Source organism: Enterococcus sp. DIV1368d (assembly GCF_050542975.1).
In the GTDB taxonomy this organism is placed as follows: domain Bacteria; phylum Bacillota; class Bacilli; order Lactobacillales; family Enterococcaceae; genus Enterococcus_D; species Enterococcus_D casseliflavus.
The window spans coordinates 1-115343 of the sequence record NZ_CP172939.1; the positions used below are offsets into that span (position 1 = coordinate 1).

Annotated in this window: 101 protein-coding genes and 1 other annotated feature (1 of these 102 running past the window's edge); of the genes, 76 read left to right on the forward strand and 25 right to left on the reverse strand. The window is 44.5% G+C overall.

All coding sequences use genetic code 11. The features are described from left to right. The 15 genes from dnaA (at window position 1) to IGJ44_RS00075 (ending at window position 18441) form a co-directional block, all read left to right on the forward strand. The gene (gene dnaA, locus IGJ44_RS00005; RefSeq protein WP_015508676.1) at window positions 1-1338 is read left to right on the forward strand and encodes a chromosomal replication initiator protein DnaA; all 1338 of its coding nucleotides are present in this window, start codon (window positions 1-3) and stop codon (window positions 1336-1338) included. Window positions 1339-1497: 159 nt separating this feature from the next. Further along, entirely contained in the window at window positions 1498-2628 is a 1131-nt protein-coding gene (gene dnaN / locus IGJ44_RS00010) for a DNA polymerase III subunit beta (protein ID WP_005226354.1), read from the forward strand. A 222-nt stretch (window positions 2629-2850) separates the two neighbouring features. After that, entirely contained in the window at window positions 2851-3090 is a 240-nt protein-coding gene (yaaA, locus tag IGJ44_RS00015; RefSeq protein ID WP_008376781.1) for a S4 domain-containing protein YaaA, read from the forward strand. Further along, on the forward strand, window positions 3077-4189 hold the full coding sequence (gene recF / locus IGJ44_RS00020) for a DNA replication/repair protein RecF (RefSeq protein WP_151196094.1): 1113 nt from the start codon (window positions 3077-3079) through the stop codon (window positions 4187-4189). The genes yaaA and recF overlap by 14 nt, the downstream gene beginning before the upstream one ends. 5 nt (window positions 4190-4194) lie before the next feature. Further along, a complete protein-coding gene (gene gyrB / locus IGJ44_RS00025) occupies window positions 4195-6144 on the forward strand; it encodes a DNA topoisomerase (ATP-hydrolyzing) subunit B (RefSeq protein WP_005226359.1) in 1950 nt (649 codons plus the stop codon). Window positions 6145-6167: 23 nt separating this feature from the next. Continuing rightward, on the forward strand, window positions 6168-8693 hold the full coding sequence (gene gyrA / locus IGJ44_RS00030; RefSeq protein WP_005232921.1) for a DNA gyrase subunit A: 2526 nt from the start codon (window positions 6168-6170) through the stop codon (window positions 8691-8693). A gap of 263 nt (window positions 8694-8956) precedes the next feature. Next, entirely contained in the window at window positions 8957-9256 is a 300-nt protein-coding gene (gene rpsF, locus IGJ44_RS00035; RefSeq protein WP_005226363.1) for a 30S ribosomal protein S6, read from the forward strand. A gap of 43 nt (window positions 9257-9299) precedes the next feature. After that, window positions 9300-9824 (forward strand): single-stranded DNA-binding protein, encoded by a 525-nt coding sequence (gene ssb / locus IGJ44_RS00040; protein WP_005226365.1) that lies wholly within the window; start codon window positions 9300-9302, stop codon window positions 9822-9824. 23 nt (window positions 9825-9847) lie between these two features. After that, window positions 9848-10084, forward strand: a complete 237-nt coding sequence (gene rpsR, locus IGJ44_RS00045) for a 30S ribosomal protein S18 (protein ID WP_005226367.1) — start codon at window positions 9848-9850, stop codon at window positions 10082-10084. A 599-nt stretch (window positions 10085-10683) separates the two neighbouring features. Beyond that, window positions 10684-12180, forward strand: coding sequence for an RNA-binding domain-containing protein (locus tag IGJ44_RS00050; RefSeq protein WP_167826582.1), 1497 nt, complete (start codon window positions 10684-10686; stop codon window positions 12178-12180). A gap of 309 nt (window positions 12181-12489) precedes the next feature. Beyond that, window positions 12490-13938, forward strand: a complete 1449-nt coding sequence (locus tag IGJ44_RS00055; RefSeq protein WP_015508681.1) for a DHH family phosphoesterase — start codon at window positions 12490-12492, stop codon at window positions 13936-13938. Between the two features lie 15 nt (window positions 13939-13953). After that, on the forward strand, window positions 13954-14406 hold the full coding sequence (rplI, locus tag IGJ44_RS00060; RefSeq protein ID WP_005226371.1) for a 50S ribosomal protein L9: 453 nt from the start codon (window positions 13954-13956) through the stop codon (window positions 14404-14406). 108 nt (window positions 14407-14514) lie between these two features. Next, window positions 14515-15885 carry a replicative DNA helicase gene (gene dnaB / locus IGJ44_RS00065; RefSeq protein WP_005226374.1) on the forward strand — a complete coding sequence of 457 codons (1371 nt, stop codon included), beginning with the start codon at window positions 14515-14517 and terminating at the stop codon, window positions 15883-15885. Between the two features lie 247 nt (window positions 15886-16132). After that, a complete protein-coding gene (locus IGJ44_RS00070) occupies window positions 16133-17425 on the forward strand; it encodes an adenylosuccinate synthase (RefSeq protein WP_005232916.1) in 1293 nt (430 codons plus the stop codon). A gap of 140 nt (window positions 17426-17565) precedes the next feature. Further along, window positions 17566-18441: a DegV family protein gene (locus IGJ44_RS00075; protein ID WP_005226378.1), complete on the forward strand. Its 876-nt coding sequence runs from the start codon at window positions 17566-17568 to the stop codon at window positions 18439-18441. Window positions 18442-18541: 100 nt separating this feature from the next. Here the strand turns inward: IGJ44_RS00075 and IGJ44_RS00080 are convergent, their stop codons facing one another. After that, window positions 18542-20164 carry an ABC-F family ATP-binding cassette domain-containing protein gene (locus IGJ44_RS00080; RefSeq protein ID WP_005226380.1) on the reverse strand — a complete coding sequence of 541 codons (1623 nt, stop codon included), beginning with the start codon at window positions 20162-20164 and terminating at the stop codon, window positions 18542-18544. A gap of 208 nt (window positions 20165-20372) precedes the next feature. Here IGJ44_RS00080 and IGJ44_RS00085 point away from each other — a divergent pair, with 208 nt between their 5' ends. Then, the gene (locus IGJ44_RS00085) at window positions 20373-21191 is read left to right on the forward strand and encodes a ZIP family metal transporter (RefSeq protein WP_005232914.1); all 819 of its coding nucleotides are present in this window, start codon (window positions 20373-20375) and stop codon (window positions 21189-21191) included. Window positions 21192-21246: 55 nt separating this feature from the next. Here the strand turns inward: IGJ44_RS00085 and IGJ44_RS00090 are convergent, their stop codons facing one another. Beyond that, entirely contained in the window at window positions 21247-21450 is a 204-nt protein-coding gene (locus IGJ44_RS00090; RefSeq protein WP_010748476.1) for a hypothetical protein, read from the reverse strand. Window positions 21451-21600: 150 nt separating this feature from the next. Here IGJ44_RS00090 and IGJ44_RS00095 point away from each other — a divergent pair, with 150 nt between their 5' ends. Then, on the forward strand, window positions 21601-22002 hold the full coding sequence (locus IGJ44_RS00095; protein WP_167826583.1) for a DUF4809 family protein: 402 nt from the start codon (window positions 21601-21603) through the stop codon (window positions 22000-22002). A 103-nt stretch (window positions 22003-22105) separates the two neighbouring features. Here the strand turns inward: IGJ44_RS00095 and IGJ44_RS00100 are convergent, their stop codons facing one another. Together IGJ44_RS00100 and proB are read right to left on the reverse strand one after the other, a co-directional pair. Next, on the reverse strand, window positions 22106-23350 hold the full coding sequence (locus IGJ44_RS00100) for a glutamate-5-semialdehyde dehydrogenase (RefSeq protein WP_167826584.1): 1245 nt from the start codon (window positions 23348-23350) through the stop codon (window positions 22106-22108). After that, the gene (gene proB / locus IGJ44_RS00105; protein WP_008376761.1) at window positions 23347-24162 is read right to left on the reverse strand and encodes a glutamate 5-kinase; all 816 of its coding nucleotides are present in this window, start codon (window positions 24160-24162) and stop codon (window positions 23347-23349) included. The genes IGJ44_RS00100 and proB overlap by 4 nt, the downstream gene beginning before the upstream one ends. A 189-nt stretch (window positions 24163-24351) precedes the next feature. Between proB and IGJ44_RS00110 the strand changes: the two genes are divergently transcribed. The 13 genes from IGJ44_RS00110 (at window position 24352) to IGJ44_RS00170 (ending at window position 34657) form a co-directional block, all read left to right on the forward strand. Then, the gene (locus tag IGJ44_RS00110; protein WP_010748479.1) at window positions 24352-24861 is read left to right on the forward strand and encodes a hypothetical protein; all 510 of its coding nucleotides are present in this window, start codon (window positions 24352-24354) and stop codon (window positions 24859-24861) included. A gap of 43 nt (window positions 24862-24904) precedes the next feature. Continuing rightward, window positions 24905-26275 (forward strand): DNA repair protein RadA, encoded by a 1371-nt coding sequence (gene radA, locus IGJ44_RS00115; RefSeq protein WP_005226394.1) that lies wholly within the window; start codon window positions 24905-24907, stop codon window positions 26273-26275. Window position 26276: 1 nt separating this feature from the next. Continuing rightward, window positions 26277-26408, forward strand: a complete 132-nt coding sequence (locus IGJ44_RS00120; RefSeq protein WP_254907872.1) for a hypothetical protein — start codon at window positions 26277-26279, stop codon at window positions 26406-26408. A 35-nt stretch (window positions 26409-26443) separates the two neighbouring features. After that, window positions 26444-27583: a PIN/TRAM domain-containing protein gene (locus tag IGJ44_RS00125; RefSeq protein WP_005226396.1), complete on the forward strand. Its 1140-nt coding sequence runs from the start codon at window positions 26444-26446 to the stop codon at window positions 27581-27583. Between the two features lie 169 nt (window positions 27584-27752). Beyond that, a complete protein-coding gene (gene gltX / locus IGJ44_RS00130; RefSeq protein WP_016608945.1) occupies window positions 27753-29210 on the forward strand; it encodes a glutamate--tRNA ligase in 1458 nt (485 codons plus the stop codon). Next, window positions 29207-29405: a binding site (T-box leader), on the forward strand. It overlaps the preceding gene by 4 nt. Window positions 29406-29470: 65 nt before the next feature. Further along, complete coding sequence (epsC, locus tag IGJ44_RS00135; RefSeq protein WP_034695645.1) at window positions 29471-30007, forward strand: serine O-acetyltransferase EpsC; 537 nt, start codon at window positions 29471-29473, stop codon at window positions 30005-30007. After that, entirely contained in the window at window positions 30000-31412 is a 1413-nt protein-coding gene (cysS, locus tag IGJ44_RS00140) for a cysteine--tRNA ligase (RefSeq protein WP_167826585.1), read from the forward strand. The genes epsC and cysS overlap by 8 nt, the downstream gene beginning before the upstream one ends. Next, entirely contained in the window at window positions 31409-31831 is a 423-nt protein-coding gene (locus IGJ44_RS00145; protein WP_005226405.1) for a Mini-ribonuclease 3, read from the forward strand. Before cysS ends, IGJ44_RS00145 begins: the two co-directional genes overlap by 4 nt. Then, a complete protein-coding gene (gene rlmB / locus IGJ44_RS00150; protein ID WP_081116706.1) occupies window positions 31797-32636 on the forward strand; it encodes a 23S rRNA (guanosine(2251)-2'-O)-methyltransferase RlmB in 840 nt (279 codons plus the stop codon). The genes IGJ44_RS00145 and rlmB overlap by 35 nt, the downstream gene beginning before the upstream one ends. Continuing rightward, the gene (locus IGJ44_RS00155; protein ID WP_010748486.1) at window positions 32633-33151 is read left to right on the forward strand and encodes an NYN domain-containing protein; all 519 of its coding nucleotides are present in this window, start codon (window positions 32633-32635) and stop codon (window positions 33149-33151) included. Before rlmB ends, IGJ44_RS00155 begins: the two co-directional genes overlap by 4 nt. Window positions 33152-33246: 95 nt before the next feature. Further along, a complete protein-coding gene (locus tag IGJ44_RS00160) occupies window positions 33247-33810 on the forward strand; it encodes a sigma-70 family RNA polymerase sigma factor (protein WP_167826586.1) in 564 nt (187 codons plus the stop codon). 87 nt (window positions 33811-33897) lie between these two features. Further along, the gene (locus IGJ44_RS00165) at window positions 33898-34143 is read left to right on the forward strand and encodes a Veg family protein (protein WP_005226417.1); all 246 of its coding nucleotides are present in this window, start codon (window positions 33898-33900) and stop codon (window positions 34141-34143) included. Window positions 34144-34204: 61 nt separating this feature from the next. Further along, window positions 34205-34657, forward strand: a complete 453-nt coding sequence (locus IGJ44_RS00170) for a GNAT family N-acetyltransferase (protein WP_010748489.1) — start codon at window positions 34205-34207, stop codon at window positions 34655-34657. A 95-nt stretch (window positions 34658-34752) separates the two neighbouring features. On the opposite strand, the gene mscL is transcribed toward IGJ44_RS00170, so the two are convergent. After that, a complete protein-coding gene (gene mscL, locus IGJ44_RS00175) occupies window positions 34753-35199 on the reverse strand; it encodes a large conductance mechanosensitive channel protein MscL (protein WP_005226421.1) in 447 nt (148 codons plus the stop codon). A gap of 161 nt (window positions 35200-35360) precedes the next feature. Here mscL and yfmF point away from each other — a divergent pair, with 161 nt between their 5' ends. The 7 genes from yfmF (at window position 35361) to rny (ending at window position 44331) form a co-directional block, all read left to right on the forward strand. Beyond that, window positions 35361-36629: an EF-P 5-aminopentanol modification-associated protein YfmF gene (gene yfmF / locus IGJ44_RS00180; RefSeq protein ID WP_430606004.1), complete on the forward strand. Its 1269-nt coding sequence runs from the start codon at window positions 35361-35363 to the stop codon at window positions 36627-36629. Further along, complete coding sequence (yfmH, locus tag IGJ44_RS00185; RefSeq protein WP_430606005.1) at window positions 36622-37920, forward strand: EF-P 5-aminopentanol modification-associated protein YfmH; 1299 nt, start codon at window positions 36622-36624, stop codon at window positions 37918-37920. Before yfmF ends, yfmH begins: the two co-directional genes overlap by 8 nt. A 464-nt stretch (window positions 37921-38384) precedes the next feature. Further along, window positions 38385-39287: a helix-turn-helix domain-containing protein gene (locus IGJ44_RS00190; RefSeq protein WP_167822569.1), complete on the forward strand. Its 903-nt coding sequence runs from the start codon at window positions 38385-38387 to the stop codon at window positions 39285-39287. A gap of 132 nt (window positions 39288-39419) precedes the next feature. Continuing rightward, complete coding sequence (gene pgsA, locus IGJ44_RS00195; RefSeq protein WP_005226440.1) at window positions 39420-40001, forward strand: CDP-diacylglycerol--glycerol-3-phosphate 3-phosphatidyltransferase; 582 nt, start codon at window positions 39420-39422, stop codon at window positions 39999-40001. 127 nt (window positions 40002-40128) lie between these two features. Further along, entirely contained in the window at window positions 40129-41367 is a 1239-nt protein-coding gene (locus IGJ44_RS00200; RefSeq protein WP_167822570.1) for a competence/damage-inducible protein A, read from the forward strand. A 102-nt stretch (window positions 41368-41469) separates the two neighbouring features. After that, window positions 41470-42513 (forward strand): recombinase RecA, encoded by a 1044-nt coding sequence (recA, locus tag IGJ44_RS00205; protein WP_005226448.1) that lies wholly within the window; start codon window positions 41470-41472, stop codon window positions 42511-42513. A gap of 243 nt (window positions 42514-42756) precedes the next feature. After that, entirely contained in the window at window positions 42757-44331 is a 1575-nt protein-coding gene (gene rny / locus IGJ44_RS00210) for a ribonuclease Y (protein ID WP_005232891.1), read from the forward strand. A 299-nt stretch (window positions 44332-44630) separates the two neighbouring features. Here rny and treR read toward each other — a convergent pair whose 3' ends face one another. The 3 genes from treR to IGJ44_RS00225 are packed head-to-tail and all read right to left on the reverse strand — an operon-like array spanning window position 44631 to window position 48694. Continuing rightward, a complete protein-coding gene (gene treR, locus IGJ44_RS00215; protein ID WP_005226457.1) occupies window positions 44631-45347 on the reverse strand; it encodes a trehalose operon repressor in 717 nt (238 codons plus the stop codon). A 54-nt stretch (window positions 45348-45401) separates the two neighbouring features. Continuing rightward, window positions 45402-46052, reverse strand: coding sequence for a beta-phosphoglucomutase (gene pgmB / locus IGJ44_RS00220; RefSeq protein WP_005232889.1), 651 nt, complete (start codon window positions 46050-46052; stop codon window positions 45402-45404). A gap of 14 nt (window positions 46053-46066) precedes the next feature. Then, on the reverse strand, window positions 46067-48694 hold the full coding sequence (locus IGJ44_RS00225; protein ID WP_074535564.1) for a glycoside hydrolase family 65 protein: 2628 nt from the start codon (window positions 48692-48694) through the stop codon (window positions 46067-46069). A 336-nt stretch (window positions 48695-49030) separates the two neighbouring features. Between IGJ44_RS00225 and treP the strand changes: the two genes are divergently transcribed. After that, the gene (gene treP, locus IGJ44_RS00230) at window positions 49031-51010 is read left to right on the forward strand and encodes a PTS system trehalose-specific EIIBC component (protein WP_074535565.1); all 1980 of its coding nucleotides are present in this window, start codon (window positions 49031-49033) and stop codon (window positions 51008-51010) included. A 120-nt stretch (window positions 51011-51130) separates the two neighbouring features. On the opposite strand, the gene IGJ44_RS00235 is transcribed toward treP, so the two are convergent. After that, window positions 51131-52504, reverse strand: coding sequence for an MFS transporter (locus IGJ44_RS00235; protein ID WP_074535566.1), 1374 nt, complete (start codon window positions 52502-52504; stop codon window positions 51131-51133). A gap of 258 nt (window positions 52505-52762) precedes the next feature. Here IGJ44_RS00235 and IGJ44_RS00240 point away from each other — a divergent pair, with 258 nt between their 5' ends. Beyond that, window positions 52763-53248: a hypothetical protein gene (locus IGJ44_RS00240; protein WP_005226468.1), complete on the forward strand. Its 486-nt coding sequence runs from the start codon at window positions 52763-52765 to the stop codon at window positions 53246-53248. A 292-nt stretch (window positions 53249-53540) separates the two neighbouring features. Here IGJ44_RS00240 and IGJ44_RS00245 read toward each other — a convergent pair whose 3' ends face one another. The 3 genes from IGJ44_RS00245 to IGJ44_RS00255 are packed head-to-tail and all read right to left on the reverse strand — an operon-like array spanning window position 53541 to window position 54605. Beyond that, window positions 53541-53705: a hypothetical protein gene (locus tag IGJ44_RS00245; protein ID WP_005226470.1), complete on the reverse strand. Its 165-nt coding sequence runs from the start codon at window positions 53703-53705 to the stop codon at window positions 53541-53543. Next, the gene (locus IGJ44_RS00250; protein WP_074535567.1) at window positions 53702-54292 is read right to left on the reverse strand and encodes a DUF1700 domain-containing protein; all 591 of its coding nucleotides are present in this window, start codon (window positions 54290-54292) and stop codon (window positions 53702-53704) included. Before IGJ44_RS00250 ends, IGJ44_RS00245 begins: the two co-directional genes overlap by 4 nt. After that, a complete protein-coding gene (locus IGJ44_RS00255; protein ID WP_005226473.1) occupies window positions 54279-54605 on the reverse strand; it encodes a PadR family transcriptional regulator in 327 nt (108 codons plus the stop codon). Before IGJ44_RS00255 ends, IGJ44_RS00250 begins: the two co-directional genes overlap by 14 nt. 312 nt (window positions 54606-54917) lie before the next feature. Here IGJ44_RS00255 and IGJ44_RS00260 point away from each other — a divergent pair, with 312 nt between their 5' ends. Beyond that, window positions 54918-55532, forward strand: coding sequence for a TetR/AcrR family transcriptional regulator (locus tag IGJ44_RS00260; RefSeq protein WP_430606009.1), 615 nt, complete (start codon window positions 54918-54920; stop codon window positions 55530-55532). Window positions 55533-55595: 63 nt separating this feature from the next. Here IGJ44_RS00260 and IGJ44_RS00265 read toward each other — a convergent pair whose 3' ends face one another. Next, complete coding sequence (locus IGJ44_RS00265; RefSeq protein ID WP_015508701.1) at window positions 55596-57311, reverse strand: sensor histidine kinase; 1716 nt, start codon at window positions 57309-57311, stop codon at window positions 55596-55598. Continuing rightward, on the reverse strand, window positions 57305-58810 hold the full coding sequence (locus tag IGJ44_RS00270) for a response regulator transcription factor (RefSeq protein ID WP_074535569.1): 1506 nt from the start codon (window positions 58808-58810) through the stop codon (window positions 57305-57307). The genes IGJ44_RS00265 and IGJ44_RS00270 overlap by 7 nt, the downstream gene beginning before the upstream one ends. A 204-nt stretch (window positions 58811-59014) precedes the next feature. Between IGJ44_RS00270 and IGJ44_RS00275 the strand changes: the two genes are divergently transcribed. From IGJ44_RS00275 to IGJ44_RS00350, 16 genes are all read left to right on the forward strand, one after another. Continuing rightward, window positions 59015-60685, forward strand: a complete 1671-nt coding sequence (locus tag IGJ44_RS00275; protein WP_074535571.1) for an extracellular solute-binding protein — start codon at window positions 59015-59017, stop codon at window positions 60683-60685. Window positions 60686-60833: 148 nt separating this feature from the next. Next, a complete protein-coding gene (locus tag IGJ44_RS00280; protein ID WP_005232878.1) occupies window positions 60834-61766 on the forward strand; it encodes an ABC transporter permease in 933 nt (310 codons plus the stop codon). Window positions 61767-61782: 16 nt separating this feature from the next. Then, a complete protein-coding gene (locus IGJ44_RS00285) occupies window positions 61783-62670 on the forward strand; it encodes a carbohydrate ABC transporter permease (protein WP_015508704.1) in 888 nt (295 codons plus the stop codon). A gap of 6 nt (window positions 62671-62676) precedes the next feature. Further along, complete coding sequence (locus IGJ44_RS00290) at window positions 62677-63315, forward strand: DUF624 domain-containing protein (RefSeq protein WP_074535573.1); 639 nt, start codon at window positions 62677-62679, stop codon at window positions 63313-63315. 40 nt (window positions 63316-63355) lie between these two features. Further along, a complete protein-coding gene (gene pulA / locus IGJ44_RS00295; protein ID WP_074535574.1) occupies window positions 63356-65377 on the forward strand; it encodes a type I pullulanase in 2022 nt (673 codons plus the stop codon). 117 nt (window positions 65378-65494) lie between these two features. Beyond that, a complete protein-coding gene (locus tag IGJ44_RS00300) occupies window positions 65495-66502 on the forward strand; it encodes a LacI family DNA-binding transcriptional regulator (RefSeq protein ID WP_074535575.1) in 1008 nt (335 codons plus the stop codon). Window positions 66503-66660: 158 nt separating this feature from the next. Then, a complete protein-coding gene (locus IGJ44_RS00305; protein ID WP_005226498.1) occupies window positions 66661-66948 on the forward strand; it encodes a hypothetical protein in 288 nt (95 codons plus the stop codon). Window positions 66949-66979: 31 nt separating this feature from the next. Then, window positions 66980-68398 (forward strand): L-fucose/L-arabinose isomerase family protein, encoded by a 1419-nt coding sequence (locus IGJ44_RS00310; protein WP_074535577.1) that lies wholly within the window; start codon window positions 66980-66982, stop codon window positions 68396-68398. Then, a complete protein-coding gene (locus tag IGJ44_RS00315) occupies window positions 68389-69225 on the forward strand; it encodes a transketolase (RefSeq protein WP_005231740.1) in 837 nt (278 codons plus the stop codon). Before IGJ44_RS00310 ends, IGJ44_RS00315 begins: the two co-directional genes overlap by 10 nt. Next, window positions 69212-70153, forward strand: coding sequence for a transketolase family protein (locus IGJ44_RS00320; RefSeq protein WP_074535578.1), 942 nt, complete (start codon window positions 69212-69214; stop codon window positions 70151-70153). Before IGJ44_RS00315 ends, IGJ44_RS00320 begins: the two co-directional genes overlap by 14 nt. Before the next feature lies 1 nt (window position 70154). Then, entirely contained in the window at window positions 70155-71603 is a 1449-nt protein-coding gene (locus IGJ44_RS00325) for an FGGY-family carbohydrate kinase (protein ID WP_074535579.1), read from the forward strand. A 12-nt stretch (window positions 71604-71615) separates the two neighbouring features. Next, entirely contained in the window at window positions 71616-72473 is an 858-nt protein-coding gene (locus IGJ44_RS00330) for an alpha/beta hydrolase (protein ID WP_005226509.1), read from the forward strand. A 46-nt stretch (window positions 72474-72519) separates the two neighbouring features. After that, the gene (locus IGJ44_RS00335; protein WP_074535580.1) at window positions 72520-73800 is read left to right on the forward strand and encodes a DUF4038 domain-containing protein; all 1281 of its coding nucleotides are present in this window, start codon (window positions 72520-72522) and stop codon (window positions 73798-73800) included. Window positions 73801-73807: 7 nt separating this feature from the next. Continuing rightward, complete coding sequence (locus IGJ44_RS00340; protein ID WP_430606013.1) at window positions 73808-75121, forward strand: PTS sugar transporter subunit IIC; 1314 nt, start codon at window positions 73808-73810, stop codon at window positions 75119-75121. A gap of 326 nt (window positions 75122-75447) precedes the next feature. After that, entirely contained in the window at window positions 75448-76755 is a 1308-nt protein-coding gene (locus IGJ44_RS00345; protein ID WP_074535582.1) for a PTS sugar transporter subunit IIC, read from the forward strand. Window positions 76756-77136: 381 nt separating this feature from the next. After that, window positions 77137-78579, forward strand: coding sequence for a glycoside hydrolase family 1 protein (locus IGJ44_RS00350; RefSeq protein WP_005226517.1), 1443 nt, complete (start codon window positions 77137-77139; stop codon window positions 78577-78579). Window positions 78580-78685: 106 nt separating this feature from the next. Here the strand turns inward: IGJ44_RS00350 and IGJ44_RS00355 are convergent, their stop codons facing one another. From IGJ44_RS00355 to IGJ44_RS00365, 3 genes are read right to left on the reverse strand one after another with little or no spacing between them, the layout of a single operon-like run. Further along, the gene (locus IGJ44_RS00355) at window positions 78686-79042 is read right to left on the reverse strand and encodes an MmcQ/YjbR family DNA-binding protein (protein ID WP_074535583.1); all 357 of its coding nucleotides are present in this window, start codon (window positions 79040-79042) and stop codon (window positions 78686-78688) included. Window positions 79043-79102: 60 nt separating this feature from the next. Continuing rightward, window positions 79103-79855, reverse strand: a complete 753-nt coding sequence (locus IGJ44_RS00360; protein ID WP_008376673.1) for an ABC transporter permease — start codon at window positions 79853-79855, stop codon at window positions 79103-79105. Next, the gene (locus tag IGJ44_RS00365) at window positions 79852-80793 is read right to left on the reverse strand and encodes an ABC transporter ATP-binding protein (RefSeq protein ID WP_081117629.1); all 942 of its coding nucleotides are present in this window, start codon (window positions 80791-80793) and stop codon (window positions 79852-79854) included. Before IGJ44_RS00365 ends, IGJ44_RS00360 begins: the two co-directional genes overlap by 4 nt. Before the next feature lie 95 nt (window positions 80794-80888). Here IGJ44_RS00365 and IGJ44_RS00370 point away from each other — a divergent pair, with 95 nt between their 5' ends. The 5 genes from IGJ44_RS00370 (at window position 80889) to cydC (ending at window position 87953) form a co-directional block, all read left to right on the forward strand. After that, window positions 80889-81848 (forward strand): helix-turn-helix domain-containing protein, encoded by a 960-nt coding sequence (locus tag IGJ44_RS00370; RefSeq protein WP_167822588.1) that lies wholly within the window; start codon window positions 80889-80891, stop codon window positions 81846-81848. 187 nt (window positions 81849-82035) lie between these two features. Further along, a complete protein-coding gene (locus IGJ44_RS00375; RefSeq protein WP_015508715.1) occupies window positions 82036-83466 on the forward strand; it encodes a cytochrome ubiquinol oxidase subunit I in 1431 nt (476 codons plus the stop codon). Continuing rightward, on the forward strand, window positions 83463-84482 hold the full coding sequence (cydB, locus tag IGJ44_RS00380; protein WP_167822589.1) for a cytochrome d ubiquinol oxidase subunit II: 1020 nt from the start codon (window positions 83463-83465) through the stop codon (window positions 84480-84482). The genes IGJ44_RS00375 and cydB overlap by 4 nt, the downstream gene beginning before the upstream one ends. Beyond that, complete coding sequence (cydD, locus tag IGJ44_RS00385; protein ID WP_005226535.1) at window positions 84479-86200, forward strand: thiol reductant ABC exporter subunit CydD; 1722 nt, start codon at window positions 84479-84481, stop codon at window positions 86198-86200. The genes cydB and cydD overlap by 4 nt, the downstream gene beginning before the upstream one ends. After that, window positions 86193-87953, forward strand: coding sequence for a thiol reductant ABC exporter subunit CydC (gene cydC / locus IGJ44_RS00390; protein ID WP_167822590.1), 1761 nt, complete (start codon window positions 86193-86195; stop codon window positions 87951-87953). The genes cydD and cydC overlap by 8 nt, the downstream gene beginning before the upstream one ends. A gap of 55 nt (window positions 87954-88008) precedes the next feature. Here the strand turns inward: cydC and IGJ44_RS00395 are convergent, their stop codons facing one another. Next, window positions 88009-88989, reverse strand: coding sequence for a polyprenyl synthetase family protein (locus IGJ44_RS00395; RefSeq protein ID WP_005226544.1), 981 nt, complete (start codon window positions 88987-88989; stop codon window positions 88009-88011). A 93-nt stretch (window positions 88990-89082) separates the two neighbouring features. Between IGJ44_RS00395 and IGJ44_RS00400 the strand changes: the two genes are divergently transcribed. From IGJ44_RS00400 to IGJ44_RS00410, 3 genes are all read left to right on the forward strand, one after another. Continuing rightward, complete coding sequence (locus tag IGJ44_RS00400; RefSeq protein ID WP_074535586.1) at window positions 89083-89985, forward strand: prenyltransferase; 903 nt, start codon at window positions 89083-89085, stop codon at window positions 89983-89985. Window positions 89986-90016: 31 nt separating this feature from the next. Next, window positions 90017-91225: an NAD(P)/FAD-dependent oxidoreductase gene (locus tag IGJ44_RS00405; RefSeq protein WP_015508719.1), complete on the forward strand. Its 1209-nt coding sequence runs from the start codon at window positions 90017-90019 to the stop codon at window positions 91223-91225. 136 nt (window positions 91226-91361) lie between these two features. Then, window positions 91362-92303 (forward strand): FAD:protein FMN transferase, encoded by a 942-nt coding sequence (locus IGJ44_RS00410; RefSeq protein WP_074535587.1) that lies wholly within the window; start codon window positions 91362-91364, stop codon window positions 92301-92303. 62 nt (window positions 92304-92365) lie between these two features. Here the strand turns inward: IGJ44_RS00410 and IGJ44_RS00415 are convergent, their stop codons facing one another. Beyond that, the gene (locus IGJ44_RS00415; protein ID WP_010748521.1) at window positions 92366-93280 is read right to left on the reverse strand and encodes a LysR family transcriptional regulator; all 915 of its coding nucleotides are present in this window, start codon (window positions 93278-93280) and stop codon (window positions 92366-92368) included. Between the two features lie 263 nt (window positions 93281-93543). On the opposite strand from IGJ44_RS00415, the gene IGJ44_RS00420 reads away from it, so the two are divergent. The 7 genes from IGJ44_RS00420 to IGJ44_RS00450 all read left to right on the forward strand — a co-directional run bounded on the left by IGJ44_RS00420 (window position 93544) and on the right by IGJ44_RS00450 (window position 102473). After that, window positions 93544-94149: an NADPH-dependent FMN reductase gene (locus IGJ44_RS00420; protein WP_008376652.1), complete on the forward strand. Its 606-nt coding sequence runs from the start codon at window positions 93544-93546 to the stop codon at window positions 94147-94149. A gap of 18 nt (window positions 94150-94167) precedes the next feature. Beyond that, window positions 94168-96594: a flavocytochrome c gene (locus tag IGJ44_RS00425; protein WP_074535589.1), complete on the forward strand. Its 2427-nt coding sequence runs from the start codon at window positions 94168-94170 to the stop codon at window positions 96592-96594. A 90-nt stretch (window positions 96595-96684) separates the two neighbouring features. Beyond that, entirely contained in the window at window positions 96685-97914 is a 1230-nt protein-coding gene (locus IGJ44_RS00430) for an L-lactate MFS transporter (protein ID WP_061053544.1), read from the forward strand. A gap of 221 nt (window positions 97915-98135) precedes the next feature. Continuing rightward, window positions 98136-100238 (forward strand): SH3 domain-containing protein, encoded by a 2103-nt coding sequence (locus IGJ44_RS00435; protein ID WP_430606019.1) that lies wholly within the window; start codon window positions 98136-98138, stop codon window positions 100236-100238. A gap of 241 nt (window positions 100239-100479) precedes the next feature. After that, window positions 100480-100983 (forward strand): general stress protein, encoded by a 504-nt coding sequence (locus IGJ44_RS00440; RefSeq protein ID WP_008376644.1) that lies wholly within the window; start codon window positions 100480-100482, stop codon window positions 100981-100983. A gap of 219 nt (window positions 100984-101202) precedes the next feature. After that, window positions 101203-101769, forward strand: a complete 567-nt coding sequence (locus tag IGJ44_RS00445) for a hypothetical protein (RefSeq protein ID WP_074535591.1) — start codon at window positions 101203-101205, stop codon at window positions 101767-101769. 290 nt (window positions 101770-102059) lie between these two features. Next, window positions 102060-102473, forward strand: a complete 414-nt coding sequence (locus IGJ44_RS00450) for a phosphate-starvation-inducible PsiE family protein (protein WP_010748527.1) — start codon at window positions 102060-102062, stop codon at window positions 102471-102473. 33 nt (window positions 102474-102506) lie between these two features. Here IGJ44_RS00450 and IGJ44_RS00455 read toward each other — a convergent pair whose 3' ends face one another. Genes IGJ44_RS00455 through IGJ44_RS00465 form a run of 3 tightly spaced genes read right to left on the reverse strand, consistent with a single transcriptional unit; the run spans window position 102507 to window position 105834 of the window. Further along, window positions 102507-104378 carry a fructose-1,6-bisphosphatase gene (locus tag IGJ44_RS00455; protein ID WP_074535592.1) on the reverse strand — a complete coding sequence of 624 codons (1872 nt, stop codon included), beginning with the start codon at window positions 104376-104378 and terminating at the stop codon, window positions 102507-102509. Continuing rightward, entirely contained in the window at window positions 104368-105186 is an 819-nt protein-coding gene (locus IGJ44_RS00460) for a pyruvate, water dikinase regulatory protein (protein ID WP_005226564.1), read from the reverse strand. The genes IGJ44_RS00455 and IGJ44_RS00460 overlap by 11 nt, the downstream gene beginning before the upstream one ends. A 12-nt stretch (window positions 105187-105198) precedes the next feature. Beyond that, window positions 105199-105834 (reverse strand): helix-turn-helix transcriptional regulator, encoded by a 636-nt coding sequence (locus tag IGJ44_RS00465; protein WP_074535593.1) that lies wholly within the window; start codon window positions 105832-105834, stop codon window positions 105199-105201. Window positions 105835-106024: 190 nt separating this feature from the next. Here IGJ44_RS00465 and ppdK point away from each other — a divergent pair, with 190 nt between their 5' ends. Then, complete coding sequence (ppdK, locus tag IGJ44_RS00470; RefSeq protein WP_074535594.1) at window positions 106025-108658, forward strand: pyruvate, phosphate dikinase; 2634 nt, start codon at window positions 106025-106027, stop codon at window positions 108656-108658. A 90-nt stretch (window positions 108659-108748) separates the two neighbouring features. On the opposite strand, the gene IGJ44_RS00475 is transcribed toward ppdK, so the two are convergent. Beyond that, window positions 108749-109132: a YbaN family protein gene (locus IGJ44_RS00475; RefSeq protein WP_074535595.1), complete on the reverse strand. Its 384-nt coding sequence runs from the start codon at window positions 109130-109132 to the stop codon at window positions 108749-108751. 172 nt (window positions 109133-109304) lie between these two features. Here IGJ44_RS00475 and IGJ44_RS00480 point away from each other — a divergent pair, with 172 nt between their 5' ends. Together IGJ44_RS00480 and IGJ44_RS00485 are read left to right on the forward strand one after the other, a co-directional pair. Further along, entirely contained in the window at window positions 109305-110114 is an 810-nt protein-coding gene (locus IGJ44_RS00480; RefSeq protein WP_005226570.1) for an aldo/keto reductase family protein, read from the forward strand. Between the two features lie 285 nt (window positions 110115-110399). Then, on the forward strand, window positions 110400-112445 hold the full coding sequence (locus tag IGJ44_RS00485; protein WP_074535596.1) for a methyl-accepting chemotaxis protein: 2046 nt from the start codon (window positions 110400-110402) through the stop codon (window positions 112443-112445). Between the two features lie 146 nt (window positions 112446-112591). Here the strand turns inward: IGJ44_RS00485 and IGJ44_RS00490 are convergent, their stop codons facing one another. Beyond that, entirely contained in the window at window positions 112592-113356 is a 765-nt protein-coding gene (locus IGJ44_RS00490; protein ID WP_074535597.1) for an OmpA/MotB family protein, read from the reverse strand. A 13-nt stretch (window positions 113357-113369) separates the two neighbouring features. Continuing rightward, entirely contained in the window at window positions 113370-114134 is a 765-nt protein-coding gene (gene motA / locus IGJ44_RS00495; protein ID WP_005232810.1) for a flagellar motor stator protein MotA, read from the reverse strand. 620 nt (window positions 114135-114754) lie between these two features. Between motA and flgB the strand changes: the two genes are divergently transcribed. Both flgB and flgC read left to right on the forward strand, forming a co-directional pair. Then, window positions 114755-115114: a flagellar basal body rod protein FlgB gene (flgB, locus tag IGJ44_RS00500; RefSeq protein WP_074535599.1), complete on the forward strand. Its 360-nt coding sequence runs from the start codon at window positions 114755-114757 to the stop codon at window positions 115112-115114. A 21-nt stretch (window positions 115115-115135) separates the two neighbouring features. Then, a protein-coding gene (gene flgC, locus IGJ44_RS00505; protein WP_003129038.1) for a flagellar basal body rod protein FlgC crosses the window boundary here: on the forward strand, window positions 115136-115343 show its 5' end (the start). Its footprint extends 209 nt past the window's final position; only the first 208 of its 417 coding nucleotides appear in the window; its start codon is at window positions 115136-115138; its stop codon lies beyond the right edge, outside the window.

Consider the following 115343-nt stretch of genomic DNA (forward strand, 5'->3'; position numbering starts at 1 on the left):
ATGCCATCTGCTGATTCTATTTGGCAAGATCTTCAACGTTCCTTTAAAGAAGAGCTGAATCCGGCCAGTTATAGTGCTTGGATCGAGACTGCCAATGTCTTGTCGTTTGAAAAAAATCAGCTGCTGATCGAAGTACCCAGCGATCTTCATAAATCTTATTGGGAAAAAAATCTAGCTGCCAAAATTGTTGAAATGGGATTTATGAAAACTGGTGAAGAATTGATTCCTAGTTTTGTGACTGTCGAAGAAGCAGAAGCTTTAAAAACAGCCCCTTCTACTATTCAAACAGCTGCAGAAGAAAACGAGCGGCCGCCGAAATCGATCTTAAATGAAAAATACACATTTGATACCTTTGTCATCGGGAAAGGCAATCAGATGGCCCACGCTGCTGCTTTAGTTGTTGCAGAAGATCCTGGGTCTATTTATAATCCGCTGTTCTTCTATGGTGGCGTTGGTTTAGGGAAAACTCACTTGATGCACGCGATCGGTCATCAAATGTTGCTGAAACGTCCCAATGCCAAAATCAAGTACGTTAGTAGTGAAAATTTCACCAATGATTTCATTACTTCTATTCAAAAGAACAAAATGGAAGATTTTCGAAACGAATACCGCAATGTTGATCTTTTGCTGGTGGATGATATTCAATTCTTAGTCAATAAAGAAGGAACCCAAGAAGAATTCTTTAATACCTTCGAAGAACTGTATCGCAATAATAAACAGATCGTCCTGACAAGTGATCGTTTGCCAAATGAGATCCCGACTTTGCCGGAACGTTTGGTTTCCCGTTTTGCTTGGGGCTTATCCGTTGATATCACCCCGCCGGATCTAGAGACGCGGACTGCGATTTTGCGGAAAAAAGCCGAAGCCGAACGCTTGGAGATCCCCGACGATACGTTAAGTTATATCGCTGGGCAGATCGATTCGAATATCCGAGAACTTGAAGGAGCACTCGTGCGGGTGCAAGCTTTTGCTACGATGCAAAACTCAGACATTACAACGAGCTTGGCAGCTGAAGCCATCAAAGCCTTGAAATCAAGCCATGGCTCGACCCAAGTTTCGATTTTGCAGATCCAAGAAGAAGTCGCAAAATACTATCACATTCATGTCAATGATCTAAAAGGGAAAAAACGGGTCAAAGGCATCGTTGTCCCACGACAGATCGCGATGTATCTCTCTCGAGAATTGACCGATAGTTCTTTACCAAAAATCGGCGGCGAATTTGGTGGCAAAGACCATACAACGGTCATTCATGCCCATGAAAAAATTCAGCATTTAGTCGAAACAGATCCCACGATCAAAAATGAGATCGCTGAAATCAAACAAATCCTCTTCAGCTGATCTGTGGATAAGAAAAGAAGAACCAAAAAAGTTGTCCACAAGTTATTCACAGGCATTTTCGTTAGTCTAATCACTCTTTTCTCGAGTTATCCACATTACTAACAAGCCTATTACTACTATTACTTTTATTTAATAACTATAAATTAAAGGAGTATCGCTATGAAGCTAACTTTAAACCGAACAGAGTTCATGCAAGAATTACAAACTGTCCAACGGGCGATTTCAACCAAAACCACCATCCCGATCTTAACTGGAGTAAAATTATCCCTTTCAGAAAAAGGATTGACCATGACTGGGAGCAACGCCGATATTTCCATTGAAACTTTTTTAAGTGTGGAAAACGAAAAAGCGCAAATGCAAATCGAAAAAACAGGAGCGATCGTTTTACAAGCACGTTTCTTCAGCGAAATTGTTCGTCGTTTGCCTGAAAGTACCTTAACGTTAGAAGTTTTAGACAATAATCAAGTAGCGATCACTTCTGGAAAAGCCAACTTTACCGTCAACGGCTTGGATGCCGATAGTTATCCACATTTACCAGTTGTCGAAAGTCAAGATTCGATCGAGATTCCAGCCCACGTATTGAATAAGGTCGTTAGTGAAACAGTCTTTGCGGTTTCGCAACACGAAAGCCGTCCGATCTTGACTGGGGTCCACTTTGTCTTAGAAAATCAAAAATTATTAGCTGTTGCGACGGACTCACACCGTTTGAGCCAACGGGTGATTCCATTGGAAAGCGGAGAAACAGCCTTCAACATCGTGATTCCTGGCAAAAGCTTAACGGAACTTTCTCGTTCCTTAACAGATGAAGAAGAAGCGATCCAAATCAGCATTATGGATAACCAAGTGTTGTTCCAAACGAAAACCATGAAATTCTATTCTCGTTTATTGGAAGGAACTTACCCAGATACCAACCGTCTGATTCCTTCAAGCTTCAATACTGAGATTGAATTTTCTGTGCCAGAATTGTTACAAGCCATCGAACGGGCGTCATTGCTTTCTCATGAAGGCCGTAACAACATCGTTCGTTTGGCGATCTCCGAAGAAGCCGTTGTCTTATATGGAAACTCACCAGAAATCGGGAAAGTCGAAGAAGATCTTTCTTTTGAAAAAGTGACCGGCGACCCATTAGAGATCTCTTTCAACCCTGACTATATGAAAGCAGCACTACGAGCATTTGGTGACACCAGCATCGTGATCCGCTTTATCTCAGCGATCCGTCCATTTACGTTGGAGCCGACAGAGAGCAAAGGCAGCTTTATCCAGCTGATCACACCGGTGCGAACCAACTAATTTTTCATGTCTTTTGAAAAAAGTTGAAACAATCATCTGAAAATGAATAAATGAGTTAAAAGGGCTTAAAATCGTTTTTAAGCCCTTTTTTCTATTTTGGCTTCTTTTTTGTCTAAAAGCAGTAAGTCTTCTGAGAATGAAAAATATGCCGATGAATTTGTTTTCTTGGCAAAAAAAGAGTATAATAGAGCTAAACGCTCTTTGATAGAATTGAGGGGAATTATGAAAATGCAAATACCGTTAGAAACGGAATATATGACACTTGGACAAATGCTCAAAGAAGTCAGTGTGATCAGCAGCGGCGGCCAAGCGAAATGGTACCTTGCAGAGCACACCGTTTTTGTCGACGGCGAGCCGGAAAATCGACGAGGGCGCAAATTGTATGCGGGAATGCGTGTTGAGCTACCTGATGAAGGTACTTTTTTTATGGTGAAGAAGGAAGACGCTGATGCGGCTGAATGAGTTGCATTTAAGCAATTATCGGAACTATGATTCGCTGACACTGACTTTTGAGAAAGGTCTGGTCATTTTTTTAGGCGAAAACGCGCAAGGAAAAACCAATATTTTAGAAAGCATCTATGTATTGGCGATGACCAAAAGCCACCGCACCTCCAGTGAGCAAGAGCTTATCCGCTGGGACACAGAAGGTGCGCGGATCTCTGGCAGTGTCAGTCGGGGAAGCTCAACTATCCCGTTAGAACTGTTTTTGTCAAAAAAAGGACGAAAAACGAAAGTAAACCACATTGAGCAAAAAAAGCTCAGTAGTTACATAGGGCAGTTGAATGTCATTTTATTTGCTCCAGAAGACCTCTCCCTTGTAAAAGGAAGTCCCCAAGTCCGCCGCAAATTTCTCGATATGGAAATTGGGCAGATCGATCCAATCTATCTCTATGATCTCGTTCAATACCAATCCGTTTTGAAACAGCGCAATCAATACTTAAAACAGCTGAATGAAAAAAAACAGACCGATGAGATCTATTTAGATGTTTTGACGGAACAGCTGGTGGCTTTCGGCAGTAAAATCATTTTAGCCAGACAACGGTTTGTTCAGCGCTTGGCGTATTGGGCAAATCAGCTGCACCAAAAGATCAGCCAAGGAAAAGAAACCTTGCAGATCGACTACTTATCAAATGTGCCCGGTGAGGCGACCTCGCTGGAGGAGATCCAACAGCAATTTGTCAAAGCCTTGGCACAAGTCAAAGACCGTGAACGATTTCGGCAGGTCACGTTGGCAGGTCCCCATCGAGACGATCTGGATTTTTTGATCAATGAGAAAAATGTTCAGACCTTTGGTTCGCAAGGACAGCAGCGAACGACCGCCTTAAGTGTTAAATTGGCAGAAATCGATTTGATGAAAGAAGAAACGGGGGAATATCCCGTCCTTTTATTAGATGACGTCATGAGTGAGCTGGATGATTCCCGACAACTGCATTTATTGGAGACCATTGAAGGAAAAGTTCAGACCTTTCTGACAACGACGACATTAGAACATGTGAAAGACAAAATGTCTGTGGAAGCAGAGATTTTTTATGTAGAGCAAGGACATATTAAAGGAGAATAGACTGAATGACAGAAGAAGAAAAAAGCTTAGTTGAACGTGCGAAAGCCTATGATGCCAGTCAGATCCAAGTGCTGGAAGGACTAGAAGCCGTCCGCAAACGACCTGGGATGTACATTGGTTCTACCAGTTCAGAAGGTTTGCACCACTTAGTATGGGAAATCGTCGATAACTCGATCGATGAAGCACTAGCAGGCTTTGCCTCAAGTATTCAAGTGATCATTGAACCAGATAATAGCATTACGGTCGTCGATGACGGTCGGGGGATCCCCGTTGATATCCAAGCCAAGACAGGCCGTCCAGCGGTAGAAACCGTCTTTACGATCCTGCATGCCGGCGGGAAATTCGGCGGTGGCGGCTACAAAGTATCTGGTGGACTGCACGGGGTAGGTTCCTCCGTCGTTAATGCGCTATCCACGACTTTAGACGTAAAAGTCTATAAAGAAGGCAAAGTGTATTATCAAGAATACCATCGTGGGGCAGTCGTTGATGACTTGAAAGTGATCGATGAAACCGATCGCCACGGAACGACCGTCCACTTTGTTCCAGATCCAGAGATCTTTACGGAAACAACCGTATTCAATTTTGATAAATTAGCGACGCGGGTTCGGGAATTAGCCTTCTTGAACCGTGGCTTAAAAATCTCGATCGAAGACAAACGGGAAGAAAAACCCGTCTTGAAAGAATATCATTACGACGGCGGGATCAAGAGCTATGTGGAGCATTTGAATGCGAGTAAAACAGTGATTTTCCCAGATCCGATCTACTTAGAAGGAGAACAACAAGGAATCACGGTTGAAGTCTCCATGCAATATACCGATAGCTACCACAGCAACCTGTTGAGTTTTGCCAACAACATCCATACCTATGAAGGCGGAACCCATGAATTCGGGTTTAAGACTGCCTTGACACGGGTGATCAACGATTACGCCCGCAAGTCAAAATTGATGAAAGAAAACGACGAAAACCTGACCGGAGAAGATGTTCGGGAAGGATTGACGGCAGTTATCTCTATCAAGCATCCAGATCCTCAGTTTGAGGGACAAACGAAAACCAAATTAGGAAATTCGGAAGTGCGGACAGTCACTGATCGTCTCTTTTCCGAACATTTCACGAAATTCTTGATGGAAAACCCGAATGTGGGTCGTCAAGTCGTGGAAAAAGGACTTTTGGCATCAAAAGCCCGTCAAGCAGCCAAACGTGCCCGAGAAATGACTCGCCGAAAAGGTGCGTTAGAAATCAGTAACTTACCTGGGAAATTAGCCGACTGTTCCAGTAATGATCCAGAAAAATGCGAATTGTTTATCGTCGAAGGAGATTCTGCCGGCGGTTCAGCAAAACAAGGCCGCAGTCGCGAATTCCAAGCGATCTTACCGATCCGTGGGAAGATTTTAAATGTCGAAAAAGCCAGCATGGACAAAATCTTAGCAAACGAAGAGATCCGTTCATTGTTTACGGCAATGGGAACTGGGTTTGGTGCTGATTTTGATGTAGCAAAAGCCCGTTACCACAAGCTAGTCATCATGACCGATGCCGATGTCGATGGTGCCCATATCCGGACCCTGCTTTTGACGCTGTTCTATCGTTATATGCGTCCAATCGTTGAAGCTGGTTATGTCTATATCGCACAACCGCCATTGTACGGTGTCAAACAAGGGAAAAATATCCACTATATCCAACCCGGCAAGAATGCCGAACAAGATTTGAAAAATACGATTGAATCACTGCCTGCGACACCAAAACCAACGGTTCAACGCTACAAAGGTCTAGGGGAAATGGATGACCACCAGTTATGGGAAACCACGATGGACCCTGAAAACCGGATGATGCTGCGGGTCAGCGTAGATGATGCCATAGAAGCCGATCAAATTTTTGAAATGCTGATGGGGGATCGCGTCGAACCAAGACGGGCCTTTATCGAAGAAAACGCGCACTACGTGAAAAATCTTGACATCTAGCCAATCGTAGAGGAGGAAACAGCTTGAGTGAAGAAGCAAAACAAAATATTCATGACGTCAATCTGACCAGTGAAATGCGCGAGTCCTTTATCGATTATGCAATGAGTGTAATTGTTGCTAGGGCTTTACCAGATGTGCGGGATGGCTTAAAGCCGGTTCACCGCCGAATTTTATATGGAATGAATGAATTAGGGGTCACACCAGACAAGCCCCATAAAAAATCAGCCCGGATCGTCGGCGATGTCATGGGGAAATACCATCCCCATGGTGACAGTGCGATCTATGAATCAATGGTGCGGATGGCACAGCCCTTCAGCTATCGCTACATGTTAGTCGATGGCCACGGAAACTTTGGCTCAGTCGATGGTGACGGTGCCGCTGCGATGCGGTATACCGAAGCCCGCATGAGCAAACTGGCGATGGAGATGCTGCGGGACATCAACAAAGATACTGTTGATTTCCAAAGCAATTATGATGATACAGAACGAGAACCAGCGGTATTACCAGCACGCTTCCCGAACCTTTTGGTCAACGGGACGACGGGGATCGCTGTTGGGATGGCGACCAATATCCCACCTCATAACTTGAATGAAGTTATTGCAGCCATCGATCTATTGATGGAAAATCCAGAAGTCACGACAAGTGAATTGATGGAAGTCCTGCCGGGACCAGATTTCCCAACCGGCGGGATCGTCATGGGAAAATCCGGTATTCGCCGTGCCTATGAAACAGGGAAAGGGTCGATCACTGTTCGCGGAAAAGTCGAAGTGACTGAAATGCCCAACGGTAAAGAACGGATCTTAGTGACTGAATTGCCGTATATGGTCAATAAAGCGAAGTTGATCGAGCGGATCTCTGAGCTGCACCGTGACAAACGGATCGAAGGAATCACCGATCTGCGGGATGAATCGTCTCGTGAAGGCATGCGGATCGTGATCGACGTTCGTCGCGACGTCAGTGCGTCGGTGATCTTAAACAATCTCTACAAAATGACTGCACTGCAATCTTCTTTTGGCTTTAATATGTTAGCCATTGAAAAAGGCGTGCCGAAGATTTTGAGTTTGAAACGAATTTTAGAAAATTACATCGAGCATCAACAAGAAGTGGTAACTCGTCGGACACAGTTTGATAAAAACAAAGCAGAAGCCCGTGCCCACATCTTAGAAGGGTTACGGATCGCATTGGATCATATCGATGAGATCATTGCTTTGATCCGGGCATCAAATTCTGATGATGAAGCAAAAAATAGCATGATGGAGCGCTTCAAATTGTCCGATCGCCAAGCGCAAGCAATTTTAGATATGCGTTTGCGTCGCTTGACTGGTTTGGAACGCGACAAGATCGAAAACGAGTACCAAGGTTTGTTAGAATTTATCGCTGATTTGACAGACATTTTAGCAAATCCACAACGAGTCCTAGAGATCATCCAAACGGAGTTGCAAGAATTAGGCCAACGCTTTGGCGATGATCGCCGGACTGAATTATTGGTTGGGGAAGTCTTAAGTCTTGAAGATGAAGACTTGATCGAAGAAGAAGAAATCGTCATTACTTTGACGAACAATGGATACATCAAACGAGTAGCTAAGTCTGAATTCCGTGCACAACGTCGCGGCGGACGTGGCGTTCAAGGAATGGGGATCCACGATGAAGACTTCGTGAAGACGTTGATTTCTTGTTCGACTCACGACACATTACTGTTCTTCACCAATAAAGGGAAAGTTTACAAAGCCAAAGGCTATGAAATTCCTGAGTATGGTCGGGCAGCCAAAGGTATCCCTGTGATCAATCTCCTAGGGATCGATTCTAGCGAACGGATCGAAGCGATCATTTCGGCTTCAGGTGGGCCTCAAGAAGGACGCTACTTGTTCTTCACGACGCGTCTAGGTGTGGTCAAACGGACCTCAGTGACGGCCTTTTCAAATATCCGTGCCAATGGTCTGATTGCGATCGGTCTTCGGGAAAATGATGAGTTGGTTAACGTGATCGAAACCCATGGCGAAGATGTCGTGATCATCGGCACCCACGATGGCTACTCTGTGACTTTCAAAGAAGCCCTTGTTCGGGATATGGGCCGAACAGCTGCTGGTGTGCGAGGCATTCGTCTAAGAGATGGAGACTACGTCGTAGGTGCCGCTGTGATCACAGAAGACAGTGAAGTCTTGGTCATCACTGAGAACGGCTATGGCAAACGCACCAAAGGCTCTGAATACCCAATCAAAGGTCGTGGCGGAAAAGGGATCAAAACAGCCAACATTACGGCGAAAAACGGTCCATTAGCCGGCTTGACGACGGTCAGCGGTGAGGAAGACATCATGGTGATCACCAATAAAGGCGTCTTGATTCGTTTCAATGTAGCGACTGTTTCCCAAACTGGTCGGGCAACCTTAGGGGTTCGTTTGATGAAGATGGAAAACAATGCCAAAGTAGTGACGATGGCAACGGTTGAACCGGAAGTCGAAGAAGAACTAACGACTGCCGAAGAAACAGCGGTACAAGACGTGCCAGTTGTGGAAGAAACAACGGAAGACACCACGGATACACAAGAATAAGCAATACATTTTCTAGGAAGACAGCAACCTGCGAACCTGCAGCTTGCTGTCTTTTTACTCTTTTTCAAAAAATCGGCAGCAGCTGACGTATTTATCAGTGTAAGCGATTGTTTGCAGTGATGGGTAGATGCAGGGACGCAAAAAAATAGCTTGCAGTAGGGACGAAAAAAGTGTATAATAATTATTTGTGAGTAGTCTAATTAGACCACTCTCTCTGCTCCTAGAAAACTAGGGGCCAAAGTCCACAGGGAGGTGAAAAATCAATGGAAAACACGAAATATGAGATCTTATATATCATTCGTCCAAACATTGATGAAGAAGCAAAAGCCGCATTGATCGCTCGTTTTGACTCAATCTTAACTGATAACGGCGCTGAAGTTATCGAATCAAAAGATTGGCAAAAACGCCGTCTAGCGTATGAAATGGATGGATTCCGTGAGGGTATCTATCACATCGTTAAAGTTTCTTCTTCAACAACTGCAAGTGCAATCAACGAGTTTGACCGTCTTGCGAAAATCAATGATGACATTATCCGTCACATGATTGTCAAAGAAGAAGCATAATATTGTTTCACATGAAACAAAAGCGATGAGGAGATGATGAACTTTGATTAATAATGTTGTACTAGTAGGAAGACTAACCAAAGATCCTGATTTACGTTACACTTCTAATGGCACTGGTGTCGCAACCTTTACCTTGGCGGTAAACCGCAATTTTACCAACCAAAGTGGAGAGCGCGAAGCTGATTTCATCAACTGTGTTATTTGGAGAAAACCAGCGGAAACATTAGCAAACTATGCACGCAAAGGAACTTTATTAGGGGTTACTGGACGTATTCAAACCCGTTCATACGACAACCAACAAGGCCAACGTGTTTATGTAACAGAAGTCGTTGCTGACAACTTCCAATTATTAGAGTCGCGGAATGCTTCCGAGCAAAGACGCACAACTGATAGCGGATCTGGCAGTAACAATACGTATAACTCAAACAGTTCTTCTGGATTTGGTAACAATAACTCAAATCAAACTCAATCCTCTCAACCATCAGGAATGCCTAATTTTGATCGAGACAACTCCGATCCATTCGGAAACTCATCAATCGACATTTCAGACGATGATTTACCATTCTAAGAAATTGATAGGAGGGAAATAGGATGGCACAACAAAGAAGAGGCGGACGCAAACGTCGTAAAGTAGACTACATTGCTGCAAACCATATTGAACATATCGATTATAAAGATATTGAATTACTAAAACGTTTCATTTCAGAACGCGGTAAAATCTTACCACGTCGTGTAACTGGTACTGGTGCGAAAAACCAACGCAAACTTACCATTGCAATCAAACGTGCGCGTATCATGGGATTACTTCCATTCGTAGGCGAAGAATAAATCGAATGATTTTCATTGACAAGTTTCTTTTGAAGCTTGTCAATTTTTTTACATTAAAATCGGAACGTAGCGAAGGCAAGATTGTTTGAGGAATCATCTGTATAAGGTGTTCTTTTGTTTCATTTTTACTGCGCCTCTATCGAATTTTCTGCAATCTTAATACATTCTCATAAAGCTACTTGCTATAATCTTTATAGACAGTTCTTCTTTGCGTGCAATACACAACAATAGCAGCGGTACCTATTGCAATCAAGCAATTGGTTATAGATCCTAGAATGGATGAAAGATAAAGAGTAGCTAACAGCTTTTGTATGATCCATGATACTCTTATCATTGAAAATACCCCCATTGATTAATTATCAGTTTTAATGTACATTCTTTATGAAGATAATAACTGAATTTCATGAAATAGAAAATAATCGGCAGAAAAAACAGCTAATTTGCAGAGAATAAAGGATAATTAAAATAAATTTTCTAAAAAAACACAATATATGGTATGTTATCATGGTTTATCGTAGGATATATAGTAGTTGATAATCTGCAGAAAATAGTGGTTAATCTGCAGATAATCTGCAGATTAACAGAAAAGGAATGAAGGTATGGTGCAATTTACTTTAAAACCTGAAGGCGCTCAAATCGAGTATAAAAAATCAATGAAACAATTACCTAAAGATTTTTGGGAAACGTATTCGGCTTTCGCAAACACAGAAGGTGGTATGGTTGTTTTAGGGATTTCAGAAACAGAACCGGGTGTATTTTCTATAACGGGTGTTCAAAATGTAGAAAAAGTGAAAAAAGAACTATTTAATTCTCTACAAGATGATAGGAAAGTAAGCTATAACCTAATTTCTGAGAGACAAGTTAATGTAAGGTATTTTGATGAGAAAGCTGTCATTGAAATACTTGTTCCAGCAGCGCCTGCTTCGAAAAAACCAATCCATATCAATAGGGATCTAAGACAAACTTACAAAAGAAAAAATGACGGTGACTACAAAGCTACACCTGAAGAATTAAAGTATATGCTCAGAAATTCAGAAAGAGATCTAGATTCTGATACCCTACCGAGGTATGATATAAATGATTTAAATAAAGCCTCTATAGAAAATTATCGAAGATTATTGATTGGTAACAATGAGGATTCCCAATACATTGATATGGGGATACAAGAGCTCTTAATCGATATAGGTGCGATGAAAAGAAATAGAGAGAATCTAGAAAAGATTGACTATCAACTGACTGTCGGTGGGCTCTTATTCTTTGGAAAATATAGTTCTATTGTAGACTATATACCGCATTTTCACTTAGATTACTTTAATCGAACTGGATCGAGTGATCGGTGGAGCGACAGAGTAGCAACTGGTGATCCAAATTATCCGGATCTGAATGTATTTTCTTTTTTTCAAATCGTTTTAGAAAAATTACGAATGACCATTCAAGACAAGTTTGATTTAACGAACGATTATACTCGAAATTCCTCAACTAATGACATAGGTATCGCATTGAGGGAAGCTTTGGCAAATGCACTTATACATGCAGATTACTTTTGTAAGAAATCAATTCGAATAGAGGCATATAGAGGCTTTTATATTTTTGAAAATCCTGGTGAAATGAAAATTTCGATAGAAGAATTTATTCGAGGTGGAGATTCTCAGCCTCGGAATAATACGATCACAACTTTGTTTAGAAGAGTTGGCCTATGTGAACGTGCGGGCACGGGAGGTCCTAAAATTGTCCAATCCGCGGCTAAAAACAAATTAAAGATGCCAGATATCCTATCCGAAAACGAAAAAACATGTTTAAAAATATGGAAAATAGACCTTGCTGAAGCTCATCCAGAATTAACTGTAGAGGAAAAAAGTGTATATAAGTGTATAATGCAAGCTGGGTATAGTATTTCTAGTATGGAAATACAAAAAAAGACAGGTTTAAGTAGATATTATGTAACCGAGGGAATTAAAGTATTGATTGAGAAAAATTTGATTTCGCAAGAAGGAAAAGGAAGATCAACAAAATATGCACTTGTAGAAGGAACATCTGAGAAATTAGCTCAGCTTCAACACATTATGAAAAGTTTAGAAAATTATTACATTAACTAAATGAAAGTAATTGAAGCGATTTGTTTGTGAGTATAGTAAATATGAAATTAGGTTTTGCGAGACGAATAAATCAAATGATTTTCATTGACAAGTTTCTTTTGAAGCTTGTCAATTTTTTTATCCATCGAAGATAAACTTGTTATTTTATATATAGATAGAATAACGAATGATAGAAATTTTTTCCTAGTTGGTTCACCAAAAAAGTTTCACGTGGAACTTTTTTGCATCAATCGCCTATTTGATTGTTTTGTGGTAAAATAAGGAACAAAGCTTCAAAAAAATGGGATGATACATTGAGGGGTAAAAAAGATGGCAGCAATTGGGTTGATTTCAATTGATAATTACGATGATTTGATTGAGAAAAAAGACGACAAACAAGTTTCTTATTTGAACTCGCTGATCACGACATTGATTTCTGATTGGGCAAGTGAGAATCATGTTTTTTACAAACGAATCAATTCCGAGCGGTTTCTTTTCGTCGCGAAGTATTCAGATATTGAGCGGATGAAGGAAGAAAAATTCCAATTTTTGACTAGAGTACGGCAAGTTGCGGAAAAAAATGATCTGCCATTAACGATCAGTATGGGGATCTCCTATGGGGAAGAGTCTTTTGAAGAGATCGGGGAAGTGGCACAAAACAATCTCGACATTGCGTTAGTTCGCGGCGGTGATCAAGTCGTTTTAAAAGAAGCCAAAGAAGAAGCAAAACCGCAATTCTTTGGTGGCAATACAGACGGCACACCCAAGAGAACGCGTGTTCGTTCTCGTGCCATGAGTACGGCGTTGAGAAAGATTTTTGCTGAAAACCAGCGGATCTTTATCATGGGTCATCGTTACCCAGACATGGATGCCTTAGGTTCGGCTTTTGGGGTGGCTTACATGGCGATGATGAGCGATAAAGAATGCTACATCATTTTAAATCCAAAAGAGATCACCGCAGACATTCAACGGGCATTGGAAGAATTGAAAAAATACCCCGAGCTGGAACGATTTGTGATCACTGGGGAAGAAGCAGTTAATTTATCAAATGAAGAAAGTGTGCTAGTGATGGTAGATTACCATAAGCCGTCGATGTCGATCTCGCAAGCGGTCTATGATGAATTTGACAAAATCGCAGTGATCGATCACCATCGTCGCGGGGATGAGTTTCCCGATAAGCCACTATTGACGTATATTGAATCTTCCGCGTCTTCGGCATCGGAACTGGTAGCAGAATTAATCCAGTATCGTGCTTCTCGCAGATCGCAAGTCCCGAAATTTATTACGACTTCTTTATTAGCGGGCATCTACGTGGATACGAAGAACTTCACGGTGCGAACCACTGGTCGGACCTTTGATATTGCTGGTTATTTGAAAAACCAAGGCGCAGATACGTCATTGGTTCAATACATGTTGAGTACGGATCTCGATTCCTATTTGATGATCAGTGAACTGGTTTCTCGCAGCCAGCATTTCCGAGAAGATATCGTGATTGCTGCAGCGGATGAAGATCGGGTGTACGATAGTGTCACCGTTGCGAAAGCGGCCGATACTCTGCTATCGATCAACGGGATCCATGCCGCATTTGTCATTACGAAACAACCAGGAGATTTGATCGGTATCAGTGCTAGAAGCACTGGTAAAGTCAATGTACAAACCTTGATGGAGGCATTAGGCGGCGGCGGACATTTTACCAACGCAGCCACGCAAATAAAGAACAGCAGCATTGGTGATGTAGAAAACCAGCTGCGAGCGGAATTAACGAAAAATGAACAATAACAAGGAGTGACCAAGATGAAAGTTATTTTCTTACAAGATGTCAAAGGCAAAGGCAAAAAAGGCGATATCAAGGAAGTCCCTAATGGCTACGCACAAAACTTTCTGATCAAAAACAACTTAGCCAAACCTGCCAACAATGAAAGCATGGCAGAATTAAAAGGCAAACAAAAAGCCAAAGAAAAACAAGACGCAGAAGTCTTAGCAGAAGCGAAAGAGTTAAAAGCACTTCTTGAAAAGGAAGAAACCGTTGTGAAGATCAATGCCAAAGCAGGGGAAGATGGCCGCTTGTTCGGTTCGATCCCATCAAAACAAATTGCCGATGCCTTGAACAAGCAATACAAAATCAAGATCGACAAACGCAAAATCGAATTGGATCAGCCGATCCGTGCATTAGGCTTTACGCAAGTACCTGTAAAATTGCACCCACAAGTAACAGCAACGATCAATGTTCATACCATCCAAGAATAAGCATTACTCCCAACAGTCACATGTTGGGGTTTTTTTCGGCAAACGTCCAAGCAATCTTGTACTTTGGATGGGAATCTTGTAGAATGAATGGACGAAGGAGCGAATGGCATGAATGAAGTTTGGCAAAATCAAGTTCCCCCACAAGATATTGAAGCGGAACAAGCGGTCCTAGGGGCAGTCTTTTTAGATGCCGATGCGATCATCGATGCAATGGAAGTAATCGCCCCAGAAGATTTTTATCGCCGCAGCCATCAAATAATTTTTCAAGCAATGATCCAGTTGAACGACCGTAGTGAATCGATCGACTTGATTACGTTGAAAGCAGAAATTGAAAAAAGCAACAGTCTTGAAGATGTTGGCGGCCTGACGTATCTGACTGAATTGAGTCAAGCTTCACCATCAGCAGCAAGTATTGCTTATTATGCGAAGATCGTTGACGACAAAGCCACGTTACGCAATCTGATCCAAACAGCGAGCCGCATCGTAACCAAAGGCTTTGAACAAGATGAAGATGTGCAGTCGATCATTGATCAAGCAGAAAAAAGTATTTTAGAAGTATCCGAAAAGCGCAATAGCAATGGCTTCCAATCGATAGCGGAAGTCTTGAATCGGACGATCGAAACGATCGATCAGTTGGCGCAAAACAATGAAGAAATCACCGGATTACCTACGGGTTATGCGGCTTTAGACAAAATGACGGCGGGGCTGCAAAAAGAAGAGCTGATTATTCTCGCTGCCCGCCCCGCGGTAGGGAAAACCGCGTTTGCCTTGAATATCGCGCAAAATGTCGGAACGAAAACCGATCGTTCCGTAGCGATCTTTAGTCTGGAAATGGGGGCTGAATCATTGGTCAATCGGATGCTGTGTGCGGAAGGCTCGATTGAGGCCAGTCACTTGCGGACGGGGCAGCTCTCAGAAGAAGAGTGGCGGAATTTGATCGTTGCCATGGGCAGTCTTTCTAACGCCAATATCTATATCGATGATACCCCTGGGATCAAGATCTCTGAGATTCGGGCACGTTGTCGGAAACTGGCGCAAGAAAAAGGTAATCTCGGCTTGATTTTGATCGACTACTTGCAGCTGATTGAAGGAACGGGTCGCGAAAACCGCCAACAAGAAGTCTCTGAGATCTCTCGCCAATTAAAGAAACTGGCGAAGGAATTAAAAGTGCCAGTGATCGCACTGTCTCAGCTTTCTCGGGGTGTGGAACAACGACAAGACAAGCGTCCTGTTTTAAGTGATATTCGGGAATCAGGATCGATTGAGCAGGATGCCGATATCGTTGCTTTCTTGTACCGAGATGACTACTACCGCAGCGAAGGCGACGATGACGATGAACCAGAAGAACAACAAAACAACAATGTGATCGAAGTCATTATCGAGAAAAACCGGAGTGGTGCCCGGGGGACCGTCGAACTTCTATTTATCAAAGAATACAATAAGTTCTCCTCGGTCTCGCCGCGAGAAGAGTTCGGGTAAGACACCAACGATGTGAGAAACCAAGGCTCCTGCTGCCGTCTGCATTGCGCTGATGGCAGCAGGGCTTTTTTTATGTGCTGACTTTATTCGTTTTTACGTGTATAAATAATTATTGAGAAGAAAATAGTTCGTTTTTTACCCCTGAAAAATGAGAATTTAAAACGATTATTCGATTTTAGATTGAAAGAGCTTGCGAATCTTGTTACAATACTTAAGGAATGCACTAATTAAAGAAAGAGGTCATTATATGTCATCTGTAGTAGTAGTAGGTACACAATGGGGCGATGAAGGTAAAGGAAAGATTACGGACTTTTTGAGTGAAAACGCGGAAGTCATTGCACGTTATCAAGGTGGAGACAATGCCGGCCATACGATTAAATTTGACGGTGTGACCTATAAACTGCATTTGATTCCTTCTGGGATCTTTTATGCAGATAAAATCAGTGTCATTGGAAACGGGGTCGTTGTGAACCCGAAATCATTAGTTAAAGAATTAGCATACTTGAAAGAAAACAATATAATAACAGAAAACTTAAAGATCTCTGATCGTGCTCATGTTATTTTACCTTACCATATCCATTTGGATCAGCTGCAAGAAGATGCCAAAGGTGACAACAAGATCGGTACCACGATCAAAGGGATTGGACCAGCCTATATGGATAAAGCTGCCAGAGTCGGCATTCGGATCGCTGATCTTTTAGACAAAGAAATTTTTGAAGAACGTCTGCGTATCAACTTAGAAGAAAAAAATCGTCAATTCGTGAAAATGTTTGACGCAGAGCCAATCGCTTTTGAAGACATTTTTGAAGAGTATTACGAATATGGCCAACAAATCAAAAAATATGTGACGGATACTTCGGTGATCCTTAACGATGCCTTAGATGAAGGCAAACGGGTTTTATTTGAAGGGGCACAAGGCGTGATGCTGGATATCGACCAAGGAACCTATCCTTTCGTGACATCATCCAACCCCGTTGCTGGGGGAGTCACTATTGGTAGTGGTGTGGGTCCTTCAAAAATCAACAAAGTCGTTGGTGTCTGCAAAGCTTACACCTCTCGGGTAGGAGATGGTCCTTTCCCAACGGAACTGTTTGATGAAACAGGTGAACAAATTCGTAAGATCGGTCGTGAATACGGAACAACGACAGGACGTCCTCGCCGTGTGGGCTGGTTTGATACCGTCGTGATGCGCCATTCAAAACGTGTTTCAGGGATCACGAACCTATCCCTTAACTCGATCGATGTCTTGAGCGGCTTAGAAACCGTGAAGATCTGTACGGCTTATGAACTAGACGGCGAATTGATCTATCATTACCCAGCAAGCTTGAAAGAGTTGAACCGCTGCAAACCAGTCTACGAAGAACTTCCTGGCTGGTCTGAAGACATTACTGGCTGCAAAACATTAGCAGATCTGCCAGAAAATGCACGCAATTACGTTCACCGCATCTCTGAATTAGTCGGTGTCCGCATTTCGACCTTCTCGGTAGGACCAGACCGCAGCCAAACCAACATTTTAGAAAGTGTTTGGGCGCAAATCTAATCTGACGCAAAAGCTTCAGAACAAGACGAAGAACTCCTGTGTCAAAAGCAGTCAACGATAAGTTTGGCTGCTTTTGATGAGAATTTCTTCTGTCTTGTTCTTTTTTTGCTATAATAGGGGGTAACGAGAGGGGTGAAACCATGTTTCAAATCATGACAGATTCCTGCTGTGATTTACCAGCAGCAAGATTAGCGGAGCTAGATGTTGCGTATATTCCGATGCTGATCGAATTAGACGGCAAAGAATATATCGATGATATGGGCAAAGAATTTGATACGGAATGGTTTTTAGGAAAACTAAAAGAACATGCGCAGCCGACAACTTCTCAAATCAATGTCGGACGTTATATGGAGTATTTTCGGCCGTATGTCGAAGCGGGCACACCGGTCCTTTATTTAGGTTTTTCTTCAGGAATGAGCGGCTCATTCCAAAGTGCCGTCCAAGCCGTAGCCTTACTAAAAGAAGAATACAAAGAAGTTGCGATCACCTTGATCGATACGCGCTCTGCGAGTTTAGGCGAAGGCTTCTTAGTGGCTGAAGCAGCCCAACAAAAAGCCCAAGGACGTTCGTTGCTAGAAGTCAGCCAATGGGTAGAAGAAAACAAACTGCGTTTAGATTCATGGGTCACCGTCGACGATTTAAAACAATTGGAACGCGGCGGCAGAATCTCTAAAACGGCGGCAGCGATCGGCGGATTGCTAAACGTGAAACCAATTATTACCGTCGATACTGCGGGAAAATTACGCAGCGTTGATCGAGTGCGGGGACGCAACAAAGCGATCCAAAAAATCGTAGATCAAACCATCGCCAATCTTCACGAATCAAAAACCAATACGGTTTATTTTGCCAATGCTGGCGATGCCGAAGCGGCGGAGAAAGTCATCAAACGTTTGACCGAAAAAATTCCTGACATTATTATTCATCATTATCCATTAGGTCCAACGATCTCCAGTCATACCGGCTACGGCTGCTTGGCGCTGTTTTCATTCGGCAAAGCCCGTTTAGAACAAGCGTAACCTGCCAAAAATACCCGAAGCACCTAGGAAAAATAAAAGAAACGCTCCAGTTGCAGCCTTGGTGGCGGGCAACTGGAGCGTTCTTTTTTTCAAAAGCAGCTTATTGATTCATTTCTGCTACGCGTTTTTGGACATCTTTGTTTTCTAAGAATTCATCGTAGGTCGTTTCGGCACGATCCACCACGCCTTTGCTAGAGACCGCAATGATACGGTTCGCAAGGGTTTGAATAAATTGGTGGTCATGAGAAGCAAACAACAATGAGCCGGTGAAGGCCATCAAGCCATCGTTTAATGCGGTGATCGATTCTAAGTCCAAGTGATTGGTTGGATCATCCAATACCAGTACGTTGGCTTTTGAAAGCATCATTTTCGACAACATGCAGCGAACTTTTTCGCCCCCGGAAAGAACATTGACGGGTTTTAATACTTCATCCCCAGAGAACAACATGCGACCTAGGAAGCTGCGCAAGAAGGTATTGTCGTCTTCTTCTTTGCTTGCGTATTGACGCAACCAATCAACGATCGGGGTATCCGTATCAAATTCGCTGGTCGTATCTTTTGGCAAGTAGGCATGCTGCGTGGTCACGCCCCAACGAACACTACCTGTATCAGGAGTGATTTCCCCCATGATGACTTTGAATAGCGTTGTGGTGGTGATATCGCTATTGGCAACAAAAGCGACTTTGTCGTCTTTGTTCAAGGTGAAAGAGATATTGTCTAAAATCTTTTTGCCGTCGATCGTCACACTGACATTGTCGACTTGCAGCAAGTCATTCCCGATTTCACGTTCTGGTTTAAAACCGACAAACGGGTAGCGGCGAGACGAAGGTTGAATATCATCAAGAGTGATTTTATCCAACATTTTTTTCCGAGATGTTGCTTGTTTGGATTTTGATGCATTGGCACTAAAGCGTGCGATAAAGTCTTGCAGTTCTTTGATCTGCTCTTCTTTTTTGGCATTTGATTGGGATTGTAATTTCGCAGCTAATTGGCTTGATTCCAACCAGAAATCATAGTTGCCGACAAACAATTTGATTTTGCCGAAGTCTAGATCGGCCATATGGGTACAAACTTTATTTAAGAAGTGGCGGTCATGGGAAACAACAATGACGGTGTTGTCAAAGTTGATCAGAAACTCTTCTAACCAGTTGATAGATTGGATATCCAATCCGTTGGTAGGCTCATCTAGGAGCAAGACGTCTGGCTTACCGAAAAGGGCTTGTGCGAGTAAGACTTTCACCCGTTGACCAGCAGTTAGATCTTTCATCAAGACATGATGCAATTCATCGGGAATGTTCAAGCCTTGCAAAAGAACAGCTGCTTCGGGCTCTGCTTCCCAGCCATCAAGTTCCGCAAATTCGCCTTCTAGTTCGGCGGCACGAATCCCATCTTCATCAGAAAAGTCTTCCTTCATGTAGATCGCGTCTTTTTCTTTCATCACTTCGTAGAGACGTTTATGGCCCATGATGACCGTTTCGATCACTGGAAACTCTTCGTAATCATAGTGGTTCTGCTTCAAGACAGCCATCCGTTCATCAGGACCTAAAGACACATTCCCGGTTGAAGGTTGGATCTCACCAGATAAAATTTTTAAAAAAGTTGATTTACCAGCACCATTTGCACCAATCAAACCATAACAATTACCAGGCGTAAACTTAATATTAACATCATCAAACAGTTTGCGGTCTGAAAAATGCAAACTTACATCACTTACTGTAATCAATTCTTTTCCTCACTTTATATAAATTGACATGGAGTCTCCTAGCATTATAGCGATGAATGTTGAAACTTTCAAGTAAAGCCGAGGATTTCATCAGGAAAGGCTTAGGGCTGGTGAAAGAAAAATTTTGGCTGCTGCTGCCTTCCTAGTAGAACCTGACGGCTTCCTATGCTAGAGTATTGGTAGAATAGTTAGACAAAGGAGCAGACGAATGGTGGATTGGTTGGTTGGATTGTCGCCATGGCAGCAAGCGTTGGCGGGGACAATCTTTACGTATGGTATGACGGCGCTTGGAGCAGCGCTAGTCTTTTTCTTCAAAGAAATCAATAAAAATGTCCTGAATACGATGCTGGGGTTTGCCTCTGGCGTGATGATCGCTGCTAGTTTCTGGTCGTTATTAGATCCTGCGATCGCACGAGCCGAAGAAAATGGCGACATTCCGTGGCTTGTGGTCAGCATCGGGTTTGGTTTGGGTGGTTTGTTTCTATATGCAGCAGATAAGACGCTCCCGCATATGCATTTTGGTCCGAATCATGAAACAGAAGGTTTGCCCAGTCATTTGAAGCGAACGATCTTGCTGGTCTTTTCGATCACGCTGCATAATATCCCAGAAGGCTTGGCGGTAGGGGTAGCGTTTGGGGCGGCGGCTAGTGCCGATGATCCGCGAGCAGCGATCTTAGCGGCGCTTTCGGTAGCGATCGGGATCGGGATCCAGAATTTTCCAGAAGGCGCAGCCGTTTCGATCCCCTTGCGCCAAGAAGGGTTAAGCCGAACCAAAGCCTTTATGTACGGGCAAGCGTCAGGGATCGTAGAACCGATCGCCGGTGTGATCGGAGCTTTGCTGGTAACGAGTATGTCCGCTGTCTTGCCGTATGCGTTGGCTTTTGCAGCGGGTGCTATGATCTATGTAGTGGTGGAAGAATTGATTCCAGAAGCGCAGCAAACCTTGACGAGTCGCCGCCATTTTGCGGTCTTTGGCGTCATGCTAGGCTTTATCTTAATGATGGTTTTAGATGTAGCATTAGGCTGATCGATAAAAAAACACCTGACTTTCCAAACGTCAGGTGTTTTTGATTTACTTGTAATTAACGATAATATTTTCTTGGCTTTTGGCGAATCGATGTTAACCAGCGAACGATCAAAACGGCCAGCAGCAAAGGAATCCCGAAACGGAAGACCAATCCGATCAACCCACCAATAATGCCTAATACAACGGATAAAACAAGGGATGCTGCGATTAAAACTGCCACGACAGTAACGATTCTTCCTAATAAACTTTCTGTATTCATTGTGACTCCTCCTAGACTTTTTTTCTTATCCCTAGCATAACAAGAAAGAAAAAGAAACACATCCAACTTAAGACGGAATAATTGCTCCGCCGTGGGCCATAGGTTTGTGATAAACTAAACATGAATGAATCATGAAAGGAGTCAAAAAGAATGAACGCAGAAATTCTCACGAGCCAAGTCATCACAGAAGGAGGGTGCAATGCCTGTTTGCCTTATGAACTCAATACCTTCACGCTGCAGCTATCGGATGGTCGTAGTTTTTCGTTAGAAAACTTGGATGTTGCTGCATTGGTGATGCCAATTGCCCAGATCAATCAGTGGCAGACTCGTTTATTATTAGAAGAAGACGAAGGACTGATCTATCAAAAAGGAACGCAAGAAGTAATTTTCGTAGAGGGCAGCCGTCAGGATACGTTTTCCAGCAAAGGACAGACGATTGCTTGTCCGAAAAAGAGTTGTGAAGCTGACGTCTTTGCCACAACCAATCGAGTGCTGACAGAATTGTTTGGCATCGAACCGCTTTCCTTCGTTCTGCGGGCTGCACAAGCATAAGAGGACGAAAAAAAGCCGCTTGCGCATGTACCGACCTTTTAAAGTTAGCTTTTAGTCTAACTATTGGGAGTCATGACAGCAAGTGGTTGTTTTTTTCGTATCGTTACTTACGGATCTGGCCTTCGCCATAAATAATGTATTTGGTAGAAGTCAGTGCTTCTAACCCCATTGGCCCACGGGCATGGAGTTTTTGCGTCGAGATGCCGATCTCGGCACCAAAGCCAAACATAAAGCCATCGGTGAAACGGGTCGAGGCATTGACGTAAACCGCCGCCGCATCAACTTCTTTCAAGAAGCGTTGGGAAGCGAAATAATCATCGGTGATGATCGCTTCGGAGTGCTTCGTATTGTAGCGATTGATGTGAGCAATGGCTTCTTCTAGCGAAGCCACCACTTTGATCGCTAAGATATAGTCTAAAAACTCGGTTGCCCAGTCGTCTTCAGTGGCAAGCTGTGCATTGTTTAAAAACGCCAACGCTTTTTGATCTCCTCGCAATTCGACTTGATCGGCAAATTGCTGTTCTACCATTGGCAAAAAGTCCGCTGCCACTGCTTCATGGACGAGGATCGTTTCGATGGCATTGCAGACAGAAGGGCGTTGCGTTTTTGCATTCGTGACGATCGCCAGTGCCATCGGCAGCTGGGCTGCTTGATCGATGTAGATATGATTGTTGCCGGTGCCGGTTTCGATCACTGGTACTGTGGCGGTCTCTTTGACACGACGAATCAAGCCGACGCCCCCCCGAGGGATCAAAACATCCAAGTAATCTGTCAGCCGCATCAGCTCAGCCGCTGTTTCGTGGCTCGTGTCTTCGATAAACTGGATCGCATGGCGGGAGTGTCCGTTGGCAGCTAATGCCTCTTGTAAAATAGTCACGAGGACTTGATTGGAGTGGAAGGCTTCTTTTCCACCACGCAAAATCACGGCATTTCCTGATTTGAAACACAGACTAGCCGCGTCAGTGGTGACATTAGGGCGGGCTTCGTAGATGATGCCAATGACCCCTAAAGGCACTCGCTGTTGACCAATCAAAAGATCGTCAGCATTGCGCCACATTTTATCCACGGCACCGATTGGATCGGGCAATTGGGCGACTTCTCGGATGCCGTTAGCCATCTCGGTGATCCGTTGTTCTGTCAGCAACAGACGATCCAGCATCGTCTGGCTGGTTCCTTTGGCTTTTGCGGCGGCTAGGTCTTTTTGATTAGCAGCTAAAATCGTCTCAGTAGCTTTTTCTAAAGCATCGGCCATCGCTGCCAGTAGGTGGTTTTTTTCACTGGCACTCAGTAAGCTTAATGCCTGGGCGCTTGCTTGTGCTTGTTGACCGATCGTTTGTAAATTGCTCATTGCTCATCCTCCGTTCGTTGATAAAAGTGGGTGCCGACAGGTTCCCCTGCGAGCAAGTCAAAAATAATTTTCGGCTGCTTGCCGTTAGCCAGCAGCATGTGACTGTTCAAGTCTAAGATACGTTGGGCGGCTTTTAGTTTACTGGTCATACCGCCGGTTCCATAAGGACTGCCTTTTCCCGTAGCTTGTTCTAAAAGTTCTGGGGTGATTTCATTGATCTCGGAATACAAAACGGCATCAGGATCATTCAGCGGATTGGCGGAATAAAAGCCGTCGATATCAGAAAGCATGATCAAAAGCTCGGCTTTCGTCAACTGAGCGACGATCGCTGACAGCTGGTCATTGTCGCCAAATTTGGTGAGATGGTCCAATTCATCCACTGCCACCGTGTCGTTTTCATTAATGATCGGGATGATCCCCATCGTAAGTAATTGCTCTAAGGTGTTGCTAACGTTTTGACGACTTTGGGGAAATTCGATGATGTCTCTGGTCAGCAGGATCTGTGCAGTCTGCTGGCTATAGCTTTGAAAACGCTGGTTGTAGATCGTCATCAGTTCCGATTGGCCAACGGCGGCCACGGCTTGCTGCTGCGGGATCTCCACGGGTCGTTCTTTCAAATTCAACTTGTTCATGCCAACACCGATCGCACCAGAAGAAACTAAGATGATTTCTTTGCCTTGGTTTTGCAAAGCTGCTAAGACAAAGGCTAATTCATCAATGCCAGCTAGATTGATGGCACCATTGGGATAAATCAACGAGCTGGTGCCGATTTTTACAACGATTCGGTTTTTGTTTGAAAGATCTGCGCGCATATGCCACCGCCTATTTTTTGATATTTTTTCTATTGTACTCGCAAACGGGCGTTTCGTCATGTCCTTTTTTCTTTTTGGTCTATTTTTAAACGAAGAAATTGTAAAGACTTTTCGATAATTGTGTTTTCCATGAAGAAAATAGTTCTTCCTATGCTAAAATAGCTATATGTTTTATTATTGGAGGAACCCATGAAATTACGAGGATTTGAAATTATTACAGCATATAAAGAAAAAAGCATCACCTTGCCTCAACGTGCCACCCATCATGCGGCTGGTTACGACTTTGAAGCAGCGGAAGAAATCGTGGTGCCAAGCATTTGGAAAGCGGGCGTGATCGACGGGGTCAAAGCGCTTTTTGCGAAAGAGACCGCAAAACAGTTGAAGCCAACCTTGATTCCCACGGGGATCAAAGCCTATATGGGGGAAGACGAGTATTTGCAGCTGACAAATCGTTCCAGCAATCCTTTGAAACGTTTCTTAGTCTTGACGAATGGTGTCGGCGTCATCGACAGCGATTACTATGACAATCCAGATAATGAAGGGCATATCATGTTTCAGTTTACCAATTTCGGCCCCACAGATGTCGTCATTAAAAAAGGCGAACGGATCGGCCAAGGAATTTTCTTGCCGTTCTTAAAAGCTGATCAAGATACAACCACTGCCAGCCGAACCGGCGGCTTTGGCTCCTCGAATCAGTAAATCCTGCCTGGGGTCTGTTTGATAGAAGTAGTGGAGGAGATCAATGGCAAAAAAAGCAAAAAGTCAATTTGTCTGTCAAAATTGCGGGTATAGTTCCCCTAAATATTTAGGGAAATGCCCCAATTGCGGCAGCTGGAATTCAATGGTGGAAGAAGTGATCCAAGAAACCGCCGATCGTCGAGTACGTACGACATTGACGGGGCAAAAGATGCAGCCGACGAAAATCGCCGATGTCGTACCGAAAAAAGAACCGCGGGTCCAAACGAAACTCGCTGAGTTGAATCGCGTCTTAGGCGGCGGCGTGGTCCCAGGCTCCTTGATTTTGATCGGTGGGGATCCAGGGATCGGAAAATCGACGCTGCTCTTGCAAGTTTCCCAGCAATTAGCAGCGATCGGCGGGACGGTCTTGTATGTGTCAGGAGAAGAAAGTGCCGAACAAATCAAAATGCGGGCGCAGCGCTTAGGCGCCATCGACACAGAATTTTATCTCTATGGGGAAACGGACATGTCAGAGATCAGTAAAGCGATCGAAAACATCCGCCCAGATTATGTGATCATCGATTCGATCCAAACCATGACCCAACCGGATATCACTAGCGTGGCAGGCAGTGTCAGCCAAGTGCGAGAAACGACCGCAGAATTGCTGAAAATCGCCAAAACCAATGGCATCGCCATCTTTATCGTTGGCCACGTGACGAAGGAAGGCTCGATCGCAGGACCGCGGATGCTGGAGCATATGGTGGATACCGTCTTGTATTTCGAAGGCGAAAAACACCATAGTTTTCGAATTTTGCGGGCCGTCAAAAACCGCTTTGGGTCCACCAATGAGATCGGGATTTTTGAAATGGAAGAAGGCGGGTTGAAAGAAGTCGCCAATCCGTCACAAGTCTTTTTGGAAGAACGCTTAGAAGGCGCAACTGGATCGGCGATCGTAGTAGCAATGGAAGGCAGTCGGCCAATCTTGGTGGAGATCCAAGCACTGGTCACGCCAACGATGTTCGGCAATGCCAAACGCACGACGACGGGGCTAGACTTCAACCGCGTCTCGCTGATCATGGCGGTTTTAGAAAAACGGGCAGGCTTGCTGCTGCAAAATCAAGATGCCTACTTAAAAGCAGCCGGCGGGGTCAAATTAAATGAACCTGCGATCGATCTAGCGATCGCTGTTAGTATCGCGTCTAGCTACAAAGAAAAAGGCACCAGCCCGACGGAGTGTTTTATCGGTGAAATTGGCTTGACGGGTGAGATTCGCCGAGTCAACGCGATCGAGCAACGGGTCAAAGAGGTGCAAAAACTAGGTTTTACGAAAGTTTATTTGCCTAAAAATAATCTGACTGGCTGGCAGCCGCCCAAAGGCATCGAAGTCGAAGGCGTGTCTACCTTAGCCGAAACCTTGCGGAAAGTCTTCCGTTAAAGTGGAGTCAATGCAAGAGCAAGGGGCAATCGCCTCTCCTCTTGCCCTGACGCTGCTGATTCATTCGTTTGAACCAACCGACCGACAGCCGCTGACTGGCGGAAGGAGCCTGTCTGGCAGCACGGATTTTTGAACAAAAGAAACCTACTGGAGTATGGAGGAACATGTATGCAGAAACGAGTCATTACCGCACTAATGGTACTTGCCGGAGCAAGTTTGGGGATCTCACTGATGCCTATCGCATGGCAAGCCATTGGGCAAACCCAAAATGAATGGCTGAATAATAACATCACTAATAGTTTGCTTGGAGCCCTTATTTTCTTTTTATTATCTTTACTATTAGCGAAATATATTGCAGCCGGTATTCGCAAAATTGAAGAAAAACTAAGTGAATTGAGCTTAACGTATCTCTTGTTTGGCGCAATTGGTTCGATCATCGGTCTGATGATCGGTGTGATCGTGTCGATTCCTTTTTACAATTGGGATATTCCTTTTATCAACGGGATCGCCCCAATCTTAGTGATGGTCCTGTTAGGGTATCTCGGTTTTCAGATCGGGACGACACGGATCGATGAATGGAAAAAAGTCTTTGCCCCGAAAAACAAAAAGGCAGAGCCCCAAGAGCAAGATGAACAGCAGATGCTGGAAAGAAAGATCGCGGACCATTTCCACAAATACAAAATTTTGGATACCAGCGTGATCATTGATGGTCGGATCTATGACATTGCTAAAACGGGCTTTTTAGAAGGCGTCTTGCTGATCCCGAATTTTGTCTTGTACGAATTGCAATACATCGCAGATTCTGGCGATAGTTTGAAACGGGTTCGGGGCCGCCGCGGCTTGGATATTTTGAATGCTTTGCAAAAAGAAGAAGGCATCGCAGTTGAGATGTATGAAGGCGATTTTGAAGACATTTCCGAAGTCGATAGCAAGCTGATCAAGTTAGCGAAGATGCTGGATGGTGTCGTCGTGACCAATGATTACAATCTAAACAAAGTTTCTGAATTTCAAAATGTGCCTGTCTTGAATATCAATGCGTTAGCCAATGCGGTCAAACCAGTGGTGATTCCAGGAGAAAGCATGCACGTCTTAGTGGTGAAAGCTGGCACGGAGCGCCAGCAAGGGGTCGCTTATCTAGATGACGGGACGATGGTCGTGGTGGAAGATGGCCAGCATTACATGAATGAACACATCGAAGTGATCGTCACCAGCGCCTTGCAAACGGCAGCTGGGCGGATGATTTTTGCCAAACCAGCCCATTCTGGTCGCGGCATCGACAACAAAGAAGGATCGAAATCAGAGAAATAATCCTAGGCAGCTGGCGTAAAATATGCCAGCTGCCTTTACTAATTGGGTTATTGATTGTACAATTCAACTTGAGGGTTCTGTTTTTTACGCGGGTCTTTCCCACTAAACTGAACAATAAGCCCCAAGCAGCTTGGCTGGCTTGGAAATCAGATGAAGGAAGAGGAAAACAATGACAAAAGTACGTGTACGTTACGCGCCAAGTCCAACAGGACATTTACACATCGGGAATGCTCGGACGGCTTTATTCAATTATTTGTTTGCTCGTCATAATGACGGTGAATTTATTATCCGAATCGAAGACACCGATCAAAAAAGAAACATTGAAGATGGTGAAAAAAGCCAGCTTGAAAACTTGCAATGGTTAGGAATGGATTGGGACGAATCACCTGAAAATCCAGGAGAATACGGTCCGTATCGTCAATCAGAACGCGGCGATATCTACCAACCACTGATCGATCAATTGCTTGCAAGCAATCGTGCGTATAAGTGTTATTGTACGGAAGAAGAACTGGAAGCCGAACGTGAAGGCCAAAGAGCTCGTGGCGAAATGCCCCATTATGCAGGGAAATGTGCCAACTTAACACCAGAAGAGCAAGCCGAAAAAGAAGCACAAGGCTTGAAACCAGTGATTCGTTTCCGTGTCTCTCGCAATACTGAATACAAATTCCACGACATGGTCAAAGGCGAGATCGTTTTTGAATCAGATAATGTCGGTGGCGATTTTGTCATCCAAAAACGTGACGGTATGCCGACTTACAACTTTGCAGTAGCAGTCGATGACCATCATATGAAAATCACCCATGTGCTGCGTGGAGATGACCACATCGCCAACACACCAAAACAGTTGATGATCTATGAAGCATTTGGCTGGCAAGCACCAGAATTCGGGCATATGACGTTGATCATCAATAGCGAAACCGGGAAAAAATTAAGCAAACGGGACGAATCGATTCTCCAATTCATCGAGCAATACCGTGAGTTGGGTTATCTGCCAGATGCTATGTTCAACTTCATTGCACTTTTAGGCTGGTCACCAGTAGGGGAAGAAGAAATCTTCTCTCAAGAAGAATTGATCAAAATCTTTGATCCTGAACGGTTGAGCAAATCACCAGCTGCCTTCGATGCCAAGAAGTTGGAATGGGTCAATAACCAATACATGAAACAAATGGATCTGGATGAATTGACGGCAATGTGCGTCCCTTACTTGGTAAAAGCCGGTCGCATCGAAGAAACATTGACCGAAGAAAAAGCTGCCTGGTTGAAAAAAATCGTTTCCTTGTATCAACCGCAAATGAGTTTTGCGGCACAAATCGTCGACCTTTCGGAATTGTTCTTCGAAGAACACCCTGAATTAGATGATGCAGCCAAAGAAGTCTTAGCAGGAGAAACTGTACCGACGGTTTTGACAGCCTTTAAAGAAAAATTACAGGCGATGCCAGTCGTTGAGGCTGCGGCAGTCAAAGCAGCCATCAAAGAGATCCAAAAAGAAACAGGCATCAAAGGCAAGAATTTATTCATGCCGATCCGCGTGGCGGTCTCAGGCCAAACCCACGGACCAGAACTACCAGATACCGTTGAATTATTAGGGAAAGAAAAAGCCCTTGATCATTTGAATAACGTGTTATAAACACAGCGAATAGACGAAGTACTAGCCGATTTTTTTCAGAGAGACCACGGAAGGTGAGAGTGGTCAAAAAAGGCTAGGAAATGCACCTAGGAGTGGCTTTGGCGCAAGTCAAAGACGAAGCAGCGGACGTTACCCGCTTGAAGGCAGTGCCGAACTGCGAACAAAAGTGGGACCACGCAAAAAAGCGTCTTTTGAATAAGGAAACTTATTTGAAAGACGCTTTTTTCGTATCAAGAAGTTTGGATAAAGTAGGTGAGAAGATGACTTGGTTCAAAAAAGCAATTGCGGCAACAAAAAAACATGATCCATCGGTACGATCAACGTTGGAGATCATCATCACATACCCAGGATTTCATGCCTTGTTTTGGCATCGTTGGTCGCATTTTTTGTTTCAGCATCGCTGGTATTTTTTGGCAAAACTGACGGCCCAGTTTTGGCGTTTCTTGACTGGGATCGAGATTCATCCTGGTGCGCAGATCGGCCAAGGGGTCTTTATCGATCATGGGATGGGCGTCGTGATCGGGGAAACGGCGATCATTGAAGATGATGTCGTCTTGTTTCACGGGGTCACCTTAGGGGGAACCGGTAAAGAGCGGGGCAAGCGTCATCCCACGGTTAAAACCGGTGCGTTTCTCTCAGCCCATGCGCAGATCTTAGGCCCTGTCACGATCGGTGAGCGTGCTAAGATCGGCGCCAATGCAGTGGTTTTGAAGGATATCCCCGCAGAAGCAACTGCTGTCGGAATCCCAGCAAAGATCGTTCGAATCAAAGGAAAGAAGGTTATCCACGATGATTAAAATCTATAATACGCTGACACGGGAAAAAGAAGTGTTTCAGCCATTAGAAGAAAAGAAAGTAAAAATGTATGTTTGCGGACCCACCGTCTATAACTACATCCATATCGGGAATGGCCGCAGTACTGTGTCGTTTGATACCGTGCGCCGTTATTTTGAATACCGCGGCTATACAGTGGACTATTTGATGAATTTTACCGATGTCGATGATAAAATCATTCGTGCAGCAAAAGAATTAGGCACGACGGCCCCAGAAGTGGCAGAGCGTTTTATCAACGCCTTCAATGAAGATACCGCAGCGCTGAACGTCAAACCTGCTACGATGAACCCTCGTGTGATGGATCATATCGAAGACATCATTGCCTTTATTGCTGCTCTTGTAGAAAAAGGCTATGCCTATCCAGTCAATGGCGATGTTTATTACCGTACCCGTAAATTTGCTCACTATGGGCAATTAAGCGACCAATCCATCGATGAGCTGGAAGTCGGCGCAAGCCAGCGGACCGGTGAAGAACAAAAAATCAAGGAAGATCCGTTGGATTTTGCTTTGTGGAAAGCGGCAAAAGGCGATGAGATCGCTTGGGAATCTCCTTGGGGAGCCGGTCGTCCTGGCTGGCATATCGAATGCTCGGTGATGGCGACCAAACACCTAGGCGAGACCATCGATATTCATGGAGGCGGACAAGACTTGACCTTCCCGCATCATGAAAATGAGATCGCCCAAAGCGAGGCGAAAACTGGCAAGACCTTTGCCAACTATTGGATGCATAACGGCTATGTGACGATCGGTGAAGACGAAGAAAAAATGAGTAAGTCACTGGGCAACTTCGTCACGGTGCATGAGATGGTCAAAAAAGTTGATCCGCAGGTGCTGCGTTTCTTTTTGGCAACGACCCAGTACCGCCGACCAATCAAATACAGTGAGACTACCTTGCATGAAGCACAAACCAACCTGCAAAAATTGCGGACGACCTATGAAAATGCCAAATTCCGCTTGAATAGCAGTCATTATCAAGCCAGCGATGAGGACGTCAATGCAGCGGTTCTGGAAGAATTTGAAGAACGTTTCGTCAAAGAAATGGACGACGATTTCAATGCGGCTAACGGGATCACTGTGGTCTATGAATTGGCGAAGTGGCTGAACTTAGCTAGCGAAGACCCAGAAACAGATTTGGCTTTATTAGCGGCTGGATTAGCCAAATTCAGCGAATGGCTGACGATTTTCGGGATTTATTTTGTATCCGAAGAATTGCTGGATGAAGAAATCGAACAGCTGATCAATGAACGGATCGCCGCCCGCAAAGCCAAAGATTTTGCCCGCAGCGACCAAATCCGTGATGAGTTGAAAGATCAAGGGATCATCTTAGAAGATACCCCGCAAGGAACCCGATGGAGACGAGAAGCATGAGAGATTATAAACAATTGAATGGTTTGGCATTGGCCTATGTGGGGGATGCGGTCTATGAAGTCTATATTCGCGATTATTTAGTCGCCCAAGGCCAAACCCGCCCGAACCAACTGCACCATATGGCGACCCACTATGTGTCGGCCAAAGCCCAAGCGGCATTGATCCAAAAGATGTTGGATGAAGAGATCCTGACCGAAGAAGAACATGATTTTTACCGCCGCGGCCGTAATAGTAAAAGCCATACGGGTGCCAAAAATGCCGATGTCACGACGTATCGTATCGCTACTGGCTTTGAATCGCTGATCGGGTATTTGCACCTCACGCAGCAACAAGAACGCTTAGACGAGCTAATAGACTGGTGTATAAAGAAAGTAGGAGAAGAAGATGCGAGAAAAACCGCAAAGAAAGCGTCCAAATAAAAAAACAGCTGGCCGATCAGAAGCCAGACAAGAAAATAGACCGGATCGCCGCAAAGAAGCCGCTGGAGAAGCCATCGAAGATAATTTTGTCTTCGGCTATCATGCGGTTGCTGAAGCCTTGAAAGAAGGGCGAGGCAACAAGCTGTTTCTTTCCGAAGAAGCACGGGGAGAAAAAATCGATCGTTTGAAAGAAATGGCGCGGGAACAGGCAGTTCCGGTCAAATGGGTGCCAAAACAAAAGCTGGATACGATGAGTGACCAAGGGGTCCATCAAGGCATGATCTTGGCGATCACCCCTTATCAGTATTTGACCTTGGATGAATTGTTGGCCCAAACGAAAGAACAGCCGCTGTATCTGATTTTAGATAATCTAGAAGATCCCCATAATTTCGGCTCCATCATGCGAACCGCTGATGCCAGCGGCGTAGACGGGATCATCATTCCAAAACACCGTGCGGTGGGGATCACGCCGATCGTGGTGAAAACGTCGACCGGCGCAGTGGAACATATCCCTGTGGCCCGCGTGACCAACTTGACCCAAGCAGTCCAGCAGCTGAAAAAAGCTGGTTTTTGGATCTTCGGTACGGATATGAGTGGCAGTGATTACCGCACATGGAATGCCAAAGGGGCGGTCGGTTTGATCATCGGCAACGAAGGTCGCGGCATGGGGGAAGGTTTGAAAAAAGAAGTGGATCAAATGCTGACGATCCCAATGACTGGGCACGTGCAGAGCTTAAATGCCAGTGTGGCGGCAGGTTTGTTGATGTATCAGGCCTTTACTAGCCGAAATGGGGCGTCCCAATGAAAACCCCTTTGCTGATCGTGGATGGCTACAATATGATTGGCGCTTGGCCGGAGCTGGTTCTTTTGAAAAATCAGGACCGTTTAGAAGATGCCCGAGAAGCCTTACTGAATCGGCTGTCGAATTATGCAAAATATGAAGGGTTGAAAATCATCGTTGTTTTTGATGCTCAACTGGTGCCTGGTGTGACCCAAAGTTACACCAAATATCAGCTGGAAGTTATTTTTACCGAAGAAGGAGAGACCGCCGACAGCTACATCGAACGAATCGCTGGTGAATTAAACAATCGATTGACCCAAGTCACCGTCGCTACCAGCGATTTAGCCGAACAGTGGGTGATCTTCTCTCAAGGTGCTTTGCGAACTTCGGCACGGGAATTGTACAAAAGCGTGGAAAAAACGGAAAAAGACATCCACGAGCATCAAACCGACTTGCGGTTTGAAAATTTCCGACGCAATTCCCCTTGGTCACCTGAACAATTAGCCGAACTTGAAAAGAAATTGCAAGACCTTAGTTAGGGACAAAGTTGGTCTGGTAAATTAGAAGATGTCCCAGCCATTTATGATACGCTCCTTTTGTAGCAAATGAAGCAAAAACAAAAGGAGTGATCTCGATGCGCACAAAGGAAAGACAAGTATCGCACCGTTCAGATAGATTTGAAGAGTTGTTCAGAAAATATCGACCGATCGTTGAGATTTTGCATAAAAAATATTATCTGCGGGATTATGACTTAGATGATTGGCTGCAAGAAGGCAGGATCGTTTTTAATAAGTGTCTAAAGACTTACGATAAGGACAAAGGAACGACGATCGGTATCTTGTTTAAGCGTTCCTTTGAGAACCGTATCTGCAGCCTGTTGCGGGCGCAGCATGCCCAAAAACGCAAAGCTCAAGTCGATGCCTGCTCGCTGGAAGAAAAGCTTTTACAAGAAGGCAATCGGTTTTTGACCGATCATAATCGCTGTGCGGAAACTGCAGAGACCTACTTGTTCGTTAATGAATCGTTGGCAGAGTATCCGAAAAGTTTATCGTCTTTAGAACGAATGGTTATAATGAATTATTTAAAAGGATTAGAACTTGATCAGATTGCCGTTCAAGAAAAGCTGCCTTATGAAAAAATAAAAAGCGCTTTCAATCGCGGTCGGACAAAGTTGATAGCGCTTATCAAGGGTGTTTAACAAAAATCTTATTGAAAGTAGAATTATTTTATGGTAAACTTGAAATTTTCTGCTTTTCGTGGTATGATGATGCTCGAGGTGAATGCGATGCCAACAACTTTAGCTACGATCAAGAAAGATTTAGAAGGCCGTATCGGTAGTGAGATTATGCTAGTTGCTCAGACTGGACGTAAGCGTCAAACTGAACGTCGCGGCGTTTTGACAGAAACTTATCCTTCAGTTTTTGTTGTAGATTTGGATCCAAATGAGAATTCATTCGAGCGGGTTTCTTATAGTTATTCAGATATTTTAACTAGAACTGTTGAGATTGAATTTTTATCAGAAGCTGTTTGAAACAAGAAGAGTTGACACTTTGTTGACTCTTTTTTGGTTCAATAAGATAAGGAGTGATGGGATGGCGTTTTTTCTAAAAGAGTTAGGGGAAATGACTGGGGTGGAGTTTTATCAGCTTGCCCGTTTGCGTACAGCGGTTTTTGTGGTGGAACAAGCGTGTGCGTATCAAGAGATCGATGCGATCGATGCACAAGCCAAACATTTATGGGCCCTTGATGAGGAAGGGCAGATCGTTTCGTACGCCCGTATTTTCCAGCAGGAACAAACGGTGCATTTTGGTCGGGTCATTGTGGCACCAGCATACCGGGGGCAAAAAGAAGGCCATCGTCTGATCAAAGAAGTTTTGCATCGCATTGAGCAGTGTTATCCAGCTTTGCCTATTGAGATCGAAGCACAAGCCCACTTAGAAAAATTCTACGGCCAATATGGCTTTAAAACCATTACACCGCCTTTTTATGAAGACGGGATCCTGCATGTCGGGATGAAAAAAGAAGCAAGCACAGCGACTCTCTAGCGAGGTTCGCGTGCTTGCTTCTTTTAGCGCTATGATTGATGGATCGGATGAATCCGAATCGCTTCTTTCGACCTTATTGACTAAGAGCCGTTTTTTTATCGGATCGTATCATCCAATGATGTTGGACGTGGATCCACAGTGTTGGCAGGAGGCGTTTGCGCTTTTAGAAGGTCACGAATCTCTTCTAAATAATCCTCTGCAGTGACTTCTGGTACTTCTTCTTCCTCAGGTTGTTGTTTCAGATTGCGTAGTTTGTTGACTGCTTTGACAATCAAGAACAAGACAAATGCGGTAATCAAGAACGTAATAATGGCAGTAATTACGCGGCCGAAATCAAAGACCACATTTTTGGCTGGTTCAAAGACCAAGCCAGAAAAGGCATCTGCGTTACCAAAGAGTGATAAGATCCATGAAACCAATGGTGTCAGCAATCCTTCAACTAAACTAGTGACGATTGCGGTGAAGGCACTCCCGATCACGACCCCGATCGCCAAGTCAATGACGTTTCCTCGTAAAATAAATTCTTTAAATTCTTTAATCATCCTGTATCCTCCCTTCTAAATCTTACTGACAGTATAGCGAAAAACGCGGGATTTATAAAAAAAAACGCTCGCTGCAACAGGTTTGATCAGTGAGCCGAGGAGAAAGTTTGTCAGCTATGCTATAATTGAAGAGATAATTTTGCTTCTAGAAGGGGTGTCACATGTCTATTGAATTAAAAAAAGGTGTTCGGTTAACGGTGCTACCGACCAAAAAGTATAAAACGATCCGTTTTTTCGTTCGGTTTACTGCACCATTGCAGGCTGAAATGACCGCCAAACGGACCTTATTGACCAGTTTATTAGAAACGACTAGTTTGGCTTATCCGACACAGACCGCATTTAGCAGTCAGCTGGCAGAGCTTTACGGTGCCAGCTTTGGTATGAATGTTAACAAACGGGGCAATCTGCATCAAATCAATGCAGCGATGTCCTTTGTCAACGGGAAGTACGTGTCAGATGAAGCAGTATTGCCGCAAGCAGCCGCTTTTTTAGCAGAAGTTTTGTTCCATCCGAATGCCCACGAGGAACAGTTTGAAGAAAAGAACTTCACCATCGAAAAGCACAACTTGATCGCCTATATGAACAGCGTGGCAGAAGATAAGCAAGCATTGGCTTCTTTAGGGCTGCAAGAGTTGTATTTCGAAAACGATCAGAATCAGAAGTATCCGAGCTTTGGCCGTCCCCAAGACTTAGAAGCTGTGACCGCAAAAGAGCTTTACCAAACCTATCGCTCAATGATGGACAATGACCAAATCGATATTTTCGTGATCGGCGATGTGGTTGAAGCAGAAGTTGCGGCGCTCTTCCAAAACATGGCCTTTACCGATCGGCCAGACCAAGCAATGCCGGTCTTTTATCAGCAAGCGGCGGAAAACATCATTCGCGAGAAAATCTTGCAAGAACCAATCATCCAAGCCAAATTGAACTTAGGCTATCATACTGGCGTGTATTATGACCAAGCCGAGCGGATCGCCTTTATGGTCTTCAACGGGTTGTTTGGCGGATTCCCTCATTCAAAACTGTTTATGAATGTCCGAGAGAAAGAAAGTTTGGCGTATTATGCTTCCAGCAGTATCGATACGTTTCGTGGGTATTTGTCGGTCCAAACAGGGATCGATGGCAAAAATCGCGACAAGGTCTTCAAATTGATCGAACAGCAGCTGCAAAGCTTGCAGCGTGGCGAAGTCACCGCGGAAGAACTGGCACAAACAAAAGCGATGTTGAAAAACCAGTACTTGCTTTCATTGGATAGCCCACAAGCACTGATCGAAACAGCCTATCTGAATCAGTGGGTACCGAATACGAAAATGACGGAAGATGAATTTATGCAGAAATTGGCACAAGTGACCGTGGCAGATGTCCAAGCATTGGCCAAAAACGTGTCCTTGCAAGCTGTATTCTTCCTGGATAAGGAGACGACCCATGAATAAAAAAGTCTATCAGCAAATCAATGAGACCCTTTATGAAGAAGTATTGCCAAACGGCTTGAAAGTTTATCTGCTGCCAAAAGCCGATTTCCATAAAACTTACGGACTTTTCAGTACGAACTATGGCTCTGTCGACAATCATTTCGGGTTTTCACCCGAAGCATTGCATCAAGTCCCTGATGGCATTGCCCATTTTCTAGAGCACAAACTGTTTGAAAAAGAAGACGGCGATGTCTTTCAAACCTTTGGTCAGCAGGGGGCTTCTGCCAATGCCTTTACCAGTTTCACGAAAACCAGCTACCTTTTTTCGGCAACCGATCAAATCAGGCTGAACCTTGAAACGTTGATCGATTTCGTTCAAGCCCCGTATTTCACAGAAGAAACCGTCGAAAAAGAAAAAGGGATCATTGGTCAAGAAATCCAAATGTATGATGACGATCCGAACTGGCAGCAGTTTTTCGGCATCATCAAAAATCTCTATCCGAAGCACCCCTTGCATATCGATATCGCTGGTACGGTGGAAAGCATTGCGCAGATCACCGCAGAAGACTTGTATCTTTGCTACAATACCTTCTATCACCCAAGCAACATGACGCTTTTTGTGGTAGGCAATATCGATCCTGAAGAAACGATGGCGTGGATTCGGACCAATCAAGCGGCCAAGACCTTTCCAGAAACGCAGGCGATCATTCGCCAGTTTCCTGAAGAAACCTTTGCCGATATTCAAGCAGAATCAAGTCTTACCATGCCAGTAACACGTGCCAAAGGCGTATTAGGGATCAAAGGGGACTTGAACAAACTGCCGAAATCAGGAAGAGAGCTCTTGCGCTTCAAAAATGCGTTGAATCTTTTCTGCCAATTGGTGTTAGGCAATACTTCCGCCAATTATTTGCGTTTGTATGATCAAGGCATTATCGACGACACATTTGGGTTTGAAGTGAACTTGGATCGCGGCTTTTACTTTGCCGACTTCTCGGGGGATTCTGAAGAGCCAGAAAAAATGTTGGCAGAGATCGAAGCGATCGTAATGAATTTCCCGCAAGATCCAGAGATCAATGAAGAAAACTTGACGTTATTGAAGAAGAAAATGCTAGGGAAATATTTCCAATCACTGAACTCACTGGAGTTTATCGCAAACCAGTTTACCCAAAGTTTATTCGGTGAAACGACGCTCTTTGATCTGCCAGAAGTGATCCAATCGATCACTTTGGAAGATGTCCAGCAAGCGGCTCGTTCCTTTATCGATCCCAAAGCGTTTAGTCGTTTTTACATGTATCCAACGGAAAAAGCCTAAGCGAAGGCTGGTTTTGTCAAACAGCTGTCATCTAAGCGACACTGACTGATTCAAGGAGGAACGCCCAACAGAACAAGGGCTGGCCAACTCCTGAGTCATTCAGTGTTTTCTTTTTGCGTCAAAGGGTGGTTTTTTCTTGCAATTTGATGCCAATTTGGCGAAAAGTATTAAAATTTGTTTGCGAGTTGTGGTTAGGCTATCCTCAGACTTTTTCTTTTATGGTATTCTTTAATTATTGAAGCAAAATCTTTTTTTGTTTTTTTACAAAAAATCACGGAAAAAATGTTATATTTAGTAGACGGCGCGACCAGATGGCAATCGGCGTGACGGAGTTTTTTTTATTGACGTATACAGGGAACCCCTGTTTTAAAATGATAGAGCAGCTTTGCTGACCTTACGACAAGTAGCGAAGCGATTTTAGGGCTTTTTTTAAAGATGAATAAAAGACTGGAGTAGATGATCGAGTGGCCAACGAAACAACGATTGGAGCAAAATTACGGCAAGCCCGTTTAGATAAAAACATTTCATTGATTGAATTACAACAAATGACAAAGATCCAAAAACGCTATTTAGAAGCAATTGAAGCAGAGCGTTTTGATCAATTGCCAGGCACTTTTTATGTCCGTGCGTTTATTCGCCAATATGCAGCAGCGGTTGGAGAAGACGGCGACAAATTGGTAGCCGTTTTTGATGGCAAAGATACGTTAGACGCCCCCTTACCAAAAAGACCGCAGCCTGAAACCGTCAGCGGCTCACGAAAAGCACAGCACGTAGAAGAAAAAAGCGGCTCATTTGTCGTCCGCTATTTGCCGATGATTCTATTAGGTCTGGTGGCCATTACGATCGTGAGTATCGTGGGCTACATGGCTTGGCAAGACCGGAATACAACGCCGATGATCCAAGGAAGCTCTTCTCTTGTGGTAGAAAATTCAGCGTCTACCGCTTCCACCACGTCAAGTACGGAAGAAACCAGTACTTCGAGTGAAGCGACTGAGTCTTCAAGTACGACGGAATCCAGCGAAGCGAAAATGACGATGACTGTCAGTGATTCGACGCAATCGGCGATCACGATCACGATGAAAGATGCGGAAAATCCTATTGAATTAGCATTTACTGGGCTAGATGCTTCTTGTTGGGTCGGTGTACAAGTCGACAACGCTTATGTGTACCAATACACTGTTCAAGCGGGAGAAACGCAATCGATGACGCTGCCAGAAGGCGCCACGAATGCGACCTTGACCCTGGGCGCAAGCCAAAATATCTCCATCACTGCCAATGGTCAGGACGTGGACTTTTCTGACCCGCAATTTGAATTGTTACAAAAGACAGTCCGCCTCGTGATTGAATACCAAGACGATGCGGCATAAATCTGACAAATGCGCCTTATTGAGGTATCATTAGCTAAAAAGTTATCTGTTGCATCCGACCATTGAAAAGCAGAAGTAGTGGCATAATTTGCCGTTATTTCGTACAATAGTCGGCAGAGAGGAGTCTATTTCGTGAATTTACCCAATCAATTAACTGTATTACGGATCATTATGATCCCCATCTTTATTTTGGTCTTGGTTTTGCCAATCGATCTTGGCACGCTGACCGTTGGTACGACACAATTAGAAAACACGCACCTTATTGCAGCGATCCTTTTTGCGGCAGCCAGCATTACAGACTGGCTAGATGGCAAGATCGCTCGTTCCAGAGGCCTTGTTACCAACTTCGGGAAGTTTGCTGACCCGTTAGCAGATAAAATGCTCGTCATGACGGCTTTTATCATGCTGGTTGAATTAGACAAAGCCCCAGGCTGGGTAGTTTCGATCATCGTTTGCCGCGAGTTGGCAGTGACAGGTTTACGCTTGTTGTTAGTGGAACAAAGCGGGGAAGTCATGGCTGCTGCGTGGCCAGGGAAAATCAAAACCGCGACACAAATGGTTGCGATCATTTTCTTGTTCTTGAACAACATTCCCTTTTCAATGATCGGTTTGCCTATCGATCAAATCATGTTGTATCTATGTTTGATCTTCACGATCTATTCCGGGGTCGATTATTTCATAAAAAATACGAATGTTTTTAAAGATTCTATGTAAAATTTCTAGATCTAGATAAAGAAGCGATAAAAACAAGGATACAAGTCACGAAAGTTCAGAAGTTTTCTGGACTTTTTTTGTCAATATGAAAGACTTTTACGTATCTGATAAATGAAGGAGTAAACGAATGAAAGCAGAAATTATTGCAGTCGGGACCGAATTACTTTTAGGACAGGTGGTGAATACAAACGCGACCTTCTTGTCAGAAGAACTGGCAAGTCTTGGGATCGATGTTTTTTATCATAGTGTTGTCGGGGACAACCCCAATCGCTTAGAAGAATTACTGACGATCGCCGACAAACGCAGCGACTTGATCGTATTGTGCGGCGGCCTAGGGCCCACCGACGATGACTTGACGAAACAAGTCACTGCCCGTCATGTGGGACAAGAGTTAGTCAGAGATGAACCAGGGTATCACCAATTGAAAGCCTTCTTTGAAAACAGTCAACGGAGGATGACGGAAAACAATTTGCGGCAGACCCTCGTTTTTAAAGACGGTGTGTCTTTGCCAAATCCCAATGGACTAGCGATCGGGATCTTTTATCAGACAGCCGCTACCAGTTATTTGCTGCTGCCAGGACCACCAAGTGAACTACAGGCGATGTTTCTTACCCACGCAAAACCACTTCTGTTAGAGCAGTTTCCCCAAGAAGAGGTCTTGCTATCTCGCGTTTTGCGCTATTACGGGATCGGGGAATCGGCATTGGTCACAGAATTGGCCGATTTGATCGAGAATCAAGTCAATCCCACCATCGCTCCTTATGCCAAACCCAATGAGGTCACGCTGCGTCTGACGGTCAAAACTGCAGACGAGGCGCAAGGGATCAAACAATTGGATGCGTTAGAAAAAACCGTCCAAGCACGGGTCGGTGCGTATTTCTATGGGTATGGGGAACAAAATTCGCTGGCAGAAACAGTCGTCGAGCGACTGATCGAGAAAAAGAAAACCGTCACCGCAGCGGAAAGTTTGACCGCTGGTTTGTTCCAAGCGACCCTAGGAGGGATTCCTGGCGTCTCTGAGGTGTTTCCCGGTGGGTTCGTGACATATTCTGCTGCAACAAAAAGCAAGCTCTTAGGCATCGATCCAGAGCTTTTGGAAAGCTATGGGACTGTTAGTCAGGAATGTGCGGAAGCAATGGCCGTCTATGCCCGCAAACAAGCCGAGACTGATTATGCGTTGGCGTTTACTGGTGTTGCTGGTCCAGACGAGTTAGAAGGTCAGCCTAAAGGCACCGTTTGGATCGCCTTAGCTTCTGACAAAGGCGTCTCGAGCCAGCTGTATCACTTCAACCGCGACCGCGCCTATATTCGGCATAGTGCCGTCATGGCGGGCTTAAATCAAATACGTAAGGAATTATTAAATTAATGCGAATGTTTGTTCGTTTTTTCTTGCAATTTCCCGTCAGAAGGACTATTATTATCTTATGAACGACACACGAAAGTGATGAATATAAGGAGGATTATCCGTTTGGCAGATGATCGTAAAGCAGCCTTAGATGCTGCACTAAAGAAGATTGAAAAGAACTATGGTAAAGGTGCCATCATGAAGCTTGGCGAAAAAGTTGATCAACAAATTTCAACGATCCCAAGTGGTTCATTGGCCTTGGATGTTGCATTAGGTGTAGGTGGTTACCCACGAGGACGGATCGTAGAAGTTTACGGCCCAGAGAGTTCTGGTAAAACGACAGTTGCTTTACATGCCATTGCGGAAGTCCAAAAAAATGGCGGAACAGCAGCATTTATCGATGCCGAACATGCGTTAGATCCGCAGTATGCGCAAAAATTAGGTGTAAATATCGATGATCTTTTGTTATCACAACCAGATACAGGGGAACAAGGATTAGAGATCGCTGACGCCTTAGTTTCAAGTGGTGCGGTTGATATCGTAGTTATTGACTCGGTAGCAGCTTTAGTCCCACGAGCGGAGATCGATGGTGAAATGGGTGATACCCACGTTGGTTTGCAAGCTCGTTTGATGTCACAAGCATTACGGAAACTTTCTGGTTCCATCAACAAAACGAAAACGATCGCGATCTTTATCAACCAAATTCGGGAAAAAGTTGGGATCATGTTCGGGAATCCAGAAACGACGCCTGGTGGCCGTGCGTTGAAATTCTATTCAACCATCCGTTTGGAAGTACGTCGTGCTGAGCAATTGAAATCCGGTACAGATATCATCGGGAACCGCACGAAGATCAAAGTAGTCAAAAACAAAGTAGCGCCACCATTTAAAGTAGCAGAAGTCGACATGATGTATGGTCAAGGGATTTCCCAAGAAGGCGAATTGCTGGATATGGCCGTGGAACAAGACATCGTCGATAAAAGCGGTGCGTGGTATGCCTATAAAGGGGATCGTATCGGTCAAGGTCGTGAAAACGCCAAAAACTACATGCGTGAACACCAAGAAATGATGTTAGAAGTTTCTGCTCGCGTCCGCGATGCTTACGGGATTGGAACAGGAGAGACCGTAACCCTTGAGGAAGCGCAAGAAGAATTACCATTAGACGACTAAGTCTTGAAAAAGCCAAACAACCTCGTTGTTTGGCTTTTTTGTGGCTTTTTGCTAGATTCGTCCATTGTTGAAAAAACATCCGTAAAAAGGAAGGGTTGCGAAAGTTTACTTTATTATTTAAAGTTGACACTCTTGTGTTCAAACATTAGAATAAACGTATGTGGATTTCCACATAAGAAGTAGCGAATTGATAATTTTGTTATCCTTTGTTAATCAAAATTACAAAATATTTAAAAAGATAGTATGGAGGTGGATTCATTGGAACTACTTTACATTCTCCTCGCTATCATCGGTTTAATTGTCGGTCTTGGATTAGGAGTTTATGTGACGAAATCTCGTCATGAGAAAGAAATCAACGGCGCCCAAAATTCTGCAGCTGGAATTATCGAAAGCGCTAAGAAAGAAGCAGAAACTCTTAAAAAAGAAGCATTGTTAGAAGCTAAGGAAGAAAATCAGAAGTATCGGTCAGAGATTGAAAGTGAGTTGAAAGAAAGCAAACTTGATTTAAAATCACAAGAAAATCGTTTACTCCAAAGAGAACAAGTTCTTGATCGTAAGGACGATTCTTTGGAAAAACGAGAACGCTCACTTGAAGATAAAGAAGGCAGACTTAGTGAGAAACAACAATTAATTGACGAGCGAGAAAAAGAAGTAGAAAACTTAATCGATGGACAACAGAAAGAATTAGAGCGCATCGCTGCGCTGTCTAGAGATGAAGCAAAAGAGTTGATCATGAAATCAACGGAAGAGGAATTGAACCATGAATTAACGATCATGGTCAAAGAATCTGAACAGCGTGCGAAGGAAGAAGCAGATCGAAAAGCAAAAAATCTCTTGTCCTTAGCAATCCAACGTTGTGCCGCAGACCAAGTGTCTGAAACCACGGTATCGGTCGTATCATTACCAAATGATGAGATGAAAGGTCGAATCATCGGAAGAGAAGGTCGGAACATTCGGACCCTTGAAACATTGACAGGGATCGATTTGATCATCGATGACACGCCAGAAGCAGTCGTCTTATCAGGATTTGATCCGATTCGCCGTGAAATTGCTCGTATGACCCTTGAAAAACTGATTCAAGACGGCCGGATCCATCCAGCTCGAATTGAAGAAATGGTCGAAAAATCTCGGAAAGAAATGGATGAGCATATTCGTGAATATGGGGAACAAGCAGCCTTTGAAGTCGGCGCCCACACCCTTCATCCAGACTTGATCAAGATTTTAGGTCGTTTGCGTTTCCGTACCAGCTACGGACAAAACGTCTTGAACCACTCGATCGAAGTTGCAAAACTAACCGGTGTTCTTGCCGCAGAATTAGGCGAAGATATCCAGTTAGCCAAACGTGCCGGACTCTTGCATGATATCGGGAAAGCCCTTGACCATGAAATCGAAGGCTCTCACGTTGAGATCGGGGCTGAGTTAGCTGCCAAATACAAAGAAAATGGTGTGGTGATCAATGCGATCGCTTCTCACCATGGAGATGTTGAAGCAACATCGGTTATCTCTGTTTTAGTTGCAGCCGCAGATGCCTTGTCAGCAGCCCGTCCAGGTGCCCGCAGCGAATCATTGGAAAATTATATTCGCCGCTTGCAAAACCTAGAAAATATCGCCAACGGCTTCAAAGGGGTCGATTCCAGTTTTGCAGTCCAAGCCGGACGTGAAGTCCGTGTAATGGTCAAACCAGAAGAGATTTCTGATTTGGATGCTGTACGATTGGTTCGCGACATCCGCAAGAAGATCGAAGACGATTTGGATTACCCAGGTCATATCAAGGTAACCGTTATTCGCGAGACCCGCGCAACGGATTACGCCAAATAGCAAGCAAAAGCAGTATCCTCTCAGAGGATACTGCTTTTTTTGTGTGGCTGATTGTCAATAAGGACGGCTGAGTTGTGCAAATTCAACACTATTTCATCAGTCCCATAAATGATCGTGCCTTTTTTATTCGTCGGCAATAGAAAAACGAGCAAGCAAAAGGATGAATCGTTAGCGACAGAGGCGAAAAGAGGAAGGATCGATCCAGCATCATCTCGAGAGGGGGGATTGAAAGATAAAACAGACCCAGACTTCTCGGTGAAGTCTGGGTCTGTTTTATGTTTTTCACGTCTATACGTCCTTCAAATCTTGCGCCGACGGGCGAAGTCCACAAAGCGGAATTTATCCAGTCGGTGGATCGATTCGGTGTATTCAAAACAGCGGGTGTCTTCTAGATACACGAGGCTGCGAACCGTAACGACATGCTGATCTTCAGGACGCAGATCCATTAGATCCCGCAATTCTTTGTTGACGGGGTCAACAGTGATTTCTTTTTGTGCATAAGCGATCTCAAGGCCAAGGTCATTTTCAAAGTAATCAAAAATCGATACTTTCGCTCGGTTTTCTGGCAACTCTTCGATGATAGAAGCATCAAGGTAATCTTTATCCAAAATCACCACTTCTCCATCGATTCTCCGCTGACGGATCAGTTTCCATGCCTCAGAGGCGACAGGCCAACCAGTAGTCTCGTGCAGCTTTGGCGAGACGGCGATCTTACGGATCTCGACAACCTTTGTTTCACTAGGAATGCGTTGGGTATCTTGCAGCTCTCGAAAACTCGTCAAGCCAGAAATCGGGAAATCAAAGCGATTCAAGTCTAAAACGATTGAACCTTTCCCTTGTTTCTTTTGGATATAACCAGCATCCCGCAATAAATTCAATGCCTTACGGACAGTCTCGCGGGAGACACCATAAGTTTTGATCAATTGGTTTTCGCTAGGCAGCAAAGAATGCGGAGGGTATTCGTTTGCTAGAATTTTTTGTTCTAAATCTAAAAATATTTCTTTGAACTTGTTCATCGGATTGCCCCCTCTTTGGCTATTATAGCGAGGCCAATTTGGAAATGCAATCGACTATTTCGCCAAAAGTTCGTCAATGTTTAGGTCCGTTAATTTTTCAACGATCACATCTGCACCGTGTAATTCTTCTCCTGAATAAACGCCTACCGCATACATACCAGCAGCTTTGATGCCGTCGATCCCTGCTTGAGCATCTTCAAAGCCAACTGCTTCTGCCGGTTCAATGCCTAGTGCCAGCGCTGCTTGGATAAAGATTTCTGGATCTGGTTTGCCTTTTTTCAAGGTTGCTGGGTCAACGATCGTATCAAAGTCTTGCATGACCCCAAGTTTGTCCAAAATAAACGGCGCATTTTTGGATGCTGAAGCGATCGCACAAGGAATGTTTTTTGCTTTGGCTTCATCAAGGAATGTCTTTACCCCTGGCAATAGATCATCAGGAGTCAAGCTTTGTAATAATTGTACATAGTGGGTATTTTTCTTCGTCGCTAACGCTTCTTTTTCGACTTCTGTGTAGGCATCATTTTTGTTGCCTAGGGTTAAGATTCGCTCTAAAGAATCCATGCGGCTGATGCCTTTTAACTGCTCGTTGAACTTCAAATCGATCTCGATCCCGATCTCCGCAGCTAATTCTTTCCATGCAATGTAGTGGTATTTGGCCGTATCCGTGATAACGCCGTCTAAATCAAAAACAAATCCTTTTTTCATGTGTAACACTCCTTTTAGTAAGTAATCGTTGCTTCTTTGTTTGCTTCTAGAGAAACTTGTTGCCCATTCACTAAGATTGTGACTGGCTGATCAGCGGTGATCGTCAATGTTTCATGTGTAACATTCATTACAAAGCGGGTGCCGCGAACTTCTAGCTGAAAGGCTAAGCTGTCCCAAGCTTTCGGCAAGTTTGGTGTGATCTGCAGCTGCTCTTCTCGAATATCGATCCCAGCAAAAGTGGTTAATGGAATAAACAACGTAGCAGCCATGACACCGGCGTGAATGCCTTCTGCTGTAGTCCCGCCTTGGATATCACGGTAATCAGAAGAGAGGGCTTCTTGGTATAATGACCAAGCCAACTCCTGATCATCTACCATTGCCGCCAACTGGGCATGAACGATGCGTGACAAAGTCGAGCCGTGGGAGGTACGAGCCAAGTAATAATGGAGATTTTTTTCAATATAGTCTGTTGGCAGTTGGTAAGAAAGATCCGCCAAAATCTGATTGACTTGCTCTTTTGAGAAATTGTAGAAAATCATCAAACTATCCGCTTGTTTCGCGACTTTGTAGCTGTCAGCACTCTTGCCTTCAGCGTTCAAGATGCGGTCCATCCGATAGATGTTGCCATATTTCTCTTTGTAGTGAGCCCAATCCAGATCTTCCAGCTGGAAGTACCCTTCAAATTGTGCAATGATGCCTTCTGGATCGATCTCTAAGCCCAGCTTGGTACGAATATCTGCCATAGCAGCAATATCTGCAGGGGTTAAAGCCGTTTTCTCTAATACCGCTTGGAAGCTCTCTGCGGAAAGTTGTTGTTGAAGGTTCTCGATCTCTTCAAACAACCATACTACCATCATATTGGTATAGGCGTTGTTTTTCAAGCCGCCTTGTTCACTATTTGGGTAGCTTTCATGAAATTCATCTGGTCCCATGACTTTATCGATAAAGTAACGTTGAGCAGCATCATCCCAGGTGGCAGCACTTTGCCAGAAATGAGCGACTTCTAACATCAATTCTAACCCATATTGTTCCATGAAGACTCGATCTTGCGTGTTGTGCCAGTATTGCCAAATGTTATAAGCGATCGCTAAGGAGACATGGCGTTGCAAGCGACTGTGATCTTCTTTCCATTCGCCGCTGATAGGGTTCAAATGCAGTTCTTGGGATTGCTCACTGCCATCCAATCCTGATTGCCATGGGAACATGGCGCCTTGGTAGCCAGCTTTTTGGGCATCTTTTTTGGCAGCAGCTAAGCGGCGGTAGCGATACAGCAAAATTTCTTTGGCGGTGTCAGGAAAATGTAGAATGTAAAACGGTAAGATAAACAGTTCATCCCAGAAAATATGACCGCGATAGGCTTCACCATGTAGGCCACGGGCAGTGATACTGGCATCTAAGGACTCCTGATAAGCATTCGGTGCGGCGGAGACCAGCAGATGATACGTATGCAGATTCAGCATTTTTTGCGACATCAAGTCACCAGTGACTTCGATGGCCGCTTTTGCCCATAATTCAGCCCAGGCTTGTTTTGAGGCGGTATACATCGTCGCAAAATCAGGTAATGCTAAGGAAGAAAACGTAAATGCCGGTTGCGGCTCTTCTTGGCGATAAGCGGCAACAGTGACTGATTTTTCGACCCGATAAGTTTGTCCTTCCGTCACCTCAAGGGTTACTTGCTGACGGACGAGCTGGTCGTTTGTTTCAGCTTGCAGCTCAGCCAATGGCAGGTCCTGTGAAAACAGTTCAGAGGATTGGACAACGGTAATCTGTGATTGGTTAGTGGTGACCACTAAATGCGCTTTGTTTTGTTCAGCTGCTGCCTCTTTCACGGTCAAATGCTGGTTGGTTAAACTACGGTAACGAGCGACGTTATAGTTATAGACCGATCCGTCGGCTTCACTGACGAAGGTAACGGTGCCAGAAAAGTTCAGCGGGGTAAACTGATAGACCAAGCTGTATTGGTGAACGTCTTGCATATTGGCGATTTTCTTCGTTTCGATTCGCAGACGCTTTTGTTTTTTTGTTTCAATTTCTGCCACTGATTGGAACAAGCCGGTCTTCAAATCCAATGTCCGTTTAAAGGAAAGGAGCTGATTGTTGGCGATATCGATCACTTCATCATCGATCTTTACGTACATTTTTTGCAGATTCGGTGCATTGACGAAGTCTTCATTGCTGATGGAATGACCAGAAACATCCGATTCCACCGTATTGTAAAGACTTGCTAAATACAGCCCTGGATAGTTCGCTTCACAAATGGTCATCTCAGGCGTTGTGCCTCGCAGCCCTAAATAGCCGTTACCGACGGTTAAAAGTGACTCCACCGAGTATTCATCTTTACCAGGGGTGTAGCCATAGTATTCGAGGCGCCAAGGAATTTCAGCACTTTTTTCTTCATACTGTTCTTTCGTAGTGCAAACAAAGGGACGATTCAATTTTTCTGTCAACCATTGGTCCAGTGAAAAAGTCCCTTCTTCATTCGTAAACACCAGCGAGTCAGAGACGATCCCGCCACCTTCCATTTGCTGAAGCTGCGCGGTCAGTGCGGCAACGCGTTCACTGTCAGTCCCAGAAAACGGATAGGTCGTACCAGTTTGATCCGTTAACAGCCATTGTTCCTTAGACAATATAATCGTATTCACAGTAGTTGTCCTCCTTTAAACTTGTCTATACATGCAAAATGATTATAACGTAAATTGTAAGCTATTTCAATTTATCTAGCCTGTTTTTTTATTCTTTTTTGTCAAATAAACAGTAAATAAAGTTATTGGCAATATTATTTTATATTAATGAAACATTTTAAAAAACCTTTATTTATCAAGGTTTTTATATGGTGCCTTTGCTATTTGCTTGTATTGTTTATAGAAAAAGTGAAAAAAATTGGTTTGAAACGCTTGCAATATCAAAACTATCAAGTTATGATTAGTGCGTAATCAAAACATATATATACAAGTGGATATGAAAGGGGTTTATTAATTATGGGAAAGTATCGTGATGATGCTGAGAAGCTGCTGGAATATGTTGGCGGTAAAGAAAATATCGCCGCAGTAACACATTGCGCGACACGGATGCGTTTTGTTTTGAACGATCAGTCAAAAGCAAACGAAAAGGCAATTGAAGAAATTCCAAGTGTCAAAGGAATGTTTACCAATGCGGGACAATTCCAAGTCATTATCGGCAATGATGTCTCAACGTTTTACAATGATTTTACCGATGTATCAGGAATAGAAGGTGTTTCTAAAGAACAAAGTAAAGCGATTGCAAAAAACAATCAAAATATCGTGCAACGAGCGATCGCTACGTTAGCTGAGATCTTTACCCCGTTATTACCAGCGATTATTGTCGGTGGTTTGATGCTAGGGCTGAGAAATTTCTTAGAAGGTGTACCGCTAGAAGCCCTAGGTGGACAAACCATTACACAAGCTTCTACTTTTTGGAACGGTGTCAACGGCTTTTTATGGCTGCCCTGTGAAGCGATCTTTCACTTTCTACCAGTAGGGATTACTTGGAGTATTACACGTAAGATGGGAACCACGCAAATATTAGGGATTGTTTTAGGAATTACATTGGTTTCACCGCAATTATTAAATGCTTATTCAGTAAGTTCAACTTCTGCTGCAGAAATTGCTCAAAATTATACGTGGGACTTCGGGTTCTTCACTATTGATAAAATTGGGTATCAAGCACAAGTGATCCCAGCAATGCTGGCAGGTTTCTTATTGGTTTATCTTGAAAGATTCTTCCGGAAATGGATTCCAGAAGCGGTTTCAATGATCTTCGTTCCATTGTTCTCATTGCTGCCAACTATTTTAGCAGCCCACATGGTGTTAGGTCCAATCGGTTGGCAAATCGGATCAGGCATTTCTTGGGTCGTAAATGCTGGCTTGACCTCACCATTAAACTGGTTATTTGGTTTCATTTTCGGTGGCTTGTATGCGCCTTTGGTTATTACCGGATTGCATCATACAACGCTAGCGATCGACTCTCAATTAGTAGCGGATTTTGGGACAACCAACCTTTGGCCAATGATCATGCTGTCAAATATTGCGCAAGGTACGGCAGTATTGGCGATTTGGTTCCTTCACCGTGGCAATAAAAAAGAAGAACAAGTCTCTGTTCCAGCAACGATTTCTGCTTACATGGGGGTTACTGAACCAGCGATGTTCGGGATCAATTTGAAATATGTTTACCCATTTGTCGCAGCAATGGTAGGTTCTGCCTTTGGTGGTATGCTGATCACTGCAACGAATACCCGTGCATTAGGTATTGGTGTAGGGGGACTACCTGGCTTCTTATCATTTAAAATTGAAAACTATCCAATGGTCTTCATCTCGATGGCGGTGACGATTGCGATCACGTTTGTTTGCACCATCATCTTTAGAAAAGTTACCTTCTTAAATAAATTAGAACCGCAATTGGCTGCTGATACAGCTGCAGCAGCGGCTGTTGCACCAACGACGGCTGCACCGACAACTGCAGCCCCAGAAGCAGCACAAGTTTCAGAAGAAACCCTTTATGCTCCAGCTGATGGGAAAGTAGTTGCCATCACTGAAGTTTCTGATCCTGTCTTTTCTCAAAAAATGATGGGTGACGGCTTTGCTGTTCAGCCAACGAATGGAACGATTTATGCTCCTGTTGCAGGTACGATCTCTAGCATTTTTGAAACGAAGCATGCAATTGGGATTTTAACGCCTGGTGGCGCGGAAGTTCTTGTTCATATGGGATTAGATACTGTGGAATTAAAAGGTGCGCCATTTGAGGTCCTTGTTGCTGAAGGTGACACGGTCACACCAGAAACGAAGATTGCAGTGATGGATCTAGATGCAGTGACCGCAGCTGGCAAACAGACAGATGTTTTGACGGTCATCACGAATGCCGAAAAAGTGCGTCAGCTTTCATTGACGACTACAGGCACAGTGACAGCCAAAACAGCGGTTGGTTCAGCTGAATTAAACTAAAAAAATAATCCGTTTCCGAGAGCGCCCTTTGACTAAGAAGGGGGATCGGAAGCGGATTTTTTTATGGCCGCCCTCAAGGGAGAGCGGCTTTTTCTTGGTTTTCAATGGGTAAAGCCGCAGTTAGCTGACGGCTTTTTTGTCGGTGCTTTTGCGGAAGTAGTTGATCGTTAATAGGAAAGTCAGTAAGACTAAGGCCCACAAAAAGAATAAGGCGATTTGAGAGCCGATGACCGTCCCTTGGGTGTAATCGGTCGCCGCATTTTGTGCCAAATTGATAATGGTCGCCACCACAGCCGTCGCCACTGCACCAGAAAATTGCTGCAGCGTATTAAAGATCGCATTACCGTCCGCGTACAACGCAGGAGTCAGCTTGTTTAAGCCGGTGGTCATCATATTGCTGTAGGCTAAGCCGATCCCGATCATGTAAAAGACATGTCCAGCAACTAGGCTCCAAATGAAAGGCGAACGCAAAACGAGGGCTAAGGCAAGCCAACCGATGGCAATCAACGTCAAACCAGACAGGATCGGTTTTTTCGGTCCAACTTTATCCAGCAACCGACCAGAGATCGGCGCAAGGATCGCCCCGATCGCCGCCCCAGGAAGCATAACTAATCCTGCAGTAAAGGCATCTTTTCCCAAGGCGAGTTGGACAAAGTTCGGCAAGACAAAGGAAATGCCCAGTAAAAGGAACTGACAAACAAGAAAGCCAAACAGAAACAAACTGAAGCTGCGGTTTTTCAAAACAGCCAAACGAATCAAAGGGTTCGGGCCTTTTGAGCGTTGATAAAACAAGCCAGCACCAATGAAACCGAAAAGCAGCGGCAGTAGACTTGCTAAGGTGCCTACTTGATTCAAGAACAATAAGAAGCCGCTGAACATCAAGACGATTCCTAATACACTCAGTAAATCCAGGGAAGTGTCTTTTGCCCCAGCCGTTTTAGGGATCGAGTAAAGGCCGAGTACTAGGGAGATCAGCAAGACTGGGATCAAGAAAAGAAAGATCGCATTCCAAGACCAATGGGCGGTCAATAAGCCCCCATATGTCGGTCCGATCGCTGGAGCGATAGAAGTGGTCAAATTCCCTAAGCCGATTGCCGCTCCCCGTTTTTCAAAGGGGGAGTAAGTCAAAATGATGTGGAACATCAAAGGCAGTGCGATCCCTGTGCTGGCACCTTGGAAAAAGCGGCCAATCAGCAAAATGGCAAACGTCGGCGATAAAAAGTCGATCACCAAGCCAACAAGGAAAAAGGCGTTGGCAGCTAGAAACAAGGTTCTCAATGAGAAGCGTTTCAAAAGGTAGGTCGATATTGGGACAATGATGGAGATGACCAGTAAGTAGATGGTCGTCACCCATTGAACATCGGATGTTGAAAGCGTAAATTGATCGATCAATGTCGGAAACGTTACATTCATGGCTGTTTCAATCAGCACGCCTGCAAATGACATCAATCCGATTGCGAGGATCGCCCCCACGAGTTTTTTGTTGTTTTCCATATTCTCACCTCTAAAAATTCGCAAAAAAAGAGACCGTTTCTATTCTCATAGAAACCGCCTCTCTCTCGACAAGCGAACCCGCTTGTTATCTGTACGATTTAATCTATCGCTATTCTACTGACTTCATAAGAAAGTGTCAAGAGAAGTGGATAAAAAAATAGCAAAAAACTTTTTTGAAAGTTTTCAATCTTTTGCTTACACGAAAAATTTTCTTCTGCTAGAATAGTCGAGTACGAAAAAGAGAAAGGAAGTTGTTACATGCCCATCAACAAAAAAGAAAGTTTGATCTATACGACACTTATGTGTATTTTCATGGTGTATTTTATGAGTGTTTATAACCTCATGTTTCAAGTCGGTGTTTCGGCATTGGCATTCCAATTGGCGTGGAATGAATTACCATTAGCCCTTTGTGTCGCCTTTATTTTGGATTGGTTCATTGTTTCTGGCCCAGCAAAAGGTTTGGCGTTTCGATTTTTGGACCATCAATCAGCTACTTGGAAAAAAATCGGTTTGATTTCTTCATTGATGATCGCCGGCATGGTGATCTGTATGTCACTCTTTGGTGCGTTGATGCACCCAAACCCTGATCACTCGGTGTTCGTCAATTGGCTAAGCAACATTGGGAAAAATGTGATCGTCGCATTGCCGTTGCAATTGTTCATTGCAGGTCCAATCGTTCGCCGGGTGTTTCGCGCCTTGTTTCCTATTGGCACTGTGCAAGAACAGCCAGTACTAGGGGAATAATCGATCATTAGAAAAAACGTACTGCAGACAGGTTCTGCCAAGGTTAGCTAAAACAGCTGGCTTGGCGATACCTGGACTTGCGGCACGTTTTTTTGCTTTTATAGACAGCAAAAAAACCCATAGGATGGTATGGGTTTTTCTGGTTACCCTATGAAATAGGATACAGGATGTACCTATATAGTAATATGGTTCCGTCAAAAAGAGAAGTTCAATTTTTTCACCGATACATGAAATTAATGCAAATCGATTGTTTTTCTGACCAAAAAATCAACTTATAATTATTTTCCGTCTGTTATTCCGTATAGAAACCAACGAGTTGATACCAGCGACGATGCTCAATATGGTAGGCATCAGGTGAGTAGCCTGACATTGAAAAACCGATAAAGGTGATGACCAGTCCGAGAATAATAAACAACAGACTGAGAAAAACGAAAAAGCGCTTATTGATTTTGATCATAGGACTGCCTTCTTTCGATAGTTTTGAACAAATGATTTCGGCCAAATGACAAGGGAGTGGGTAAGACGTGAAAAAGGTCGGCTCATACTATAAGTGGCGATCAGGCAAAGCAGCCCTAAACCAAATAAGAAAATCCCCACGCCTAACTGACTTAAAAAGAGATAGAAACCATCCGCCATCAGCATGGGACTTAAGACAACGCTGGCGATCCCACCGATAAACGTAGTGACACCAATCATGCCAGTGGTGAAAGGCACACACCAGATGATTATTAAAAAGCTTAGGATCAGCAAAGCGGCACTTAACAAGAGGCTGCCCCACAATGGGAAGCCCAGTACTAAAATCAAGAGCAAGAAGGGATGAAAGCGGCGAGGAATCTCTACTACGACCTCTTCCGTTTCGGTGACTGCTTGGATCAGTTCTTTTGGGGAGCCAAGGCGTGCCACGGCTTCTTCTTCGGTGTATCCTTCTTCCATCAAATCTTCGATCATCTCGTCATAATAGTTGATCAGCTGATGAATCTCGCTAGGTCTGACTTTTTCAGATAATTCCGCAGCCAATGCCTTGATAAAATCAACTCTGTTCATCTAATGTTCCTCCTTTAATAAATCGCTGGATCAATGTCAATTGGGGCCAGTCGTTGGTTAAAAAATCGTCGATCCGCTGTTTTCCGATTTTGGTCAAGCGGTAATATTTTCGGGTCCGTCCTTGATGGCTTTTATTATAAGTCTCAACCGCTCGGCTGGCTTCTAAGCGCTTCAAGATAGGATAGAGCGTTGATTCTGAGATTGGCAGTAAAGGAGATATGTTTTTGACTAATTCATAGCCATAAGAGTCACCATGCTGCAAATAAGCCAAAACACAAATTTCCAATAATCCTTTTTTTAATTGGGCATCCAAAGGCTCTCCTCCTGTTCATACTCATACTATACATTACATAGTATCATTCCACAAGTAGTATCAAAAAAATCAGTCTTAAGACTTAGCCGAGGAAAACAGGAAGGTTTTTCGTGAAAATGGTCAAAAATAAAAAATAAAATTAAGAAAATCGGCGGAAAGTATAGGTTAACGTTCTCTTTTTTGTTAAAGTAGAAGTATAAAGATTACTTTCAGTAAGAAAATTGGATGTTGGTGGTGTTTCACTGGAAGAAATCAAGTGAGAGTAGAGGTGCGTTAGCGAGAGCTGATTGCCTCAAGAAAGGAAGGGGTATTATGAGAAAAGCAACGATTACGAAAAAATATTTGATCAATTGCTTAAAAAAATATCTGGTGGAATATCTTTATCGACCAATCACTGTCCGCGACATTGCTAAATATGCACGAACATCGACCCAACCGATCTATTTAAATTTTTCAAACATGCAAAATTATAAACAGGCGATGGTTGATGATGTGTTTCGCGACATTCACGAAACAAAAAAAGAGTCAGAAGAGACACTCGATTCCTTATACAGCTTTTGGCAGGACTATTACGTATTTTCCAGCCGCAATCGCAACCTCTTTTTCGCACTTTTTTTAAATGATATTGGCTGTGGTCCTTACATAAAAGAGCGTTCTTTTGCTTATTTTCAAGAAGCAATCGCTGAATCAGCTGTTTTTCAATGTGCGCATAAAAGCGATCTGAGAAAATATCATGAAGAAGCCTTGATCTTTTTTAGTGGGTTGGTATTGCTGTTTATTCGTGAAGGGTGTAGTGACAGCAAGAATGATTTTATGAAAGATACCATTGAGTATTGGGAACGAATGCTAAAGGAACCAGAAAGCGCGCCACGTGATCGGGGACCGCAAGCATTGTTAGAGGCTGGTGCGTTTGCTGTAGAAGAATAGGTACTTGAAATCAAGCATTAAAATAAATATCTGAATATTTCGACACAAAAAAACCGTTAGTGATCAAACATTCTTCACTAACGGTTTTTTTTGAGGAGGTAAGTCTTGCGGTATGAGTAGAACAATTGTGGTTTTTTCACCTTTTACTGATTGAATTGCTAAGGAAGCTTGCGTGCCATAGTACAGTGCTAGCCGCTGGCGTACATTGTTGATACCATAATGTTGATCAGAAGGTTGCTCCAGTTGTTTTAGCTGTTCAGGATCAATCCCGGGACCATTGTCTTGAATCTCAAACCGCAGCCATTGGCCTTCTTTGAGGCAGCGGATCGTCAATACACCTCTGCGGTCATCTTCAATATGATCCAGCCCATGAAAGACGGCATTTTCGACAAACGGCTGCAAGAGTAGATTGATCATCGGATATTCATCGATATTTGAGTCGATTTCGAGGACTAAGTCAAAGGAATGGTGATGCATTTTTTGCTGAATTTTAGCATAAGTGATCGTCAAATCGAGTTCTTTGCTGACGGATAACCGATTGGATCCTTGGTTTAGGCTGAGACGGTAGAATCGAGACAGCAGCTGAGCCATCTCACGGATTTCGTGGTTGCCGTTTAGTGTGGCAGTATTGCTGATCAATGCTAAGGAATTATAAAAGAAATGCGGATTGATCTGGGCTTGCAGAGCCCGCAATTCGTATTCTTTTTGTTTCAGTTCGGCTTCATATACTTCATTGATCAGCTCAGCGATTTTATCTAGCATTTTTTGAAAATTGGTGTATAACTGTCCAACTTCATCTTCTGAAGAATAACTATGCTCGATTTTGAATTGATCCATTGATAAAGAAGCCATTTGCTGGGCCAAAGAATTGATCGGCTGTACCACTGTTTTTGCTAGCCACCAGCTGGATAAAACCAATATCACTAATACAAAACCAAAGATAATGAGTGCCGCACCAACTAGATACAGTAGACTGCTGAAAAATGACTGTGCGGTTTTAACAAAAACGATTTGCCAATGATTATCCAGCAATACAGGGGCTTCTTCAATAACTGCGCTTCCAACCAACCACTGTTTTTGAGTACGCTGCTGCTTCGTCAAATAATCAATGCGGTAAAGCGTCTGCCCGGTCTCTGACTGGATCGTCAAATCGTATGGTTCCTCAGTGACTGCATCAAGATTCGTGAACAATGCTGCTCGATCGATGGTCAAAACGATGTAGTTTAGGGAATCTGCGGTATGGCCTTTTAAAAAAAGGTTGGTATAAAAAGAAAGTTCCTCCCGTTCTTTGTCAAAATACGTGCGAATTTCAGTCGAGGGTTTTTCTTTTAGAAAAGGCAGTGCTGTATCAGCCGTGATTTTTTTGACGTATTGCCCATGATCATAAAGATCGATCGTGGTGTATAGCGTGATGCCTTTAATATCTGCTTGCGGAAAACGAACACTGTGAAACAAAGGCACGATCGTATTTTGAAAGAGATTGTATTGATCAAAGTTTGAGAAGCGTTGACTAGAAAGTTCTTGCGTCAAGGCGGTATTGTTGGCTAAGAAAAGCAGGCTGTCCCGATAGGTATGGATCTTGCTTTCTAACTGATAGCTGATACTTTTGAGATTATCGGAGTAAGCACTTTTTTCCTGCTGTTGGATAAAGGCTCGGATGATAGATACCCCGACAAAGGTCAAAACGATCAGAGGAACAATGCTTGAAAGAATCGAAATAAGGGCGATCTTTTTTTGAAAACGAAAATTTTTAAAACAATCGTGGACTTTTCTTAACAAGAGGGACCTCTCTTTCTATAGGCATCCGGCGTCATTCCGACAATTTCTCGGAACGTTTTGCAAAAATAGGAATAATGATTAAAGCCAACTTGTTTGGAGATAGTTCGAATGCTGCAGTTCGAGTTCTTTAAACGCTTCTGAGCCTGTTTGATACGGTAAGACTTGATGTATTTGGTGATACCCATGCCTTCAGAAGTACTGAATAATTCGCTTAGGTAGTTAGGATTGATATTGACTTCCTTTGCTAAGCGCTCCAAGCTCAACTCTTGGTGAAAATGAGCGAATATATAGGATTTTACTTGGCGCACATAGTCATTTGACTGACTCCCGTTGATTTGAAGCAGTGCATCATGGATATAACGGAAGAGGGCATCAAAAATATCCGCAATTAATTGTAGACTTGACGCTTCCAGTATTTTTCCGATCTGATTAGCGCCATGCTCCGCTTCAAAGGCGATCGTGCACTGATCGATGATGGTTTGATAAAAGGTCGCAAAATAAAATTTGGTATTGGTTGGTTCCTCACGTCCATTTGTTTCAAAGCAGTCGAAAACTGTTTTCACAAGCGCGTGTGCTTTTTTACTTTCATATTGATTCACATACGAAACGGTTTTTTCAAAAAGAGCTTTCTTGACGATGTAGTGATCTCCCGGAAGCAGCTGGCAGATTTTCCCTTTGTTTTGCTGATAAAAAGACCGCTGACTGGTCTTCAGTAAGTCATGATAGGTGCCGTACACCCCGGAATGATGGGGAACTGGTCCGCTGTCAAAAAGTGTTATTTTTTGCTGAAACTGCTCGGAAAAATAGGTAGTCAAGTTGTTTTTTCGCTCCTCGATTTCCCTTTTTGGCAAAGGTTCGTTAAAAAAGAGCAGTTGTGCTGGAGCTAAAAACAAACTGAACATTTCAGGAAATGCAGCAGACAGTGAAGGGACGAAATCCGGCGCATTCCAAGAATCCAGCGGCCAAGTAACGAGAAAAAAAGAGGGATGAGTCTTAAAAAAATCTTGTGCAACCGATTGCTCTTCCTTCGGCAGTGAATGCCAAGGATAGCCATAAAAAAGTTTACTCAAAATCTCTTTCAAATAATGGGTTTGTGCGATTGTTTTTGTGTAAGAGCGCTGCTTTTGTTGATCAATAAAAAGAATGATTTTATTTATTTGTTCATAAAAATCATCAGGGTCGATTGGTTTTAAGAGGTAGTCAACCGCTTGTAACTGTATGGCTTTTTTTACATAATGAAAATCTTCAAAGCCGCTGATAAACATCACAGGAATTTCAGGAGCTGCTTCTTTGATTCTCGCTACGAGGGCATGTCCATCCATAAAGGGCATCTTTACGTCGGTAATTATCAAGTCAAAGGGCTGTTTCTGAAAAAGTTGCCAGGCTTCGCGGCCATTTTTGGCTTCTTCGATCAGCCATTCTTTTTCATGCTGACTCAAGAAGTATTTGATCACTTCTCTTTGATCGTAGCTGTCATCAGCAATCAGCAGTCGGTACATGGTTTTCGCCGTCCTTTCGTATAGAGAAAATTACACAGTCGCTTCTTCTTTCTATAGTAAGCGATAAACAAAAAAAGCAACAGAACAAATTTGTAAACGTTTTATTTTCTGGAAATCGTGCTATAAATCTGAAAAAAGTGCTATATTTTCTATGGAAGCGATTGCGTATAATAAGGATATCAAAAAAGTTTGAGGAGGAAAACAATGAAATTCAGGCGGGGAACAGCAATTTTAACAGCCATGGCTTCAGCACTTATTATGACAGGATGCAGTTCAGAAGAAGCAAAGACCAATGAAAATGGGGATACCGTGATTACGATCGGACGCCAAACCGCACCGAACTCAAAACTGCCGGAGGGGGACTCTTACAGCAACAACGCGTATACTCGATTGATTCAAGAACGTTTGGGCATCGAACTGGAGAGTGCCTTTGAAGCCCACGGGGAAGATTACGATCGGCAAGTATCGCTAGCGATCGCTTCAGGGGAACTACCGGATACAATGATCGTCGGATCAAGAGATGAATTGGAAGAATTAGTTAACAATGATTTAGTGGAAGACTTGACCGAAGTATTTGAGGAGCATGCCGACGATTTTCTAAAAGACATCTATGATTCGTTTGATGGGATTCAGTTAGAAGCAGCTACGTTTGATGATCGCTTGATGGCGATCCCATCTACTAGCGATGACTTCGGGCCCAATCTTGTCTGGTTGCGCCAGGACTGGCTAGATGAGCTGGGTATTGAACTGGATAAAGATGGCAATCGCTCAATTACATTGGAAGAGTTGAAGGAAACAGCGATTGCTTTTCAAGAAAATGATTTAGCCAACACCGGAAAAGCGGTTGGTTTGCCATTGGCCTTCTGGTTGTCCTCGCCAAATCATGGCGGCACGGCATATACAGGGACAGCCATTATGAATGCGTTTGGAGCCTACCCAAAATCGTATCTCCAAGATGAGAATGGACAGATGTTTTATGGATCCAATACGCCAGAAATGAAAGAAGCACTAACGCTGCTGAAGGAATGGCAAGATGAAGGGTTCATGGATCCGCAATTTGGTACCCGGACGTATGACGATATCCATGCCATGATGGTTAATGGAGAAACGGGCATCGCTTTTGGTCCTTGGCACATGCCTGACTGGGGGTTAGTACAAGCTAAACAAAATGATCCGAATGCTGAATTTGTTCCTTATGCCCTTGAAAATGCTAACGGCGATGGCGAGGTCAATGCCGTGGCTAACCGCGGCACTGGGCAATACATCGTGGTGCGCAAAGGTTTTTCTGAGCCGGAAAAAATCATGGAGATGATCAATCTGATTTATGGTGAAGTTGCCAACTCGGAAGATATTGAAACCGAGTTTCCAGAAATTTATGACTATGCGAAAGTGGATGTCGATGGGACGGTTCGTCCATGGAATGTTGTTTTCTTAAAAGCCTATAGTGAGATTGATGATGCAGTAGAAGCTTCCAAGGCGGCGGTTGGCGAAACATCTATCGATGATATCTCCAACTTCTTCATCAAAGAAAACGCCGAAAAAATCAAGCAATATCTGGATAGCCCTGAAGAAACCGATCCGGTGGACTGGACCCGCTATGCTTCCCGCTATTTAGCCGTCAATAATGTGATGGGCGGTATCAGAGAGCAAGGACGTTTGAATGAAGTGAAACCACCGCGTTTTGATTCGATCAAAGCCAATGAACGAAACGGCGCACAAGTAGGGAAACTGGAGGAAGAGACCTTCATTAAGTTTATCACTGGAGAAGAACCTCTGGAAAACTTCGATAACTATGTTGAAACCTGGAATAGCCAAGGTGGGACAGCCATACTTGAAGAAATGCAAGAAGTAGTAGATCAGCGAGCAGATAATTAAGCGGCCACTCCAGCGGTTCTGACACTCGTCTTTCGAACAAAGAAAAGCAAGATTGTATGCAGGGAAATCGACTGCAGGTGCCTTTTCTTTGTTCGAATTTTTTCATCAAGCGGCTGGTGAGGCAAAAAATTTATGGAGGAGTAAGTAAATGGAACTTTCTGTTGAAAAAGAAAGCAAAAAAGAAAAGAAAAAGTGGTTTTCTCGAGACCAGCTTTTCTTTTTAGGCATGATTTTACCAGGCATCATTTTTATTTTAATTTTTTCTTATGGTCCTATGTTTGGGTTGTTGATGGCATTTCAAGATTATGTGCCAGCGAAAGGTGTATTAGGTTCTGAATTTGTGGGATTCGAGCACTTTCGCTATTTGTTCAGTTTACCGGATATTTTCTTAGTGACTAAAAACACGATTTTTATCGCTTTTTGGAAAATTATCTTTAATACGATCGTACCGATTCTTTTTGCGATTCTATTAAATGAAGTACGTGTAAAGTGGATGAAACGTTCCATTCAGACCATCGTTTATTTGCCCCATTTTCTTTCATGGGTCATACTGGCTTCAGTAGTGGTCAATTTATTCAGCCTTGATGGAACGGTGAATCAGATTTTACAAAACTTTGGTGTAGAACCATTAAACTTTTTGGGTAGTAATCAGTTGTTTCCGCGTTTGCTGATCGGGACCGATGTTTGGAAAAGTTTCGGTTACAGTTCGATCGTGTACCTTGCTGCCATTACCTCGATTGATCCAGGGTTATATGAAGCAGCCACGATGGATGGTGCTTCTTGGTCAAAAAAAGTCTGGCACGTAACCCTGCCTGGGATGATGCCTTTTATTTTGCTGATGACGATTTTGTCGCTGCCTAATATCTTAAATGCCGGCTTCGACCAAATTTATAACCTGTATTCTCCGGTTGTGTATCAAAGCGGTGATATTATCGATACCTATGTCTACCGAATCGGTCTGATCGGTAGAGACTACAGCTTAGGGACTGCCGTTGGTCTGGTTAAATCGGTGATCGGTCTATTCTTGATTTGGTCTTCCAACAAAATTGCGGAGAAGAAGACTGACAGAGTGATGTTTTAAGGAAAGGAAAAAAGAGATGAAAGAAAAATTTAGTATACGGCATGCAGTAATTTATTTGATCGTCATTGTTTTAGCTCTTTCTTGTTTAGTACCGATGTTGAATGTCGTGGCACTTTCTTTAAGCAGCAGCAGTGCGGTCGCGGCAAATGCTGTGGGGCTATGGCCAGTGGATCTGACCTTAGCAGCTTATGAGCGCATCATGAGCGATCAGCAATTTTGGCGTTCCTTTGGGATCTCGGTCATTCGTGTGATCGTTTCGCTGCTGTTGAACCTCTTGATGATCGTAACGATGGCTTACCCGCTGTCTAAATCAAAAAAAGTATTTCGAACGAGAAAATTATTCATGGGCGTGATGGTTTTTGCTATGCTCTTCAGCGGCGGCATGATCCCAACGTATTTAGTCGTTCGCAATCTAGGGTTATTGAATACGATTTGGTCCCTGATTTTACCTAGTGCAGTCCCTATCGGCAGTGTGATCTTGGTGATGAATTTCTTTCGGGGAATCCCCAAATCATTGGAAGAATCTGCTCGGATCGATGGTGCCAACCCACTGCAGATTTTGGGACGAATCTATATCCCAATGTCATTGCCTTGTTTGGCAACAGTTTCTCTATTCAGTATTGTCGGCAGTTGGAATGATTTTTTCAGTGGACTGATCTATATGACCAAGACTGAAAACTATCCTTTAATGACCTATATCCAAACACTATCAGTCAACATTGCTGAAACAATGCAACAAGCCGGAAATTTGACTTCCGAGCAGCTACAAAGTCTACTAGCGGTCTCTGATCGAAACTTGAATGCAGCGAAGATCGTGGTGGCAGTGGTGCCGTTATTGATTATTTATCCGCTTCTACAAAAATATTTCGTTCAAGGAATCGTTGTCGGATCAGTAAAGGAGTAAACCCACATGATACACTTTTTTCATTCAGAAAACTTCTTCGCACGAATCGCTTGGAAATTCAGCCAGTTGCTCCTATTGAATGTACTGCTCTTGTTTTTTAGTTTGCCGCTCTTCACGATCGGCGCAGCCATCACTGCGGGTTCTAAAGTGGCGACTGATCTGATAGAAGGAAAAGCACCGACTGTTGTTCAGCAGTTTTGGTCGGTCTTTTGCCAAAGCTTTCGAAAGAGCACTCTCATCTGGCTTAGTCTACTTTTTTCTTTGTGGCTTTTGACTGCTGATTGGTTGTATTATTTCCAACTAAAAGGGACTCCTGATCTTTTTACCGTAGGCTTAGTAATTTGTACGTTCATGTGGCTTCAGTTTTTCCAAGTTTCGTTTTTCTTACTCGCACGTTACGATAGCGAAATCAAAACGATCCTTTTGAACAGCATCAAAGTCGCCGCAAAGCACCCTTTTAAAATACTTAGTCTTCATCTTCTGACTGCAGCCCCTATTGTCATCATGCTTCTTTCACCCTATGCGCTGGTTTTCAGCATGTACATTGCCTGCTTTTTTGGTCTTAGCTGTTTTTTGTATGTACGCTGTCAGTTATTGTTGGCAATTTTCAAGAAATATGAGAAGGTAGAAATAGCAGAAAAGTAACTGGGTTTTATAGTTAGCAACGTTGAATGGAGGAATTTTGATGGGACAAAACACGCAGTATGGAGAAAAAAAGATTGCGATCGATCGCAGGATCGGTTTTTTAGAAGAACATACGTACCACGGGAATGATCTTGGTGTGACTTTTCAAGGACAGCAAACCACGTTCAAATGCTGGTCACCAGAAGCAGAGGCCGTTTCAGTATTGATTTATCAAAGCGGTGTCGCTGGGGCTGATGATCGCCTGCTGACGCTGCCAATGGTCCAAGAAGACAACTGTTGGCAAGTCACGACGGAAGAAAACGTCAAGGAGCTGTTTTATACCTTTGAGTTTCAACGAGACGGTCAAAAAGTCGAAGCGGTGGATCTTTATGCCAAGGCAGTAGGGATCAACGGAAACCGTGGGGCCATCATTGATTTAAAGGAAACAGATCCTGAAGGCTGGCAGGAGACTCACGGCGTCGGTCAGCAATCGATCACCGATGCCTATATTTGGGAATTGCATGTCGAAGATTTCAGCGGCGCCGAAAACAGCGGGATTTCGCCAGAAAATCGCGGAAAATATTTAGCCTTCACTGAAAAAAAGACCCATCTGGTGGGAGATGAAAGTCAACCAACTGGCATGGCCTATTTAAAAGAGTTGGGGATCAATTATGTTCATCTGCTGCCGATCTTCGATTTTGACAATGATGAAACTTCTTCTGCCTACAACTGGGGCTATGATCCAAAGAATTACAATGTCCCTGAAGGACGATACGCTTCTGATCCTAGTGATCCCAAGGCGCGGATTCGTGAATGCAAGCAAATGATCCAATCGCTGCATGAAGAAGCCATCGGCGTTGTGATGGATGTGGTCTTCAATCACACTGCGATCACAGAAGAATCATGGTTTAATTTGACGGTGCCTGATTATTACTATCGCCAAGATGATGTGGGGAATTTTGCGGACGGTTCTGCTTGCGGCAATGAAGTGGCTTCTGAACGGAAAATGATGCGCAAATTTATCATTGATTCAGTTTTATATTGGGCGCAAGAATACAAAATCGACGGCTTTCGTTTTGATTTGATGGGCTTGATCGATGTGGAAACCATGAACCAATTGCGGCAACGCCTAGATGCTGCCGGCTTCAGCCATGTGATTTTATATGGCGAGCCATGGGATGCCGGTAGCAATCAAATTATTCAGCCGAATATCCCAGCGAATAAAAGCAATGTTTGGGCACTGTCAGAAGGCGTTGCGGTTTTTAGCAATGATTTAAGAGACAGTATCAAAGGCGATGTCTTTGAAGAAACAGACGGCGCGTTTATTCAAGGAATGAATGGTCAACCGCAAGTCAAGCAAACCTTTTATGCAGCAAATTTGGCAACGGCGATTCAAGGAAATACGAAAGTTGCTGGGCAAGAAGGCGCCGAGCACTGGGCAAAATCGCCCCGTCAAGTGATCGCCTATGCGTCAGTCCATGATAATTTGACCTTATGGGACAAACTGGTGGCAACCATGCAGGCTTCAGCGAAGGAAAGAAATTATGATTTTGATCCTGAGCTTTTAGCTCGTAACAAACTAGCAGCAGCCATTTTGTTTACTAGCCAAGGAGCCGTGCTGACCCAAGCTGGGGAAGAATTTGGCCGTACCAAAGAAGGCGATGAAAATTCCTTCCGTTCGCCACTGGCAGTCAATCAGCTGGATTGGGCACGTGCCAAAACCTTCAAAGAATTGCGCGAGCTGTATCGGGGCTTGTGGGCATTGCGGCAGTCCTATGCACCATTGAGAGATGCCACGACCCAAACGGCTGGAAGCATGGTCTTTTATGAGACAAAGGATGAAAATCGCTTGGCGTATCAAGTACCCAATCGTGACGAACAGCATCCATGGCGTTCCTTGTTCGTTTTACTCAACAGCACGGAAGAAAGCTGGTCCTTTGACTTACCGACGGCAACAGAAAATACTTCTTGGCACCTCGTTGCTGACCCCAAAGGAGCTGGGATCGCTTCTCGCGGCGTAGCAGCGTCAAGGATAACCATCGCCCCATTGTCCTTCTGCATTTTGGCGGAACAAAGTAACTAATTAAAGTAGAAGCTAAAACAAACTAAAAATTTTAGTTTGTTTTAGCTTTTTTGGTAGTAAAAAAACAATTCTTTTGCTATACTTTTAACAGAATGAGAAGCAGAAAGCGGTGAGCAAATGAAAGTTGTGATCTCTGATATTGCCCGAAAAGCTGGCGTTTCCAGCGGAACAGTCTCTAATGCGATCAACAATCGTAAGGGGATCAGTGAACAAAAACGGCAAGCGATCTTGAAGATCGCTCGTGAGATGGGGTATTTTGATCAGCGAGAAATTAAAAAAACGGAAAGCCAAAAAATCAAATTTGTCGTAATGAACAAGCAAGGAAATGTCGTAGGGGATACGCCTTTCTTTTCTGAATTGATCCGAGGAATCGAAATGGAGTGCAGTACGTTAGGCTATGAACTGGTCATTTCCCATATCACATTGGCGCCAGAGGAAGACCCGATCGAAAAGATCCGTCCAGAATTAGCAGATGGTTTGCTATTGTTAGGAACGGAATTGGAAAAACAAGATTTAGCAGTCTTTCGCCATTTGGAAGTACCGTTAGTGATTTTAGATACGGTGTTTAATTCGCAGGACTTTGATTTTGTCGCCATCAATAATCGTGACAGTGCCTATGAGATCGTTGAAAAGATGATCGAAAAAGGCCACCGAGACATTGGCATCATCAATTCAACCTTTCAAATCAACAACTTCCGTGAACGCAAGCAAGGGTTCATCCAAGCGATCCAAGAGCATGATCTGATCCATTATGAAGAGACGGAAGCCTTAGTAGAACCCACCTTGGAAGGCTCCTATCAAGACATGAAGGTCTATTTGGAATCCTTGCGTGCCGATCAGCGACCGTTGCCAAGCGCTTTTTTTGCGGTCAATGACAATATCGCCATCGGTGCCATGAAAGCCATTCGCGAAGTGTTTCCCGATCATCCGTTGACCATTGTTGGGTTCGATGATATTCCTTTGGCGGAATTTTGCAACCCACCACTGACCACCGTCAAAGTAGATAAAGTGTACCTTGGTCGCCAAGCCGTGCGACGCTTGATCGAGAAAATCACGAGTGAAGATGAAAACCATCTGAAAATGCTGGTCGCCACGACGATCGTCGAACGCGAAAGCATCAATTAAGAAAAAAAATAAGAAGAAGGACAAAACGTTTAGCAAGCGTTTTGTCCTTTTTTTAGTTATTTAACAAAAATATTTATCTAAAACTATTGCAAAATATTTAGCTTGTGCTATATTTAAGGTGTAAAAAGTAAGGGATTACATTTTGAGGAAGTGAATAGATGACACAGATCGGTCTCTTTTGTGCCACTGGGCTCTCCAGCGCACTGCTCGTCAAAGCGATCAAAGAACAACTAGCGGATGATCAGCATTACCAAGTCAATTCCGCGCCTTTTTCAGAAATATTTATGGTGGGGAATGACTATGATTTTTTGATTTTAGCTCCTCAAACCCGCTTCAATCAAGCGAAAGTCGCAGCAGCCTTTCCTGATAAAAAAATCGTTTTACTGACGGATGAGGAATTTCTGAGCAAAAATGTAGCACGAATCGTCGAAGAAATAAAAATTTAGCTAAATATACTAAAACGCAAAGGGTGGTTTTATGGATAAAGTAACCATCGGGTTCGCCCCGACTAGAAGAAATTTGTTTAGTGCAGAAGCAGCCATTGAGTACGCCAATCTGACACGACAAAAAATGGACGAACTGGCCATTGATTATGTAGATATTTTAGATATCAACGAAGACGGCTTGCTATACGATGATGAAGGGGTTGAAAAAATCGCCGAAAAATTCAAAGCAGCAAAGATCGACGGTCTTTTTCTAGCCAATGAAAACTTTGGTACGGAATATGCCTGTGCTCGTTTAGCCAAAAAACTAGATGTCCCCGTCTTACTGTGGGGACCTAAAGATGAGACGCCAGCCGCCGACGGTTCACGTTTGCGGGATACGCAATGCGGTCTTTTCGCTATCGGGAAAGTCTTGCGCCGTTTCAAGGTACCTTTCACCTATGTCAAAAATTCTGATATTGATTCACCAGAATTTACCCGCGGCTTGCAAGACTTTATCAAAGTCTGCAATGTCGTCAAGACCTTCAAACAAACACGAATCTTGCAAGTAGGCCCACGCCCCTTTGATTTTTGGACCGTGATCTGCAACGAAGGCGAACTATTGGAGCGTTTCAATATCTCGCTATCACCAGTACCGATCCAAGAAGTGGTGCAAGAAATCAAGAAAGTCAAAGAACAACAGCCAGATAGATTGCAAGCAGTCATTGATTATTTCGAAACCAATACGGAAGTCCAAATTTCGGCGAAAGATTTGGAGATGGTGGCAGCCCTTAAAGTGGCCTTGCAAAACTTATGTGAAAGCTACGGCTGCAATGCAGGGGTCATCCAGTGTTGGACGGCCTTACAAGACGAAATCGGTATTTTACCGTATGCCTCCTTGTCGCTGTTACAAGAAGAAGGCTTACCTTTTGTCTGTGAGACGGATGTCCATGGGGCGATCTCGGAACTGTTGGTCGAAGCCGCTTCGTTGGGGGAACACCGTGCGATCTTTGCGGATGTCAACTGCCGCCATCCAGAAAATGAGAATGGCGAATTGCTGCAGCACTTAGGAGTTTTTGCTTATTCCACCGCAGAGACCAAACCGATCTTGCCGCAACGACATTTTGTTTTTGACTATCCAGGATCAGTCGCTTTTCGGGCAATCAAAGACGAGTATACGCTGTGTCGCTTTGATGGGGACAACGGCGAGTACTCACTGCTGATGGGTACTGGTAAAGGGATCGATGGACCATACAATCAAGGAACCTATCTCTATCTGGAATTTGCGAATTTGAATCGCTTGGAATTCAAACTCGTTGAGGGCCCTTATATTCATCACGTTGCGGCGGTCAGAAAAAATGTGGTGCCGATCTTGTACGAAGCGTGCAAATACATCGGTGTGCAGCCAGATTTTTATGATCCAATCGAAGAAGACGTCAAAGCATACTTGAGAGGGGATCAATCATGGAAATAAACGAGCTAGAGATGAAGGCTTTAACGATTCGAAAATCCGTGTTAGAGCTGATCTATCAAGCAAAAACGGGTCATACTGGTTCGGATCTTTCTTGTACCGATATTTTAGTGGCCTTGTATTATCGGATAATGAATGTCGATGCGAAAGATCCTCAAAAGCAAGATCGTGACCAGTATATCCAAAGTAAAGGACATGCTGCAGAAGTATTATGGGCCGTTTTAGCGGACAAAGGTTTTTTGCCGAAAGAAGAATTAGCCACCTTTTCGCAATTTGGTTCAAGACTGATCGGTCATCCAAACAATAAAGTAGCTGGTGTTGAGATGAATACTGGTTCGCTAGGTCACGGCTTACCCGTCGCAGTAGGGATCGCTTTGGCAGGCAAACTGGATCACCGCACGTATCAAACCTATACGTTGTTAGGAGATGGCGAATTAGCAGAAGGCTCGGTATGGGAAGGAGCCATGGCGGCTGCCAACTACCAGCTGGACAATTTGACCGCCATCATTGATCGCAACGGCTTGCAGATCACTGGAGCCTCGGAAGATGTGATGGCAGTGGAGCCGCTAGATGAAAAATGGCGTGCCTTTGGTTGGGATGTGCATATCGTTGATGGCAATGATATGGCTGCCTTGGTGGCTGCATTAGAAAAACCGCATCAGCCCAATCAACCGAAGCTGATCATTGCTAAAACCATCAAAGGCAAAGGCTATTCTGCAGCCGAAAATCAAGCGCAATGGCATCATAAAGTGCCAACGGCAGAAGAGCTTGCACAAGCCATTGCCGAACTTGATCAGCAAATGGAGGTTTTGACTCATGGGAAAAAATAATATTGCCAATCGCCAAGCAATGTGCGACGTATTGATTGAAGAAGGAAAAAAGAATCCTGCGATCACGGTGTTGACCAGTGATTCTCGTGGTTCCGCTTCGTTAGCACCTTTTGCCAAGGAATTACCGACACAATTGGTGGAAGTAGGGATCGCAGAGCAAAACATCGTCAGTATTGCGGCTGGCTTAGCCCATATGGGCAAACGCCCTTTCGTTGCCTCTCCAGCTTGTTTTCTCAGCATGCGCAGTATCGAGCAGATCAAAGTCGATGTCGCGTATTCGAATAAAAATGTCAAACTCGTAGGCATCAGCGGCGGTGTCAGCTATGGGGCATTAGGCATGAGTCATCATTCCTTGCAAGACATCGCAGTGGCACGAGCGATCCCTAATTTGCAAGTGCTGTTGCCAGCAGATCGCTTTGAAACGATCCAAATGTTTAAAGCCTTAGCGGCATCAAATGAACCAGCCTATATCCGTCTCGGTCGCAATCCTGTTGAAGATTGTTATGATTCTGCAGATTATCCTTTTGAGATCGGCAAAGCCATTGAGCTGAGAAGCGGCCAAGATGTCGCATTGATCGCCACCGGCGAAACCGTGCGCCAAGCGTTGGATGCTGCTGAGCTATTGGAAAAACAAGGTATCACTGCTGCCGTTTTAAATGTTCATTCCTTGAAGCCCTTTGATTCAGAAACGGTCAAACGAGTGGCGAAAGAAACAGGCACCGTGATCACTGTGGAAGAACATAGCCGATACAACGGCTTAGGAGCTGCCGTGGCGGAAACACTGACAGAAGAAACGGACATTCGACAAAAAATCATTGCTTTTCCGGATGAAGCCTTGATTACTGGTTCTTCGTCAGAACTGTTTGCCCATTATGGATTAGACGGTGCCTCCATAGCGAAAACAGCGGTTGCGTTTCTAGGAGCTTAAGATGGACAAGACCTATCAGCTGGTTTTAGATCAGAGTACATCCGGTACCAAGCTCTTACTGTTTCAAGAAGGGAAAATCCTGCAGCGTTACGATAAAAAACACCGCCAAATTTATCCAAAAGTCGGGTGGGTCGAACATGATCCCCTCGAGATTTGGCAAAATGTCCAAGAATTGCTGGCACAAGTGTTTCAAGAACAAGCGATCACTGCAGGTCAAATCGTTTCCTTGTCCTTGACCAATCAGCGAGAAACGATCGTTGCATGGGACCGATTGACTGGTAATCCCTTGTACAATGCGATCGTGTGGCAATGCAACCGCAGCGCCGCGATTTGTGAAGAATTGACGGCACAAGGCTGGGAAAGGACGATCAATCAAAAGACCGGTTTACGCTTAGACCCGTATTTTTCTGGCACCAAAGTGAAATGGCTGGCACAAGAATTATCGGCTATCAAGGAAAAGTCGGGAACTGGCGAGTTGGCGATCGGTACGATGGACAGCTGGCTGTTGTGGAATTTAACGCAAGGGAAGGTATTTGCGACAGAAGCCAGCAACGCTTGCCGAACATTGTTTTACAATATTGAAGAGGACCGTTGGGATGCAGAACTCGTCAAACTTTTTGGCATCCATTTAGCAGACTTGCCAGCGATCAAACCTGCTGATACGGTTTTCGGTAACTATCACGGAATCCCTATCAAAGGAATCTTAGCCGATTCACAAGCGGCATTATTCGGGGAAGGTTGTCAAAGCCTTGGGGATGTAAAAATCACGATGGGTACCGGTTGTTCGATCATGATGCAAGTGCAGCAGGAGCAGACGTTGCGAGATCGCCGCATTTTGACGACGGTCGGCTGGCAAACTAGCCAGGAAACAGCGTTTGCGCTAGAAGGCATCATCCGTTCCTGTGGTGACGCCATCAACTGGTTCAGTGAGCAAGTGGCTCCGCTACCAGATGTAGCTGAGATCTGTCAAGAAGTGCTGACCAATGACAGTCAAGAAGACATCTATTTTATCCCAGCATTGCAAGGAATGGGTGCCCCTTTTTGGGATAATACGATGACTGCCAGCTTTGTCGGCATGAAACGCACGACGACGACTCATGAGCTGTTGAAAGCCGTTTTAGAAAGCATCATTTTTCAAATCAAAGCAGTGATCGATGTGATGGAAGAAGTCGCTGAACGACTGATCAATCAGGTAATGATCGATGGCGGTGTTTCGAAAAACCGCGCCTTGATGAGCTTATTGGCGACTTTGATCAATAAACCCGTCATCGTCAGCGAAGTCGAAGAATTTTCAGCCATCGGCACGATGCTTGTTGCCAATCCAACCATGAATGAACCAGCTATTCAGCAAACCACGATCGTTCCGCAAGCCGAACAGGCCGTGATCCGTTTGAAATATGAAAAATGGAAACGGTTCATTGAGAAGTCAGCTGCTTTTAGTGAAGGATAAAGGAGGAACTATATGGAGACCCAACGAATCCAATTGAATCAAACGGCTTACGTGGATACCTATTTATTGCACCAATCCAAAGAGTACAATGTCGGCAAGAAACGACCGCTAGTGATCGTCTGTCCAGGCGGCGGCTACGCATTTACCAGTGATCGAGAGGCGGAAGTCATTGCCTTGAAATTCAATAGTATCGGGCTAAATAGCGTTGTTTTATGGTACACCACCGGTGACCAAGTGAAAAACGTTCCCCATAATGCTTTGATGGAAGCCGCCCAAACCGTCAAAATCATTCGTGCGCATGCCCAAGAATGGTTGGTGGATGAGGAGCAAATCATCGTTTGCGGTTTTTCAGCAGGCGGACATCTAGCGTTGCAGTTAGCGACGCGCTGGCACGATGCTGAGCTGGCAGAAGCGTTGGGCGTTAGCAGTGACTTACTGAAAGTGAATCTGGCGATCGCCGGCTACCCATTGGTTTATCAAGAGCACGCCTTCCCAATCGATGAGCTAGGCTTTGCCGCTAGTCTGATCGAAGCACCTTTAACTGCCAACGAACGCTTTTTTGGGAGTAAACAACCGACGGAAGAAGCCATTCAATCCATGAACATTTTGCATCATGTCGATCAGTGGACACCTCCGATGTTTCTCTGGCATACGACGGAAGACGTCTTAGTTGATGTGGCACACTCGTTGAAGCTGGCGGTCAAATTAAGAGAAGCAGAGATTCCATTTGAACTGCATATTTTTGAAAAAGGCGAACACGGACTGGCATTAGCGGATCGAACAACGGCACGCAAGCCAAGTCACCTCAATACCCATGTCGCCAAATGGTTTGAGCTGTGCGAAGGCTGGCTCAGCAGTTATATTGATTAAAAAACCGCCAGTGCACAACTTGTGCCGATGAAAGGAGAGCACCACCGTGAAAATCACCGTAAGCCAAAATAAACGCACCTTATTGCGAGACGGCCAGCATTTCTTTTATTTAGCTGACACTTGTTGGAGTGCCTTTACTAGTATTCAAGAAAATGACTGGATCACTTACTTAGACAAACGCAAAGAGCAGGGCTTCAATACCCTTCAAATCAATGTGTTACCGCAATGGGATCGCAGCCGTGGTCAATTTGACTGCTTGCCGTTTCCTCTTGATGCGGGCGTCTTTGATTTTACTGTTTGGGAGGATGCCTATTTCGAACGGGCTCAGCGTCTTTGTAAAATTGCCGATGAGAAAGGCTTTACTTTAGCGTTGGTCGTCTTGTGGTCAAACTATGTCGCCGGCACGTGGGCTAGCCAGTTGGACAAAGAACGCAACGTGTTGCCGGAGGATTGCCGCCAGGCCTACTATCAAAAAGTGATTGCGACTTTTGATGCCTTCCATCCGATCTACTTTATTGGTGGCGATACGGATTTCCCGACACAGCCAACCATCGATACGTATCTAGAAGCCTTTGCTTTCTTTGAAAAGCATTCGCCCAATACCCTGAAAACGATTCATATCAAGGGACGTTTTGAAGAAATCCCTGAACCTATCGTCGAACAGTTGGACTTATTTTTATACCAATCAGGTCATAACAGCGCCTTTTTGAATATGCCTTATTATTTGGCAGAGCGTTTTTATCAAAGACAACCGCAGCTGCCGATCATCAACTCAGAACCTTGCTATGAACAAATGGGCTATGCCCGTCACGTATACGGCCGATTTGGTCAAAAGGATGTCCGCAAAGCGGCATGGCAATCACTGTTAGCCGGCGGCGCGGCTGGGATCACGTACGGTGCCCACGGCATCTGGAGTTGGCAAACCCCGACGGCAACCTTTGCGGAAGAAATCGGGGAAGCGTTTGATCGTCCGATGATTTGGCCAGAAGCTTTATCTTTTCCTGGGGCAGATGACTATGGCTTTATCAAGCAATTATTCGAATTATTAAATATTCAGGAGCTTGTGCCTTGCCAAGAGCGCTTGATCGATGCAGATGAACAGATTCGTATGGCAGCCATCGCAGGATCGAATGATGCCTTGCTTTACTTGCCAAGCAATACAACAGTTCGCCTGCAAGGAGATCTTTCTACAGCGACCGTCACATTGATCGATTTGAATACCAATCGTTTCTTGAAACCAAAACTGACAGTTACCGATGGTATCACTGTTTTCCATCCCCACAATTGTCATGAAGATGTATTGTTTGTCATCCAAATAAAGGAGTGAAAAGAAAATGGATAAGTATATGGATAAGGTGTTAGTATTTGCAGATAAAATCTCCAACAATCGGTATTTAAAGGCAATTTCAAACGGGTTGATGGCGACGCTGCCGATCAACATTATTGGTTCGATCGCCTTATTGTTAGCAGTTTTGCCGATTCAAGGATGGACAGACTTTATCAATTCGATCAATATTGGCAGCTATTTTTCCGTCGGTTACAGTATGACCGTCGGGGTTATCTCAGTGTACGCTTCCTTTCTGGTCGGTCACCGTTTAGCGACAGAATTTAAGCAATCGGCGGTTCCTGCCGGCATCGTTTCACTGTTTGCCTTTTTGATGATGACGCCAATGGTTACCTTAGCGGAAACAACGACCCTCGACATGAGCAAACTCGGCGCTCAAGGCTTGTTTACCGCTATGATCTGTGGCTTAGTCTTTGCTCGTTTGTACTGCTTTATTTTAGAAAAAAATATCGCCATCAAAATGCCAGCAGGCGTGCCGCAATTTGTGACGGATACCTTCGCCGGTTTGATTCCAGCAATTATTTCTGGGTTTACCGCGATTGTCATTAGCTGGGCATTCAGTTTTACTTCTTATGGCTCATTCTCAGATTTCATCTATCGAATCTTGGCAATGCCGCTGCAAAGCTTGTCTTCTAGTGTAGGTTCGTTGTTATTTATTGTACTGATCCAAATGGTGCTATGGTTCTTCGGTATCCATGGTTCGTTGGTGGTGGGTAGCTTTGTCACCGCTTTGTACTTACCAATGGATGTGGAAAATATGGATGCTTTAGCTAGCGGTGTTGCGCGTTCCGAACTGCCGAATATTTTGAGCAAGTCGTTTTATGATTTGTTTGCTGGTATTGGTGGGGCTGGAGGAACATTGTCATTGATTATCGTTATTTTGCTGTTGGCGAAATCAAAACAATCACGGACAGTCGCTAACCTGAGTGCCGTTCCTGGATTGTTCACCATTAATGAGCCGGTGATTTTTGGCTTACCGCTGATTTTGAATCCAATCATGGCGATTCCGTTCATATTAACACCATTGGTTCAAGTGCTTGTAGCATACCTAGCGATCTGGAGTGGGATCGTCCCACGACTTAGTGGCGTACAAGTTCCCTTTGGCACACCGATTTTTCTAAATGGGTTTCTAGCTGGAGGCTGGCAGGTCGCAGTTTTACAAGTCGTTTGCGTTTTGGCAGGCTGCTTGCTGTACATTCCTTTTGTCAAAATATTAGATAAAGGAAAATTAAAAACAGAAGCAGAAGCAGCGCAAGCAGAGGTTCAAACTGAAAGTATCGATCCAGCTGGAGAAACCGTCTGACTTCAGGGGAACAATGCGTAAAAGGCAGGCCCTTGTTCTTCTTCAACAAGGGACAAGGTGAATTTTTGCACACTTGATTTCTTAAGACGGTGAATCCAGTCAATGATCGGCCATTCCCGAAAGCAGATAGGCTCTGATTGATCTACTTAGTAATCGAATGGTTCGGGGAAACGCCGATGATCCTAATGCAAATGTGACACAAATAGATTTTCTGATTTTTGATTTTACTCAGTATGGGTCTTTTTAAAAAAGATACAAGCTGCTCCCCCACAATTGCTATCAAGACGTTTTGTTTCTCGGACACAGATTAAAAAGGAGTGTATTATATGACTTTCGCAGAGAAGTTCACCGAAAAAGGCCAGTACTACGCAAGTAAGATTCAGCAAAATAAGTATATGCAAGCAATCTCAATTGGATTGATGACCCTACTGCCAATCATGATCATCGGCGCATTCAGTACACTGTTGTCTTCTATGCAAATCGGGGTTTATCAATCAATGATTGCCCCGTTTCGCGATATTATCGCCTTACCGGCTCAATTTACGACAAATGCATTGGCTATTTATGCCGCTTTTTCCATCGCTTACAAATTGGCAGGCTTGTATGGAAAAGAAGGCTTGATCCCTGGTTTTGTTTCCTTGTTCTCCTTTTTAGTCTTAACACCAATCAGTGTTTTTGATGATGGAGAGCTTGTAATCAATGCCTTGACCTTTGACTGGCTGGGGGCTAGAGGGTTGTTTGCGGCGATGATCGTGGGTGTCTTAACTGCCCGTTTGTATGTGTTTTTTGTCGATAAAAACTTGGTTATCACGATGCCGGAGGGTGTACCACCAACGATTGCCAAAACATTTTCGGGACTGGTTCCAGCAGTGTTAGTAGCAGTCTTATTTACGATAACAGCCGGTTTGTGGAAGATGACGGAATTCGGTAGTTTCCATCAATTTGTATACACGATTCTACAAATTCCACTGCAAAGTCTTGGAGGTTCGATTTGGTCGATTTGTATCGCCTTATTGATCATGCAGTTGTTGTGGGTCTTTGGGATTCACGGAGCAATCGTTGTATTAGCGGTTATTCGTCCAATAATGACTGCTCTGGATCTTGAGAATTTGGCTGCTTATCAAGCAGGAGAACCGATGCCTAACTTAGTGACTGGTTCTTTTTGGAGTATTTATGCTAATTTTTCCGCCATGCTTGGTCTAGTAGTAGTTTTACTCTTTTTATCAAAGAGTAAACAATTCAAAATTATCGGGAAGCTGGGAGCACCAGGAGCACTTTTCGGGATTCATGAACCGCTGATCTTCGGATTACCGATCGTAATGAACCCGATTCTGGCGATTCCCTACATTTTAAGCCCAGTTGTTTGCGTGGTGATTGGCTATATCTTAACCATCACGAATATTTTACCAATTCCTATCGGGATGCAAGTGCCTTTTGGTGCCCCGATCGTTCTCTCAGGTATTCTGCAAGGAAGTTGGAAACTCGGGGTAGCTCAGTTACTGATGATTCCTTTGTGTGCCTTGATCTATTACCCATTTGTCCGCATTTTGGATAAGAAAAATGCCGAACAAGAATTGGCGCAAGAAACGCAAGAAAAAGCAGCAGAACAAAGCATGGATCGAGTGATTTCTTGATGGTTGAAGATCAAAGGGAGTTGCTTAAACGTATAGAAAGGGTCAACAGTAATTGTTAGGAAATTGTTTAATGGCTACTCATAAAAAACTCTTTAAAAGAAGCTAATTTGACAGGGTTTACTGGTTAAATTTCCCCTTTTTTCAAAAGATCGCTGGTTAAAAGAAACCGATTTTATGATGACAAGCCAACGAGTTAGTGCTATAGTTAAAGAAAGAAAACCCACGTGGATTGTTACTGACTCGATCAGGCAAGACCTAAATAAGAAAGCGCTCTTCTCGTTTTAGCAGCGGCTCTTATTTAGGTTTTTTGTTTTTTATCGGGGATTTTTCAGTAATCAGCTAGGTAGGTTTATCAAAAGAAAACAAAAGGAGAACGAGCAAATGGCAAAATTTCCAGAAAATTTCTTATGGGGCGGCGCGACCGCAGCGAATCAATTAGAAGGGGCGTTCGATCGCGATGGCAAAGGCTTGTCAGTGGCGGATGCAATGCCTGGCGGCAAACAGCGTTTAGCGATTTTAGGCAGTGATACGTTTGATTGGACGATCGATGAGGACAAATACACCTACCCAAATCATCGCGGGATCGACCATTATGACCGTTTCAAAGAAGACATTGCGTTGTTTGCAGAAATGGGCTTCAAGAGCTATCGTTTTTCCATCGCATGGACACGTATTTTTCCAAAAGGCGATGAAACGACACCAAACGAAGCTGGGCTAGCATTTTACGATGCGCTGATCGATGAATGTTTGAAATACGGGATCGAGCCAGTGGTTACGATCTCCCACTATGAAATGCCCTTGCATTTAGCCAAAGAATATGGTGGCTGGAAAAATCGAGCATTGATCGATTTCTATGAACGTTTTGCAAAAGTCGTCTTGGAACGTTTCCACAGTAAAGTCAAATACTGGATGACCTTCAATGAGATCAACTCTGCGTTCCATTTCTCCGCATTGAGTCAAGGAATGGTCAACAGCACGGGTGCCAGCGACTTTACAAACGTGATCCAAGCGTGGCACAACCAATTTGTTGCCAGCAGTAAAGCAGTCAAAATCGGCCATGAATTAAACCCAGAGTTACAGATCGGTTGTATGATCATTTATGCAACGACTTACAGCATTGATGCGAACCCAGTCAACCAAGTGGCGACGATGATTCATAATCAAGCCTTCAACTACTACTGTGCCGACGTGCAAGTACGTGGAAAATACCCATCCTTTACGGATCGTTTGTACAAAGAACACGGCGTCAATAAAGAGGATCTTGAGATTACTGAAGAAGACTTAGCCTTGATCGCTGAACATACTGTTGACTATGTTGGCTTCAGCTATTACATGTCTTCTGCCGTGGATATCACCACAGAAGAAGCCGATGAAGTGCAAGGAAACTTGTTGGGCGGCGTCCGCAATCCATTCTTAGAAGCAAGTGAATGGGGCTGGCAAATCGACCCAGAAGGGCTGCGCATCGCGTTGAATGAATTGTATGATCGTTATCAAAAACCGTTGTTTATCGTGGAAAACGGCTTAGGAGCCATTGATACCTTTAACGAAGAAGGTAAGATCGAAGATGACTATCGTATCGATTACTTGCGCCGCCACATTGAAGCAATGGGGGAAGCGATCGCTGATGGCGTAGACTTGATCGGTTACACGCCATGGGGCTGTATCGACCTTGTCAGTGCTTCAACAGGCGAAATGAGCAAACGCTATGGCTTTATTTATGTTGACTTTGATGACGAAGGCAACGGCACGATGGATCGTTCCAAGAAAAAATCCTTCGATTGGTACAAACAAGTCATTGCAACAAACGGAGAAGAGTTGGCCTAAGTGTTTCGTTAGACTCACGGATGACACAGGATCCGTTATAAAAGAAAACCGATCAACGGTGCTCCTATACAGGCGCATCGTTGATCGGTTTTTTTGATATTTGGTTTTAACGGGTACGTTCATAGCTGTCTCGTAACAAAGATTGGAGTTGTTTTTCTGATACAGAGCCATCTAGTAATGCGGTGAGCCAATGGTTTTTATTCATGTGATAAGCGGGTAAATAGCCGCGACTTTGATTGATGATCGAAACCATTTCGGGCGCTACTTTGACATCTAAAATTTCGATCATTTCCGTTCCTTCCAAGCCTAATTTTTGCTTTTCTACAGTCATCAGCAAGCCAAACCATTTACCGCTTTTACGGTGCCGCAAGACTTGGTACTCGGGAAACTTTGCAAATGGATGGTCGACCTGAACATCATTGAAGGTCTGAGCGAAGGCGATCAGCCGATTTTTAAGATCCATGGGTATCCCTGCCTTTTTATAATAGAAAACTACTTATATTATACCACTGATTCCTTTTACCTAGCGTAACCGTTTCTGATAAAGCATTCGTGCCAAGAACCAGCTCACCACTACGATACCGCCGCACCAGCTAAAGGCACTGATCAAGGTGGTATCTTTTAAGTTTAACAAAAGCCCGCGCAAAGAATGGATGATCGGCGACATTGGTTGGTATTCAGCAAAAATGGCTAACGGACGCGGCATGGTTTCCGTAGGGACGAAACCAGAGCTTAAGTAGGGCAAAAGGGTGATCAAGACAGTAAACAAGGTCGCTGTCTCGGGGCTTTTGGCGATGAGACCAACCAGAACGGAGACCCAAGTAAAGGCGAAGGTGAAGCAAAAGATCAATAGGAAAGCGAGTCCCCAGCCAGCAACTGTGGCTTGGGGGCGAAAACCGATGACCATGGCAACGATCAACACGACCAAGGTGCTGATCAAGCTCCGAAGGGTCGCGGCGAAGACATGCCCGTTTAAAAAGGCTGAGTTAGAGATGTTCAAGGTCATCAACCGTTCCACCATGCCGGATTTCAAATCTTCCGTCACCGTTACCCCAACGGAGGAGGCGCTTTGGGCGATACATTGGACGAGAACACCAGGAACGACAAAATCGACATAAGAGGTATCGCCGACGTTCATGGCTCCCCCGAAAACATAGACGAAGAGGATCATTAAAATCGCTGGGGTCAAAATCCCACTTAGCAAAGTCTCCATACTGCGAATCGATAGCAAGAGGTTGCGTTTGAATAAGGTGTTGGTTTCTATAATTGCTTTCATTGGTTTCCTCCTTGGACAAGTGTTAGAAAAATATCTTCTAACGAAGCATTCTTTTGATTAAAACTGGTGATGGTGATCGGTAGTTGATTGAGTTCCTGCAACAGCGTGAAGGAATGCTGGAAGTCTTGACTGACGGGAAATGCCAGAGAGAGACTGGACTCATTGACTTGCAGCGGAAAATCAGACAGATGCTGTCGCACGGTCTGCAAGTGTTCTTTCGTCAATACGCTGATTTCCATCGTTTGTGAAGGATGCAGTGCTTTGACTTCCGTTGGTGTTCCTTGCAAGATGATTTTCCCTTCATGCAAGATGGCGACTTGGTCTGCTAAAAATTCAGCTTCTTCGAGGTATTGAGTCGTCAGGAAAATCGTTCGTCCTTGAGCGGCGATCTCTTTGATCATGTGCCATGTGGCTAAGCGGTTTTGCGGGTCTAACCCGGTCGTTGGTTCATCCAAAAAGAGCAGGTCAGGTTCGCCGATAAAACTCATGGCGATGTCTAAGCGTCGTCGCATGCCACCAGAATAATTTTTGACTAGTCGGTTGCTGGCATCCACCAAATCAAAACGCTCTAACAAATGTTGGACGATAAACTGTTTGTTTTTGACATGGCGCAAGGCAGCAATCATCAGCAAGTTTTCTCGTCCGGTCAGTTCTTGATCGACGGCGGAAAATTGCCCTGTCAGACTGATTTTTTCGCGAATCGCTGCTGGATCTTTGGTCAAGTCGATCCCATCGATCCGCGCGGTTCCTTGGTCAAAAGGTAGGATAGTGGACAAAATTTTGACTAAAGTGGTTTTTCCAGCGCCGTTTGATCCTAGTAAGACAAATACTTCGCCAGGAGTGACGTCAAAAGTGACCTCTTTCAAAACTGTTTTGTCTTTGAAGCTTTTTTGTAAATGTTTCACGTGAAGCATTTTCTTTTTTATATGAGTATCCATAGCTTTTCCCTCGTTTCTATAAGATAATTCAACTATAAAGGCTCTTTGGGAAAAGCAACTGCTTATTTCAATATATTGAAAAAGAAGGTGAAAAAATGAACAATTATGGTGCGACAGTGAAAGAGCTTCGCAAAAGCAAAGGCTTGCTGTTGAAGGAATTAGTGGATGAACAATTGTCGATGTCTTTGTTATCGCAATTTGAAAATGGCAAAACGACGATTTCCTGCGAACGATTTCATCGTTTGCTAGATAAACTAGAAGTTAGTTTTGCCGAATTTCAGCTGCTACATACGGGGGAGCATCATTCGGAGGCTCAAAAGCTAATGGTTGACTATGTCCGTTCGATGGGGATCGAATCCATTGATGAAGTACCTAAATTAAAAAAGAAATATCAAAAGCTGACCACGTACTTTCAACAGCATTACTCCTTGGAGCTGGACCACTTCTTACAACTGATCCGTTTTGACTACTTGATGAAAGAGGAGCTTTTTAAAGGGGTGCCCATCGAGGAGGCTTACCTGAAACACAATTACTGTTTGGACTCTGCCAAGCATTACTTGCTGAATACCGATACATGGGGTGTTTATGAGCTGCGGCTGTTTGCCCGCGTAGCAATTTCGATGGAGCCAGCTTTGCTTTGGCGCTGCTTGACGATCGCCATCAAAAAGAGTCAGCGCTTTGCAAAAATTCCTGGCAATGAAGATATTTTGTACAACACGTTTGAGACGGTATTTTCTGTCTTTGCTGTTTTCGACGAGGCAAATTATGCGGAAAAGACCTTTCATTTATGGCGAGATCATGTTTATGAAAAAGAGCACATTGAACAAGCGATCTTTATGCCATTTTTTGAAGGCTGGACGCATCTATTAAAACAAAATAAGGCACAAGCGGCGGACTTGATGCAGCAAACGTTAGATCAGCTGGAAAGATTAGGCATGAAGAACACGTTTGCTATGTATCAATTATTAAGCACATCTGTATTGAAAGAAGAGTTTCCGGGGATTTTATTGAGTGATCCATTGCTTTCTGAAGGAACCCGTTTTGGCTGGGACTAGCTAGAATAAGCTGTATTCCGCCGATGAAAGCGCCTTATGTTTAAGAATCGGAGAGGAAGTGATTAAAAAACAGTAAATGCAAGCAATTTGCTTCTTTTTTACTGATTAGAGGAGTATATTCGAAGTTGGAATTTTTCTTTATTTAGAATTATTTTAATGTACTTTTTATGAAATAGGAGGATGTAGGATGGATATTGTGACACTAGCGCGAATCCAGTTTGCGATGACGACGATTTTTCACTTTTTCTTTGTACCGTTTTCGATCGGAACTGGTGTCGTCGTTGCAATTATGGAGACACTTTATGTGATCAAAAAAGATGAAAAATATCGCCGGATGACGAAGTTTTGGGGGAATATTTTTCTATTGAGTTTTGCTGTCGGGGTCGTGACAGGGATCATTCAAGAATTTCAATTTGGGATGAACTGGTCTGACTATTCTCGTTTTGTCGGGGATATTTTTGGTGCGCCCTTGGCTTTAGAAGCTTTGTTGGCGTTCTTCTTAGAGTCGACGTTCTTAGGACTGTGGATCTTTACATGGGATCGGGTCAGTCCCAAGCTGCACGCCACCTTTTTCTGGTTGGTGACGCTGGGTTCGATGCTATCGGCGTTTTGGATCTTAGCTGCCAATAGTTTTATGCAGCATCCAGTGGGGTATACCTTGAACAATGGCCGGGCAGAAATGACTGACTTCGGTGCATTATTGGCAAATCCACAGGTGTGGTATGAGTTTTTACACGTGATCACCGCTGCCATCACGATGGGTGGGATCATTGTTGCTGGTTTATCTGCCTTTCGTCTATTGAAGAAAGACAAAGACATTGAACGTGATTTCTTCAAAAAATCAATGCGGATCGGTTTTGCGGTGGCATTGTTCGGTTCATTCACCGTCTTGCTAGCTGGGGATGAACAAATGAAATACTTGGTTGAAGAACAACCAATGAAATTTGCCGCAATGGAAGGGGCGTATGAAGATACTGGGAGTCCTGCGGCTTGGACCGTCGTTGCTTGGGCGAATGAAGCAGAACATCACCAAGTCTTCGGTGTTTCGATTCCATATATGTTGAGTATCTTAGCCTTCAATGAACCCTTCGGCTCCATCGACGGGATGGATACGGTCAATCAGCAATTGATTGAAACCTACGGCGACCGTAATTACTACCCGCCGGTCAACACACTCTTTTGGAGCTTCCGGATCATGGCTGGTTTTGGTGCCTTGATGCTGTTGGTTTCTGGTCTTGGGTTGTATTTTACGCGTAAGAAGAAACCATGGCTCTTTGAAAAACGCTGGCTGCTTTGGGTAGTGGCGATCACTTTGTTCACCCCATTTATTGCCAATACAGCTGGTTGGCTGATCACGGAGTTAGGGCGTTACCCATGGACGGTTTACGGCTTGTTTACGATCGAAGATAGTGTGTCACCAAACGTTTCCGTGACCTCACTCTTGATCTCAAACATCGTTTACTTCCTCTTGTTCTCTGGCTTAGGCGGAACGATGGTCTATCTGGTGAAACGGGAAATGGATCATGGACCTGAAAAAGAAGCCTTCGGCGAAATCAGCCAAGGAGACAACCAAGAAGGGTACGAAGACCCATTTGATAAGGAGGCGTTTGAAGGATGACCGGTCTACAATTACTATGGTTCACGTTGATTGGGCTTTTATTTTCTGGCTTCTTCTTCTTAGAAGGGTTTGACTTTGGTGTGGGGATGTCTGTGCAGACATTGGCCCACAATGAAGAGGAAAAAGACCAGATCGTTAAAACGATCGGGCCTGTCTGGGATGGCAATGAAGTGTGGCTATTGACCGCTGGCGGAGCGATGTTCGCCTCATTTCCATACTGGTATGCTTCTTTGTTCAGCGGTTTTTATTTGATTTTGTTATTGATCTTAGTCGGGTTGATCATTCGTGGTGTCTCCTTTGAGTTTCGAGCGAACTTCCCGAAAGAGCACAAAAACATTTGGAACTGGACGTTGACGATCGGCAGTACGATCGTACCGTTTTTCTTCGGTCTGATGTTTGTCAGCATGATCCAAGGAATGCCTTTGGGTGAAGATGGCAACATGACCGCAACCTTTACGGATTACGTCAATCCCTTTTCAATCGTTGGCGGGATCGCGTTGACCTTGTTGTGCTATTTGCACGGATTAAACTATATCGCTTTGAAAACGGAAGGTCCGATTCGGGCACGGGCACGCAACTATGCAAGTATTTTTTATGGCATCTTATATGCAGGCTTACTCGTCTTTGCTGTGATGCTTTACTTCCAAACGGATTTCTTCGAGAATCATTTTGCGACAACGCTTGGTTTGTTGCTCGTGATCGTTGTACTGACTCTGATTGCAAATATCGGCGTCTTTAAAGGCAAAGAAATGATGGCTTTCATTGCGAGCGGCTTGACGTTGATCGCTTTGGTAGCATTGATCTTCACAGGGTTATTCCCAAGAGTCTTGATCAGTTCGATCGATTCAAGCTATGACCTGTTGATCGCTGATGCGTCTTCAAGCCGCTACACATTGAAGATCATGAGTTATCTTTCACTGACGATCTTGCCTTTCGTCTTGGCCTATACGGCTTGGAGTTACTATATCTTCCGTAAACGGATCAGTCATACGGAGGCGTTGGAGGGGTATAAATGATTGATAAACAAATCATGAAGCTCCCAGGAATGAAACAACTTTTAGGGCTGCTTGCGGGACTTTCGTTCCTGCAGGCGCTCTTCATTATTGGGCAGGCGTATGGATTGGCACGTGCCATCACTGGCTTATGGGAAGGACGACCATTAGAGGAACAGTGGGGCTGGATTCTGCTGTTCTTTTGTTCGTTTATCGCCCGACAAGCCGTTATCTATTTCCGTTCCAAAAGACTCGATGATTACAGTTACCAGCAAGCCGCCGATCTGCGGGATCAATTGTTGGAGAAATTGTTTCGGGTCGGTCCTCAGATCGCACAACAGCAAGGGACGGGGAATGTAACAACGATGGTCTTGGAAGGGATCAACCAAGTCGAAAACTACTTGAAATTGATTCTTGCCAAAATCATGAATATGTCGATCATTCCTTGGGTCATTTTGGCACTCGTTTTTTATCTGGATTGGGAATCCGGCTTGGTCTTGCTGTTGGTGTTCCCCTTGATCATCATTTTTATGATCATCTTGGGCTATGCCGCGCAAAGCAAAGCGGAAAAACAATACCGAACGTTTCAATTACTGTCCAATCATTTCATCGACTCCCTGCGAGGGATCGACACGCTGAAATTGTTTGGGGTCAGTAAAAAATATGGCAAGAGTATCTTTGCTTCCAGCGAACGGTTTCGGAAAGCGACGATGGCTTCATTAAAAGTCGGTATTTTATCGACCTTCGCCTTAGACTTTTTCACGACCTTATCGATTGCCGTCGTGGCAGTCTTGCTAGGCTTGCGGCTGATCAATGAAGGAATCTTGCTGTTTCCAGCGTTAACCATCTTGATTTTAGCACCAGAATACTTCTTGCCGATCCGCGACTTTTCCAGTGATTACCATGCAACCTTAGACGGAAAAAATGCGATGACTGCGGTGACGGAGATCTTGCATCAGCCCGAAGCCCAAGTACCAGCAGTAACGGTGCCTCGTTGGCAGGAAGACGCCCAGTTAACGATCGATCAGCTGGCTTTTTCCTACGAGGAAAAAGCGGCTTTGACGGATATCAACTTGAACGTGACTGGCTTCAAAAAGATCGGGATCATCGGTTTGAGCGGTTCTGGCAAGTCTACCTTGATCAATACTTTGAGTGGCTTTCTCGTGCCAGACAGTGGCGAGATCACTCTCGGAGGGGCGAAGACCACGGCCTTTCGCCAAGCAAGCTGGCAAGAACAGCTGATCTATATTCCGCAAAATCCTTATATCTATCGGTTGACCTTGCAGGAAAATGTCGCGTTTTATCAGCCGACAGCTACCAAAGAAGCCGTACTGAAAGCCATTGAAGTGGCAGGCTTGACTGAGCTTTTGGCGGAGCTGCCGCAAGGGTTGGACACGATGTTAGGAGAAGGGGAACGGCATCTAAGTGGCGGACAAGCCCAACGGATCGCTCTAGCCCGTGCCTTTTTAGACCAGCAACGAAAGATTCTTTTGTTTGATGAACCAACGGCTCATTTGGATATTGAAACCGAAGTTGCCTTAAAGGAACGGATGCTGCCGCTGATGGAAAACCGTCTAGTCTTTTTTGCAACCCATCGCTTGCACTGGATGGAAGAAATGGATGAAATCATCGTGATGGATCAAGGAAGAATCGTGGAACAAGGAACCTTGGCACAACTGCAGCAAAAGCAAGGTGCTTTTACAGAACTAGTCAATGGAATGAGGAGGGAACAGCTTGAATAAAATCGGCTTATTGCGCTCATTGAAAACTGATACGTGGGTCAAGCCTTTCTTGTCAAAATACAAAAACGTTTTGGCGCTGGCCTTATTCCTAGGCTTCTTGACCTTTTTCTGTGGTGGGGCACTGATGTTTAATTCTGGGTACCTGATCAGCCGCTCGGCATCGATCCCAGAAAACATTCTATTGGTTTACATCCCCATCGTACTGACCCGAGCGTTTGGGATCGGTCGTCCAGTCTTTCGCTATTTGGAACGGTTGACCAGTCATAGCTGGGTCTTGCGCATGACCTCTAATTTACGTTTGAAATTGTACAACGTAGTAGAAAAAGATGCGATCTTCTTTAAGCAAGCGCATCGCACGGGGGATATCTTGGGCTTATTGGCAGAAGATATCAACCATATTCAAAACCTGTATTTGCGGACGATCTTTCCTACCGTGATCGCTTGGATCTTGTATGCGTTCTTGATCATTGGACTCGGCTATTTTTCTTGGTGGTTTGCTTTGGTGATGCTGCTGCTATTAGGGATCATCGTCTTTGTCTTGCCACTTTGGTCGGTGATCATCAACGGCGCGCGGCAAGAAAAGCAAAAACATATGAAAAACAACTTGTATACGACACTGACGGATAATGTATTAGGGGTTTCTGATTGGGTCTTCTCTCAAAGAGGCAGCGAGTACGTGGCTGCCCATAAGGAACTGGAAACACAGTTGCGGGCGGTGGATGAACAGATGCTGTCCTTTGATCGCCGGCGTGATTTTCTTTTACAAAGCATCTTTGGGGTGATCGCTGTCGCATTGCTGCTTTGGACCAGCATTCGCTTTCCAGGTAACCACGGAGGAGCAGCCAACTGGATCGCTGCCTTTGTCCTGTGTGTCTTTCCTTTAGTTGATGCATTTGCGCCATTACCGTCAGCTGCTCAAGAAACCAATCGCTACAAAGACTCCATCGATCGCTTCAATGCATTGCCAGAAGAAAATCGCCAAGAGGTCTCCATGGAGCAACCGTTAGTACCTGAAGTGACGGGCCTCGTGTCGATCACAGTCAAGGACTTGCATTTTCAGTATCCTGAAGGCAAAGAAGTGCTTCATGGGCTGGATCTAACGATTCCTGCACATCAAAAACTAGCGATCCTTGGCCGCAGCGGTTCTGGGAAAAGTACATTTGCCTCCTTGTTGCGAGGCGATCTGCAACCGACGCAAGGGGCGATCACCTTAAATGACGTGCCAGTGACGGCATTGAGTGAGTCAATCAGTGACTTGATCGGTGTCATCAATCAAAGTCCCTATCTTTTCCATACGACCGTCTTGAATAATATTCGGCTAGGCAATGAGTCGGCTTCGGAAGAAGAAGTCTGGCGCGTACTGGAGCAAGTCGGGTTGAAAGAAATGGTGGCAGCTTTGCCTAATGGTTTGGCGACGATGGTGGATGAAGCCGGCTTGCGTTTTTCTGGTGGAGAACGGCATCGTTTGGCATTGGCGCGAATCTTGCTAAAAGACACCCCAATCATCTTATTGGATGAGCCAACCGTCGGCTTAGACCCAATCACGGAGCAAGGCGTACTTGAAACCTTTTTCCAAGTGCTGGAGAACAAAACGATCATTTGGATCACCCACCACTTGCAAGGAATTTCGATGATGGATCGTGTGCTCTTTATTGAAGATGGTCAGTTGACCATGAGCGGAACACCTGCCGAATTGGCAGCAGAAAACAAACATTTTCAACACTTATTGGCCATTGACCAAGGACGACGATAAAAAAAGAGCGTCCATCAATCAGTGATGGACGCTTTTCTTCTCATTGCTCTATGGCTCAGTAATTGCGCTGCAAGAGCAGTTCAGTTAATGAACGAATTTTGGCTTTGCTAGGTGCTTCGGGCAGCAGATCGATGTCGTCTAAGGCTTTTTGCGTGTAGGTGACCGCGAAAGCGCGCGCTTTTTCAACACCGCCGTAACGGACGACAAGATCCGCAACTTCTTGGGCTTCTGCCAAGGAGAGTGCTGCTTTTTTATTCAAATAAGGAGCGAATGCTGCAGGTGCCTGTTCTTTGGCAAATAGCAGCGGTAAGGTATAGACTCCTTGTGCCAAATCTTCTAGAATCGGTTTTTTCAAAGTGCCGCTATCAGAGGTGTAGTCGAGAATATCGTCGAATACTTGAAAGGCGATCCCGATGTTGCGACCGATCTCACCCGCCCGCTCTTGGTTTTCTGTGTCGAGGCCGCCAAAATGAGCGCCTTCGAGACAAGCGAGCCAAAACAGTTCAGCGGTTTTGCCGTTGATGCTTTGCAGATAGTCGTCAATCGATTCATGGATGTTGTAGCGAGTGTGCATTTGATCAAGTTCACCTAAAAGGAGTCGTTTCATGGCTTGTGCGTTGGTTTTTAAAAACGGGGAGCCATTCATACTTTCGATCAAAAGCTCAAAAAATTGGGTGAACAAAAGATCACCCGTGTAGACCGCGATATCCTTGCCATATTTGGCTTGAACAGTGACTTGACTACGCCGCAACGGCGAATCGTCAATGATGTCGTCATGGATCAAAGTGGCCATGTGTAAAATTTCTAGAGAAGCAGCAATTTTTGTTAATTGGTCGGTTTTTTTATAATGGGGATCGCCTAAGTCAGCAAACAAAAAAAAGAGCGCTGGCCGCAGCATTTTTCCACCTGAATAAGTAAAGTCGATCAAAACATCTTGTATCTCTTTGTTACGAACAGTAACGTGTTCTTCAATGATGGAACATACGGTTTTCAATCGTTGTTCGATCGTCGGATAATCGATCCAAAAGTCAAACATAGTATAACCCTTTCTAACAGTCATTCAGCCCTTATTCTAGCGTAAAGGGGCGTGATTGACTAGTTTAATGCACTCACTAAAGGAGGTGAAGTTGTGACGCTACCTGTATTTTTAGAACTTGTCGAATTTAAAGCAAAAACCGCCAGTATTTTGCCATTTTTTATTGGTGTCTGCTACAGCTGGTACAATTATCAAACGATTCATCTTGGCTATGTCCTATTGTATTTCATTGCCATGCTGATCTTCAATATGGCGGTGGATATTTTAGATAACTACAACGATTACCATCATGCCACAGAAGGGCATGATTACAAAGAAAAAACCAATATCATTGGTCGGGAACAGTTGTCTGTCAAATTGGTTTTTTGGTTGATGGTCTCCATGATCATCGTTTCCGCCGCCATGGGAATCGCCTTGGCAATGGTGGTTGGTTGGCCGCTCTTTTGGATGGGACTTTATTGTTACCTAGTCGGGATCTTTTATTCCTCTGGTCCACGGCCGCTTTCTAGTTTGCCTTTAGGCGAGTTCTTTTCTGGCTTTACGATGGGCTTTATGATCTCATTGATCTGTGTCTACCTTAATGCCTATCAAACCTTTGAATGGAATATTGCCACGATTGGCAGTATTTTCTTGATCTCATTACCCAACACATTATGGATCGCCAACTTGATGCTGGCAAACAACATTTGTGATCTGGAAGAGGATGAAAAAAATGAGCGCTATACGCTGGTGCATTACCTTGGTAAAGCCCGTGCGTTGAAATTATTTATCGCGATGAACGTCTTGGCGTTTGTTGCGATCATTGCCTCAGTTGCCCTCAACATTGCGCCTTGGTCACTGGTTCTGACCTTTTTCGCGGCGCCCTTTGTCTGGCAACAGACAAAACGATTTATGCAAAAACAAATCAAAAGAGAGACCTTCATTTGTGCCGTTCGGATCCTTGCGGTCGGAGCATGCGTACAAGTGCTGAGTTTTGCGATTGGTTTGATTTTATAATTTTTACAGCAAAGAAAGGAAGTAAGGAAACATGAAGGAAGTTGTCATTTTAGGAGCAGGGTATGCTGGATTGCGAGCATTGCACGTACTGCAAGGAGCAAAAGAAGCGTTTCACATCACATTGATCGACAAAAACGATTATCATTATGAGGCAACCGATCTTCATGAAGTTGCGGCCGGTACGCAACCAAGAGACCGCATTTGCTATCCCATCAATGATGTCGTTCGTCCCCAAAAGACGAGCTTTGTTCAAAAGGAAGTGGCGTCGATCGATCGTAACCAGCAAGTGATCGTTTTTAAAGATCAATCCACGTGCACCTATGATTATTTGATCGTGGCATTAGGCTTTGAATCAGAATCATTTGGGATCCCTGGTGTCGAGGAGCATGCGTTGGAAATGGTGGATGTCGACTCCGCAGAAAACATCTATCATCATTTGTTGAAACAAATGAAGGCATACAAAGAAACACAAAATCCTGACTACCTAAAAATCGTTGTCTGCGGTGCTGGTTTCACTGGAATCGAATTGCTAGGTTCATTGGTGGAAAACCGTAAAACCTTCGCGAAAGCAGCAGGTGTCAAACCAGAAGACATCAAACTGTACTGTGTCGAAGCAGTGACTCGTTTATTACCGATGTTTGATGAAAAACTATCGGATTACGGGATCAAAAATCTCGTTAAATGGGGCGTAAACTTCCTGACTGGTAAACCCATCAAAGCAATCAAACCAGGTGTCGTTGTCTATCAAAATGATGCCGATACAGGAGCAACAGCAGAATTATCAGCCAAAACCATCGTTTGGACAACAGGCGTCAGCGGCAGCCATGTGATGGCTGAATCAGACTTTTCTGCTCGTCGGGGTCGCGTGATGGTCAATCAAGACCTAACAGACCCTGATCATAGTAACGTCTATGTTGTCGGTGATGTTTCAGCAGTCATGGACCCAGCGACCAATCGCCCGTATCCAACAACGGCTCAAATCGCTTTGAAGATGGGGCAGCATGCGGGTAAAAACATCTTACGTCAAATGAACGGGGAAAAACCAGCAGATTTCCACTTTGAATCATTAGGTTCAGTGGCATCGATCGGCAATACCCATGCCTTTGGCTTAGTAGGGAAAATGGGCATCAAAGGCTATCCCGCTTCCGTGGTGAAAAAAGCCATTATGGACCGTTCCTTGTACCAAACCGGTGGGGTCAAAGAAGTATTGGCGAAAGGCCGCTTCGACTTTTATCATTGAGCAATAGAAACAGCAGACTGCGAGGGTGACCTCGCAGTTTTTTTTCAAAAAAAGCAGCAGTGGTATCCCGCAGACTACTTTTTTCTCCCAGAAACTGCTATGATAGCCAAAAGAACAGGACAAAGGAGCAAGGACAATGCCAGAAGGCCAACGAGTGTTACAGGGAATGGGAACGGTGATCACGATTTGGGTGCAGCATGAAACCCCAGAAGTGATCTTAGAGGAAGCAGTCAAAAGAGCTGCGGCCTTTGAACAGCGTTTTAGTGCCAATGACCCGACGTCTGAGTTGATGCAGATCAATCAGCAGGCAGGACAAGGAGCGATCGCTGCCACACAGGAATTGTTTGAATTGATCGCACTAGGGAAAGCCCATAGCGTACCCAAAGATAGCTACTTAAATATTGCCATCGGTCCTTTGGTGCAGGAATGGCGGATCGGGTTCCAAGATGCCCATCTACCAACGCCTGAGAAAATCGCGGAGCTGCTGCCAAAGACTGATCCTGCCAAAATCGTTTTGGATGAAATGCTGCAGACCGTCGAGTTAGCTGCTGGCATGAAGCTTGATCTAGGGGCTGTGGCAAAAGGATATTTTGCTGATTTGTTGATGACCTATTTCAAACAGGTTGGTGTCACAGCCGCTTTGATCGATCTTGGAGGCAATGTGGTGACTTACGGCGATGCCCCGAGCCACCAAGATGGCTATTGGCGGATCGGGATCCAAAACCCTTTCTTACCAAGAGGGAATTTTGTTGCTGCGTTGAAGGTGCATAATCAATCAGTCGTTACATCAGGGATCTATGAACGAACCTATCAGGTAGCGGGCAAGACCTATCATCATATTTTTGATCGAGAAACGGGCTATCCGTTAGAGTCAGCCATTGCCAGTGTCACGATTCTCTCCGACAAATCGGTTGATGGAGAGATTTGGACGACCCGCTTGTTCGGCAAAGAGCCACAAGCCATCTTGCAGGAGCTGGCGCCGTTAGAAGGGATCACTGGATTAGTCATTACAAAACAAGGAGAGCTGATCTATCCGCAAGAATTAGCCCGTTTGATCGAAACGCCAACAGCAGAATGAAAACAAGCAGCGATCACCTAGGAATATAGGTGGTGGCTGCTTGTTTTTTTGTAAAAAGAAAGCTAGACGTGTTGCAAAAAGGTCTCGATCAAGTCGGCTTCGCTGTTTGACAATGCCCGTTCGGCTTGATGGGCAATAAAATAGGTGAGGGACAAGAGTTCCTCTGGCATCGGATAAAGATTAAAAGGAGTCGCAGTCGCTGCTTGTAGCACGCTTTCGGGTACGATCGCAATCCCAAGGTTGTTTTCTGCCAATGCTGCTGCTGTATAAATATTGCTGCTTTCTATGAGAACCGTCGCCTCTACTTTGTATTTTTGCAGCAATTGATCGATTTGGCGCCGAATCGCCGAGCCGCTGGCAGTCAAAATCAACGGACTTTGCAACAAGTCTTTGACTGCCAATGAATCAGGTGCTAAATACCGCTTCTCTGGTTGATACAGGGGAGAACAAGGCGGAATGATCGCTAGATACCGTTCTTGATTGGTACTGTGGACTGTTAGATTCGGTGCGATCGTCTCAGGATTTTGTCCGATAAAAAAGTCCAGCTGCCCATTCAACAGTCGTTTTTCATTGTGCTTCGGCAGGTCTTCCCGCAAGAAAAAGTGCACGTTGGGATAGTGTTCATAATATGCAGGCAAAAAGAGTGGCAGCAGATAGGAACCAAGGCTGGGCAAGATGCCTAAGCGCAAAGAACGCTTCTCGGTCGCGGTATACCAAGACAGCCGACTTTTCAATTTGGCAGACTCTGTTTCCAAGGTTTCCAGATATTGATAATAGATTTTACCAGCTTCCGTCAGTTGAAAATGACCCGGCTGCCGATTGATGATGGGGGTCCCTAGCTCTTGTTCGGCACGTTTCACGGTTTGTGTCAAGTAAGGCTGTGAGATGTAGAGGTCTTTGGCGGCTTTGGTATAGTTGCTATGTTTTAGCAAGGTATCGAGGTATTGCAGCATCAGATGGGAATCTTTAAGTGCCATTGCGTGGTCCTCCTAGTCATTTTTCTTATTATAACAAATTTGTTATCGATGGATAATTAAATAAATATTTCACAAATAAAGAATTCGGTCGTACACTAAATGGGTACTTGGGGAAGATTTTTTTGTTTAGGAAGAAGCCTTTCATCTCAGTAGGTCGTAAAAATCAACTTGAGAAACGATTGAAAAAAGAAATCAAAGCCAATGGTCAAAAACTTTTTATTTTTTGTTAAATGTTAAATTATTCACAATTAGGAGAGATGATAATGAAATTGATTGGAATCGTAGGAACCAACTCGACGCGTTCGACCAACCGTCGCTTACTGCAATTTATTCAAAGCCATTTTAGTGACCAAGCGGAGATCGAACTTTGCGAAATCAGTGATCTGCCGGCATTTAATGAACCAGAAGATCGGACGGCACCAGCGGCAGTCCAAGCCTTGTCAGAGAAGATCGAAGCAGCAGATGGGGTAATCATCAGTACACCAGAATACGACCACTCGATCCCAGCGGTGTTAAAAAGCATGATCGAATGGCTTTCTTATACGACGCGGCCTTTGATCGATAAACCAGTGATGATCACGGGTGCTTCTCTTGGTGCATTAGGTTCATCGAGAGCCCAAGCCCACTTGCGTCAGATCTTAGATGCGCCTGAAGTAAAAGCCCGAATCATGCCGAGTGCGGAATTTTTGTTAGGGCATTCCATGCAAGCCTTCGATGAACAAGGAAACTTGATCGATAACGAAAAAGTTGCCGAACTAGAAGACTGTTTCAATGAATTTGTCTTGTTCGTCGAAATCACGAACCGTCTGGTCAGTGAATATTCAACGGCTAAAGAACGAGCAAAGAAATTTTCGTGGGAACAAGCATAAGAAAGAGAGGAACTAGTCATGAAATTTGTCGGCCTAATCGGAACGAACGCCAAAAAATCGACCAATCGCCAATTAGTAGCGTTTATGCAGCGAGAATTTGCTGCCCTAGCAGAAATTGAACTGCTGGAAATCAAGGATGTTCCAATGTTCAATGAAACACAAGATCAAACCAATAGTGAAGTGATCCAACGGTTAAATAGCAAGATTTTAGCAGCCGATGGAGTGATTATCGCAACACCAGAGCATAACCATTCGATTCCTTCCGCATTGAAAAGCGTCTTGGAATGGCTCTCCTTCAATCTCCATCCCTTTGATGGCAAACCAGTGATGATCGTCGGCGCATCCTACGATGTGCAAGGCTCCTCCCGAGCACAGCTTCATTTGCGCCAAATCCTTGACGCTCCAGGTGTCAATGCGACAGTCATGCCAGGAAATGAGTTCTTGCTGGGGCGTGCGCATCAAGCCTTTGATGAACAAGGCAATTTAAAAGATCAACGAACGATCGACTTTTTGGAAAGCTGTTTCCGCAAGTTCGTTCGGTTTACGGAAGTCGCTAATTTGTTGAACGTACCAGAAGAAGTCGTTTATGAGCCTGGTGAATACACCGTCACAGCACCAGGACATAACGGGGATCTACCAATGGTCGTCAAATTGAGCGAAGAACGGATCGAAGCCATCGATATCGATACGTCTGGTGAATCAGAAGGGATCGCTGATGTCGTTTTCGTACGGATCCCTCAAGAGATTATTGAAGGGCAAACCTTAAATGTCGATGCGATCTCTGGTGCTTCGGTTACTAGTAACGGTGTCGTCGATGGGGTAGCAAAAGCCGTGAAAATGGCTGGTGCGAACCCAGATGTCTTGCGCAAACGTCCAAAAGCCGCCAGTGCTTTACAAACAGAAGATGAAACGTATACTACCGATGTCGTTGTCGTAGGTGGCGGCGGCGCAGGTCTGAGTGCAGCTGCCAGTGTGCTGCAAGCCAATAAAGACGTGATCTTAGTAGAAAAATTCCCAGCGATCGGCGGCAATACCGTACGTACTGGCGGACCGATGAATGCTGCGGATCCAAAATGGCAAAATGGCTTCTCCGCATTGCCTGGCGAACGCAGTGCTTTAGAAGAAGTGCTGACGATCGATGAACAAGACATCGATGCAGAATACTTGCCAGACTTCAAAGCTTTGAAGGCACAAATCACTGCGTATCTTTCAGAAACGACGCCAGAAAAAGAATACTTGTTTGATTCTGCTTTGTGGCATCGAATCCAAACTTATCTAGGCGGAAAACGCAAAGATTTGAATGGGCAACCGATCTATGGGAAGTACGAGCTAGTGAAAATCTTGACGGATCAAGCATTGGCCTCAGTGAAATGGTTAGAAGAAATCGGCGTAGAATTTGATATGAACAATGTCGATATGCCAGTAGGAGCGAAATGGCGCCGTGGGCATAAACCAGTCAAAAACGAAGGGTATGCCTTTGTATCGGCTTTGCATCAATTCGTGAAAGAACATGGCGGAACGATCTTAACCGATACGCCTGTCAAAGAATTATTGATCGAAGATGGTAAGGTTACTGGAATCATCGGGGAAGGCCGTAACGGTCAAAAAATCACAATCCATGCCAAAGCAGTGATTTTGGCTTCCGGCGGGTTCGGAGCGAACACCAAAATGTTGAAACAATACAATACCTATTGGACAGAGATCGAAGACGATATCAAAACGTCAAATTCACCAGCGATCACTGGTGACGGGATCAAACTAGGGGAAAGTGCTGGCGCGGACCTTGTTGGCATGGGCTTTTCACAAATGATGCCCGTATCTGATCCGAACACAGGGGCTTTATTCAGTGGGCTGCAAGTGCCGCCAGCTAACTTTGTGATGGTCAATCAAAAGGGTGAGCGCTTTGTTAATGAGTACGAAAGCCGCGATGTATTGACCCAAGCGGCGATCGATAATGGCGGATTGTTCTATTTGATCGCGGATGAAGAGATCAAGAAAACCGCTTATAATACGAGCCAAGAAAAAATCGATAAGCAAGTAGCTGCTGGTACGCTGTTCCGCAGTGAGACCTTGGCTGGCCTGGCAGAGCAGATCAATGTTGATCCAGCCGTCTTAGAGGCGACCGTTGCGAAATACAACAGCTATGTGGATGCTGGGAAAGACCCAGAGTTTGGCAAAGATGTTTTCGACTTGAAAGTGGAAAAAGCGCCTTTCTATGCCACACCAAGAAAACCAGCGGTTCACCACACGATGGGAGGATTGAAGATCGATCCGCAAACCCATGTGTTGACGAAGGAAGATCAAATCATTGAAGGACTGTATGCAGCAGGAGAAGTTGCTGGGGGGATCCATGCCGGCAATCGCTTAGGCGGCAATTCGTTGACAGACATCTTTACTTTTGGCCGGATTGCTGGAAAGACAGCAGTCGCAGAACATCTCGAATAAAAAGCCTTGCGCGTTGTGACTTGTCACGCGCGCTAGCTTTTGAAAAAACATGTGAATAAAGTAACATGCTTAAAATAAAGGAGAGAAAAAATGGAAACAAAAATCAATCGCTGGCTGATTCTGATCGCTTCGACCGCAGTGTTGCTGTGTACGGGCGCTGTATACGCCTTTAGTGTCTTTGCAGGACCTCTTAGTCAATTAAAAGGTTGGTCCATGGAAGAGATCATGCTAGCCTTTACCATCAATGCCGCAGTTGGCCCGATTACCATGATTTTGGGTGGTTTGCTGACAGACCGAGGAGCCGCTAGATGGGTCATCGCTGGTGGAGGCGTGTTGTTCGGAGCAGGTTTCTTCCTGACGGGTTTGGTCAACTCACCCGCTATGCTGTACCTGACTTATGGAGTCTTTGCTGGTTTAGGGCAAGGCTTTGCCTATTCGGCTTGTTTAAGCAATACGATTCGGTTATTCCCGGATAAACGGGGACTGGCTTCGGGCTTGATCACAGCAGGTATGGGTGGGGCAGCGATTATTGCCGCACCGATTGCGAATCGTTTGATCGAATCACAAGATGTCTTAGCGGCGTTTCGGATTTTAGGAATTGCCTATATCGTGATCGTCTTGGTGGCTAGTCTATTTATTCGTAAAGCACCAGAAAATTACCGTCCAGCAGGTTGGCAACCAGCGGATCAAGGAAAAAATGGTCCTCAAATCAATCTAAATTGGTTGGACATGCTGAAGACACCAACTTTTTACTTGATTATTGTTATGTTAGGGGTAGGGGCTTTCTCAGGTTTGATGATTGCTTCCAACGCCTCAGTGATCGGGCAAAGTATGTTTGGTTTGACGGCAGCGGCCGCTGCCTTTTATGTCAGCTTGTACTCATTGAGCAACTGTTTTGGTCGTGTCCTTTGGGGCACCGTTTCTGATAAAATTGGTCGGACGAATACGTTGATGATCATCTATGGCGTGGTGGCATTGTCCTTATTCTTATTGACGCTTGGTCAAACAACTGTGATCTTCACTGTCGGGATCATCGGTTTAGGACTGTGCTTCGGGGGCGTGATGGGGGTATTCCCATCGATCGTTATGGAAAATTACGGACCGATCAATCAAGGGGTCAACTATGGAATCGTCTTTATTGGTTATTCTACGGCGGCATTCTTTGGCCCCAGAGTGGCAGCAGCAATCGCAGAAAGTAACCAAGGAGATTATACAAAAGCCTTCTATACGGCAATTTTCTTGGCCGTTTTTGGGCTTGTTCTCAACATAGGCTATGCGATGCTAAAAAAAGCCAAAAAGCCCGCACCTGTTATTAAATAACAATTCACCAAAAGTAGTCTTTTTGATAAAGGCTGCTTTTTTGGTGCTAAAACAACTCTTTTTTCTTTTTTTAGAACAGAGTATTGGCTGATGAAGCAAAAGAGAAAACTGTTTCATAGCAAGAATTTATCTCGTTGATTTCACTGTTTTTTCATCTTAACCCCCCATTTTTTAATAAATCGTGTTACAATAAAAAAAGGCTAATACGACGGAGGGATTAAATGACAATTCGTAAAGAACGACGCCGCTTAGAAAAGCGCTTGAAGCGCACGCAATATACCCAAAAAAGTATTACGATGGCTACTACTTTAGTAGCGGGATCAACGTTTATCCCGACCTTAGGGCATGCGGCTGAAACGGCAACGACAGAGACCAGCAATGACCTTAAGGTCGTTGAACAAACAACAAACACTACACCAGAAACCGACAGCACGCCGGTTGAGGAAACGACAGAATCGACGACAGCACCTGTTGTGACCGAAGAAACTTCGGAAATAACGGAGGAGTCAGGAGCTGAAGCAGTTACTGAGGGATCAGAAACAGCGACGACAGAAAGCACAACAGTCGCTAGTGATGAAGTCTTAGAAGCAGATGAAGTACCATCAGCCCTTTCTGATTTGACTAGTCGGGCATTATTTTCACGGGCAACGATCGATCCGGCTGCCTTTATCAGTCAGATTTGCGGCTATGCAACGGAAGTGGCGGCAGCAAACGATCTGTATGCCTCTGTTATGATGGCACAAGCGATTTTGGAATCAGGTTGGGGCGCCTCGACTTTGACGACCACAGCCAACAATATGTTTGGGATCAAAGGCAGCTACAACGGCCAATACGTGACGATGGATACCTATGAAGATGATGGTTCCGGCAATTATTATTTGATCAGCGCTAAGTTTCGGAAATACCCATCATTAAAAGAGTCTTTTGAAGACAATGCATATGTGTTGCGCAACACGAGTTTTTCTAGCGGCAACTACTATTACAGCGGTGCATGGAAAAGCAATACGACCTCTTACACGCAAGCAACCGCTTGGCTACAAGGGCGGTATGCAACCGATACTTCTTATGCCAGCAAATTAAACAATTTGATCAGTACGTATAATTTAACGCAATATGATACTGGCAGCTCAAACACAGGTGGCGGCAATAGCAATGAAACGATCGTCAGTGATGAAACAGCGATCAATCAGCAGATGAAAACCACGTCATCTATGAATATTCGTTCCGATGCTTCCACCAGTGCCTCTATTACTGGTTCGTTAGCAGCTAATACGACGTTTACGGCAACGGCGACCAAAACCGGCACCAGCGTCAATGGCAACACCACGTGGTATAAGATTTCTGGCAAAGGTTGGGTCAGCGGCGCGTATTTGACGAAGGTTTCGACCGACTCTTCAAACAACAATAGCGGATCAGGCAACACCGGTTCTGACAATGGCAATTCCGGTACGACGATCAACAAGCAAATGAAGACGACGGAAGCGATGAATATTCGTTCTAGCGCGTCCACTAGCGGATCAGTGGTAGGGTCACTTAGCAAAGGCACGACCTTTACTGCCACTTCCATGAAAACCGGCACATCAGTCAATGGCAACACCACGTGGTATAAGATTTCTGGCAAAGGTTGGGTCAGCGGTGCCTACCTTACTGAAGTGACCAACAATAATTCTTCTGAAGCGGAAAAAGAAGACAATGGTTCAAGTATCAATCAACAAATGAAAACGACGGCCGCATTGAATGTCCGCTCCGATGCTTCTACCAGCAGCCGTGTCGTGACAACGCTTGGTCAAGGGGTGACCGTTACCGTGACAGCGAAAAAGAACGGCACTTCAGTGGAAGGCAATAAAACGTGGTACTACGTTTCTGGCAAAGGTTGGGTCAGTGGTGCCTACTTGACAACAACCAGCAGCTCTTCCAATAATAACGGTTCAACAACCACAAATCAGCAAATGAAAACCACCGAGATTTTAAATGTTCGTTCCGATGCTTCTACCAGCAGTAGTATTACTGGTTCTTTAAGTAAAGGAGCAACCGTCACGGTTACCGCAACAAAAACCGGGACGACCGTCAATGGCACGAACAAATGGTATTATGTTTCTGGCAAAGGCTGGGTCAGTGGTGCCTACTTGACGTCTGCTAGCAGTGGGTCTTCTAATACGAATACCAGCAGCAGTTCAACGAAGACGCACACGGTGAAATCAGGGGACAGCTTATGGTCACTGGCACAAAAATATAACACCAGCATCAGCCAACTCGCATCATGGAACAACATCAACAGCAGCTATACGATCTTTGTCGGTCAAAAACTGATCGTTTCCAAGTAACAAGCAAAAAAACCGCGTGCAAGCCATTGGCTCACGCGGTTTTTTTATGATGGATCAAGCTTTTACTAAGCTATTAGCGGTTTTTCAAGAAACTACTTTTTTTTCGTAAGCGCAATCAAACTATTTGGTCAATCATAGAACCCTGCGTTAGAATGAAAGAAGCAATAGAAATTGCTAGTTTTAAAAGAATTGCTTCAGAACCAGAACGATCGAAGCGTACACAAAATAAGGAGGATTTCACATGCACAACAGAAACCTAACGATTATTGGCAGTTACGACACTCGAACAGAAGTATTACCGGTTATTGAGCAATTGACAAACGAAGGCTATGGCAAAGAGGATATCGTGCTGTTTGCGAATCAAACAGTCATCGATCAATTTGGGTTAGAATCCATCGATGATGTGGAAGTGGAGCAGGCAGCTAGTGAGGATGAAGATCGTTCGCTTTGGGAAAAAATCAAAGATGCTTTTTCTTTCGGCGATTCCGATCATAGGCATGATGAGCATGATCCGTTATATGGTTATCGTGATGACCTTGAACGAGACAAACTCGTTGTCGGCGTCTACGATTATCAGCCGATGGACAAAATAACCGATCGTGATGCAGATACTGGTCCGATCATCGATCAACCGTTACCAGGCGAAACAGCAATGCCAGATGAGTCCGTCCATCCAACGCCCCGCATGGGAGACAGCGATATTGAAGCACCGATCCATGACCCCAACCATCTGCGTAACTTATAAATAGAAGGGGTTAAACAATAAAGGAATCATTAAAGCCAGAGGAACAAGCATCCGTCGCCCTCGGGCTTTTTTTGTTGCGCAACGGGCATTCATGTCTTTGTCATCTTTGAAAATAAAACTTAATTTGTTGACGATTGCTTTTTTTTGTATAATATAAGAATGAGATAGAGCGTTATCGGAAGGTCCAACCACATTTTTGGGGAAAGGATGGGGAGTGCGATGAAATTCAAGTTCAATATGCAGTCGGCATTAGTCAGTTGTTTTGTTGCGGTTTTTTTGAGTGTGGCGATCAATCAAGATGCCAATGCCTTTGTGGCCGCGCCCTTTGTACGAGATTCTTCCAGTAGTTCCTCTGAGCCACCTTACCAGACAGCAAGCAGCAGTATCGAAGAAACCTCTGATTCCAGTCAGATTTTTTATGAAGCCAGTGTTAGTTCTTACACACCGTCTTCAACGACTAGTCGCTCGATCGAAGCGTCGACAAATGAAGGCACGTCTGTTTCCGTAAGTGAAGCAGAGACAGAGCCTAGCGTCAGCACTTCTGCAAGTAGCGAAAGCAGTTCGAGTACCGCGCCGAGTGGCGGATCAACCACCACCAGCGATACGTCTAGCAGTAGCGCTAGCAGCAGTTCTTCAAGCTCTTCCAGTACGAGTTCGACCAGTACTACAACAAGCAGCTCCAGCAGTGAAACGACTGAACCGTCTTCGGAAACCTCCAATAGCGATGACGAAGCTGCGGAAGATACGAGTGAAAACGTTGATCTAACAGTCGAAGGGGTCAACTGATCCCAGTTTATAAGGAAAACCAGTCCAATCCAAAGGCACCATTTCAGCTAGGCTTTATGCCTAGCTTTTTTATTTGCTTGTGTGAAGGAGTCCCGCCCCTCCATTGCTATAAACAGGCTTTTTCGTGGCTGCGTCCCCATAAAGCAGCTATCCCTTTTGACTAGTGAAAAAAGCGACTACCCTCAGTCCTGCGTGTTTATTTCCTTCCTTCCTAAAAAAAGCTGCACTTGCAAGCATATCGTAAAGTGATTTTGAACAGTTTCGCTATAATAAGTGCGAGGAGGGGTGTTATGGGAAAGTATTTTAAGCACTTCGAAAAAATGATTAGTGTGATTGTTGATATTATGTTAGGACTGTTGGTTCTTTTGGTTTTGGTGGTGATGGCGGAAGCGATCTACAAAATCGTTGTCCATGTGATCCCACTGCATGAAGTTAGTGATCTTTCCTTATTGATCGAAGAGATCGCGACATTGTTTATTTTACTGGAAATTATTTTGATGTTATTGCGTTACGTAAAAGAAGGTCACCATATTCCGGTGCGCTACTTGATTTTGATCAGTATCACAGCAATTTTAAGAGAGCTGCTTTTGGCACAAGGAAAAGGGTTAGAAACGCTCTTTTTGGCCTTAGCGATCTTGGTCTTGATCATTGTGCTGCAGGCGTTGGAAAAACTCAAAGCCTTTCATAGTTCTAAAGGACTGTAAAAAAAATCATCCGATTGGTTGACGAATGACTCGTCAAGGGATCGGATGATTTTTTAATTCTTCAAAAAGCACTCGGCTTTCTTGCTGCAGCCGCTTGCCGATATCTGTTTGCCCTACCGTTGTTCTTTCGGTTTGCCGCACGACGATTTTTTTCTGAGTGACGATGTCACGTCGCTGATGGATGGCTTGCTGGCGATCTGTAAAGGGTTGATGGGCTGCTAAGGTCATGCCGAAGGAATTTGACAACAGCGTGTAACCGGCAATGCCTGTGACGGATTGGTAGGAGCGAGAGAGTCCGCCATCGATCACCAATAAACGACCATTTGCCTTGATGGGCGTCTCACCTTTACGCACTTTGACAGGGGTGTGGCCATTGATGATGTGGCCTGTCGGCGGCAGATCGAACGAAGCTAGGACACGGCAGCAGAAGTCTTCATTTTCCCTTAAAGAATAATAGGCATTTTTTGGTTCCTTATGGGTGTTGCGATCTGCTATAAAGTAGCGCTCAAAGGTTTTCATGGCTTTTTTGCCGAAGAGGGAAGAGCCTTCGCCGCACCAAAGATACCAGATCATATCGGTGGCAAGGTCTGTTTGCTTTTCTGGTGCGGCAAAGCTTTCCTGCAAACATTGCTGAAAAAAGTCCATCAACGCTTTGCCTGCTAAGGGCTGCTGCTGGAAAGTAAAGGCCAGGAAATCGCCGTTTTCCTGACAAGGCAGGCAGCCGTGATACAGCAGGTTGTCGTTGAAGCGCTGGTACAATGTGCCATGCTCAACTAAAAAGCGCATATGCGCAGCTAAGCGGGGCGAGCGTTGAAATTGGCTCAGCAAATCTTGCAGTACCTCATGTTCTTCTGCTGTCAAACGGTAAGGATCATCGGGATCTACTAGTTGAAAACAGCTGTTGATCAAAGGATAGGTCTGGTCTAGCTGGATTTGTTGCCGATCTTGAGACAAGCGATGCAACAAGCAGCGCTCTGCCATCGCAAATGTTGGACGCCGCTGGATCACGGCTGCTTCGACTTTGAATTGGATGATGGCAAACGCCTGTTGCAAAAGCATGGCTGCTTTTTTTTGCTGGCTTGATAAAGGGTCCACTGTTTTTTGCGGATAAAAGCCTTCATTTTCTGTGTAATATTTTTGGCTAAAAGCCAGTGCTTTTGATAGATCGATGCCATAACCATCTTGTAATAATGCCAGATTGCCGTAGCGAGCAGCGATGCGGATCGTATTGGCCAAACAGGGCAGCGAGCCGCAAAAGCTGCCGATCCACAAAATATCATGGTTGCCTAGCTGAATATCCAGTGAGGGCAAAGTCATCAAGCGATCGACGATTTTGTCTGGCGCTGGTCCGCGATCATAAATATCGCCTAAGACGTGGAGATGATCCACTACGAAGCGCTGAATCAAGTACGCCAGTTCTTGGCAAAAAAGCGGGGCTGCCTCTAATTCAATGATCTTATCAAAAATCGCCCGGTAGTAAGCTTCTTTATTGAAGTCAGCATCATATTGGTACAACAGTTCTTCTAAGATATAAGCAAAAGAAGACGGCAGTGCTTTGCGTACCTTGGAGCGTGTGTATTTACTGGAAGTAAAGCGGGCAACTTTCACTAGCTGTGCCATCTTTAAGCGCCAATCGGCAGGGGTCCAGGTCTGTTCTTGTAATAGCTCCTCTGGATAATAAATGACAAAACAAAGTTCGGTCTGTTCTTCTTTCGTCAAGACGCCAGTAAACAAAATCTCGACTTTTTCTCGGATACTGCCAGAACCATTCCGCAAAATATGGTCAAAGGCATCGTATTCACCATGCAGATCGCTGACAAAGTGCTCGGTGGCTTTCGGCAGCTGCTGGATGGCTTCCAAGTTGATGATCTCGGTCAGGTTTGCCAAGGCGTCTTTATTGAACATGGGCCTGTTCTTTGGCTTGTTCTTCAATCAGCATCGCGCTTTCTTCAATGGAGCGTTTGCTGACATCGATCACCGGAATGTTCAGCTTTTTGAACCATTCATTCGCGTAAGCTAATTCTGCTTCGATTCGTTCACAATTGGTGTAATGGGTCTCTTCTTTTAAGCCCAATGAATGCATTCGGGATCGCCGAATCTCGGTAAGGGATTCTGGATTCGTGGTCAAACCGACCATTTTCCGCGGGTCGACTTGGTGCACTTCGGCTGGCAAAGCAACTTCAGGAATCAAAGGCAGATTTGCCACTTTGTAGCCGCGGTTTGCCATGTATAAACTCAATGGGGTCTTCGAGGTTCGCGAAACCCCTAAGAGGACAAAGTCAGCATCGAGAAATCCCCGTGGGTCTTTGCCGTCGTCGTATTTCACCGCAAATTCCATCGCTGCCACCCGACTGAAATATGCTTGGTTCAAGCGATGCAAGGCACCAGGCTCTTGGACGGCTTCTACACCGAATGTTTTTTCCAGCATCGTGGTCAAGGGCGACATAAAGTCGACATACTGCAAACCAGTCCGTTTGGCAAAGGCATCAACAAAAGCGACTAATTCTTTATTGACTAAGGTGGTAACGACGATCGATTTGTCTAGTAAGGCATCTTTGAGGATCTCGCCTAAGCTCTCTTCATCATTAGTAAAGGGAAAGAGCTGGATATCTGAAAGGTCGATCGTGGGAAACTGCGCGGAAACGGCGGCGATCAGCTTTTGTGCCGTTTCGCCTACGGAATCTGAAATCAAATATATTCGAACGTTCTTCATTGTTTTTGCCCCCTAAAAGTGTGTGTTGTCACTGTCATTACCTGCTTGAATAAAGTAATTCATCAGCCGCGTCTTCGTGATTTTGCCGATGACTTTTTTTGGTTCCTGCGGATCGACCACTGGCAAGGTATCGACTTCATGTCGTCCTAACAACGTACCAGCCGTCAAAATCGTTTCTGTCGGTGTGATGGTCACGATGTTTGGCATGCGAGTCATGATCATCGCTACGGGTGTTTTTTCTGGTGCGGCATTGCTGATCGCAAAGCGCAGTAGATCTTTGCGGGAGAGTACCCCGATCAGTTCGTCTTGGTCATTTTTGACATAGAGGGAACCGACATCGTACATAAACAAAGTCGTGACTGCTTCATAAACGGAGACCGTTTGTGAGATCAGCAACGGTGGGATCATGACTTCTGCAACTTTGGTATGGTAGAGTTTTTCGAAAAGCAAAGGCTCAACGGTTTGTCCTGTATAGAAATAGCCGACTTTCGGTCGGGCGTCTAATAAACCGGTCATGGTCAAAATCGATAAGTCATTCCGCAAGGTTGCGCGGCTCAAACCCAACTGCTTCGCAATGGTCTCCCCACTGATCGGCTGATGCTCTTTGACGATCTCAATGATTTTCATTTGTCTTTGGCTTAATTCCAATGTGTCACCTTCTTTCTTTTATGTGCTATGCTATTGATTATATGATTTTCCGAATAAAAAGGCAATCCTTCTCTTTTAAAAAGGATAAATCCCTTAAAAGTTTTCTTTTTTCAGCTTGACGATTAAATGTGTCATACTATATACTGCTAATTAATCGAAATAGTATATAACATTTAAAAGGAGGAACATGATGGAAAAAGCAGTCGTATGGTTTTCAGAAGGCACAAAAGAGCAAAAAGCACTATTAGGTGGGAAAGGGGCAAATCTTGCGGAGATGACCAATTTGGGTTTGCCTGTTCCCCAGGGATTTATCGTCCCTGCGACTATTTGCCTGACCTATTTAGAAGAACAGGTTCTTCCTGAGGCGATCATCAAGCAAGTCAAAGCTGCCATCGAAGAATTGGCAGTCCGCAGGAACAAAACATTTGGCGGACTGCAATCGCCGTTGTTGGTTTCTGTCCGCAGTGGGGCTAAGTTTTCCATGCCAGGGATGATGGATACGATCTTAAACCTTGGGTTGAATGATGAAACCGTCCAAGGCTTGGCTCAGCAGACGGGGGACCCCGTTTTTGCTTATGATTGTTACCGCCGTTTGATCCAGATGTATGGGGATGTGGTGAAAGGTGTAGCAAAAGAACACTTTGAAGCCTATTTGACAGATTATAAGAAACAGCAAAATTATGCCTCAGACCAAATGATGACCGGCAATGACTGGCAAATGATCTGCCGCGTGTTTCAAAGTATTTATATGGAACATACTCAAGAAGCGTTTCCCCAAGACCCGTTTCAGCAATTGTTGGCAGCCATCACGGCGGTTTTTCGCTCATGGAACAACCCACGGGCCAAGACCTACCGATCTCTCCATCGGATCCCTGACGATCTAGGGACTGCCGTAACGATTCAAGAAATGGTGTTTGGTAACAGCGGGATAAATAGTGGGACGGGTGTCGCCTTCACCCGCAATCCAGCAACCGGGGAACCGGGACTTTTCGGCGAATTTTTAGTGTGTGCCCAAGGGGAAGATGTGGTTGCAGGGATTCGTACACCGCAACCGATCCAAGCGTTGGCACAGCAGCATCCCATGATCTATCAGGAATTAAAGCAACTGGCTGAGCGTTTGGAGGATCACTATCAAGACATGCAAGACATTGAGTTTACCATCGATGACGGCCAGCTGTTTGTCTTGCAAACAAGAAACGGCAAACGAACCGCCGCTGCCGCAGCGCAAATCGCAACGGATATGGTCGCAGAAGGTCGGATCACTATCAGGCAAGCACTAGATCGCATCACACCAGAAATGATCGATCAATTGCTGCACCCGTTATTTGCCCCCGAAGCCTTACAGCAAGCCAAAGCCTTTGCGCAGGGCTTGCCGGCTAGTCCAGGAGCAGCTTCAGGACATGTCTATTTCACTGCAGAGGCGGCGGAAAAAGCCAACCGCGCAGGAGAAAAAGTCCTGCTGCTGCGACAAGAAACCTCACCTGAAGATATTGAAGGCATGGTGGTGAGTGAAGCGATCATTACCGCTCGTGGGGGGATGACTTCGCATGCGGCGGTGGTCGCCCGTGGTCTGGGGGTCTGCTGTGTGGTAGGGTGCGAGGCATTAAGTGTCGATGTATTTTTGAAGCAGGCTCGCTGTGGTGAGCTGCTGATTGAAGAAGGTGACGTGCTTTCGGTAGACGGCAGCACTGGCAAACTGTATCAAGGGCAGCTGCCTATGACCAGTGTCCAGGAGCGGGTCTTGCTGGATCAGCTTTTGACGTGGGCACAAGCCCAGGCAGATCTAAAGGTTTACGCAAATGCGGAAACGAAAAATGACATTGAGGCTGCGCTGGCCTTTGGGGCAGCGGGCATCGGTCTGGCACGGACGGAGCATATGTTTTTTGGGGAAGAGCGTTTGTGGAAAATGCGAGAAGTCATTTTGGCAGAAACGAAGGCGGAACGATTGAAGGCGTTGGCTGAGATCAAGGCTTATCAAAAAGCCGATTTCCAAGAAATGCTGCAGGCCGCGCAAGGAAAGAAGTGCACGATTCGTTTATTAGATCCACCACTTCATGAATTTTTGCCCCATGAGCATGAACGCCTTGAAATGGCTCGCCGTAGTCAAAAATCATTGGCAGTGATCGAGCGGCGAATTGACGAGCTGCAAGAGGTCAATCCCATGATGGGGCATCGCGGCAGCCGTTTAGGACTGAGCTATCCAGAAATTTATGAAATGCAAACAGCGGCGATTTGTGAAGCGGCTGTGGAATTGCGGCAGCAAGGAGTCGAGGTAGAGGCGGCGATCTTATTGCCCCTGATCAGTTTGCCAGCAGAGCTGCAGGTGTTGAAAGCGACGTTGACGCAGGTGATCGCTCAAGCAGAAGCAACCCTGCAGCAACCATTGCACATCGAGATCGGCATGATGATCGAGACACCTAGAGCGTGCTTGATCGCTGGGGAGTGTGCTGAAGATGCGGCATTCTTTAGTTTTGGTACCAATGACTTGACCCAAATGACCTTTGGCTTTTCGCGGGATGATGCAGGCAGCTTTATTCCAGCCTATTTGCAGTCGGGGATCTTACAAGAAGATCCTTACCAGCACTTAGATCAGGCGGGCGTTGGCACATTGATGCGTCAAGCGATCGCTGGCGTAAGAGATTGTCAGCCAGAGCACTCGATCGGTGTTTGTGGCGAAGTCGGTAGTGATCCCTATTCCATTGCTTTTTTGCGAGAGATCGGCATCGACTATGTTTCTTGCTCCCCATACCGAATCCCTGCTGCCTGGTTAGCGATCGCCCAATCCGCCCCCATCATCGAAGAGGCGTCAGTGGGCTCCCGCTAAAATAGGAGAAAAAAATACACCGCAGTCCACTAGCAAGACTCGCTTGCTTGGTGGATTACGGTGTGTTCGTGCAGCTTCGCCTTACAGGGGCTAATCCGTTTTTTGAATCGCGGGTTTGCGTCCTTTTAAATACCAAGTGATCCCAATGACATGGGCGAGGTAGATGGCAGCGAGGACGAAACGTACCAGCAGATTAGGGATCAATAGTGCAGGAATTGCAAAGACTACCAGCATCATGGCAAACATCCGAACCATTCCCTTGGTACTCAGCTGTTTTTGTACGAGTGGTTTTTCAATGTATTTTTGATAATTTTCTGATTGAACCAAGCGTTGATAATAGGTATCGGAACTCCGCAGCCAGAAATAAGCCGTCAGCAAGTAAAAGACCGTTGTAGGTAAGAAAGGCAAGAAGATTCCTAAAGTACCTAGACCGAATGTCAGTGATCCACAAAGAAAAAATAGTGTTTTTTTCAAAAGTAACCCTCCTTATTTGGGTGTTTCGTGTCTTACCCTCAGTATAACGGAGGAGGGGCAGCTTGAACATGCGTTTTGTGTTTTTCCCCGTTTTTTAGCGACAATAAGAGTTTTTCTTCCCCATACTCCTGCTTTTTTGATAGACTAGAAACAACACAAAGGGGGAAGCAGCATGGAAACGATTGAATTGAATACCGGTATTCAGATTCCAGTGATCGGCAGTGGGACGAATACATTTGGGAAAGAAAACCGAGAATACCAAGGTGCGATCAATGATGATACGACAGAGCTGTTGACTGCTATCAAGCTTGGGTATCGGCATTTTGATACGGCGATTTCTTACCGCAACGAAGCCGTGGTAGGCAAAGCCATCAAGGAAAGCGGGATCGACCGCAGCGAATTTTTCCTGACTTCTAAGATTCCTGGCAAACCAGAGCATACGCAAGATGCAGCTGCCGTGAAAGCGTCTGTCGAAGCGAGTTTAGCAGCCTTGCAGACGGAATCGATCGATCTTTATTTGATCCATCATCCGTGGGACAACTTGGCAGAGATCGCCGCTGTCTGGGCGGTTCTTGAGGCTTATGTCGATAAAGGAGTCTTAAAAGCGATCGGGGTGTCCAATTTCCAAGAAGAAGAACTTAGCTATTTATTGGCAAACAGTCGGATCAAACCAGCGGTCAATCAAATCGAATCGCATCCAGGCAAGTGGAACGATGCGATCATCGCCTATTCCTTAGCCAATCAGGTAGTTCCAGAAGCCTGGGGGCCACTTTCACGGATTTCAGAAGCGGCTCGGGAAACCTTGACCCAAATCGGTGAAGCGTATCAAAAAACCTGGAGCCAAGTGGTCTTGCGTTACCAAATCGAGCGTGGGGTGATCGTGATTCCGAAATCCCATTCAGAAAAACATCAAGCCGAAAATTTAGCGCTCTTTGATTTCGCTTTGACTGCGGAAGAAAAGGCCGTCATCAAAGAATTATAGGCAATAAAAAGCAGTCCCATTAAAGGGGCCCCTACAGCCAGTGCGGAAACTTCCGTGCTGGCTATTTTTATGCAGTCGCAACGCTCCTTCATGACTGAGGAGCTTTTCTATTCGTTAGATCAGCAACCGTAAGCCTTAGCAAAAAAGAAAATGCGCTTGCAGCCGTTTCTACCAATGAACCCTCTTAATCATTCAAAGAAATAACCGATTATCCTTACTAAGGGTCGTCTACGGACGAGTCTTCATTGGATCGTGTGAAATTGGAAATGAAGGAGTGGCACAGTTGTGAAAAAAAGAAAAAAGACGATAGGAATTTATGTGATGATCACCTTGATGCTGGTTGCGGGGATCCCGATCATTGTCATGCTGACAAGTTCCTATTTAACCACCAAGAACTTATTGATTGAACGAAATGATTTGAACAAAGAAAGTGCCGTCAATTTGATCTTGGCGGAAGAAAAGAGTTTGCGCCGATCGACGGAAAGCAAATTGAAATCAATGGCTGAACTGCCAGCGATGAAAACAGAATTCAGCATGGGACGCATCCGTTCAGATCTTTCTTTAGCGATTGCTGGAAGCAACAGCTTCTTAGCGGTGACTTTTGGAACAGAAGATGATGAGTATGTGACCTTCAATCCCTTACCAGATGATTATAAGCCTACGATTCGGCCGTGGTACAAAGGGGCCGTAAAAGCCGAAGGAGAAGTGTATTGGACAGCACCTTATTTAGATACAGTGTCAAATCAATTTGTGACGTCGGCTTCGATCAGGGTCAAAAATTCCCATAATCAAGTGGGGGTTTTAAGCGTCGATGTTTCCTATGAAAGCATTCAAAACATCTTGTCTTCCTTTACCGTAGGGCGGACTGGGAATGTCACCTTAGTTTCAGAATCTGGGGTCATCGTGACCTCAAAAAATACCAAACAAATCGGTAAGAATATCAAAGAAGAAGAAGTGTTCCAAAAAATCAAAGAAGCTAAAAACCCGACAGGCATGGTTGGCTTAGGCGACTCGAATAAAGTCAACGATGTGTTGTATGACAAGTCTGCTGATTCCAATGTTTGGGCGTACTCCGAAGTCAAAGCTAGTGATCTAGACAAAGAGTTAGGAGCGTTAGTCCGCACCACCATTATCGTTACGATCTTGATGCTGCTCTTTGTAGGACTGGTTTCTTATGCCGCGATCAAAGTAGTCGCAGCAATCATCGATTGCTTCAATCGCTACTTTAGAAAAGTCGGTGAAGGCAAACTAGAGAAGATGAGCAAAACCAAAAGAGCCAAAGGCGAAAAATGGACATGGGATCAATGGGCACGCCGAGTTGTTTATCCAGACAAAGCAGGCAATGAGATCCAGCAAATGGCGGACAATTACAATGTGATGATCGAAGGCACGGGTGCATTGATCCAAAAAGTACAAAAAGAAAGCAACAGTGTCGCAGGAATGTCGGATTCTTTATTAGAATTGTCAAAACAAACCAATATTGCGACAGAAGAAGTCTCTCAAACCATTACGGGTATTGCTGAAGTGACCGGTGCTCAAGCCCAAGAAACAGAATACAGCGTGTCTCAAATGCAAAATCTGTCGCAAGTCGTGAAAGAATTACGAGAAAATGTTGGCGGCATGAGCAGCAAGTCGCAAGAATCTACGAAGATCAATCAAGAAAACTTAACGATCATGGATCAAGTCGATGACAGTTGGCGACAAGAGTTGGCACAGATGGAGCGCTTGATGTCGAATATGACGGGAATGAATGATAGTATCCAAAATATCAACTCGATCATTGGGGTCATCAACGATATTTCTTACCAAACCAACTTGCTAGCCTTGAATGCATCGATCGAAGCCGCAAGTGCTGGCGAGTCTGGCAAAGGCTTTGCCGTCGTGGCTGCTGAGATCCGTAAATTGGCGGAACAAAGCAAAGCTTCTACCAAAGAAATCGAAGCGATCATTGAAGAAATTCGTGAGCAGTCTAGTCAAATGGTCAAACAAACGTCGGCGTCTGTCAAAGGCGGCGTTCGCCAAACCAACTTGATCAAAGAAGCGATCTCATCTTCAAAAGAAGTTTTCCAACGCAGCAGCTATATGATCGAAGGCATCCATCATATTGAAGCAGCCAGTGCCCGTATCGAAAATATTCAAAACAGTGTACTGGAAAACTTAGAAAACATTTCCGCATCAACGGAAGAAAATGCCGCTGGCACACAAGAAGTTTCCGCAAATGCAGAAGAAGTCTTGGCAACCATGGATGAATTTACCAACCATGTGGCAGACCTCAGAGACATTGCAGAAGAGTTGAAGCGATTGACCAATCGTTTTGAAGTGGAGAAATAAATCAAGCAAAAAAATCACTCATCAGCTATTCGCAAGAATGGCTGATGAGTGATTTTTGTTTGTTGAGGAGGAGACTACAAAAAAGCCAAGACGAATGTTGCTCATCTTGGCTTTTCATAATGATATTTATAAAACCTTATTACGGGCTATTGTGTCGTTTCGGTCCGCTGGATGATCATCTCCACGCGGCGGTTTTCCGAGCGGCCTTGGGGGGTGTTATTATCGGCTTTCGGTTCGGTATCGGCAAAGGCTTGGATGGCAGCATTTTTTTCTAAAACGGCGCCTTTGCTGATGAAGTACTCCATAACGGTAATGGCCCGAGCGGAACTAAGATCCCAGTTAGATTGGTAGCGGCCACTGCCTTTTTCAGGTACGTTATCGGTATGCCCAGCGATCACGATTTTGTTGGCTTTTAATTTTTTTAGTGAGTCCGATAGCAGATCCAGTGACTGACGAGTGGTGTCCGTGATCTCGGCGCTGCCAGAGGCAAACAAGATACTGCTGGCAAGCGTGATATGCAAGCCATCGGATTCCAAGCGGACTTCTGTCTGCTCTTTTAAGCCAGAAGCTGCCAGCTCTTGTGACAGCTGGTCGCTGATTTTTTCTAGTTGCTGATTTTCCAGTTGGGTCCGAACCGCTGCTTCTTGCGCTTGTGCTTCGGCAGAAGTGGCTGCTTTTTTTCGCGGCGTGGTCTCGCCCATATCGATCACCGACCCAATCACAGATGAATTGCTGTGGTGGCTGGAAAGGATGGTGCCAAATTCGCTTTTGATTTCTTGGAACTTCTCATCATCGACTTTCGCCATGGCAAACATGACGATGAACAAAGCCAGCAGCAAGGTCAACATATCCGAGTAAGGCAAAAGCCACGCTTCGTCTACATGTTCTTCATGTTTCTTTTTTCGCTTCATGTCGCTTCACCCTTTATAATTGTTCTTGCCGTTTTTTCGGATCGATCAAGCTGTATAATTTTTTCTCAATGCTTTTCGGCGATTGCCCGGCTTGGATCGCCAAGACCCCTTCCACGATGATCGACATCATTTGGACCTCTTGCTCCGATTTTAAGGTCAGTCGTGAGCTAAAGGGAATGAACAGGACATAGCCGAAGAAAATACCATAAAGGGTCGCCACAAAAGCCGCCGAGATCATATGACCCAGTGCTTCTACATCCTCTAAATTGCCTAGCGCCCCAATCAGCCCGATCACGGCTCCTAACACCCCTAAGGTCGGGGAACTCGTGCCGGCGGTTTTAAAAATAGCCGAGCCGATGCGATGCCGTTCTTCGATCCCATAGATCTCATTTTCCATGATTTCTTGGATCTGTTCGGCAGCGATACCATCGACCACCATTTCTAAGCCCTTTTTTAAAAAAGGATCTTCTAAGTTTTGGATGGCGCCTTCAAGAGATAACAAGCCATCGCGCCGGGCTTGGTTGGCCAATTCAACGATGGTATTGATGGTTGTTTTTAAGTCGTATTCTTTATTTTTCAGCAGAACGCCGAAGATCTTCGGGATTTTTTTGATATCACTGCTGGGAAATGAATTGATAACGGCTGCGATCACACCGACGAAAATGATGATCGCGGCTGCCGGATTGATCAAAACGGCCACATTGGCACCTTTTACAATCATCCCAACCACCACAGATATCAATCCTAAAATAATACCGATCAGCAAGAAAAAATCCATTTGTTGCGTCCTCCTAAATTCTATTTCCAGGTTTTAAACCCTCATTTATTTTATCGGTGAATTAAAATCATTCTTAATAGCAAAAAAAAATAATCCTAAAAATAACTAAAATAAATTTTCAACTTCTTCTTTTTTTGTTGTTTTTTGGACAAGTTGCGGCAAATTTTTGAAATGGTACAGCTTGCAATTTTTGTGAATATTTATAGATGGTACCGTTTTTTTTCGTGAAGCGTTTCTCAGGGTTTGTCATGTCATTCAGCACAAATGAAAATGTTTTAATCAATTTTTCGAATAATGCTTGTTTTTTTATCAAAAAACTGATTTTGATCAAAAGGCATAGATATGCTTGTAAAACGCTTTATATCGATCGTTTGCTTTTTATAACTGGGGACGAAATTGCGATGAAACAGTGTTTAACAAATAACATAACATGCTTGTAACTTAAATGTCATATCCGTAAAGTTGCAAAAATCAAATTGTAAAATAAAAATAATTCTACTATAATGACATCACGTCTTCTTGTTTTTTTAATCTATAACAAAAAAATAAATAAATATATTTGTTTCTGTTCCATCGCTGAAAAAAACGTTTGGTACAGAAGGTGGAAGGAGCAATTATTATTGGATACCTATGATTTATTAAAAACAGCCATGAACGTTTCTGCCCAACGCGCAGAATTGATTTCGTCTAATATCGCCAATGTCAATACGGATGGGTACAAAGCAAAACGCATCGTGTTTGAAAGCGAATTAAAGCAGGCACTCACTTCATCAGGGACGGACGCTGCAACCGAAGCGTCAGTTTCTCAAGTAAAACCGAAAATCACTGAAAATGCAACTACCAGCATCAAAGACAACGGCAATAACGTGGATCTTGAAGTGGAGATGTTGGATCAAGCAGCCAATGGGTTATATTACAGTGCATTGACCGCACAAGTCAACGGTCGCTTGCAAATGATGAACCTTGTATTGAGTAATTGATAGAAAGCGCAGGAAAAACAAATGGGTATGTTTAATGGACTAACGATCAACGCCAGCGGTCTAGCATTGGAACGGTTAAAACTAGATACGATCTCCAGCAATATCGCAAATGTAAATACGAATCAAACACAAACAACCGCTGCTTATCAAAAAAAGAGTATTCTTTTTTCAGAAAATTTAAAAAATAGTCGCGAAGGAACACCGGCTACATATGGTGTCAAAGTGACGG

Coding starts and splice junctions, on each gene's coding strand:
- IGJ44_RS00165 (WP_005226417.1), top strand. CDS start 33,898: ATGCCAACAACTTTAGCTACGATCAAGAAAGATTTAGAAGGCCGTATC.
- IGJ44_RS00365 (WP_081117629.1), bottom strand. CDS start 80,793: ATGGATACTCATATAAAAAAGAAAATGCTTCACGTGAAACATTTACAA.
- recF (WP_151196094.1), top strand. CDS start 3,077: ATGCGGCTGAATGAGTTGCATTTAAGCAATTATCGGAACTATGATTCG.
- IGJ44_RS00315 (WP_005231740.1), top strand. CDS start 68,389: ATGGAAATAAACGAGCTAGAGATGAAGGCTTTAACGATTCGAAAATCC.
- IGJ44_RS00290 (WP_074535573.1), top strand. CDS start 62,677: ATGATACACTTTTTTCATTCAGAAAACTTCTTCGCACGAATCGCTTGG.
- IGJ44_RS00410 (WP_074535587.1), top strand. CDS start 91,362: ATGCCAGAAGGCCAACGAGTGTTACAGGGAATGGGAACGGTGATCACG.
- IGJ44_RS00455 (WP_074535592.1), bottom strand. CDS start 104,378: ATGTTCAATAAAGACGCCTTGGCAAACCTGACCGAGATCATCAACTTG.
- rplI (WP_005226371.1), top strand. CDS start 13,954: ATGAAAGTTATTTTCTTACAAGATGTCAAAGGCAAAGGCAAAAAAGGC.
- mscL (WP_005226421.1), bottom strand. CDS start 35,199: ATGATTAAAGAATTTAAAGAATTTATTTTACGAGGAAACGTCATTGAC.
- IGJ44_RS00395 (WP_005226544.1), bottom strand. CDS start 88,989: ATGTTTGACTTTTGGATCGATTATCCGACGATCGAACAACGATTGAAA.
- IGJ44_RS00095 (WP_167826583.1), top strand. CDS start 21,601: ATGAACGCAGAAATTCTCACGAGCCAAGTCATCACAGAAGGAGGGTGC.
- treP (WP_074535565.1), top strand. CDS start 49,031: ATGGGAAAGTATCGTGATGATGCTGAGAAGCTGCTGGAATATGTTGGC.
- IGJ44_RS00245 (WP_005226470.1), bottom strand. CDS start 53,705: ATGATCAAAATCAATAAGCGCTTTTTCGTTTTTCTCAGTCTGTTGTTT.
- cydB (WP_167822589.1), top strand. CDS start 83,463: ATGACCGGTCTACAATTACTATGGTTCACGTTGATTGGGCTTTTATTT.
- proB (WP_008376761.1), bottom strand. CDS start 24,162: ATGCGCGCAGATCTTTCAAACAAAAACCGAATCGTTGTAAAAATCGGC.
- IGJ44_RS00090 (WP_010748476.1), bottom strand. CDS start 21,450: ATGAATACAGAAAGTTTATTAGGAAGAATCGTTACTGTCGTGGCAGTT.
- IGJ44_RS00370 (WP_167822588.1), top strand. CDS start 80,889: ATGAACAATTATGGTGCGACAGTGAAAGAGCTTCGCAAAAGCAAAGGC.
- IGJ44_RS00490 (WP_074535597.1), bottom strand. CDS start 113,356: ATGAAGCGAAAAAAGAAACATGAAGAACATGTAGACGAAGCGTGGCTT.
- IGJ44_RS00420 (WP_008376652.1), top strand. CDS start 93,544: ATGAAATTGATTGGAATCGTAGGAACCAACTCGACGCGTTCGACCAAC.
- dnaB (WP_005226374.1), top strand. CDS start 14,515: ATGAATGAAGTTTGGCAAAATCAAGTTCCCCCACAAGATATTGAAGCG.
- IGJ44_RS00235 (WP_074535566.1), bottom strand. CDS start 52,504: ATGGAAAACAACAAAAAACTCGTGGGGGCGATCCTCGCAATCGGATTG.
- treR (WP_005226457.1), bottom strand. CDS start 45,347: ATGAACAAGTTCAAAGAAATATTTTTAGATTTAGAACAAAAAATTCTA.
- IGJ44_RS00240 (WP_005226468.1), top strand. CDS start 52,763: ATGCCCATCAACAAAAAAGAAAGTTTGATCTATACGACACTTATGTGT.
- IGJ44_RS00145 (WP_005226405.1), top strand. CDS start 31,409: ATGAGAGATTATAAACAATTGAATGGTTTGGCATTGGCCTATGTGGGG.
- IGJ44_RS00170 (WP_010748489.1), top strand. CDS start 34,205: ATGGCGTTTTTTCTAAAAGAGTTAGGGGAAATGACTGGGGTGGAGTTT.
- IGJ44_RS00125 (WP_005226396.1), top strand. CDS start 26,444: ATGCAGAAACGAGTCATTACCGCACTAATGGTACTTGCCGGAGCAAGT.
- IGJ44_RS00445 (WP_074535591.1), top strand. CDS start 101,203: ATGAAATTCAAGTTCAATATGCAGTCGGCATTAGTCAGTTGTTTTGTT.
- gyrB (WP_005226359.1), top strand. CDS start 4,195: ATGACAGAAGAAGAAAAAAGCTTAGTTGAACGTGCGAAAGCCTATGAT.
- IGJ44_RS00440 (WP_008376644.1), top strand. CDS start 100,480: ATGCACAACAGAAACCTAACGATTATTGGCAGTTACGACACTCGAACA.
- rpsF (WP_005226363.1), top strand. CDS start 8,957: ATGGAAAACACGAAATATGAGATCTTATATATCATTCGTCCAAACATT.
- IGJ44_RS00110 (WP_010748479.1), top strand. CDS start 24,352: ATGAAATTACGAGGATTTGAAATTATTACAGCATATAAAGAAAAAAGC.
- IGJ44_RS00375 (WP_015508715.1), top strand. CDS start 82,036: ATGGATATTGTGACACTAGCGCGAATCCAGTTTGCGATGACGACGATT.
- IGJ44_RS00050 (WP_167826582.1), top strand. CDS start 10,684: ATGGTGCAATTTACTTTAAAACCTGAAGGCGCTCAAATCGAGTATAAA.
- IGJ44_RS00360 (WP_008376673.1), bottom strand. CDS start 79,855: ATGAAAGCAATTATAGAAACCAACACCTTATTCAAACGCAACCTCTTG.
- IGJ44_RS00340 (WP_430606013.1), top strand. CDS start 73,808: ATGGATAAGTATATGGATAAGGTGTTAGTATTTGCAGATAAAATCTCC.
- IGJ44_RS00270 (WP_074535569.1), bottom strand. CDS start 58,810: ATGTACCGACTGCTGATTGCTGATGACAGCTACGATCAAAGAGAAGTG.
- IGJ44_RS00285 (WP_015508704.1), top strand. CDS start 61,783: ATGAAAGAAAAATTTAGTATACGGCATGCAGTAATTTATTTGATCGTC.
- epsC (WP_034695645.1), top strand. CDS start 29,471: ATGACTTGGTTCAAAAAAGCAATTGCGGCAACAAAAAAACATGATCCA.
- IGJ44_RS00460 (WP_005226564.1), bottom strand. CDS start 105,186: ATGAAGAACGTTCGAATATATTTGATTTCAGATTCCGTAGGCGAAACG.
- IGJ44_RS00070 (WP_005232916.1), top strand. CDS start 16,133: ATGTCATCTGTAGTAGTAGTAGGTACACAATGGGGCGATGAAGGTAAA.
- rlmB (WP_081116706.1), top strand. CDS start 31,797: ATGCGAGAAAAACCGCAAAGAAAGCGTCCAAATAAAAAAACAGCTGGC.
- dnaN (WP_005226354.1), top strand. CDS start 1,498: ATGAAGCTAACTTTAAACCGAACAGAGTTCATGCAAGAATTACAAACT.
- IGJ44_RS00405 (WP_015508719.1), top strand. CDS start 90,017: ATGAAGGAAGTTGTCATTTTAGGAGCAGGGTATGCTGGATTGCGAGCA.
- yfmH (WP_430606005.1), top strand. CDS start 36,622: ATGAATAAAAAAGTCTATCAGCAAATCAATGAGACCCTTTATGAAGAA.
- dnaA (WP_015508676.1), top strand. CDS start 1: ATGCCATCTGCTGATTCTATTTGGCAAGATCTTCAACGTTCCTTTAAA.
- IGJ44_RS00055 (WP_015508681.1), top strand. CDS start 12,490: ATGGCAGCAATTGGGTTGATTTCAATTGATAATTACGATGATTTGATT.
- IGJ44_RS00325 (WP_074535579.1), top strand. CDS start 70,155: ATGGACAAGACCTATCAGCTGGTTTTAGATCAGAGTACATCCGGTACC.
- IGJ44_RS00260 (WP_430606009.1), top strand. CDS start 54,918: ATGAGAAAAGCAACGATTACGAAAAAATATTTGATCAATTGCTTAAAA.
- IGJ44_RS00275 (WP_074535571.1), top strand. CDS start 59,015: ATGAAATTCAGGCGGGGAACAGCAATTTTAACAGCCATGGCTTCAGCA.
- IGJ44_RS00155 (WP_010748486.1), top strand. CDS start 32,633: ATGAAAACCCCTTTGCTGATCGTGGATGGCTACAATATGATTGGCGCT.
- IGJ44_RS00310 (WP_074535577.1), top strand. CDS start 66,980: ATGGATAAAGTAACCATCGGGTTCGCCCCGACTAGAAGAAATTTGTTT.
- IGJ44_RS00480 (WP_005226570.1), top strand. CDS start 109,305: ATGGAAACGATTGAATTGAATACCGGTATTCAGATTCCAGTGATCGGC.
- IGJ44_RS00350 (WP_005226517.1), top strand. CDS start 77,137: ATGGCAAAATTTCCAGAAAATTTCTTATGGGGCGGCGCGACCGCAGCG.
- cysS (WP_167826585.1), top strand. CDS start 30,000: ATGATTAAAATCTATAATACGCTGACACGGGAAAAAGAAGTGTTTCAG.
- IGJ44_RS00435 (WP_430606019.1), top strand. CDS start 98,136: ATGACAATTCGTAAAGAACGACGCCGCTTAGAAAAGCGCTTGAAGCGC.
- IGJ44_RS00305 (WP_005226498.1), top strand. CDS start 66,661: ATGACACAGATCGGTCTCTTTTGTGCCACTGGGCTCTCCAGCGCACTG.
- motA (WP_005232810.1), bottom strand. CDS start 114,134: ATGGATTTTTTCTTGCTGATCGGTATTATTTTAGGATTGATATCTGTG.
- ppdK (WP_074535594.1), top strand. CDS start 106,025: ATGGAAAAAGCAGTCGTATGGTTTTCAGAAGGCACAAAAGAGCAAAAA.
- IGJ44_RS00415 (WP_010748521.1), bottom strand. CDS start 93,280: ATGGCACTTAAAGATTCCCATCTGATGCTGCAATACCTCGATACCTTG.
- rny (WP_005232891.1), top strand. CDS start 42,757: ATGGAGGTGGATTCATTGGAACTACTTTACATTCTCCTCGCTATCATC.
- IGJ44_RS00430 (WP_061053544.1), top strand. CDS start 96,685: ATGGAAACAAAAATCAATCGCTGGCTGATTCTGATCGCTTCGACCGCA.
- IGJ44_RS00450 (WP_010748527.1), top strand. CDS start 102,060: ATGGGAAAGTATTTTAAGCACTTCGAAAAAATGATTAGTGTGATTGTT.
- radA (WP_005226394.1), top strand. CDS start 24,905: ATGGCAAAAAAAGCAAAAAGTCAATTTGTCTGTCAAAATTGCGGGTAT.
- pgmB (WP_005232889.1), bottom strand. CDS start 46,052: ATGAAAAAAGGATTTGTTTTTGATTTAGACGGCGTTATCACGGATACG.
- gltX (WP_016608945.1), top strand. CDS start 27,753: ATGACAAAAGTACGTGTACGTTACGCGCCAAGTCCAACAGGACATTTA.
- cydD (WP_005226535.1), top strand. CDS start 84,479: ATGATTGATAAACAAATCATGAAGCTCCCAGGAATGAAACAACTTTTA.
- IGJ44_RS00250 (WP_074535567.1), bottom strand. CDS start 54,292: ATGAACAGAGTTGATTTTATCAAGGCATTGGCTGCGGAATTATCTGAA.
- IGJ44_RS00355 (WP_074535583.1), bottom strand. CDS start 79,042: ATGGATCTTAAAAATCGGCTGATCGCCTTCGCTCAGACCTTCAATGAT.
- IGJ44_RS00345 (WP_074535582.1), top strand. CDS start 75,448: ATGACTTTCGCAGAGAAGTTCACCGAAAAAGGCCAGTACTACGCAAGT.
- rpsR (WP_005226367.1), top strand. CDS start 9,848: ATGGCACAACAAAGAAGAGGCGGACGCAAACGTCGTAAAGTAGACTAC.
- IGJ44_RS00320 (WP_074535578.1), top strand. CDS start 69,212: ATGGGAAAAAATAATATTGCCAATCGCCAAGCAATGTGCGACGTATTG.
- yfmF (WP_430606004.1), top strand. CDS start 35,361: ATGTCTATTGAATTAAAAAAAGGTGTTCGGTTAACGGTGCTACCGACC.
- IGJ44_RS00075 (WP_005226378.1), top strand. CDS start 17,566: ATGTTTCAAATCATGACAGATTCCTGCTGTGATTTACCAGCAGCAAGA.
- yaaA (WP_008376781.1), top strand. CDS start 2,851: ATGAAAATGCAAATACCGTTAGAAACGGAATATATGACACTTGGACAA.
- IGJ44_RS00425 (WP_074535589.1), top strand. CDS start 94,168: ATGAAATTTGTCGGCCTAATCGGAACGAACGCCAAAAAATCGACCAAT.
- IGJ44_RS00280 (WP_005232878.1), top strand. CDS start 60,834: ATGGAACTTTCTGTTGAAAAAGAAAGCAAAAAAGAAAAGAAAAAGTGG.
- IGJ44_RS00085 (WP_005232914.1), top strand. CDS start 20,373: ATGGTGGATTGGTTGGTTGGATTGTCGCCATGGCAGCAAGCGTTGGCG.
- IGJ44_RS00200 (WP_167822570.1), top strand. CDS start 40,129: ATGAAAGCAGAAATTATTGCAGTCGGGACCGAATTACTTTTAGGACAG.
- IGJ44_RS00300 (WP_074535575.1), top strand. CDS start 65,495: ATGAAAGTTGTGATCTCTGATATTGCCCGAAAAGCTGGCGTTTCCAGC.
- IGJ44_RS00100 (WP_167826584.1), bottom strand. CDS start 23,350: ATGAGCAATTTACAAACGATCGGTCAACAAGCACAAGCAAGCGCCCAG.
- pulA (WP_074535574.1), top strand. CDS start 63,356: ATGGGACAAAACACGCAGTATGGAGAAAAAAAGATTGCGATCGATCGC.
- IGJ44_RS00330 (WP_005226509.1), top strand. CDS start 71,616: ATGGAGACCCAACGAATCCAATTGAATCAAACGGCTTACGTGGATACC.
- IGJ44_RS00160 (WP_167826586.1), top strand. CDS start 33,247: ATGCGCACAAAGGAAAGACAAGTATCGCACCGTTCAGATAGATTTGAA.